Annotated in this window: 90 protein-coding genes, 1 tRNA gene, 1 rRNA gene and 3 pseudogenes; 47 read left to right on the top strand and 48 right to left on the bottom strand. The window is 67.3% G+C overall.

The window, feature by feature from the left end:
• The first annotated feature begins 170 nt into the window (after positions 1 to 170).
• Positions 171 to 752, top strand: coding sequence for a type IV pilin N-terminal domain-containing protein (locus FZP69_RS20950; RefSeq protein ID WP_321168831.1), 582 nt, complete (start codon positions 171 to 173; stop codon positions 750 to 752).
• 94 nt (positions 753 to 846) lie between these two features.
• Positions 847 to 2,139: a glycosyltransferase family 87 protein gene (locus FZP69_RS20955; protein ID WP_152043289.1), complete on the top strand. Its 1,293-nt coding sequence runs from the start codon at positions 847 to 849 to the stop codon at positions 2,137 to 2,139.
• Positions 2,140 to 2,234: 95 nt separating this feature from the next.
• Here FZP69_RS20955 and FZP69_RS20960 read toward each other — a convergent pair whose 3' ends face one another.
• Positions 2,235 to 2,864, bottom strand: a complete 630-nt coding sequence (locus FZP69_RS20960; protein WP_152043290.1) for a methyltransferase domain-containing protein — start codon at positions 2,862 to 2,864, stop codon at positions 2,235 to 2,237.
• A gap of 189 nt (positions 2,865 to 3,053) precedes the next feature.
• Here FZP69_RS20960 and ahaH point away from each other — a divergent pair, with 189 nt between their 5' ends.
• The 14 genes from ahaH to FZP69_RS21030 all read left to right on the top strand — a co-directional run bounded on the left by ahaH (position 3,054) and on the right by FZP69_RS21030 (position 16,929).
• Positions 3,054 to 3,386 carry an ATP synthase archaeal subunit H gene (gene ahaH, locus FZP69_RS20965; RefSeq protein ID WP_152043291.1) on the top strand — a complete coding sequence of 111 codons (333 nt, stop codon included), beginning with the start codon at positions 3,054 to 3,056 and terminating at the stop codon, positions 3,384 to 3,386.
• Positions 3,373 to 5,643, top strand: coding sequence for a V-type ATP synthase subunit I (locus tag FZP69_RS20970; RefSeq protein ID WP_152043292.1), 2,271 nt, complete (start codon positions 3,373 to 3,375; stop codon positions 5,641 to 5,643). Before ahaH ends, FZP69_RS20970 begins: the two co-directional genes overlap by 14 nt.
• Before the next feature lie 178 nt (positions 5,644 to 5,821).
• Positions 5,822 to 6,082, top strand: coding sequence for a F0F1 ATP synthase subunit C (locus FZP69_RS20975; protein ID WP_152043293.1), 261 nt, complete (start codon positions 5,822 to 5,824; stop codon positions 6,080 to 6,082).
• A gap of 21 nt (positions 6,083 to 6,103) precedes the next feature.
• Positions 6,104 to 6,688, top strand: a complete 585-nt coding sequence (locus FZP69_RS20980; protein ID WP_152043294.1) for a V-type ATP synthase subunit E — start codon at positions 6,104 to 6,106, stop codon at positions 6,686 to 6,688.
• Positions 6,685 to 7,731: a V-type ATP synthase subunit C gene (locus FZP69_RS20985; RefSeq protein ID WP_152043295.1), complete on the top strand. Its 1,047-nt coding sequence runs from the start codon at positions 6,685 to 6,687 to the stop codon at positions 7,729 to 7,731. The genes FZP69_RS20980 and FZP69_RS20985 overlap by 4 nt, the downstream gene beginning before the upstream one ends.
• Positions 7,728 to 8,048, top strand: a complete 321-nt coding sequence (locus tag FZP69_RS20990) for a V-type ATP synthase subunit F (RefSeq protein WP_152043296.1) — start codon at positions 7,728 to 7,730, stop codon at positions 8,046 to 8,048. Before FZP69_RS20985 ends, FZP69_RS20990 begins: the two co-directional genes overlap by 4 nt.
• A gap of 3 nt (positions 8,049 to 8,051) precedes the next feature.
• Complete coding sequence (locus FZP69_RS20995; RefSeq protein ID WP_152043297.1) at positions 8,052 to 9,809, top strand: ATP synthase subunit A; 1,758 nt, start codon at positions 8,052 to 8,054, stop codon at positions 9,807 to 9,809.
• Between the two features lies 1 nt (position 9,810).
• Complete coding sequence (locus FZP69_RS21000) at positions 9,811 to 11,223, top strand: ATP synthase subunit B (RefSeq protein WP_152043298.1); 1,413 nt, start codon at positions 9,811 to 9,813, stop codon at positions 11,221 to 11,223.
• A 94-nt stretch (positions 11,224 to 11,317) separates the two neighbouring features.
• The gene (locus tag FZP69_RS21005) at positions 11,318 to 11,800 is read left to right on the top strand and encodes a hypothetical protein (protein WP_152043299.1); all 483 of its coding nucleotides are present in this window, start codon (positions 11,318 to 11,320) and stop codon (positions 11,798 to 11,800) included.
• A gap of 138 nt (positions 11,801 to 11,938) precedes the next feature.
• Positions 11,939 to 13,927, top strand: coding sequence for a bacterio-opsin activator domain-containing protein (locus tag FZP69_RS21010; RefSeq protein ID WP_152043300.1), 1,989 nt, complete (start codon positions 11,939 to 11,941; stop codon positions 13,925 to 13,927).
• A 99-nt stretch (positions 13,928 to 14,026) separates the two neighbouring features.
• Positions 14,027 to 14,761, top strand: a complete 735-nt coding sequence (locus FZP69_RS21015) for a bacteriorhodopsin (protein WP_152043301.1) — start codon at positions 14,027 to 14,029, stop codon at positions 14,759 to 14,761.
• A 124-nt stretch (positions 14,762 to 14,885) separates the two neighbouring features.
• Positions 14,886 to 15,683 carry a lycopene cyclase domain-containing protein gene (locus FZP69_RS21020; RefSeq protein WP_152043302.1) on the top strand — a complete coding sequence of 266 codons (798 nt, stop codon included), beginning with the start codon at positions 14,886 to 14,888 and terminating at the stop codon, positions 15,681 to 15,683.
• Positions 15,684 to 15,711: 28 nt separating this feature from the next.
• Positions 15,712 to 16,413 (top strand): V-type ATP synthase subunit D, encoded by a 702-nt coding sequence (locus FZP69_RS21025; RefSeq protein ID WP_152043303.1) that lies wholly within the window; start codon positions 15,712 to 15,714, stop codon positions 16,411 to 16,413.
• Positions 16,414 to 16,521: 108 nt separating this feature from the next.
• Complete coding sequence (locus FZP69_RS21030) at positions 16,522 to 16,929, top strand: DUF6276 family protein (RefSeq protein ID WP_152043304.1); 408 nt, start codon at positions 16,522 to 16,524, stop codon at positions 16,927 to 16,929.
• A gap of 51 nt (positions 16,930 to 16,980) precedes the next feature.
• Here the strand turns inward: FZP69_RS21030 and FZP69_RS21035 are convergent, their stop codons facing one another.
• The 8 genes from FZP69_RS21035 to FZP69_RS21070 form a co-directional block, all read right to left on the bottom strand.
• Positions 16,981 to 17,316 carry a transcriptional regulator FilR1 domain-containing protein gene (locus FZP69_RS21035; RefSeq protein WP_152043305.1) on the bottom strand — a complete coding sequence of 112 codons (336 nt, stop codon included), beginning with the start codon at positions 17,314 to 17,316 and terminating at the stop codon, positions 16,981 to 16,983.
• Entirely contained in the window at positions 17,231 to 17,809 is a 579-nt protein-coding gene (locus tag FZP69_RS21040; protein WP_152043306.1) for a MarR family transcriptional regulator, read from the bottom strand. Before FZP69_RS21040 ends, FZP69_RS21035 begins: the two co-directional genes overlap by 86 nt.
• A 122-nt stretch (positions 17,810 to 17,931) precedes the next feature.
• Positions 17,932 to 18,780 carry a helix-turn-helix transcriptional regulator gene (locus tag FZP69_RS21045; RefSeq protein WP_152043307.1) on the bottom strand — a complete coding sequence of 283 codons (849 nt, stop codon included), beginning with the start codon at positions 18,778 to 18,780 and terminating at the stop codon, positions 17,932 to 17,934.
• A 137-nt stretch (positions 18,781 to 18,917) separates the two neighbouring features.
• Complete coding sequence (gene prf1 / locus FZP69_RS21050) at positions 18,918 to 20,168, bottom strand: peptide chain release factor aRF-1 (RefSeq protein ID WP_152043308.1); 1,251 nt, start codon at positions 20,166 to 20,168, stop codon at positions 18,918 to 18,920.
• A gap of 332 nt (positions 20,169 to 20,500) precedes the next feature.
• The gene (locus tag FZP69_RS21055) at positions 20,501 to 21,043 is read right to left on the bottom strand and encodes a cupin domain-containing protein (RefSeq protein ID WP_152043309.1); all 543 of its coding nucleotides are present in this window, start codon (positions 21,041 to 21,043) and stop codon (positions 20,501 to 20,503) included.
• A 333-nt stretch (positions 21,044 to 21,376) separates the two neighbouring features.
• On the bottom strand, positions 21,377 to 21,958 hold the full coding sequence (locus FZP69_RS21060; protein ID WP_204960089.1) for a hypothetical protein: 582 nt from the start codon (positions 21,956 to 21,958) through the stop codon (positions 21,377 to 21,379).
• 98 nt (positions 21,959 to 22,056) lie between these two features.
• Entirely contained in the window at positions 22,057 to 22,350 is a 294-nt protein-coding gene (locus FZP69_RS21065) for a translation initiation factor (RefSeq protein WP_152043311.1), read from the bottom strand.
• A 5-nt stretch (positions 22,351 to 22,355) separates the two neighbouring features.
• A complete protein-coding gene (locus FZP69_RS21070) occupies positions 22,356 to 22,709 on the bottom strand; it encodes a winged helix-turn-helix transcriptional regulator (RefSeq protein WP_152043312.1) in 354 nt (117 codons plus the stop codon).
• A gap of 414 nt (positions 22,710 to 23,123) precedes the next feature.
• Here FZP69_RS21070 and FZP69_RS21075 point away from each other — a divergent pair, with 414 nt between their 5' ends.
• The 4 genes from FZP69_RS21075 to FZP69_RS21090 are packed head-to-tail and all read left to right on the top strand — an operon-like array spanning position 23,124 to position 25,769.
• Positions 23,124 to 23,813: an SDR family NAD(P)-dependent oxidoreductase gene (locus FZP69_RS21075; RefSeq protein WP_152043313.1), complete on the top strand. Its 690-nt coding sequence runs from the start codon at positions 23,124 to 23,126 to the stop codon at positions 23,811 to 23,813.
• Positions 23,813 to 24,232: a DoxX family protein gene (locus FZP69_RS21080; protein WP_152043314.1), complete on the top strand. Its 420-nt coding sequence runs from the start codon at positions 23,813 to 23,815 to the stop codon at positions 24,230 to 24,232. Before FZP69_RS21075 ends, FZP69_RS21080 begins: the two co-directional genes overlap by 1 nt.
• A gap of 10 nt (positions 24,233 to 24,242) precedes the next feature.
• Positions 24,243 to 25,118, top strand: coding sequence for a VOC family protein (locus FZP69_RS21085; protein WP_152043315.1), 876 nt, complete (start codon positions 24,243 to 24,245; stop codon positions 25,116 to 25,118).
• A gap of 9 nt (positions 25,119 to 25,127) precedes the next feature.
• Positions 25,128 to 25,769: a trimeric intracellular cation channel family protein gene (locus FZP69_RS21090; RefSeq protein ID WP_152043316.1), complete on the top strand. Its 642-nt coding sequence runs from the start codon at positions 25,128 to 25,130 to the stop codon at positions 25,767 to 25,769.
• A gap of 252 nt (positions 25,770 to 26,021) precedes the next feature.
• On the opposite strand, the gene FZP69_RS21095 is transcribed toward FZP69_RS21090, so the two are convergent.
• A complete protein-coding gene (locus FZP69_RS21095; protein ID WP_152043466.1) occupies positions 26,022 to 26,771 on the bottom strand; it encodes a 2-phosphosulfolactate phosphatase in 750 nt (249 codons plus the stop codon).
• A 164-nt stretch (positions 26,772 to 26,935) separates the two neighbouring features.
• Positions 26,936 to 27,706: a hypothetical protein gene (locus tag FZP69_RS21100; RefSeq protein ID WP_152043317.1), complete on the bottom strand. Its 771-nt coding sequence runs from the start codon at positions 27,704 to 27,706 to the stop codon at positions 26,936 to 26,938.
• A 481-nt stretch (positions 27,707 to 28,187) separates the two neighbouring features.
• Here FZP69_RS21100 and FZP69_RS21105 point away from each other — a divergent pair, with 481 nt between their 5' ends.
• Both FZP69_RS21105 and FZP69_RS21110 read left to right on the top strand, forming a co-directional pair.
• On the top strand, positions 28,188 to 28,706 hold the full coding sequence (locus FZP69_RS21105) for a (2Fe-2S)-binding protein (protein ID WP_152043318.1): 519 nt from the start codon (positions 28,188 to 28,190) through the stop codon (positions 28,704 to 28,706).
• 45 nt (positions 28,707 to 28,751) lie between these two features.
• Entirely contained in the window at positions 28,752 to 29,639 is an 888-nt protein-coding gene (locus FZP69_RS21110; RefSeq protein WP_152043319.1) for an FAD binding domain-containing protein, read from the top strand.
• A gap of 67 nt (positions 29,640 to 29,706) precedes the next feature.
• Here FZP69_RS21110 and FZP69_RS21115 read toward each other — a convergent pair whose 3' ends face one another.
• Positions 29,707 to 31,011, bottom strand: coding sequence for an MFS transporter (locus FZP69_RS21115; protein ID WP_152043467.1), 1,305 nt, complete (start codon positions 31,009 to 31,011; stop codon positions 29,707 to 29,709).
• 333 nt (positions 31,012 to 31,344) lie between these two features.
• On the opposite strand from FZP69_RS21115, the gene FZP69_RS21120 reads away from it, so the two are divergent.
• Positions 31,345 to 31,671, top strand: coding sequence for a hypothetical protein (locus tag FZP69_RS21120; RefSeq protein ID WP_152043320.1), 327 nt, complete (start codon positions 31,345 to 31,347; stop codon positions 31,669 to 31,671).
• A gap of 75 nt (positions 31,672 to 31,746) precedes the next feature.
• Here FZP69_RS21120 and FZP69_RS22795 read toward each other — a convergent pair whose 3' ends face one another.
• On the bottom strand, positions 31,747 to 32,391 hold the full coding sequence (locus FZP69_RS22795) for a hypothetical protein (RefSeq protein ID WP_192918679.1): 645 nt from the start codon (positions 32,389 to 32,391) through the stop codon (positions 31,747 to 31,749).
• Between the two features lie 175 nt (positions 32,392 to 32,566).
• On the opposite strand from FZP69_RS22795, the gene FZP69_RS21130 reads away from it, so the two are divergent.
• The 4 genes from FZP69_RS21130 (at position 32,567) to FZP69_RS21145 (ending at position 33,956) form a co-directional block, all read left to right on the top strand.
• The gene (locus FZP69_RS21130; protein ID WP_152043321.1) at positions 32,567 to 32,788 is read left to right on the top strand and encodes a hypothetical protein; all 222 of its coding nucleotides are present in this window, start codon (positions 32,567 to 32,569) and stop codon (positions 32,786 to 32,788) included.
• A complete protein-coding gene (locus FZP69_RS21135) occupies positions 32,781 to 33,176 on the top strand; it encodes a hypothetical protein (protein ID WP_152043322.1) in 396 nt (131 codons plus the stop codon). The genes FZP69_RS21130 and FZP69_RS21135 overlap by 8 nt, the downstream gene beginning before the upstream one ends.
• Before the next feature lie 94 nt (positions 33,177 to 33,270).
• Positions 33,271 to 33,549 (top strand): hypothetical protein, encoded by a 279-nt coding sequence (locus FZP69_RS21140; RefSeq protein WP_152043323.1) that lies wholly within the window; start codon positions 33,271 to 33,273, stop codon positions 33,547 to 33,549.
• 212 nt (positions 33,550 to 33,761) lie between these two features.
• Entirely contained in the window at positions 33,762 to 33,956 is a 195-nt protein-coding gene (locus FZP69_RS21145; RefSeq protein ID WP_152043324.1) for a cold-shock protein, read from the top strand.
• Between the two features lie 208 nt (positions 33,957 to 34,164).
• Here the strand turns inward: FZP69_RS21145 and FZP69_RS22800 are convergent, their stop codons facing one another.
• The 3 genes from FZP69_RS22800 to FZP69_RS21155 all read right to left on the bottom strand — a co-directional run bounded on the left by FZP69_RS22800 (position 34,165) and on the right by FZP69_RS21155 (position 35,390).
• Positions 34,165 to 34,317: a DUF7563 family protein gene (locus FZP69_RS22800; protein WP_192918680.1), complete on the bottom strand. Its 153-nt coding sequence runs from the start codon at positions 34,315 to 34,317 to the stop codon at positions 34,165 to 34,167.
• A gap of 55 nt (positions 34,318 to 34,372) precedes the next feature.
• Entirely contained in the window at positions 34,373 to 34,696 is a 324-nt protein-coding gene (locus tag FZP69_RS21150) for a universal stress protein (RefSeq protein WP_152043325.1), read from the bottom strand.
• Between the two features lie 211 nt (positions 34,697 to 34,907).
• The gene (locus tag FZP69_RS21155) at positions 34,908 to 35,390 is read right to left on the bottom strand and encodes an Lrp/AsnC family transcriptional regulator (protein WP_152043326.1); all 483 of its coding nucleotides are present in this window, start codon (positions 35,388 to 35,390) and stop codon (positions 34,908 to 34,910) included.
• Positions 35,391 to 35,569: 179 nt separating this feature from the next.
• On the opposite strand from FZP69_RS21155, the gene FZP69_RS21160 reads away from it, so the two are divergent.
• Positions 35,570 to 36,829, top strand: coding sequence for a cation:proton antiporter (locus FZP69_RS21160; protein ID WP_152043327.1), 1,260 nt, complete (start codon positions 35,570 to 35,572; stop codon positions 36,827 to 36,829).
• 84 nt (positions 36,830 to 36,913) lie between these two features.
• On the opposite strand, the gene FZP69_RS21165 is transcribed toward FZP69_RS21160, so the two are convergent.
• Complete coding sequence (locus FZP69_RS21165) at positions 36,914 to 37,690, bottom strand: DUF7260 family protein (RefSeq protein WP_152043328.1); 777 nt, start codon at positions 37,688 to 37,690, stop codon at positions 36,914 to 36,916.
• Positions 37,687 to 37,989, bottom strand: coding sequence for a DUF7552 domain-containing protein (locus FZP69_RS21170; RefSeq protein ID WP_152043329.1), 303 nt, complete (start codon positions 37,987 to 37,989; stop codon positions 37,687 to 37,689). Before FZP69_RS21170 ends, FZP69_RS21165 begins: the two co-directional genes overlap by 4 nt.
• Before the next feature lie 1,417 nt (positions 37,990 to 39,406).
• Between FZP69_RS21170 and FZP69_RS21180 the strand changes: the two genes are divergently transcribed.
• Positions 39,407 to 41,893 carry a DUF5059 domain-containing protein gene (locus FZP69_RS21180; protein ID WP_152043330.1) on the top strand — a complete coding sequence of 829 codons (2,487 nt, stop codon included), beginning with the start codon at positions 39,407 to 39,409 and terminating at the stop codon, positions 41,891 to 41,893.
• Between the two features lie 6 nt (positions 41,894 to 41,899).
• Entirely contained in the window at positions 41,900 to 42,076 is a 177-nt protein-coding gene (locus FZP69_RS22805) for a hypothetical protein (RefSeq protein WP_192918681.1), read from the top strand.
• Between the two features lie 90 nt (positions 42,077 to 42,166).
• On the opposite strand, the gene FZP69_RS21185 is transcribed toward FZP69_RS22805, so the two are convergent.
• The 4 genes and pseudogenes from FZP69_RS21185 to FZP69_RS21200 all read right to left on the bottom strand — a co-directional run bounded on the left by FZP69_RS21185 (position 42,167) and on the right by FZP69_RS21200 (position 46,026).
• Entirely contained in the window at positions 42,167 to 42,622 is a 456-nt protein-coding gene (locus FZP69_RS21185; protein WP_152043331.1) for a low molecular weight phosphatase family protein, read from the bottom strand.
• A 54-nt stretch (positions 42,623 to 42,676) separates the two neighbouring features.
• Entirely contained in the window at positions 42,677 to 43,939 is a 1,263-nt protein-coding gene (locus FZP69_RS21190) for a hypothetical protein (RefSeq protein ID WP_152043332.1), read from the bottom strand.
• 295 nt (positions 43,940 to 44,234) lie between these two features.
• Positions 44,235 to 44,651: pseudogene (locus FZP69_RS21195) on the bottom strand (helix-turn-helix domain-containing protein); the annotation flags it as partial.
• 82 nt (positions 44,652 to 44,733) lie between these two features.
• Complete coding sequence (locus tag FZP69_RS21200) at positions 44,734 to 46,026, bottom strand: tRNA(Ile)(2)-agmatinylcytidine synthase (RefSeq protein ID WP_152043334.1); 1,293 nt, start codon at positions 46,024 to 46,026, stop codon at positions 44,734 to 44,736.
• A gap of 170 nt (positions 46,027 to 46,196) precedes the next feature.
• Between FZP69_RS21200 and FZP69_RS21205 the strand changes: the two genes are divergently transcribed.
• Together FZP69_RS21205 and FZP69_RS21210 are read left to right on the top strand one after the other, a co-directional pair.
• On the top strand, positions 46,197 to 47,177 hold the full coding sequence (locus FZP69_RS21205) for a transcriptional regulator (protein ID WP_152043335.1): 981 nt from the start codon (positions 46,197 to 46,199) through the stop codon (positions 47,175 to 47,177).
• Between the two features lie 124 nt (positions 47,178 to 47,301).
• The gene (locus FZP69_RS21210; protein WP_152043336.1) at positions 47,302 to 47,634 is read left to right on the top strand and encodes a TfoX/Sxy family protein; all 333 of its coding nucleotides are present in this window, start codon (positions 47,302 to 47,304) and stop codon (positions 47,632 to 47,634) included.
• Positions 47,635 to 47,876: 242 nt separating this feature from the next.
• Here FZP69_RS21210 and FZP69_RS21215 read toward each other — a convergent pair whose 3' ends face one another.
• The 3 genes from FZP69_RS21215 to FZP69_RS21225 form a co-directional block, all read right to left on the bottom strand.
• A complete protein-coding gene (locus FZP69_RS21215; protein ID WP_152043337.1) occupies positions 47,877 to 48,131 on the bottom strand; it encodes a glutaredoxin family protein in 255 nt (84 codons plus the stop codon).
• 173 nt (positions 48,132 to 48,304) lie between these two features.
• Complete coding sequence (locus tag FZP69_RS21220; RefSeq protein ID WP_152043338.1) at positions 48,305 to 49,681, bottom strand: aryl-sulfate sulfotransferase; 1,377 nt, start codon at positions 49,679 to 49,681, stop codon at positions 48,305 to 48,307.
• A gap of 92 nt (positions 49,682 to 49,773) precedes the next feature.
• Positions 49,774 to 51,180: an NCS2 family permease gene (locus FZP69_RS21225; protein WP_152043339.1), complete on the bottom strand. Its 1,407-nt coding sequence runs from the start codon at positions 51,178 to 51,180 to the stop codon at positions 49,774 to 49,776.
• 415 nt (positions 51,181 to 51,595) lie between these two features.
• Between FZP69_RS21225 and FZP69_RS21230 the strand changes: the two genes are divergently transcribed.
• The gene (locus FZP69_RS21230; protein WP_152043340.1) at positions 51,596 to 52,039 is read left to right on the top strand and encodes a hypothetical protein; all 444 of its coding nucleotides are present in this window, start codon (positions 51,596 to 51,598) and stop codon (positions 52,037 to 52,039) included.
• A gap of 847 nt (positions 52,040 to 52,886) precedes the next feature.
• Here the strand turns inward: FZP69_RS21230 and FZP69_RS21240 are convergent.
• Together FZP69_RS21240 and pyrE are read right to left on the bottom strand one after the other, a co-directional pair.
• Positions 52,887 to 53,600: a phosphoribosyltransferase family protein gene (locus FZP69_RS21240; RefSeq protein ID WP_152043342.1), complete on the bottom strand. Its 714-nt coding sequence runs from the start codon at positions 53,598 to 53,600 to the stop codon at positions 52,887 to 52,889.
• A gap of 95 nt (positions 53,601 to 53,695) precedes the next feature.
• Positions 53,696 to 54,241, bottom strand: coding sequence for an orotate phosphoribosyltransferase (gene pyrE / locus FZP69_RS21245; protein WP_152043343.1), 546 nt, complete (start codon positions 54,239 to 54,241; stop codon positions 53,696 to 53,698).
• 98 nt (positions 54,242 to 54,339) lie between these two features.
• Here pyrE and FZP69_RS21250 point away from each other — a divergent pair, with 98 nt between their 5' ends.
• Complete coding sequence (locus tag FZP69_RS21250) at positions 54,340 to 55,284, top strand: alpha/beta hydrolase (protein WP_152043344.1); 945 nt, start codon at positions 54,340 to 54,342, stop codon at positions 55,282 to 55,284.
• Between the two features lie 64 nt (positions 55,285 to 55,348).
• Here the strand turns inward: FZP69_RS21250 and FZP69_RS21255 are convergent, their stop codons facing one another.
• On the bottom strand, positions 55,349 to 55,891 hold the full coding sequence (locus FZP69_RS21255) for a CDP-2,3-bis-(O-geranylgeranyl)-sn-glycerol synthase (protein WP_152043345.1): 543 nt from the start codon (positions 55,889 to 55,891) through the stop codon (positions 55,349 to 55,351).
• Between the two features lie 110 nt (positions 55,892 to 56,001).
• On the opposite strand from FZP69_RS21255, the gene FZP69_RS21260 reads away from it, so the two are divergent.
• The 3 genes from FZP69_RS21260 (at position 56,002) to FZP69_RS22810 (ending at position 58,947) form a co-directional block, all read left to right on the top strand.
• Positions 56,002 to 57,105, top strand: coding sequence for a glycerol dehydrogenase (locus FZP69_RS21260; protein WP_152043346.1), 1,104 nt, complete (start codon positions 56,002 to 56,004; stop codon positions 57,103 to 57,105).
• A 96-nt stretch (positions 57,106 to 57,201) separates the two neighbouring features.
• Positions 57,202 to 57,858: a DUF502 domain-containing protein gene (locus tag FZP69_RS21265; RefSeq protein ID WP_152043347.1), complete on the top strand. Its 657-nt coding sequence runs from the start codon at positions 57,202 to 57,204 to the stop codon at positions 57,856 to 57,858.
• 57 nt (positions 57,859 to 57,915) lie between these two features.
• Entirely contained in the window at positions 57,916 to 58,947 is a 1,032-nt protein-coding gene (locus FZP69_RS22810; protein WP_192918682.1) for a hypothetical protein, read from the top strand.
• A gap of 2 nt (positions 58,948 to 58,949) precedes the next feature.
• On the opposite strand, the gene FZP69_RS21275 is transcribed toward FZP69_RS22810, so the two are convergent.
• Positions 58,950 to 59,882 carry a branched-chain amino acid transaminase gene (locus FZP69_RS21275; RefSeq protein WP_152043349.1) on the bottom strand — a complete coding sequence of 311 codons (933 nt, stop codon included), beginning with the start codon at positions 59,880 to 59,882 and terminating at the stop codon, positions 58,950 to 58,952.
• Positions 59,883 to 59,987: 105 nt separating this feature from the next.
• Here FZP69_RS21275 and FZP69_RS21280 point away from each other — a divergent pair, with 105 nt between their 5' ends.
• A complete protein-coding gene (locus FZP69_RS21280; RefSeq protein ID WP_152043350.1) occupies positions 59,988 to 60,869 on the top strand; it encodes an NAD-dependent epimerase/dehydratase family protein in 882 nt (293 codons plus the stop codon).
• Between the two features lie 29 nt (positions 60,870 to 60,898).
• Here FZP69_RS21280 and ribB read toward each other — a convergent pair whose 3' ends face one another.
• Both ribB and FZP69_RS21290 read right to left on the bottom strand, forming a co-directional pair.
• On the bottom strand, positions 60,899 to 61,615 hold the full coding sequence (ribB, locus tag FZP69_RS21285; protein WP_152043351.1) for a 3,4-dihydroxy-2-butanone-4-phosphate synthase: 717 nt from the start codon (positions 61,613 to 61,615) through the stop codon (positions 60,899 to 60,901).
• Positions 61,616 to 62,320, bottom strand: a complete 705-nt coding sequence (locus FZP69_RS21290; protein ID WP_152043352.1) for a DUF120 domain-containing protein — start codon at positions 62,318 to 62,320, stop codon at positions 61,616 to 61,618. It abuts the gene before it with no gap.
• 239 nt (positions 62,321 to 62,559) lie between these two features.
• Between FZP69_RS21290 and argS the strand changes: the two genes are divergently transcribed.
• Complete coding sequence (gene argS / locus FZP69_RS21295) at positions 62,560 to 64,305, top strand: arginine--tRNA ligase (protein ID WP_152043353.1); 1,746 nt, start codon at positions 62,560 to 62,562, stop codon at positions 64,303 to 64,305.
• A 109-nt stretch (positions 64,306 to 64,414) separates the two neighbouring features.
• Here the strand turns inward: argS and FZP69_RS22815 are convergent, their stop codons facing one another.
• From FZP69_RS22815 to FZP69_RS21310, 4 genes are all read right to left on the bottom strand, one after another.
• Entirely contained in the window at positions 64,415 to 64,555 is a 141-nt protein-coding gene (locus tag FZP69_RS22815; protein WP_192918683.1) for a hypothetical protein, read from the bottom strand.
• Positions 64,556 to 64,668: 113 nt separating this feature from the next.
• A complete protein-coding gene (minD, locus tag FZP69_RS21300) occupies positions 64,669 to 66,297 on the bottom strand; it encodes a cell division ATPase MinD (protein WP_152043354.1) in 1,629 nt (542 codons plus the stop codon).
• 52 nt (positions 66,298 to 66,349) lie between these two features.
• Complete coding sequence (locus FZP69_RS21305; RefSeq protein ID WP_152043355.1) at positions 66,350 to 67,168, bottom strand: DUF7537 family lipoprotein; 819 nt, start codon at positions 67,166 to 67,168, stop codon at positions 66,350 to 66,352.
• 70 nt (positions 67,169 to 67,238) lie between these two features.
• Entirely contained in the window at positions 67,239 to 67,775 is a 537-nt protein-coding gene (locus tag FZP69_RS21310) for a hypothetical protein (RefSeq protein ID WP_152043356.1), read from the bottom strand.
• A 240-nt stretch (positions 67,776 to 68,015) separates the two neighbouring features.
• Between FZP69_RS21310 and FZP69_RS21315 the strand changes: the two genes are divergently transcribed.
• Both FZP69_RS21315 and FZP69_RS21320 read left to right on the top strand, forming a co-directional pair.
• A complete protein-coding gene (locus tag FZP69_RS21315) occupies positions 68,016 to 68,780 on the top strand; it encodes a sugar phosphate isomerase/epimerase family protein (RefSeq protein WP_152043357.1) in 765 nt (254 codons plus the stop codon).
• A 114-nt stretch (positions 68,781 to 68,894) separates the two neighbouring features.
• Positions 68,895 to 69,548 carry a helix-turn-helix domain-containing protein gene (locus FZP69_RS21320; RefSeq protein WP_152043358.1) on the top strand — a complete coding sequence of 218 codons (654 nt, stop codon included), beginning with the start codon at positions 68,895 to 68,897 and terminating at the stop codon, positions 69,546 to 69,548.
• A 161-nt stretch (positions 69,549 to 69,709) separates the two neighbouring features.
• Here the strand turns inward: FZP69_RS21320 and FZP69_RS22820 are convergent, their stop codons facing one another.
• Positions 69,710 to 70,237: a hypothetical protein gene (locus tag FZP69_RS22820; RefSeq protein WP_192918684.1), complete on the bottom strand. Its 528-nt coding sequence runs from the start codon at positions 70,235 to 70,237 to the stop codon at positions 69,710 to 69,712.
• A gap of 186 nt (positions 70,238 to 70,423) precedes the next feature.
• Here FZP69_RS22820 and FZP69_RS21335 point away from each other — a divergent pair, with 186 nt between their 5' ends.
• Positions 70,424 to 71,419 carry a phosphotransferase family protein gene (locus FZP69_RS21335; RefSeq protein ID WP_152043360.1) on the top strand — a complete coding sequence of 332 codons (996 nt, stop codon included), beginning with the start codon at positions 70,424 to 70,426 and terminating at the stop codon, positions 71,417 to 71,419.
• A gap of 217 nt (positions 71,420 to 71,636) precedes the next feature.
• The gene (locus FZP69_RS21340) at positions 71,637 to 72,077 is read left to right on the top strand and encodes a hypothetical protein (RefSeq protein WP_240137740.1); all 441 of its coding nucleotides are present in this window, start codon (positions 71,637 to 71,639) and stop codon (positions 72,075 to 72,077) included.
• 168 nt (positions 72,078 to 72,245) lie between these two features.
• Here FZP69_RS21340 and FZP69_RS21345 read toward each other — a convergent pair whose 3' ends face one another.
• Positions 72,246 to 72,623 carry a DUF2237 family protein gene (locus FZP69_RS21345; RefSeq protein ID WP_152043361.1) on the bottom strand — a complete coding sequence of 126 codons (378 nt, stop codon included), beginning with the start codon at positions 72,621 to 72,623 and terminating at the stop codon, positions 72,246 to 72,248.
• A 170-nt stretch (positions 72,624 to 72,793) separates the two neighbouring features.
• On the opposite strand from FZP69_RS21345, the gene FZP69_RS23115 reads away from it, so the two are divergent.
• Positions 72,794 to 73,516, top strand: coding sequence for an RAD55 family ATPase (locus FZP69_RS23115; RefSeq protein WP_240137742.1), 723 nt, complete (start codon positions 72,794 to 72,796; stop codon positions 73,514 to 73,516).
• Positions 73,517 to 73,571: 55 nt separating this feature from the next.
• Here FZP69_RS23115 and FZP69_RS23465 read toward each other — a convergent pair.
• The 3 genes and pseudogenes from FZP69_RS23465 to FZP69_RS21360 all read right to left on the bottom strand — a co-directional run.
• Positions 73,572 to 73,664 (bottom strand): annotated as a pseudogene (locus FZP69_RS23465) (aldehyde ferredoxin oxidoreductase C-terminal domain-containing protein); the annotation flags it as partial.
• 14 nt (positions 73,665 to 73,678) lie between these two features.
• Positions 73,679 to 74,017 (bottom strand): annotated as a pseudogene (locus FZP69_RS23470) (aldehyde ferredoxin oxidoreductase C-terminal domain-containing protein); the annotation flags it as partial.
• Between the two features lie 27 nt (positions 74,018 to 74,044).
• A complete protein-coding gene (locus FZP69_RS21360) occupies positions 74,045 to 74,788 on the bottom strand; it encodes a sporulation protein (protein ID WP_152043362.1) in 744 nt (247 codons plus the stop codon).
• Positions 74,789 to 75,052: 264 nt separating this feature from the next.
• On the opposite strand from FZP69_RS21360, the gene FZP69_RS21365 reads away from it, so the two are divergent.
• Together FZP69_RS21365 and FZP69_RS21370 are read left to right on the top strand one after the other, a co-directional pair.
• Entirely contained in the window at positions 75,053 to 75,412 is a 360-nt protein-coding gene (locus FZP69_RS21365; protein ID WP_240137743.1) for a DUF7521 family protein, read from the top strand.
• 89 nt (positions 75,413 to 75,501) lie between these two features.
• Complete coding sequence (locus tag FZP69_RS21370; RefSeq protein WP_152043363.1) at positions 75,502 to 75,897, top strand: MoaD/ThiS family protein; 396 nt, start codon at positions 75,502 to 75,504, stop codon at positions 75,895 to 75,897.
• Between the two features lie 100 nt (positions 75,898 to 75,997).
• Here FZP69_RS21370 and FZP69_RS21375 read toward each other — a convergent pair whose 3' ends face one another.
• Positions 75,998 to 76,867: a hypothetical protein gene (locus tag FZP69_RS21375; protein ID WP_152043364.1), complete on the bottom strand. Its 870-nt coding sequence runs from the start codon at positions 76,865 to 76,867 to the stop codon at positions 75,998 to 76,000.
• Between the two features lie 127 nt (positions 76,868 to 76,994).
• Positions 76,995 to 77,318: an ASCH domain-containing protein gene (locus FZP69_RS21380; protein ID WP_152043365.1), complete on the bottom strand. Its 324-nt coding sequence runs from the start codon at positions 77,316 to 77,318 to the stop codon at positions 76,995 to 76,997.
• Positions 77,319 to 77,512: 194 nt separating this feature from the next.
• On the opposite strand from FZP69_RS21380, the gene FZP69_RS21385 reads away from it, so the two are divergent.
• Entirely contained in the window at positions 77,513 to 77,890 is a 378-nt protein-coding gene (locus tag FZP69_RS21385) for a winged helix-turn-helix transcriptional regulator (RefSeq protein WP_152043366.1), read from the top strand.
• A 160-nt stretch (positions 77,891 to 78,050) separates the two neighbouring features.
• Here the strand turns inward: FZP69_RS21385 and FZP69_RS21390 are convergent, their stop codons facing one another.
• The 6 genes from FZP69_RS21390 to rrf form a co-directional block, all read right to left on the bottom strand.
• Positions 78,051 to 78,455 carry a type IV pilin gene (locus tag FZP69_RS21390; RefSeq protein ID WP_152043367.1) on the bottom strand — a complete coding sequence of 135 codons (405 nt, stop codon included), beginning with the start codon at positions 78,453 to 78,455 and terminating at the stop codon, positions 78,051 to 78,053.
• A 123-nt stretch (positions 78,456 to 78,578) separates the two neighbouring features.
• Positions 78,579 to 78,851: a hypothetical protein gene (locus FZP69_RS21395; RefSeq protein WP_152043368.1), complete on the bottom strand. Its 273-nt coding sequence runs from the start codon at positions 78,849 to 78,851 to the stop codon at positions 78,579 to 78,581.
• A complete protein-coding gene (locus FZP69_RS21400; protein ID WP_152043369.1) occupies positions 78,848 to 79,627 on the bottom strand; it encodes a SagB/ThcOx family dehydrogenase in 780 nt (259 codons plus the stop codon). The genes FZP69_RS21395 and FZP69_RS21400 overlap by 4 nt, the downstream gene beginning before the upstream one ends.
• 438 nt (positions 79,628 to 80,065) lie before the next feature.
• Positions 80,066 to 80,455 (bottom strand): hypothetical protein, encoded by a 390-nt coding sequence (locus FZP69_RS21405; protein WP_152043370.1) that lies wholly within the window; start codon positions 80,453 to 80,455, stop codon positions 80,066 to 80,068.
• 66 nt (positions 80,456 to 80,521) lie between these two features.
• Positions 80,522 to 80,597, bottom strand: a tRNA-Cys gene (locus FZP69_RS21410).
• Between the two features lie 305 nt (positions 80,598 to 80,902).
• Positions 80,903 to 81,002: ribosomal RNA gene (gene rrf / locus FZP69_RS21415) — 5S ribosomal RNA — on the bottom strand; the annotation flags it as partial.

An 81,002-nucleotide genomic window follows, 5' to 3' on the forward strand; every position in this document is an offset into this window, starting at 1 on the left:
AACGCTTTCCATAAGCCGGAACAGGGGTTTCGGCCCGTCTCACTCCGCCGAACCCGTCTGTTCGACGAGAGACATTATCTCGTCGCGGAGAACGTTCTCGAGCCGGGTCGCCACGCAGACACACCGCCCGAGCGTTCAAATACGATACCGCAGCCACTCCGGAGCGACGGATGTCCCCACCCGCCTGCCGACGGACGACACACCGGACGGGAGCACAGCCGACGTCGGCCACGACCCCGACCACGACGCCGGAGACGAACGAGACACCCCGTAGCTCGGCCGACGCTCGCGACACGTCGTCCCGCGCGATCACGCCCGTCGCCGGGGTGTTACTCCTCGCGCTCACCGTCGGGCTCGCGGCCGCGACCGCCGGTGCCGTCCTCGCGCTCGGCGACGTCGACGACGGGCCGCCGCAGGCGTCGCTGTCGCTCGCCGTCGACGACCGGACGCTCGCGATCAGCCACCGCGGTGGGGACGAACTCGACGTCCGCGACCTCCGCGTCGTGGTGGCGGTCGACGGCGAACCGCTCGTCCACCAGCCGGCGGTCCCGTTCTTCTCCGCGGAGGGGTTCCGACCCGGACCGACCGGGCCGTTCAACAGCGCGACCGATCCGCGGTGGGCCGCGGGCGAGACCGCGACGCTCCGCGTCGCCGGAACGAACCGGCCGGCGCTCGCGACGGGAAACGTCGTCTCGGTTCGACTCTTCGTGGACGGGAGGCCGATCGCCCGGCTCCGCGCGACGGTCGACTGACCCCGTGAGCGCGGCCCCGACGTCGCGGCGTCCCGCGCGGTGCGGTCACACCGAAAACATATGCCGTTCGCACTGACAGTTCGGAACCGACACCGTGTCACTCGTCCGTCGACTCTGGAGCGTCCGTCGCTCCCGTCCGTGGTTCGTCCTCTGGTCGGGCGTCGTCCTCGGGGCGCTCCTCGCGTACCCGTTCGTCGACTGGCACCTCCGGGCCGCGGAGGTCGCGCCGGCGTTCGAGTTCTGGGACTTCGGCGCGTACGGCGGTGCCGTCGAGCGATGGCAGAACGGGGAGTCGCTCTACGTCCAGAACGACGACGGCACCTACCACGGGAGCTACCTCTACCCGCCGGTGTTCGTCCTGGTGTTCGCCCCGTTCGCCGAACTGTTCCCGAGGGTCGACGCGACGGTGTGGGGGGCCTGTTCCGTCGCGCTGCTGTGGATCGGACTCCAGGCCCTCGGGAGAGCGTTCGGAGGCGAACTCCACCCGCTCGAGCGAGGCCTCCTCCTCTGGGTGCTCGTCGGCTTCCAGCCCCTCCTCCTCTCGCTGAAACTCGGACAGGCGTCGGCGTTCGTGGGAGGACTGGTCGCCGTCGCCGCGGCGGCGCTCGTCGCCGGGGAACGCCGGTGCGACGACGGGCGGCGGAGCGGCCGGTTCGTCCGTCTCGCCCGGGCGGGCAGCGGGGCGGCGACGGCCGTCGCCGGCACGCTCAAGCTCGCGTACGCACCGATCGGTGCCCACCTGCTCGTGCGCCGTGACCGGCTCGTCGGGGCGGTCGCGACCGGCGTCGGTCTGCTCGCCGTCAGTGTCGCCGTCTTCGGCGTCGAGAGCCACCTGACGTACGTCGACGTGCTCCGCTGGGGCACCACCCTCGGTGGTGACGCCCGCCCGCCGACTCTGTGGCTCCCGCCGTACTACGAGCCGCTGTTCGTCCTCCCCGGCGACCCGTTCGTCGTCCAGGTCGGTGGCGCGCTCCTCGTCGCGGCGCTCGCGGTGTGCTCGGCGGCGGACCACGAGACGTTCGCGCTCGGCGTCGCCGCGGTGCCACTGCTCGCGCCGGAGGCGTACACCTACACGTTCGTCGTGGTCCTCCCGGCCGTCGTCGTCCTCGTCGCGACCGAACTCGGACGCGACGGGAACGGCTACCCGGCGGTGCCAGTCGTCGCGCTCGGGCTGTTCCACGTTCACGCCTACGGGCTCCGGTTCCTCGGCGACGCCGTGCCACCGCTCCTCTCGGAGGGCGCACCGGTGGTCGTCGGAGCGCTCCAGCCCGGGCTGTGGGGGTCACTCTTGCTGTCGGGACTCGCATCCCTCCGGGTCGCACAGGCGGCCTCGCTCCCCGTGCTGAGCGAACGACTCCGCTCGGTGTCGACGGGGTTCTTTGAGTGACGGATGCGACGTTCGATACGACGCCCGTGGCAGTCGATGCGGGCTCCCTGTGACCGGTGAAGTGGTCCGGTGCAGGCTCCCGGTGGTCGGTGGTGTCAGTCGTCCGCGCCGGGAGCGCGCGCGACGGTCACGATGGCGCGGGGCGAACCCGGACGGCGCTGGAGCACGCGGTGTTCGATGTCGACGAAGCCGGCGTCTTCGAACATCCGCTGGGCCTCCTCCTCGTCGTAGAACAGCATGATCGAGTCGGCGAGCTTCTCGAACACCGACGTCTTCGGGGAGTCGGGTCCCACGACGAGCACCTGGTTCCCCGGCTTCACGACGCGGCGGAACTCGACGAGCGCGTCGACGGGGTTCGGCCAGTACTCGATCGAACCCGAGGACCAGACGACGTCGAAGCTGTCGTCCCTGAAAGGGAGCCGCTCGGCGTCGCCGCGGTAGAACCGCACCCGGTCGCGTTTGCCGAACTTCTCGAACGCCTTCTGCATCTGGTGGATCGACTGGTCGAGCCCGTGGACGTCGTCGGTGTGTTCGAGCAGTCCTTCGGTGGCGAACCCCGTCCCGCAGCCGACGTCGAGCACCCGATCCCCGGCGCCGATGTCGATCATCGAGAGTGCCTCGTCGCGCATCTCCTCGTCCCAGATGAACGGGTTCACCTGGTCGTACACCTTCGAGAGGTACTTGTAGAACAGGCGCGCACGAGCCTTGTTTTCGAGGACACCCATCTCGACCGGGCTTGGGAGTCGTCGGGCATAACGGTGCGGATTTCCCCCGACAGCCACCGGTCGAACCCGTCGGTCGAACCCGTCGACCGGTCCGGGACCGGTCGTCGACTCGGACGGAGTCGGTCGCCCCTTCGAGAGTGTTCCGCAAACACCTTATACGCCGCTTACACACCTCACGGTGATAGGAGAATGCCGAGACCAGAGGTCCTCGACCGAATCAAGCAGGCCGAACAGGAGGCCGACGAGATCGTCGCCGAGGCGGAGGCGGAGCGCGACGAGATGATCTCGGAGGCTCGCGAGGAGGCCGAGCGGATCCGCGCGGAGGCCGAGGAGGAGGCCGCCGACCTGGAGGAGTCGCGGCTCGCCGAGGCCCGCACGGAGATCGAGGCCGAACGCGAACAACTCCTCGAGGAGGGTGCCGACGACCGGCAGCAGCTCCGCGAGGAGGCCGAATCGAACGTAGACGAGGCGGTCGAATACGCCATCGAACGGTTCGAGGAGGCGGTGCATGCTCAGACCTGAACGGATGAGCAAAGTGTCGGTGACGGGCTCGAAGAAGGTCATGGACGACGTCGTCGAGACGGTCCACGGCCTCAACCTGCTCCACGTCACCGAGTACGACGGTTCCTGGGACGGCTTCCAGCGGGGCGATCCCACCGCGGGTGCCGAGTCCGCGTCGGAGAAGCTCGTCACGATCCGGTCGATCGAGAGCATCCTCGACGTCGACGCCGAGGACGCCGGACCGACCCGCGTCGTCTCCGACGAGGCGCTCGAGGAGGACCTCGCGGAGGTCCGCGCCCGCGTCAACGAACTCGACGACCGACGGAACGAGGTCGAAGACGAGCTCCGCGACGTCGAAGAGCGGATCGAGAGCATGGAGCCGTTCGTCGACCTCGGGATCGACCTCGACCTCCTCTCGGGGTACGACTCGATCGAGATCGCCGTCGGCACGGGCAAGCGCGACCGAATCGAGGAGGCGCTCGCCTCGTCGTCGGGCATCCGGAACTACCGGGTGTTCACGAGTGACAGCGGCTCGACGCTCGGGATCTTCGCTCGACCGCACGAGGGAAGCACGCTCTCCGACGCACTCGTCGGAACAGAGTTCGCCGCCGTCGGGATTCCGGACGTCTCGGACATCCCCGACGACGTCCGCGGCACCGACGGTGCGGTGGCGCCGGAGACGTACGTCCAGGAACTCCAGAGCCGTCGCCGGAAGCTCCGGTCTCGACTGGAGACCGTCGAAGGCGAGCTGGAGGAGGTCAAGCTCGACGCGGCGGGCTTCCTCCTCGCCGCCGAAGAGAAGCTCTCGATCGAGGTGCAGAAGACCGAAGCGCCGCTGACGTTCGCGACGACGAAGAACGCCTTCGTCGCCGAGGGGTGGATCCCCACGGCGAGATACGGCGACTTCGTCGCCGACCTCACGGAGGCCGTCGGCGACCACGTCGAGATCCAGCGGCTCGAGGACGCGGAGTTCAACCGTCACGGCGGCGAGGAGGTCCGCGAGCAGTACACCGGCGGCGGCACGCCTGCGGCGACCGACGGCGGTGACGCGGCCCGAGCGGACGGCGGCGACGAGGAGACCGCACGGGCCGACGGCGGCAACGTCGTGATGCAGAACGACAGCCCGCCGGTCATCCAGGACAACCCGAACGTCGTCAAGCCGTTCGAGGTGCTCGTCCAGGCGGTCGGTCGACCGAAGTATACGGAGTTCGACCCGACGGTCCTCGTCTTCCTCACGTTCCCGGCCTTCTTCGGCTTCATGATCGGTGACCTCGGCTACGGGATCATCTACACCGCCATCGGCTACTTCCTCTACTCGAAGTTCGAGTCGCCGGCGTTCCGGTCGATGGGTGGGGTCACCATCGCAGCCGGCCTCTTCACGATGTTGTTCGGCATTCTCTACGGCGAGATATTCGGCCTGCACACCATCGCGTCCGTCTTCTGGGAGGGTGTCGTCGGCCTCTCACACGCCCCGATCGAAAAAGGCCTTTCGCCCGCCACCGCCGAGTGGGCGCTGGCGTGGCTCTTCGTGAGTGTGCTGATCGGCATCGTTCACCTCAACATGGGCTGGATCCTCGACTTCATCGAGACCCTCGAGTTCCACGGCTTCAAACACGCGCTCTACGAGTCCGGTTCGTGGCTGCTGATGGTGAACGGTCTCTGGATCTGGATCTTCAGCGACGTCGTCCGGGGGACCGCTCCCGAGTTCATCTACACGACGTTCTCGAGCGAGGGAGTCATCGCGCTGGGCTTCTCCGGCTTCCCAGTCGTCGTCGGATGGGCGGGGCTCGCGGTGTTCGTGGTCGGACTCGTCCTCCTCATAATCGGCGAGCCCGTCGAGGCAGTCGAGTTCCTGAACGTGCTCGTCAACGTGCTGTCGTACACCCGGATCGCCGCCGTGCTCCTGGCGAAGGCGGGGATGGCCTTCACGGTCAACCTCCTGTTCTTCGGGGTGTACGTCGATAGCGAGGGAGGGTGGCACTTCGGTGTCGACGGCATGCCGACTATTCCGGCTGGAACCGACTCCGTGATGTACCACGGCTACGAGGTCACCGAGGTCATGTTCGGCGGCCTCGTCCACGGTGGCCTGGCGTTCGTGCTCGTGGGCCTCCTCGTGCTCGTGATCGGTCACGCGCTCGTGCTGGCGCTCGGGGTCACGAGTGCCGGCCTGCAGGCGGTGCGTCTCGAGTACGTCGAGTTCTTCAACAAGTTCTTCGACGGCGGCGGCACGGCGTACGACCCGTTCGGCTACGAACGGCAGTACACCGCCGACGACTGACGCACTCACCTCTTCTGTTCGCCCACCGACGCGGGCTCCACCCGCGACCAGATGTAACTCCGTTTTCTCCCGAATCGGGCGCTGTCGATGCGTTTTGGGAAGCTTTATGATGACCGTACCTCCACACACGAACGTTCGGAGACGACAAAACGGACACCACTGAGACTACCACACAACCATGATTGACACTGCAACCCAGTTGGCGAACGTCGTACTGCAGGAAGGCGCATCCGCTCCCGCGATCCCCGCTCAGGCCGCTGCCGCTCTGGCGGTCGGACTGGCTGCGTTCGGTGCCGGCTACGCGGAGCGCGGTATCGGTGCGGCCGCGGTCGGCGCCGTCGCCGAGGACGAGAGCCTCTTCGTGCAGGGACTGATCTTCACAGTCCTGCCGGAGACACTCGTCATTCTCGCGCTCGTCGTCGTCTTCCTGGTCGGGTAAGCACCCCTCTTCCCTTTACCAATGAGTTTGGACACAGTTGTCGAGGACATTCGAGACGAAGCCCGCGCGCGCGCCGAAGAGATTCGTACGGAGGGCCAAGAACGCGCCGACGAGATCGTCTCCGGGGCCGAAGCCGACGCCGAGGACATCGTCGAAGAGCGCGAACGCACGGTCGAACGCAAGATCTCCCAAGAGCGCGAGCAGGCGCTGTCGGCCGCCAAGCTGGAGGCCAAACAGGAGCGCCTCGAGGCACGGCGTGACGCGCTGCAGACCGTGCGAGAGCAGGTCGAATCGGAGCTCGCGGGGCTGTCGGGAGACGAGCGGGAGGAGCTCACGCGAGCCCTGCTCGACGCCTCTGCCGCGGAGTTCGACGAGGGCAGCGACGTCGTCGTCCGCGGTCGGGCAGCCGACGAGGCGCTCATAGAGGAGATCCTCGCGGACTACGAGGGGTTCTCGCTCGGTGAGGAGTCCGTCGACTGCCTCGGCGGCGTCGTCGTCGAGAGCGAGGCGTCGCGCGTCCGGGTGGACAACACGTTCGATTCGCTCCTCGACACCGTCTGGGAGAACAACCTCAAGGACGTCAGCGGCATCCTCTTCGACCAATGAGCGCCGCCGGCAGCTCGAATCCGGAGTACGTCAACGCCCGCGTTCGAGCCCGTCGAAGCGCCCTGTTCGCCGACGAGGACTACCGCAAGCTGGTGCGGATGAGCACCGCCGAGATCGCGCGGTTCATGGAGGAGTCGGCGTACGAGGAGGAGGTCAACGCCCTGGGTGCCCGGCACTCCGGCGTCGACCTCATCGAGTACGCGCTGAACCGGAACCTCGCGAAGCAGTTCGACGACATCCTCGACTGGGCGAACGGTCGACTGTACGACCTGATCGCCCGCTACCTCCGGAAGTTCGACGCGTGGAACGTCAAGACGGTCATCCGGGGTATCTACTCGGGAGCCTCGCGTGAGGAGGTCGAGTCGGACCTCATCCGCGCCGGCGAGTTCGAGGACCGTCTTGTCAACCGACTGCTGGACACGACCAGCATCGAGGAGGTCATCGAGGTGCTCGACCGGACCATCTTCGGGCCCGCTCTCGAGGAGGCGTTCGAGGAGTACGAGTCCGCGGGCGTGTTGGTGCCGCTCGAGAACGCCGTCGACCGCGTCTTCTACGAGAACCTCCTCTCGGAGGTCCGGTGGGACGAGGCGACCCAGCAGTACCGCGACATCCTCCTGGCGGAGGTCGACTTCCGGAACGCGCGTAACGCCCTGCGGCTGGCCCGCAGTGGCGCGGACATCGACCCGGCAGAGTACTACATCGAGGGGGGGAAGCTGTTCACCCGCACGGAGCTGAGCGGGCTGGCGTCGAACCTCGACGAGCTCGTCCAGCGTATCCGCGACTCGACGTACGGTGACGAACTCTCCGACGCGCTCAACGACCTCGAAGAGACCGAGAGCCTCATCGCGTTCGAGCGGGCGCTGGAGACTGCACTCCTGGACTACTCGGCCAGCCTGGGGAACGTCTTCCCGCTCTCTGTGAGCCCGGTCATCTCGTACATCCTGGCGAAGGAGCGCGAGGTCGACAACATTCGGGCCATCGCCCGGGCACGCGAGGCCGGCCTCTCTCCCGAGCAGATCGAGGAGGAACTGGTGATACTATGAGTCAGGAGATCGCCGTGGTCGGCAGCCCCGACTTCACCACGGGCTTTCGCCTCGCGGGCGTTCGGAAGTTCCAGAACGTCCCCGACGAGGAGAAAGACGCACAGCTCGACGAGGCCGTCATGGAGACGCTCGACGACGACGAGGTCGGCATCATCGTGATGCACGACGACGACATGGACCACCTGTCCCGGCAGGCTCGACAGGCCGTCGAGGGGAGCATCGAACCGGTGCTCGTCACTCTCGGCGGCGGTGCCGGCGCGGGCGGCCTTCGCGAACAGATCAAGCGAGCCATCGGCATCGACCTAATGGACGAATAAGACATGAGTCAGGCAACACAGGACGTCCGCGAGGACGGCATTATCGAGAGCGTGAGTGGCCCGGTCGTGCAGGCCCGAGATCTCGACGCCCGGATGAACGACGTCGTCTACGTCGGCGAGGAAGGGCTGATGGGCGAAGTCATCGAGATCGAAGGCGACATCACGACCATTCAGGTGTACGAGGAGACCTCCGGGGTGAGTCCGGGCGAACCCGTCGAGAACACGGGTGAACCCCTCACCGTCGACCTGGGGCCGGGACTTCTGGACTCCATCTACGATGGTGTCCAGCGTCCCCTCGACGTGCTCGAGTCGAAGATGAACAGCGCGTTCCTCGACCGCGGGGTCGACGCCCCCGGAATCGACCTCGAGAAGGAGTGGGCCTTCGAGGCCACCGTCGAGGCGGGCGACGAGGTCTCGACCGGTGACGTCGTCGGCGTCGTCGAGGAGACGGTGAGCATCGACCACAAGGTCATGGTGCCCCCCGGCTCCGAGGGCGGCGTCGTCGAGGAAGCCAAGAGTGGCGACTTCAACGTCGAGGATCCCGTGGTCACACTCGAGAGCGGCGAGGAGATCACGATGCACCAGGAGTGGCCGGTCCGTCAGGCCCGTCCCAGTGTCACGAAACAGACCCCGACCGAGCCGCTCGTGTCGGGCCAGCGCATCCTCGACGGGCTGTTCCCCATCGCCAAAGGTGGGACGGCCGCGATTCCGGGGCCGTTCGGCTCCGGGAAGACGGTCACCCAGCACCAGCTCGCGAAGTGGGCCGACGCCGACATCGTCGTCTACGTCGGCTGTGGCGAGCGTGGCAACGAGATGACCGAGGTGATCGAGGACTTCCCGAACCTCGACGACCCCAAGACGGGCAATCCGCTGATGGCCCGCACGTCGCTCATCGCCAACACGTCGAACATGCCCGTGGCCGCCCGAGAATCGTGCGTCTACACCGGGATCACCATCGCGGAGTTCTACCGCGACATGGGGTACGACGTGGCGCTGATGGCCGACTCCACCTCGCGGTGGGCGGAGGCCATGCGGGAGATCTCGAGCCGACTGGAGGAGATGCCCGGCGAGGAGGGGTACCCCGCGTACCTCTCCGCGCGGCTCTCGCAGTTCTACGAGCGCGCCGGCTACTTCGAGAACGTCAACGGCACGGAGGGATCGATCTCCGTGATCGGCGCGGTCTCGCCGCCCGGCGGCGACTTCTCCGAGCCGGTCACGCAGAACACCCTGCGCATCGTCAAGTGCTTCTGGGCGCTCGACGCCGACCTCGCCGAACGTCGGCACTTCCCCTCGATCAACTGGAACGAGTCGTACTCCCTGTACCGCGAGCAGCTCGACCCCTGGTTCCGGGAGAACGTCACGGACGACTGGTCGGAGATCCGCCAGTGGGCGGTCGACACGCTCGACGAGGAGGCCGAACTCCAGGAGATCGTTCAGCTCGTCGGTAAGGACGCCCTGCCGGAGGACCAGCAGCTCACCCTCGAGGTGGCGCGGTACCTCCGCGAGGCGTACCTCCAGCAGAACGCGTTCCACCCGACGGACACCTACTGCGAGCCGGCGAAGACGTACGGCATCCTCACGGCGATCAAGACGTTCAACGACGAGGCGTTCGACGCGCTCGACGCGGGGGTGCCGGTGCCCGAGATCACCGCGATCGACGCCGCACCGCGGCTGAACCGTATCGGCGTCCAGGAGGACTGGGAGGAGTACATCGAGGAGCTCAAGGAGTCGATCGCGACCCAGCTCCGGGAGAAATACTGATATGAAGAAGTACCAGACCATCACAGAGATCAGCGGTCCGCTGGTGTTCGCCGAGGTCGACGAGCCGATCGGCTACGACGAGATCGTCGAGATCGAGACGCCTGCCGGCGAGACCAAGCGCGGCCAGGTGCTCGAATCCTCGGACGGGCTCGTCGCGATCCAGGTGTTCGAGGGAACGACCGGCATCGACCGGAACGCCTCGGTCACGTTCCTCGGCGAGACGCTGAAGATGCCCGTCACCGAGGACCTCCTCGGGCGAGTGCTCGACGGCTCCGGCCAGCCCATCGACGGCGGCCCGGAGATCGTCCCCGACGAACGCCGCAACATCGTCGGCGCGGCGATCAACCCCTACTCCCGAGAGTACCCCGAGGAGTTCATCCAGACGGGTGTGAGTGCCATCGACGGCATGAACACCCTGGTCCGCGGACAGAAGCTCCCGATCTTCTCCGGATCGGGGCTGCCGCACAACGACCTCGCGCTGCAGGTCGCCCGGCAGGCGACCGTCCCCGAGGAAGAGGAGGGCGGCGAGGGATCGGAGTTCGCCGTCATCTTCGGTGCCATGGGCATCACGGCCGAGGAGGCCAACGAGTTCATGGAGGACTTCGAGCGCACCGGCGCGCTCGAGCGCTCCGTCGTCTTCATGAACCTCGCGGACGACCCCGCCGTCGAACGGACGGTCACGCCGCGACTGGCGCTCACCACGGCGGAGTACCTCGCGTTCGACAAGGGCTACCACGTGCTCGTCATCCTCACGGACATGACGAACTACTGCGAGGCGCTGCGCGAGATCGGTGCCGCCCGCGAGGAGGTTCCCGGCCGCCGGGGCTACCCCGGCTACATGTACACCGACCTGGCGACGCTGTACGAGCGCGCCGGACGGATCCAGGGTCGTGACGGCTCCGTCACGCAGATTCCCATCCTCACGATGCCGGGCGACGACGACACCCACCCGATCCCGGACCTGACGGGGTACATCACCGAGGGACAGATCTACGTCGACCGGAACCTCAACTCGCAGGGCGTCCAGCCCCCGGTCAACGTGCTTCCCTCCCTCTCCAGGCTCATGGACGACGGCATCGGCGAGGGCCTCACCCGCGAGGACCACGCCGACGTCTCCGACCAGATGTACGCCGCGTACGCGGAGGGCGAGGACCTCCGCGACCTGGTGAACATCGTCGGCCGCGAGGCCCTCTCCGAGAGGGACAACAAGTACCTCGACTTCGCCGAGCGTTTCGAGGACGAGTTCGTCGACCAGGGCTTCACGACGGAGCGCTCCATCGACGAGACGCTCGACATCGGCTGGGACCTCCTCTCGACGCTCCCGAAGGAGGAGCTCAACCGGATCGACGAGGAGCTCATCGAGAAGTACTACCGCGAGAGCGAGACGGGCGAGCCGGTCGAGGCCGAGGCGTAACGTCGCGTCGACAGCTGCACGAGTTTTTTGACCGCACGTTGTTCCGCGTGTGTCACTGTACGCGCGACCGGAACGACCGAGAGACACCCTGACCATGCGCGATCCCCGATCCGTCCTCACGACGCTGGCATCGAGGCGACAGGGCTGTCCACCCCTGTGCTGGCTGTTGATCGGACTCCTGGGGTTTCTCGGTGTCAGAGGGGTCCTCGGTGGCGGGCAGTTCGTCCTCGTCCCGTCCGGGGAGCTGATCGGTCTCTCGACCGGACTCCTGGCTTCGACGCCGCTCGACGACTTCTTCCTGCCGGGTGTCGTCCTCCTGATCGGTCTCGGTGTCGTCCCGCTGGCCGCCGCGTACGGGCTCTACCGTGGGGAGGCGTGGGCGTGGCTCGTGGTGGTCGCCGTCGGTGTCGGTCTGCTCGTCTGGGTGTTCGTCGAGGGGATCGTCGTCGGGTTCGGTGAACGGCTGCAGGTGCTGAACGCCGTCCAGGCGCTCGTGATGCTCCTCTTGGCCGCGCACCCGACCGTTCGGGAGCACTGCACCCGCACGCGACTGTCCGACACGGATCGAACCGGGTGACTCCGGACGGTCGAACACGCCACCGGTCGTCGCATGGCAGAGGATCGACGAGCCGGAGGTCGCGCGCGAGCCACCGCGTTCGGCCCACGGGGGCGACGCTCTCGGAAACTATTCGCGTCTCCGTCGTGATGGGGGGGTATGGCAACCGAGGTTCCCCACGGGAGCCGCGTCCTCCTCGCGACCGACGCCGACGACGTCCGGTCGCGCGCGACCGCGCTCCTCGCGGACGTCTTCGGCACCGACGCCATCTCGACCGTCGACACGTTCGGGGCCGTCACCGCGCGAGTGGAGGCCGTCGACTGTCTGGTCGTGGCGGCCGATCTCCTCGACGACCCCGCCGACCTCTCCGAACACACGACGGTGACGCCCGTCGTGGTGCTGGTGACGCCCGAGGACGAGCACGGCGTCGAGCAGGCGTTCGAGGCGGGCGCGTTCGACGTCGTCCCCGTCGACGAGTCGAACCGCTTCATCCGCCTCGGCGAGCGGGTCGCGAGCGCGGTCGCCTGGCAACACAACCGATCGGACGCGGTCGACCGGATCACGGAGGAACTGAAAGAGCGGGCGATGGACGAGGCCCCGGTGGGGATCACCATCGCCGACTTCTCGCTGCCCGACCGCCCGCTCGTCTACATCAACCAGGCGTTCTGCGAGACGACGGGGTACGCCATCACGGAGGCGCTCGGTCGCAACTGCCGCTACCTGCAGGGGCCCGACACCGACCCCGAGTCGGTCGCCGAACTCCGTCGTGCCGTCGACGCCGGGGAGCCCGCGTCGGTCGAACTGCTCAACTACCGCCGCGACGGCACCGAGTTCTGGAACCGGGTCGACATCGCGCCGATCGAGGCGGTCGACGGCGGCGTCACACACTACGTCGGCTTCCAGACGGACATCACCGACCGCGTTCGCGCCGAGGAGGCGGCCGAGCGGTACGCCGCGGAGGCCGACCGCGAACGTGGGCGGCTCCAGCGGCTCCTCGACCACATCGAGGGCGTGCTCGAGGACGTCACCGAGATGCTCGTCCGTGCGGAGAGCCGCGCGGAACTCGAACGCGGGGTCTGTGAGCGCGTCGCCGACACGCCGTCGTACACGGCCGCGTGGGTCGGTGACTGCGACCTCTCACCCGAGACGATCGTCCCGAAGGTGTGGGAAGGTGAGGCGGCCGAGACGATCGACGGACTGGTCGTCGATCGCGACGACACGGTGGACCCCGTCGCAGCGGCGGCGTCGACCCGGACGCCACAGGCGACGACCGACACTGAAGGGCGGTTTCACGCCGACCGTACGCTCCCGTTCGAGGGAATCGTCGCGGTGCCGTTGCACCACCGCGAGACGCTGTACGGCGTGCTGGTCATCTACACGGACGCGGAGGCCATCGAGGAGAACGAACTGGTCGTCCTCGGGACGCTCGGTCGGGCGATCGGGGCAGCGATCGACGCGTTCGAGAGCCGTCGGACCCTCCTCACGGAGAGCCTCGTCGAACTCCAGTTCGTCGTCAGCGACCCAGCAGTGCCGCTCGTCCGGCTCGCTCGCGCGGCGGACTGTTCGCTCGCCCAGGAGGGCGTCGTCGTGCGCGACGACGGGACGATCCTGCTGTTCGTCTCGGCGACACCACCTGACGCCGAGCTCGCGGCGGCGTCGGCGCCGGGGATCGACGAGGTGAGACGGGTGGGCGACGACGAGGAGTCCGGACTGTTCGAGCTGACGCTGTCGCCCCAGTCGCTCCTCCCGCTGGTCGCCGAAGCGGGCGGGCGACTGACCGACCTCGCCGTCGACCCGCGGGACGGAACGCTCACGCTCACGGTCACGGTCCCCGACCGGTCGACCGGTCGGCAGCTCCTCGACGACCTCGCCGGCGCGTCCTCGAGCGTCCGCGTCGCGCGGATCAGAGAGCGCGACGAACCCCCGGCGACACACAGAGGGTTCGTCGCGGACGTCGAGGAGGAACTCACCGAAAAACAGCGGACCGCGCTCCAGCTCGCCCACATCGGCGGCTTCTTCGAGTGGCCCCACGGCATCTCGGGCGACGAACTCGCCGAGGCGATGGGCGTCTCCCGGTCGACGTTCCACCAGCATCTGCGTGCGGCGGAGCGAAAGCTCGTCTCGCGATTCCACCGGGACGATGGCTAGTGTCACTCTAGGACGACTAAACACATGGTATACTTTTAGGACATCCCAACCAGTTCGGTATCCTCGCTTTGTCGTCTCCCGCTAACCCTCGGTTGCATTATGGCAACACCAGGTAGCGAATCGATCTGGCTGTGGCTCGGCACAGCCGGCATGACGCTCGGCACACTGTACTTCGTCGCCCGCGGCTGGGGCGTCGAGGATCGGGAACAGCAACGCTTCTACATCATTACGATCTTCATCACCGCGATCGCCTCCGCGGCGTACTTCGCGATGGCGACGGGCTTCGGGCTCACGCAAGTGACGGTCAACGGACAGGTCCTGGACATCTACTGGGGCCGCTACGCCGACTGGCTGTTCACGACGCCGTTGCTCCTGCTCGACCTCGCACTGCTCGCGAAGGCTGACCGGAACACCATCTACACGCTCATCGGACTCGACGTGCTGATGATCGGCACGGGCGTCATCGGAGCGCTCGCCGCCTCCTCGGCTGCCATCCGCATCGTCTGGTGGGCGATCAGCACCGTGTTCCTGCTGTTCCTCCTGTACTTCCTCATCCGCACGCTCAGCGAGGCCGCGACGAGACAGACACCCGAGGTGCGCAAGCTCACCACGACGCTCCGGAACATGCTCATCGTGCTCTGGCTCGCGTACCCCGTGGTGTGGATCCTCGGCACCGAGGGTACCATCGGCATCATCCCCCTGTACTGGGAGACCGCGGCGTTCATGGTCCTCGACCTGACCGCGAAGGTCGGCTTCGGGTTCGTGCTCCTGCGGAGCCACTCGATCCTCGAGCAGGCGACGCAGAGCACCGGCGCGACGGCGACTGCCGACTGATCCCGGCTGACCCGGTCGGTCCGGGGAGGTCCGGTTCGGTTCGGTCGACCAGTATTTCAGACAGCAGCACTCGACACCCCCAATCCATGTTCCCATCCCATTTCGTACCCGATCGGAGTCAGCCGTGAGCCGGCTCACGTATCTCGGCTTCCACGCCGTGTTCCTCCTGCCGCCGATCCTGATCCTCGGCGCGGCCGTCTACTGGCGGCGGGCCCGGTTCGATCCCTCTGAGTGGCGGGCACGGTGGGCTGGGTTCGCGATCCTCGCAGTCATCGCCCTCGGCTACACGACACCGTGGGGTAATTACCTCATCGGCCGTGACGTCTGGTGGTACGGCGAGGGTGCCGTCGTCGCGACCGTCTGGCTCGCGCCGGTCGAGGAGTACCTGTTCATGATCCTCCAGCCGCTCGTGGTCGTGCTCTGGCTCGCGTTGCTCGCGTTCTCGTCCCGGAGACCGTCACACGCGGCGAACGTACCGGTCACGCGACGCCAGCGACTGGTCGGCGTCGTCGCAGGGGGTGTCGTCCTCGCCGTCGGCGCGGTCTGTCTCCTCACGACGCGGACGTACTACCTCGGCGCCATCCTGGCGTGGGCAGGCCCCGTCCTCGCGCTGCAGTGGGGGTTCGGCTGGCCGTACCTGTGGGCCACCCGGCGGACGCTCGCGCTCGGAGTCGGCGTGCCGACGCTGTACTTCTGGGCCGCCGACTGGGTCGCCATCGAACTCGGCGTCTGGGTCATCTCTGAGACGTACACGACGGGTGTGACACTCCTCGGCCTGCCGGTCGAGGAGGCGGCGTTCTTCCTCGTCACGAACGTCTTCGTGGTGCAGGGGCTCGTCCTGTTCCTGTGGGTTGTGGAGCGGTGGGGACTGATGACCGCCACTGGGCAGGCGACAGCCACGCGACCGACAGTAAAAGGTTAACATCCCGGACGAACAACGTCCGACAAGAATGGCCGAAGACGTCAAACCGACGCGCAAGAACCTGATGGCCATCGAGGACCGCATCGAGCTCTCCGAGCGCGGTCACGACACGCTCGAGCAGAAGCGTGACGGCCTCATCATGGAGTTCATGGACATCCTCGACCAGGCGCAGGACGTCCGTTCGGAGCTCTCCGAGGACTACCAGACCGCCCAGCACAAGATCAACATGGCCCGTGCCATGGAGGGCGACGTCGCGGTCCGCGGCGCAGCGGCCGCGCTCAAGGAACACCCCGAGATCACGACCCAGTCGAAGAACATCATGGGCGTCGTCGTCCCGCAGATCGAGTCCTCGCGGGTGAAGAAGACGCTCGACCAGCGCGGCTACGGTCTCCTCGGCTCCTCGGCGCGGATCGACGAGGCCGCCGACGCCTACGAGGAACTCCTCGAGACGATCATCCTCGCCGCCGAGGTGGAGACGGCGATGAAGAAGATGCTCGAGGAGATCGAGACCACCAAACGTCGTGTCAACGCCCTCGAGTTCAAACTCCTGCCCGACCTGTACGAGAACAAGGAGTACATCGAGCAGAAACTCGAAGAGCAGGAACGCGAGGAGATCTTCCGCCTGAAGAAGATCAAGGCGAAGAAAGAAGAAGAGGAGAAGAAAGAACGCGAGGCCGAAGCCGCCGATCTCGAGGAGAGCGACGTCGAACGCGTCTCGGCCGACGACTGAGCCCGCGACCCGACCCTCGCGTCGACCGCCGAACCACCGCGCTGACGTCGACTCCGCCGAACGGACCCACCGCAGCGGTTTTTGTCGCGCCGACGCCTCTCTCGACGTATGGCCTGTCCCGCCTGTGCCGGCGAGCGTGTCGTGTTCGTCGTACCGTCGTCACTCCGACCGTACGCACCCGACGAGTCGGCCGGAGCGACGCTCTGTACGAACTGCCTCCGCGTCGAAGCCGCCGAGACGCCCGGGCGTGTCGGCGACGACCGCACCGCGGCGGTCGACTGGGAGCCGCTGCCGACGGGCGAAGCGGGCATCGCGATGGCGCTCCTGCTCGGCCACCTCGACTCGCTCGCCCTCCGCCGGGCGGACGTGACCGAACTGATCGACCGCGTGGAGACCGCCGGGGGCGACGCGTTCGCCACCCTCGACCGCCTCGTGGCGATGGCGACGAACGGTGCGATCGATCCGGTCGTCGACCTCGACCGTCGGGCCGCACAGCTGCGATCGTTGCTCGACTGACTCCGGTGTACCCGGTGTGATCCGCTCGTCCGGTCGTCGCTCGGCCGTCGCTCAGCCGTCGCGCTCGTCGCTGCGGAGGAGGTCGTCGGTGAACTCCGTCGCCCCGTTCCGGCGGCGCTCGAACGCCGCTCGACCCCACGCCACGGCGGCGTCGCTGTCGTTGACGATCGCCCCGGCGAGTCGACCACGGTCGTCGTAGACGACCACGACGACCCGTGCCGTGTCGGCGGACTCGACGACGAACAGATCGTACGACAGATCGTCGGTCTCGTACGCGCGGTATCGGCCGGTCGCGGCCATCTCACGACGCCTCCCGAGATACCACTCGCGGAGGTGGTCCGCGAGGTCGGCCGTGTAGACGACCGACGCGTGGCCCTCGCGTTCCACGACCAGCCGGTAGCGTCGCGCGGACGCCTCGGAGTCGCTGATCGCGCTGGCACAGGCCCGACAGGCTGCGCGCCCGGCCGATCAGATCGGTCACCGCGTCCGCGGGACGACCCGTGGCGGAGGGTTCGCTCCGGTAGGCGGTCGCGCCGTCGAGCAGGTCGTGGTCGATGTCGGCGTCGGGAGGGAGTTCGAAGAGGAGATCGCCGAACGTCCTCACGGCCGTCGTCTCCGCACCGAAGCGACGGTACGCCGCGAACGCCAGCCGTCCGGCGAGCGTGAGTTCGATCCGTCCACCGGCACGACGGACGAGACCGCTCGCTTCGAGGCGGCGGACGGTGCGGTCGGCCGCCGACCGCGACACGCCGAGTTCGGCCGCGAGCGCTCGCTCCCCGGTGACGCACTCGCCGGATCGCTCGGCGAGGAGCGACAGGACGTCCGCCCGTCGGCCAGAGACCCGGCTGACATCCGGTGGGGTGTCGTCCTCCCGTGGCATAGAGTGAGCGACGCCGCTCCGCGAAATATACGTACGGATCGTCTGCCGACGGGCGAGCGACCAGTCGGACCGTCGACCACACTGGCGCGCCCTGCTGTCCTGACCGGCATCGATCCGGTATCTCACGGCTCGTCGGTCTCGGCCGCGGCCGAGTCGATCGGTTCCGTGCGGTCGCCGACGAGGAAGTCGTCGGTGAACTCCGTCGCCCGGTCGCGGTGGCGCTCGAACGTCGCCTCCGCCCAGGCGACGGCAGCGTCGGTATCGTTGACGATGGCCCCTTTCAGGCGTCCGGTCTCGCTGTAGACGACGGCGGCGACCTGCGTCCCGTCGTCGGTGTCGACGATGAAGAGTTCGTACGGCAGGTCGGCGATCTCGTACGCCCGGTACCGGCCGGTCGCGGCCATCTCGTGGTGGGATTCGTAGTACAGGTCGCGGATGTGGTCTGCGAGGCTCTCGGCGTAGACGACCGACGCGCTGCCACCGCGTTCCGTGACCATCCGGTGGAGCTCCGCGGAGGCGGCGGAGTCGTTGATGACGGTCGCACACGCCCGGAGCCGCGTCCCGGCGGCGATGAGCGCGGTCACCTCGTTCGCCGGGCGGCCCGTGGCGGGGGGTTCGCTCCGGTAGGCGGTCGCGCCGTCGAGCAGGTCGTGGTCGATCTCGACGTCGGAGGGGAGTTCGCGGAGGAGGTCACCGAACTCCGCCACGTCGGTCGTCCGTTCGCAGAAGCGACGGTAGGAGTCGAACGCCAGCCGTCCGGCGAGCGTCGCCTCGGTCTGTCCCCCCTCGCGGCGCACGAGACCGTTTGTTTCGAACCGGCGGATCGTGCGGTCGACGGTCGAGCGCGACACGTCGAGTTCGTCCGTCAGCTCGCTCTTGTCGTAGGAGCCCTCGACGAGTATGCCCAGTGCGTCGGCCCGTCGACTCAACAGCTGACGGATGTTCGTCGCGTCGTCGTGCCCCCAGGGCATAATTCGCCACACGGAATCGAGTTATATATAAGTAAGGTCGGGCACCTCCCACGCCGCGGGGCACGGGAGATGGTAGTGGAGACGAGGAAAAGCGGCGATCGGAGACGGTCGGCGACGGGGCGAGCCCACGAACGCGCTTACACGCCGGTCGAGTACCGCAGAATGCCCGCGATGCCGCCGAAGGCGTCGTACAGCTGTTCGCCCTTCTCGAAGTCGGTCGAGATGAACTTGGTCTCGGTGCCGCGCTGTTCGGCGAGTTCCATCAGATACTCGATGGCGTCGGTTCGCTCCACCACTTCGGCCTCCGTGCCGTCGTCGCAGGTGTGATCGGGCGTCGAGTGGCGGCGGTCGACGAGTTCGTACTCGTCGGTGTCGCCGCAGTCGTAGACGACGACGTCCGAGCGGAGGTCCTCGGAGAGGAGGAGTCGATCGACGGAGCCCATCACGAGGTTCTGGCGGGTCGGCTCGAAGCCGTACGTCGCCTCGTCGCCGCGGTGGAGCTTCTCGAAGAACTCCTCCATCTGTTTCTTGTCCTTGACGACCTCCTGGTCGGCGAGGACGTCCTGGCCGGCATCGACGAGGTCGTACAGGCCCGACTCGTCGGTGTAGGCGACGTCGAACTTCCCGAGGACGAGGTCCTGAATCTCGTGGTGGAGGTAGTCGCCGTCGAGGAACTCGTCTTTCGTGGGGGAGGGCCCGCCCACGAGCACGCCGTCGAGGTCGTGGCGCTTCGGGACGAACAGGTCGTTGGCCATCTCCGCGACCTCCTGGTAGAAGTTGTCGATCGCCTCGAGGCGGAGGCGGGCGAACCGCTGGGCGGACTGGCCACCTTTGCGCTGCTTGCCGGGGACGAGCGAGGAGGCGGATTTGACCGGCTCGACGCGCTTGCCCTTGAGCCAGCCGACGTTTGCCTCGCGGCGGTCGAGGACGATCAGGCCGAACAGCCCCTTGTCCATCAGCATCTCCTCTAACGGCTCGGTCAGAAACGCCGAGTCGCAGTGGTAGCGGAACGACTGGATCGGTTCGGGCGGGTTCTCCAGCGCCTTGGTGACCATGTCGGTCTGGCCGCCGCCGGAGTCGATCGCACCCGAGAAGAGCACCATCCCGTTGTCCGGCGGGTTCTTGTAGTAGCGCAGGCGGTCCTTGATGCTCGTCAGCGCGTCCTGGACCGCGGTGCGAGTCTGCTTGGACTTGATGTTGCTCGCTTCGGAGTGTTCCTGCGTGACGTGGGCGACGATGTCGGAGATCTGCTTGTCCGGGGGGACGTAGATCGAGACGAGCTGTGTCCCCGACCCCTCGTACTCTTTGAGGTCCTCGATGACCTTCCGGAACTCGTACTTCCGGCGGTCCGAAGAGGCCTCCGTGTCGCTCTGTGTGTCCGATGCCATTGTGTTCTTGCGGGTGAGTTGACGACGAGGACGGTTAAACTCCCGCGTTCGAAGGTGGATGGTGTCGGGACGGAGTAGATGGATGGTGCTGGGCTGGAGTGGCATGACCCGCGACGAGATCAGGGACGGCCCCGAGCCCAGACGTCTCGGAAGTCCCACCCATTGCCGCTGGGAGAGTCGACGCGGGGGGACTGATAGGGGGTAGTGTGTGTTCTCGTACGCCCAGATGTGATAGATTGATGACTATTTGAGAGCCGCCTGACCGATACAGAGGGTGTAGTCAGCAAAGGGACGCTGAATAGTAAAGTGGGTGATTTGTTGGATCGTCTGAACTATTCTTCCCCATGCCATTGGCCAGCGTTCGGTCCCTCGACGACGCCTTCCTCCACTGAGAGGAACTTGAGGAGTGTCACGTCGTCCGGATTCGAGAGTGGGTCAGCACCGGCAGAGAGGAAGTACTTATTTGAATCGGGGAGGTAGGCGATCTCGGGCGTAATTGTGGTAGACATACACAGGTATCGGAGAGGTTCGTCGGACGAATTTATCACCTGTCGGGCATTGTCCTCACCGGTCGGGAGAGATACGTACATTCCGGCTTCTATCAGCTGTTCACCGTCTGGTGTTCGCAAGGAGCCGTTGCCTGAAAGGACGAACATGGCCTCCTCGTTTCCATAGTGATAGTGGTATGGTTGTGGTCGCTTCCCACTCGGCACTTCATAGAGCGTACAACCGAGTTTCTCGCCACCAGCTGCCTGTCCAATCCCTTTCCGTCGGTGGACGAGACGGCCACCACTATCCCGCTCAGTCCAGTCGACTTCGTCTATATGGACGATTCCAATGTCGTTTTTCCGTTGATCCTCGTTTGTGGGACACATAGATGCCTCCAGTACCTCCCCAACCGGCCCCGTTCGCGCCGTTTCGTCGCATGGAGCACCAACCGTACAATTAGTCTATATCATGTTATATGTTACCATGATCGTTGACGCCCTCAGAACATCTCGCTAGGAGGTATTGACCGATACGCGCCCTCTATTCATCAGACAGCTACTGACAGATCGACAGTTGATTGCTGATTGCTTGATGCATACAGAGCATGAGTGCACCAGAAATCCAGTTCGGGGGTTATCTTGATATGTTGACTTGCTCCACGTGCGTCGCGTTCCGTCCTTAGTGCAGGTCGCACGGAGTCTGACGCCAATCTGAATCGCCTAGAATAACCGTTCTATGGCCTTTTCGAGAGAGATTTCCCGATACGATTGCGATATCCGGTCCTGTTGACCTGATTGAAACCGGAGACTGTCTTTTGGAGGCGGATTGATCATTGAATCAGCAGTCGATTCGAACCAGTCCGTGACTGGCTGGCGAGGGACTGAAATCTCGAATCCGTCATCGTCGAGGAGACCCGATGGATCGTATAGATACACATGTTCGATGGTTCGTTCCGCGCTGCGTCGGGTGATGTCTTCGATTTCCGGATGCTTCTGCGATCTATCCGGCACCAATAGAACGGATATGGCTCGATCGTTCACAGCCCGAAGAATGGTTTCAGCCTCAGCTGCTACTTCGACGTTCTTGTGGTCGGGATAGACATCGAACATGCGGTAATCCGCTGGGTCGGTTGTCGCCTGAAACGTGTAGAAATCGGGGTACTCGAAGAACTCGTCCTTGCACTCCCTGAGGGTGTCGTAGAACTCGATCACACATGAGAGGAGGAAGTTCGCGGCCCCCAATCCTTCGTCCGCAGAACCCATCACGACGCCGACCCGGTCATCTATCGTGATTTCGGACATCACCTCGTTCCGATTAACGGTTTGCCCCTCGGTCTGGTAACGAAAGTCGCCAGCACTGAGATCGTGAAGCGTGTGCATCCTTCAGTCCACTCCCCGCATTATCCCGTTATCTGGTAGCCGCGTTCGGTCAGCAGATCTCGAATGCGGACCTCGTGATCGCCCTGGATTTCAATATGCCCTTCCTTCACGGTCCCACCGGTCCCCAGCGCGGACTTCAGCTCGGAGGCGAGCGATTCCGGTTCAACTGAATCGTCGAAGCCCGCGATAACGACCATGTGCTTTCCATACCGGCGTTCCTCGGTTCGTATCGTCAACGCCTGGGTCGCCCGGTCTAGGTCCGCCGATGGGTCATCCGGGATATCGAGGCCGTCGAAGGGATCGTTCCCGGCCACGGTGGTTAGGCCCAGGCCCCGCCCCACTCGTCGAGGGCGTCGAACACCGGACAGAGCGCGTCGCCCTTCTCGGTGAGGGTGTAGTAGCTGGCAACTGGCGCTTCGAACTCCTTGCGGTTCTCCACGAGCCCGTCTTCTTGGAGGTCCTCAAGCACACGCGATAGGGTGTACGAACTTGCGCCCGTGGAGTGCTTGAGCTCGTTGAAGCGCTTCTCGCCCTCGCGGAGGTCGTCGAGGATGATGAGTTTCCACTCCGATCCCATCTCCTCGACGGCCCGCACGACGTTGCAGACCTCGGGGTTCTGGCGTTCCTTCTCCGTTTCCTCGTCGGCTTTTGGGGGTTGTGATTGGGTGTCCATTACCTGGTTACACATATGTTCGCGGAACTATATAACGGTTTGGTTACAAACTACGTAATGCAATGGAACTTGCAAACCAATCGGCCCAAGACAGTGAAAGCGCAGTCATCGAACACCACGAGTTCTACCTCCCGGCGATGCCTCCGCGTCGGGTGGTTAGCTACCTCCAGCGGTTCTTTGCGAGACTCAACCACATCTAGAACGGATCGCCCTCTCCGCTGAATCGGCCCCTCAATATGTTTCCCGACATCACCTCTGCCTGAGGACACCCCACCTGTTTCCTTCTGGCGAATGCTTAGATGAGAACCTCGTATAGCATGGGACAGCTCAAGCGGTGAGAGTTGGGTCTGGATTACCTGGTCACACTCCTATTAGCGGAATTATATATGGGTTGGCATACAAACCTGATATGCAATGAAACTTGCAAACCAAACGGTTCTGGTGACCGGGGCGGCCGGGAACCTTGGACCCTACGTAATCTCACGGTTGCTTGACGACGGTGCCGAAGTCATCGGCACCTACCTGAGCGACTCGGACTTGAATACCGACGAATACCCCGAAGCGGTAACCTACTACCAGGCCGATCTCACCGACCAGGTGGCCGTCGAATCCCTCGCCGAGACCGTCAACGCTGACCATGGCGGCGTGGACCACATCGTCGGGCTGGCTGGCGGGTTCTCGATGGGTGGCATCGATGACACCGACGCTGCGGCCTTCGAGGCCGCGTTGAGCCGTCACGCGACGACCGCCTTCCTCACCGTCCGGGCGTTCGCCGACCAACTCGATGACCGAAGCGGCATCGTACTGTTCAGCTCCGATCGGGCGATCGACGCGACTGCCGGAACCCTCGCCTACAACGTTGGCAAGGGAGCGGTCAGAACGCTAGCCGAGTCCCTCAACGAGGAGTTGGATGCCCGTGTCAATGCCGTCGCGCCGTTCCTCATCGACGTTCCTGGGAACCGAGAGGCAATGCCGGACGCGGACTTCTCCGAGTGGACGGCTGCGGAGGCCGTCGCCGACGAAGTGCTTCACCAGCTCACTAACGAAGGGGTGGCTGGACAGACCATCCGAATGACCGGCGGCCAGCCGGAGGTGGCCACCTAATGGCGATCGAAACGACCGTCGGCGGCATCGCGTTCCTTATCGGACGGGTGCTGTTCGGCGCGGTCCTCGGGTTCATGGGGTTCAACCACTTCACGCAACTCGACGGGATGAGCGGGTACGCCGAGGCCAAGGGTGTTCCCTTCCCGCGGCTCGGTGTCGTCGCCTCCGGAATGTTGCTCGTCTTCGGTGGCGTGGCCATCGTGCTGGGCGTTTACCCACTCCTCGGCGCGGCCGCCATCGCCCTGTTCCTGCTCGTCTCCACGCCGATGATGCACGACTTCTGGGCGTTCGACGACCCCGAGCAGCAGCAGGCCGAGATGTCGAACTTCCTGAAGAACTCGGCACTCTTCGGGGCAGCACTCCTGATCATCGCCATCGGCGGGACGGCCTGGCCGTACGCACTAAACATCGGCCTCTAAGGAGCCAAGAGTGACCACGCACGCCAACCCAGAGGAAGCTAATCCGCTCCCGAATGGGACCCGTATCGGCCGAACGGCGCTCCGCGTCGCTGACCTCGACGAATTGACCGAGTTCTATCGAGCAGTGGTGGGCCTGGAAGTGCTCCGCACTGGAGATACGGCGTCGGTTCTCGGTAGTGATGGGACCCCTCTCCTCGTTCTGGAGGGCGAGGAAGCCCTCCCAGCCCGACATCGATCGAGGGCAGGGCTCTACCACAACGCGTTCAGAGTTCCCTCACGTGAGGCACTGGGTGATGCGTTGGCTCGGGTCCGTGATCGCTGGCATCTAGGTGGTGCCTCCGACCACTGGGTCAGCGAGGCGCTCTACCTCACCGACCCCGAGGGCAATGGCATCGAGATCTACCGTGACTTCCCACGGGACGAGTGGCCCATCACCGAGGAGGGTCGCGTTCGGATCAGCACGGAGCCGCTCGACCTCACGCCAATCGAAGCTGCTGCTACCGGTGACAGCACGGTCCCGCCGGGAACGGATATCGGCCATGTCCATCTGGAAGTAAGCTCTCTGGAGGATTTCCGAGAGTTCTACGTGGAGACGCTCGGCTTCGAGCTGCAAACGTCGCTGCCCGCCGCCTCCTTCGTTTCGGCTGGCGGGTACCACCACCATATCGGGGCCAACACCTGGCACCATCGGACCACACCGAATGACGGGCGAGGACTGGCGTGGGTCGAGCTCGTGGTCCCGGATACGGCGACACTCGATGCGGTCCGTGATCGGCTTGCGACTCGTGAGATTCCAATCGCTGACCGGAACGAGGGGATCGAAGTCACCGGTCCGGACGGCATCACCATTCGACTGCAGGTAGAATCATCAAACAGGCTGCTGTAGAGCCCTCTAATGGTCGAGAACGTCCTCACGGCCCTCTTCGGCGATCCGTTTGCCGTGATGAACACCATCGGCTTGGTCGCGTTTGCGTTCGTGGGGTCATCGAAGGCAATACGTGAGGAGTTCGATGTCTTCGGCATCACCATCGTTGGGTTGGCGATGGCGTTCGCTGGAGGTGTGACACGCGATCTCCTCGTCACCCGCGTCCCACTAGCCCTTCAGTCACCGATCGAGATCATTCTGGGGCTCCTCGGCGTGGGGTTGGCCATCGCGCTGGGCGTCGTCTTCAATGCGCCAGAGACGCATCCGATCACGATCGTCGCGGATGCTATCGGTCTCGCATCCTTCACCACGGCCGGGGCGATTGTGGCAACGACGGCCGGTTTCCCCGTCTTCGGTATCGTCGCCATCGGCACTATCAACGCCGTTGGCGGTGGTGCGTTCGCGGATATTCTCCTCGACCGGTCACCGTTCATCCTCTTCGAGGATTTCTACGCCACCTGTGCGGTTTTGGGCGCGAGCGCGTACTGGTTCGTTGGAACCTTCGGAGCCGCCGGGAGCGTGGCTGCCGTGACGTGTTCGGCTGCGGCCGTGGTGACTCGATTAGCAGCAGTTTCCTACGATTGGACTCTTCCAACTGTGAATGACATGTAGCCACAAGAAAGGAATCACTCACCTATCTCCCCTTGCAAGATATGCGCTGTGTATCTCGCACACTGCATCTGCCAACTACTGGAGATGATTCGCGAAAAGCTATGGACTATTTCATGATCCCTATGAAAGGGGCAAGGTGAGGTGAGTTCGGGGCACCTCGTTACCTGATCGACACACGTCCGAGCGGGGGATCGAAACGACGCCACGACCCCGAACGTCCGCCCGATCGTCCTCCTCGACGACCCACGCGACTCAGTCGGACGGCAGGCGGGGCTCCGCACGGGCCACGTCGACCAGCGACTCGCCCGCCAGCCGCGGGAGCACGCGTCGGCTGTCGAACGCCAGCGCGTAGTCGTGGACGTCGCGGTGGCGGAGGGCGTTCTTGTCGGCGTAGTCGGGGCCTTTGGCGACCTTCACCTGCTGGCGGAACACCGCGCGCTCGGCGGCCGAGAGCGAGAAGCCGTCGAGTCGGCGGCTGATGAGCGTCGCCCCGACGTGGTCTTCGAGCGCGACGCTGCCCTGCGACCCAGCACTGACGAGGTACGTGGGGCGGTCGCTCCCGCGGAGGTGGTCGGCCAGCGCCCGGGCGTTCATCGTCGAGCCGACGTACACCGCGCTCTCGTCGTCGAGGCGGTCGCGGAGGAGCGCCACCGCCCGCCCGCCGTTCGTCGAGGTCATGCTCACCGGCCGCCCCGCGACGTCGAGGTCCTGGACGTAGCTGGGGGAGTTGAAGAAGTCGTAGCCGGGTTCGGGCTCGTAGGCGGGGGTCGCTCCGCCACCGATACGAGCCTCGGGAGTGGCGGTCTTGAACGCGGATTCGTCGCCCCGCTCGTCGGTGATGTGGACGTAGTCGGCGCCGTTGGCGAACAGTTCGATCACCGTGTTCGAGAAGTGGAGCACGTCGACGACGACGTAGTTCCCGGACGGGGGGTCGCGCGGGATCGCCTCGCACCGCTCGATGAGTCGGTCGTCGAGGCCGTTCGTGCGGGAGTCGCGGGTCACGGTCACGACCCGTTCTCTACTGCCACAGGTGAGAAGCGCGCTGACATCGAGTAACGTTCGTAGGGGCGGGGGGCTGGTAATCGTTTACTAGGAGGCCTCGACAGAGCTATATAGATTCTGGTGCGCCCCGCGGTCACGTGCCGGGACGCCGTCGCGCAGTTGGTTCAGCGGAGGCAGTCGAGGATCGACGCCGCGAGCGCGTCGGTGAGCCCGGTGTCCCGGAAGCTGGGACAGGGGTTGAGGTCGACCGCGTACCAGTCGTCGTCGACGCGAACGAGGTCGACGCCGACGGCGCGCATGCCCAGTCGACGCATGAGGTCGCCGATGCGGTCGACGTGGTCGTCGACGGGGTCGGCCTCGCCGACGACCCGCTTCTCGCCGAACAGCTTCGACGTCGCGCGGAGGACGCGCGCGTGGAGTCGCTCCCCGTCGTCGACGACGTAGTACTTGTAGTCGATCGGCTCCGCGGGGAGGTACTCCTCGTAGAGGTCGCCCTCGCCGTCGAGTTCCGGCGACATGTTCCAGTGGTAGAGGTTCTTGGCGACGTACCGCCCGGCGGGCTTCGAGCGGGACGCGTCGGGGACGGCGAAGCCGACGCCGGCGAGCAGACAGAGCTGCGAGAACCGCGAGACGCAGGCGGCGACGCCCGTCGCGCTGTTCCACGTCGGGACGCCCGCGCGCTCGGCCCGCAGGAGCGACTCGACCGACGCCGGCCGCGTCGACTTGCTCACGAACAGCGCGAGGTCGGTGAGGAGGGGCTGGCTCACCGGCCGCTCGGCATCGAAGAACGTCACGGCGTACCCCCGCTCGACGAGTCGCGCGGCGACGGTCGAGAACACGTCGTGGTCGGGGCGGCAGGTGATGCCGATCCGTTCGGTCGTCTCCCCCCGGTTGGGCTCGCGCGGTGGCTCCGGTCCCTCCGATGAGCGGCTCACTCGGGCGACTACTTCCCGGGCCCACTTCAACGCGTGCGTCCCCGGCAGTCGACGGTCGTCGACGCGGGACGCCGACGGACAGCACACCCCCACCCCCCCGCAGCAGCGCGCCGGAAGACGCCAGCGAGCGCCGCACACACGACCAGCGATCGTCGCGGACGCGGACGACGGCGTACCCCGACGTCGAGCGGAGGGTCTCGTTGGGTGCTCGCCGGTCCGAGGGTGTCGTCTGTCGGGACGGGAACCGTACGAGCGACGGACCTCGCCGGGGGGTGGTCGAGAATCTACCCCGCCGTTCCGGAGTCCGGACCGACCGGTGCCGGCCGAGGGTGGAGAGACGGCGGCGAGCGCGCTGGCAAGCTATTTCTCCCTGTCCCTCGTGGGACCGTTCACGAACGCTGTGTCAGGGACCACCACAGGGTGGTCGGCCCACGACACGGGTGTCCGTCGTCGCCGATCGGCGAGACACCACGGAGAGACGATGACGACACACGACATCACACTCACGGTGAACGAGACGGAACACGAACTGACGGTCGAGTCACGGACCCTCCTGATCCACGCGCTCAGGGACGACCTCGGCTACACGGGGCCGAACGTCGGCTGCGAGACCAGCATGTGCGGGGCCTGCACCGTCCACGTGGACGGCGACGCGGTGAAGTCCTGTACGCTCCTGGCGGTGGCGTGCGACGGGAGCGAGGTCCGGACCGTCGAGAGCCTCGCCGAGGGCGACGCCCTCCACCCGCTGCAGGAGGCGTTCTCGCAGGAACACGGCCTGCAGTGCGGCTACTGTACGCCGGGGATGCTGATGACCTCGCTCGACTTCCTCGCGCGCAACCCCGACCCCACTAGGGCGGAGATCCGTGAGGCGCTCGAGGGGAACCTCTGCCGGTGTACGGGCTACCAGAACATCGTCAACGCGGTCGAGAGCGCCGCCGAGACGATGCGGACGGCCACGGACGGCGGCGCGGTCGATCCGACCGACGCGGGGGGCGACTGAGATGCCGTCGACGGCAGTCGACGCGGTCGACGCGGGGGCCGACTGATGTTCCCCGCCGAGTTCGACTACTACCGCGCCGAGACGGTCGCCGAGGCGCTCGACCTTCTGGGCAAGCATCCCGAGGCCGAGATCATCGCCGGCGGCCACTCGCTCCTCCCGACGATGAAGCTCGGACTGGCGAACCCGCCCGCGCTCGTCGACATCTCCGGCATCGACGCCCTCCACGGGATCGCGATCGACGACGACGGCGTCCGGATCGGGGCGCTCACGCGCTACGCGACCATCGCGGACGACGCCGACCTCGGGCACGCCTGCCCTGCGGTGACGGCGGCGGCGGGCGCGATCGGTGACGTCCAGGTTCGTAACCGGGGAACCATCGGCGGCAACCTCGCCCACGCCGACCCCGCCTCGGACCTGCCCGCGGCCGCGCTGGCGAGCGACGCCACGCTCGTGCTCGAGGGGCCGGACGGCGAGCGGACCGTCCCGGCGGACGACTTCTTCCTCATGATCTTCACCACCGCGAAGGAGGAGGGCGAACTCCTCACCCGGATCGACCTCCCGAAGCTCGGCCCCGACGACGTCGGCGTCTACGTCAAGAAGGAGAGCCCCTCGTCGGGGTACGCCGTCGTCGGCGTCGCGGCCGTACTCGAACTCGAAGGCGACGTCGTCACTGCGGCCCGAGTCGCCGCCAACGGCGCGTTCGACCACGCGATGCGCCTGCCGGGCACCGAGGAGGCGCTCGTCGACGAATCGCTCGACGCCGGAGTGATCGAGACGGCCGCCGCCGCGGCGATGGACGGCATCGACGAGGCGGCGCTCATGGGCGACCACCACGTCTCGGCGGACTACCGGGCTCGACTGCTGCAGGCGTACACGGAGCGGGCACTCACCCGGGCAGCGGAACGCGCCGACGCGTCCGTGGCGGCCGACTAATGGTGCGAGCCGTGCCGGACCGCACTCTCGTCCCGGCCGTCGCCCGCCCGTGTCGACCCTCGAGCCGTCAGTCGTCGGCCACGGCCGTGGGCGCCGACCCTTCCGCGACGCCCGCCCGTCGGACCAGTCCCCAGAAGGCGAGCGAGGCGGCGACGATGAACCCCGCCGCCGTGTAGAACGCGACCGTGACCGAGACGGTGTCGATGATCACACCGATCAGGACGGGACCGGCCACCTGTCCGACCTTCCACGAGATCGACCGGAGCGAGAACGCCGAGGCGACGGCGTCGTGTGCCTCTCCCTCCTCGGTGAACAGCGCCATGCTCGCGGGAAGCCGGATGCTGTCGGCCACGCCGAGCACCATGTACGCGCCGAAGAGCGCGACGAACGCGCCGCCGAGGTGCTGTTGCTGGCCGAACGCGACGAACCGGATCGGGGTCAACTGCCCCTCGGCCACGTACGAGAGGGGGATGAGCGCGGTCCCGAGCCCGTAGCCGAGTGCGCCGACGACGACGAACAGCGGTTTCCGACCCAGGCGATCCGAGAGGTCGCCGACGTACCCCTGGGTGAGCGCCTTCGTGAGCTTCCCGCCCGCGAGAATCCAGCCGATGGCGAGCGCGGTGATGCCGAACTCGGTCCGGGCGAGGATCGGGAGGAAGAGGATGACGGCCATCTTCCCGACCGAGAAGGAGAGGCGGAAGACGACGAGCGCACGGAGCAAGGGGCGGGCGAGGAGCGTCCGGATCGTCGCGACGCTCTCGGCCAGCGTCTCGTCCGGACGCGCGGAGCCACCACCCGGGTCGTCGCGGAGGGACGTGAACACGAGCACGAACGCGACCAGCGTCACCCCCGAGAGAACGACGTACGTGGCGGTGAATCCCTGCGTGTACAGCAAGTAGCCGCCGACGACGTCCCCCGCGAGGCTGGAGAAGGCACCGACCTGGTTGTACGACCCGAGCCACCGGCCGTTCTCGTCGTCGGGCGCGATGGTGCCCACGACGGTCGACCCGGTGATCCAGAGCACGCTCGCGCCGATCCCCTGTGCGATCCGCACCAGGATCACGTGCGTCGGCGAGCCGACGAAGACGAAGGCGACGAACACCAAGACGTTGAGCACGAGGCCGCCGAGCAGCCACCGCTTGGCGTTTCCGGTGTCTACCTGTCGTCCGAGTGGGAGCACGATGAGCAGCTGGACGGCGGCGAAGGCGGTCCCGAACAGGCCCTCGACCACGCCGGTCGTCCCGAACTGGTCGGCGTACAGCGCGAGGGCGATGAGGACCGTCGAGTACGCCTGGCTCCGGGCGAACGCCGTCCCCGCGAGGGCGGCGAACTCGCGGTTTCGAAGGAGTCCGATCGATCCGAAGCGGGCCACTAGTGTCTCGCGTTCGCCCTCGACGGTCAAATCAGCCCGGATTCGTCGTCGTGCGTGGCGTATGCACTCGATGGACACGGGACACCGTCGGGCCGGCCGACGGCACGTCGTCCCCTCGTTCCCCCGGGGGTATCGGTACGAACGACCCCCTCTCTTCGAGTCGAAACCGTGCCACTGCACCGGGAAGTCGGCTCTGAGCGTCACTTTCACCGCGGTGGGGGTGTACTGTGCGGTCCGTGCGGCACGTCGCCGTCGTCCGCCGGCGCGACTGGAGCGGACGCGAGTGACGGGGGCCTCCCTAGGCTTACCACGCCGCACGCCGTACCCGAGCGTATGGTCCGCCGCTGGTCCCTCGCTGTGGCCGTCATCGCCACAGTCGTTTTGCTCTCCCCCGTGCTCGGCGTCGTCGACGTCGGTCCGGTCTGGATCGTCGTCGCCGCAGTCGTCGCGCTGGCGGTCGGCGGTGCGGTTCGCCGCGACGTCGGGGACGCCGACGGCGGGGGTGAGTCGATCTGGGAACTCGTCCCCGCGTGGCAGTACACGGGACGACACGTCGAATCCGGTGGCCTCGCCCGGGACGAACAGGAGGCGGCGCTCGCGGACGTCGAGGAACAGGCGCGGGCACGACGCGGGCGCGGGGACGGTCGAAACGGGGGGTGAGCGACACGCCGAACCCGAAAACGGCCGACGGGAACGCCGGACCGACCCCGGCTCGGAGGCACCCGCCGAGGACAGTCAGTGCTCGGACTCGATCGGCGTCTCGTCGACGGGCAGGTCCTCGGCGTCGCCCCGTTCGTCGGCGCGTCGTCCGTCGCGGTCAGTTTTTCCGTCGGCCTGCCCCGTGCCCGCGCCGGCGTCGGTTCGTCCGTCGACGCGGCTCGCGTCAGTGTCGGCTGTCTCGGTCGTCTCGGTCTCCGGCCCACGACCGTTCGTGGAGACGGTCGGTCCGGCGCCGACGCGACCGGGACTCGGCCCGCCCGCCGCAGCCGACTCCGGTCGTGACGCCCGCGACTGCCCGATGAGTTCGTCGAGCAAGAGCGCCTCGCGGTCGGTGACGTCGTACGTCTCGTCGACCACCGCGCGAGCCGCGTCGAGTTCGCCGTGGAGGAGGTGTCGCCGGACCCGGATGTACGTCTCGAGGAACCGCTCCTCGCCGTCGGAACCGTCGTCGAGCGCGTCGTCGAGTTCGGTGCCCAGATCCTCGAAGATCTCGCCGTAGCCGAGCACCGACGGCTCGTGGTCGGGGTCGAGGAGCGAGAGGAGGAACTCGGAGGCGAACCGATGGTACTCGGACTTCGACTCGAACGCCACCGAGTCGTCTACGAACGCCTCGATCCGAGCCACCAGCGCGTCCGGGTAGCGCACCGTCTCCTTCGCCATATCGGATCCCTTCGTGTGACCGCTACTTAGTATCCGAGGCCGCGTCAGACACCTGATGCGTGGTTGGTATCTCCTCGGACACGTCGTCACCGGGTCCGAGGGACCGCGACGAGCGAAGAGACTCCCGGGACGAGCCGAAACAAAGGTATATGTGCTGACAGTCCTTGCCACCGATATGGCCGATTCGACCACCCCGGAAGAACGGATCGACGAGACGACCACGTGGCCCGATCTGGCGATCAGCCTCTACGACCGGCTGACGGGGCGCGGCGCGGAGATCATCTACGAGTTCGAGGACATGGAGGTCGACGTGCCGAGCGGCACGGGGCCGGACGCCGAACACGCCCACTGGCGACTGGATGGCTCGGTCCGCGTCACCACTCGCGAGCGTGAGTGACGCAGCAGGGCAGTCGGAGCCGACGGCACCGCTGTCCGTCGCGACCGACCTCACGCTCACGGTGAACGGCGCAGAGGCGTCGGTGCAGTCGACCGGCGAGCGGCTCTTCGTGGAGTTCCCGTCGCTGTCCGCCGCGCTCCGGGCGCTTCGCGGACTCCCTGGAGGCGGTACGGACCGCCTCACCGCGCTGTTGACCACGACCGACCTCACGGTCGAAGTACGGATACGCGACCGGACCGTCGCCGTGCTCGGGGCGGGAGCCCACCCCGGCGTCGTCTCCCGTCGCCTCGGCATCGCTCCCGTCGAGGCGCGCGTCGGCGGTGTGCTCGGCGTCGTCGGGCGCGAACTCTCCGCCGGTCTCACTGCCCTCGACCGCGCGTTCAGATGAGGAGGCCGTGGGTCGTCCCGTGAGGACGGCTCTCTGACGAAACCTCCCATGCCTGGAGCACAAACACAAGTATGCTCCGGCACCAAGCGGGCGTATGGACGGACAGGTACACGAGCTGGATCCGCCGGGACGGACGTGGCTGGACGTCGTCGAACAGGTCCTCGACGAGGAGATCGACAGAGAGGAAGTGGTCCGTCTCACCGCCGAAGACCTCACGGTCGACGTCCCGCTCACCTACGGCGACGATCCCGAGCGCGCGACGTGGCGGTTCAACGGGAACGTCACCGTCACCGTCGACGGGATGCGGGGCCCGCTGGCCGACTGGCTCAAACTCTGGCTCGGCGGACCGTCGAACGCCGACGGGGACCGCTGAACTCGCCTCACCGCGCCCGGAACGAGAACTGACGATACGACAGAATTCCATCCCGTTCGCACCGGATCAGGCGCTTCGAACGGCTGCTCCGTGTGTTCCACGTCACGCTCGCGCGCGACGCACCCGGAGTGGCCAATTGTCAACTTCGTCCCGGGATCGGCTGGAACTATTTCGGAAGGGTTATGAGTTTCGTGCCACTATGTTCAGAAGCAATGGCGACAGGTAAGGTTGATTTCTTCAACGATACGGGCGGTTACGGTTTCATCTCTACGGACGATTCGGACGACGACGTCTTCTTCCACATGGAAGACGTCGGCGGCCCCGACCTCGAGGAGGGACAGGAAGTCGAGTTCGAGATTCAGGACTCGCCCAAGGGTCCCCGCGCAGCGAACCTGACGCGGCTGTAACGCGAGTCGGTCCGTCGCCGTACGGCGACACCACGATCCGTACAACGTCCCGGTTTTTTGAGACGACTACGACCCGCCAGCGACCGCTCTTCGTCGGTTCACAGCGGTACGGGGGAAGAAAACCGTGACGCTGGCAGTCCGATGATGATGCTGTGGTGTTCGACGAGACGAGCGGAAGCCGACTCGTCGCCCGGAGACGCCGGACGGATCAGGCCATCGACGCCTTGCGTTCGGCGCTCACCTGTTGGATACCGGCGTTGGCCGTGCAGTTCGGGCAAGCGTAGACGCGCCCGTTCTCGTCGCCGAACACGCGAACGAAGTCGGTCGACACGAACGTGTCGCAGTAGGTGCAGTGACTCATGGTCGATCGTAGCAGGTGTTCTGCTCTAATTACGCGTACACGTGCGACGGATATATCAACAGTACCCAACTAGTTGGGCACATTTCTCCGTCGGGAACGGAGCCCGGAAGACCCTCCCGGAACCGGCTCGAATGCGAGTGACTGCGACGTGGTAGCCACGGCTTCGAGACCGATCGGCGTCGGACTGCGAGTCCCGCGAGAGCCGCTGCCCGTAGACGGGGATGTCCATCGACGTCACGACGCGCGAGCGGAGGAGCGTCGAGAGCCACCCCCGACCCGTAAGCCCCACGACCACGAGATCGACATCGTTCGTCTCGGCGTACTCGACGATGGTCTCGTGGACGGGGGCGTCGACGAGCGACGACGGGGCGCGGCGCACCCGCGTGGTCGTCTTCGCCGACCTCCGGACTGACGGCGTCTACCGTCCGAGATCGAGCGGATCCGTGCGACGACCGTCTTCACCGATGCGGTGGTCGCGGCGAGGAGGACCTCGTCACGGCTCGGGAACGGCGTCCTCGTTCACCCCGACCGGGACGACCGTTATCGTCCCGGCGAGACCATCACGGCCGACGACGCGGCAGCAGCAGGAACTAGTCGGATTCGCCGTCGATCGCCGCCGTGAACTGGTGAAACGCCACGGCCTCGTCGCCCCGGACGAGCTCCTCCTCGCCGATGGTCAGCCCGAGTTCGGCCAGCTCCTGCGCGATCGCGGTCAGTTCGTCCGTGTCCTCGGCGACGGCAGTGACGAGCAGGTTCTCCTCGCCGGTGGCGACCTCCTGGACCCGGACGACGCCCGGAACGGCGATCGCGCGGTCGGCCATCTCCTCTCGATCGGGGATCGTGGCGGTACAGAACAGCAACACCTGCAGCGGATAGCCGGCCCGCTCGTAGTCGACCGTCGCGTTGTAGCCGGTGATGATCCCCTCGGATTCGAGCCGCTGGATGCGCTTGCGAACCGTCGACGCCGAGACGTCCATCGACGCCGCGATGTCACCCGACGAGGCGTGCCGCGCGTCGCGCTGGAGCGCGCCGAGGATCGCCCGATCGAGGTCGTCGAGCCCTTCGAGTGTCATGCCCCTCCGTGCACGACCCGCGCGGAAGAACGTTACCGTTCGAGTGACCTCCGAGCCACGACACACCGGGAGACCGGGGCGTCGAGAGCGGCTCGAACGCCGGAACTCGCCGAACCGGGACCAGCCCCGGCGACGGCCGATAGTATAAGTGCCACGGACGGGATCGACGAACGACATCGATGGCGTCGGCACCTGACGCGTCGCTCCTCCTCGTCGAACAGCTGTTCGTCGTCCTCGTGCTCGCGCACCTGTTCGGATTCGTGACCGAGCGACTCGGGCTGACGGCCGTCGTCGGCGAACTCGCCACGGGGTTCGTGCTGGGGCCGTCGGTGCTCGGCCTCGCGTTCCCCTCGCTCTACGCGGACCTGTTCCCCGGAACCTCGGGACCGCTCCTCGACGGAGTCGCTTCGGTGGGTCTCGTCTTGCTTCTCGTTGTGGCCGGGCTCGAGATCGATCTCGGGCTCGTCCGACGGCACGCCACCACCACCGCTGCGGTCGGCGTCTTCGGGATGGTGGTCCCGTTCGGACTCGGGTTCCTCTTCGGCTGGGCGCTCCCGGCGGCCCTCCGTGGCCCGTCGACCGACCGTCTCGTCTTCGGTCTCTTCGTGGCGACCGCGCTGAGCATCTCGGCCATCCCGGTCGTCACCCGCATCCTCCTCGACCTGCGGCTGCTCGGGACGGAACTCGGCCAGATGCTCGTCGCCGCGGCGGTCCTGACCGACGTGCTCGGCTGGCTCGTCCTCGGAGTCGTCGTCCAGGCCGCACGGGAGGGGTCGATCGCGCCGGCGTCGGCGCTCCGGAGCGTCGTGGTGCTGGCGGCGTTCGTCGCGGGCGCGCTCGTCGTGGGGCGCCTCGTCGTCCCCGGAGCCGTCTCGCGGCTCCCGGCGCTCGGCACGACGAACCGGCAGGTCGGCGTGGTCGTCGCTGCCGGCCTCGGCACGAGCGCGCTCGCCCTGGCGGTCGGCCTCGAGGCCTTCCTCGGCGCGTTCCTGCTCGGGGTGGTGCTGTCGCGGGCAGGGGGACTCCCCACGGCCGTCGAGGAACGGTTCGAGTCGGTGACGGTCAGCGTGTTCGCCCCCCTCTTCTTCGGCGTTGCGGGGCTCCGCGCGGACCTCACCGCGCTCGCGGACCCGACCGTGATCGTCGTCGGCGCGGTCGCGGTGGGCGTCGCGCTCGTCGGGAAGTTCGCCGGCGTCTTCGCCGGAGCGGTCCTCGTCGGGCGAAGCCGCGGAGAGGCGCTCGTGCTCGGCGCCGGGCTGAACGCTCGCGGTGCCATCGAGATCATCCTCGCGACCATCGGGTTCGAACTCGGCATCCTGTCGACGGAGCTGTACACGGTGATCCTCGGGGTGGCCGTCGTCACGTCGGCGATGGCGCCGCCGCTGCTGAAGTGGTCGTTCGACCGGCTAGGAACGGCGTCGACGGGTCACGACGCCTGACAGGAGTCCGCACCGCCGTCGAGTCCTTCGCACGGACAGTGACGGGGCGGGGCCACCGACGCGCCCGCGCTCTTCCACGCGGGCTCACACCCGCCCGACGAGGTGGGCCCGCACGGTCCGTTGCGCCGACGTACACGTCGATGCGAGCGAGGCACACGCGTCGAGGACCGGGAACGTCGAGGAAAAATCGGTGTAGAGGTACTCCGCCAGCGTCCGGTGACACAGCGCGACCGTGAGGTCGGCTGCAGTCGACCGGTCGAGATGTCGCTGTCGTCGCGCTGCGACGTCGTCGAGCGTCTCCCGGTGAGTGTCGAGCCGGCGGTGCCACGCCGCGAGCGTGTCGAAGTCACGCGTCGACAGCCGGACGTCGCGGTGGTCGTCGAGCCATCCACGGACCTCGTCGAGGCTGTCACGCGCGCCGGTCAGCGACTCACGTTCACGCTCAAGCACGCGGACGGTGAGGGCCATCTCTCGCTGCCGTCGTGACGACTCGTCGAGGACGGCCCGCTTCAGTCGCGACGGCAGCCCGTTCGACGGCGTGGTCGCGAGCGCGACGGCGACGTCCCGACTCAGCTCGGTCGCGATGGCCTCGTGCACGGTCTCCGGCTCCTCCGTCGCGTCGCCGCTCAGTGGGTGGAGGTGCTCCTCGAACGCCCGGCGGACCTGGCGGCGGCCTGCCGACTGGTCCGTCCCCGTGACGGTCGCGCCGGCGGTCGTCCGGCGGACGTCGACCGTCTCGACGACGTCGACCGCGCGGACCGCGGACGCGAACCGGTCGAGCGCCTGGTGTTTCTCCCGCGTCCGCGAGAACTCCTCGTCGACCCGGCGGCGAGCCCGGACCTCGGGAGGGTCGTTCGTCATCGCGTCCCCCGCACGCCGACGCCGTGATCGTCCGACGACGGACGGTCGCTCGCCGCCCGGCTCGGATCACAGACGACCAGGTCGTAGACGGCTGTCTCGGGGTCGTACCGTCGCAGCCACGCCCGGTAGTGACCGGCGAGGCGGGCCGCGACGGCGGCGGCGTGTCGCGACGGGAACCGACGACCGGCGACCGGACTCGGCCGAGCCCCCGTCCGCGCACACCCGACGACGTAGTCGCCGTCCATCGACGCGACTGCCTCGATCCCCTCCCGGAGCTGCCCGAGCGTCCGACTGGTCATCGGATCGCACACCTCGGGTGGCGAACCCGTCCGGTGGGATCGGGACGGAGGCGGTGTGATCGGATCCCCCCGATTCGGTGCGTGGTACGACATCGCGCCACCATGGGTTTAGGCCAACCTAAAAGAGTATAGTTCCTTCGGATTTTAGGTGGGCCTAAATCGTCGACACCGGCCGACGACGGCGTCTCGGAGTCGGCAACGAGCCCGGATCCCCCCGTGAGGCTCCACTCGACGTGCCCGACGAACGCGATCGACTGGAGTGCGCAGTGCACCCTCTCGCGGAAATAGCACGGGTCTGTGAATCGGGAGGAACAGGGCCGTGTCGTGGCCGAACGCCACGCTGGACGGAAAGACGAACGCCGTGACCTCCTCCACGAGTTGTCGAACGACTACGCCCGCGAATACGGCTTCGTGGCGGTGGATGATTCGGACGCAGAGGGCTTGGACGGACGACCGCGCAGTTCTCGGAACCGATGCGGGTACCGCGTGGGAGACGTTCTTGCGGACGCTCGAATACAGGTGCGAACGTGGAGGGACGGACTTCGTCGCCATGAATCCGCGTGTGGCGACGAGAGAGTCCACGTCGTGTGACGTTTCGACGGACGGGCCGCTGTGGGTGCACGAACACTCGCGTCCCGTGTGGTGTCGGGTGGATAGAGACGCGAACGCGGTCGCCAGACGTAGTCTGGCGGGCAGCCAGAAATCGGAGATCTCTGACAACGGCGTGGAACACTCTTTCTCGCGGTATCGGGAAGCGGCTACGAGCAGGACGCTCCGAATCGACGCCCGTGGGACTGCGCTCCCCGTGGATTCCTCGGTATCTACAAGGCGCGTCGTGGAGACGGGAACCCGCCCTCGAGCGCGAGTCGTCAGGCGGGCGGTATGGGGTAGGTCACTCACAGGGTTCGACCGTGTGATCCGTCGAGATCCATCCGTCCCGGTTGCCGTCCTCCAGGAACACTGTCGTCCCGGGGCTGCGTTCACACGTCTTGATCCGCGGCGTTCCTGATCCATCGTCCGTCCGGTCGCCGTGGGACCGAGTCGGGGGAGCCATTGTCGCGTTTTAGGTAGACCTAAAATAAAAGCGGTTCGGTTCCCCTCTCGATCCCCCCTTTCCGATAGCGGTTCGGTTCCCCCTCTGTGACGTCCGGCCCGTCTCGCTCCGGGCCCCCCCTCCGATGGGTCACGCGCACGGGTGCTGCGCGCTCCCGTGGGACTGACGCTCGCAGAGAGCGCCACCCGGTACGTCCACCGACCGATACTTATAGTTTAGGCTCGCCAAAAATATTGGACCGGCGGACCCGCTCGTCCCGACCGTCGGATGACGCGCCCGCGGCCCTGATCGACGACGTCACTAGATCTTTAGGTCGACCTAAACTTCGAAAGCCTTACCACGTTTTAGGTGGGCCTAAAATCTATGCGACGGACCAGACGAAATCTACTCAGAACGACCGGCGCGGCGCTCGTGGTGGGCAGTCTCGCCGGCTGTAACACGTCGGATACGGAATCGGAGTCGACGGAGACGGACGTCGGGACGGAGGGGGGAGGCGGCTCCTCGGGAGGCGCCACGGGTGAAGAGACGGAGGAGCCGACCGGGACGACCGCCGCGCCGGCGGCGAGCGCCGAGACCGCCGTCGCCGCGGAGTGGAACGCGATGCGGGCCCGGCTGTTCGACGCCGTCGCGCTCGGGACCGCGGGCGAGTTCGCCGACGGGGCGAGCGTCGCAGCGGACGTCTTCGCGCGGTTCGAGGAATCGTCGGGAGAGTGGGGCGCCCACGAGCAGCTGGAGGCGACGAACGAACAGGTGTACGAGTCGTTCGAGTCGAACCTCGGGGAGCTCCGTGAGGCGCTCGGGTCCGAGTCACTCGACGACGCCCGCGACGCCGCGAGTGACGCCGATCAACAGCTACAGTCGGCGATTCGGGGTCGGACGGATCCGACGACGGCGGCGGCGTTCGACCTGCAGCTGCTGGGGATGCGGGTCGAGAACGCGGCTGTGGTGGCGCCCGTCGACGCCGAGGCTGCGGCGACCGTCGCCGAGCGCGCGCTCGAAGCGTTCGAGGCCAGCGAGGTGCACGACCTCGTCGAGGAAGCCGACGCGGAGTCGTACGGGGCGTTCGAGAACGCGGCCGAGGCGGTCGTCGAGGCCGCTGGCTCGGACGACGTCGAGACCGTCCGAGAGGAGGCCGACGCGGCGCTGTCGGCTTCGGTTACGGGATCGTACGCCGTCGTCGGGACACCCGCCGTGGCCGGCACGGGTCACCTCGCGACGTACCAGGCCGAGGCGTTCGACGCCGCGGCACTGTCGGGTCTGGGTGGACCCTCGACCGACTTCGCCCACGCCGCCGCGCTCACGCTCTACCGGGCACGGGTCGACGACGCCGGGGTGCTCTACGCCGCCGGCCAGCCCGAACGAGCGAAGTCTGCCGTCCAGTCCGTCTTCCAGCATTTCGAGGGTGCCCGGGCGCACGAAGCGCTCGAAGCGGCCAGCGAGGAGGCGTACACCGGCTTCGAGGACGACGGGCTCACCGCGCTCGTCGAGGCGATCGACGCCGGCGACGACCCGGGCGTGGAGTCGGCGATTTCTGCCGTCCACGAGAGCCTCGTGACCGGCGTGACCGCGCTCGGCTCCGGCCCGGAGCCTGCCGTGCTCGAGGCCGGCTACTTCCGTGCGCGACTCGGCGACGCCCGCGAACTGCTCGAAGCGGGCGACACGGCCGGCGCGAGAGCGGTTGCACAGGACCTGTTCCAGACGTTCGAGGCCAACGAGGCCGACTTCCACGAGACCCTCGAAGAGACCTCCGCGGAGCTGTACGAGACGTTCGAGGAGGAACACCTCGTCGGCGCCATCGACGCGCTCGAAGCCGGCGACGAGCAGGCCGCGGAGGCGCACCTCGCCGGCGCGATGGACGCGCTCCTGCAGTTCGAGACCGAAGCGGGGAGCGTGGCGCACGTCTCGGGTGCCGAGGCGGGCTACATGGCCGCCCGCGGCTTCGACGCGAGCGGCCTGGCCGCTCTCGGTCGCACCGAGCGCGCGGCGACCGTCGTTCAGGAAGCGTTCGCCGGCTTCGAGGCCGGCGCAGGCGGCTTCCACGAGGCGCTCGAGGGGGCCGACGAGGAGCTGTACGAGACGTTCGAGTCGAAACTGGGTGCGATTCGGAGCGCCGCGTCCAGCGGGGGAGACGTCACCGCCGCCGCACAGGCGTTCAACGCGGACGCCGTCGCGGCGATGTACGCCATCGTCGGCGCTGCCGGCGGCTCGTTCGGTGACCAGTCACGAGCGCTCGCCCAGGACGTCTTCGCCGACTTCGAGGAGGCACGCGTCCACGAACTCCTCGAGGAGGCCGACGGGGGCGCGTACGAGACGTTCGAGGCACGGTTGGGAGCGTTCATCGAGTCGCTGTCGACCGAGGCGCTCTCGGCGTTCGCCGCGGCGACGCTCCGCGCACAGTTCGCCGTCGCCGGCGCACTCGACGAGGCACCCGTCGAGGCGGGGACGGGTGACAGCGGCGAGTCGGGCGGCGACTCGGACCTGCAGGGCGGCCCGAACGTCGTCGAGGACGTGCCCGAGGACGCCGACCACGTCGTGAAGATGCAGGCCGTCGCCTTCGAGCCGAAGGAGCTGACGGTGAAGGTGGGCGACACGGTCGCCTTCGAACACGCCGCCGGTGAGGCACACAACGTGGTCGCCTACGAGGACGAGATCCCCGAGGACGCGACGTACTGGGCGTCCGGCGGCTTCGACTCACAGGAGGCCGCCGAGGCCGGCTGGGACGAGGGAGAGGGGGCCGTCCAGTCGGGCCAGTCGTACGTCCACACGTTCGAGACCGCCGGCTCGCACGGCTACTACTGCGTGCCCCACGAGGCCGCCGGGATGGTCGGGACGGTCGTGGTCGAGGGGTGAACCGGGATGCGCGCCCGCGAGTGGCTCATCGCGTTTCGGTACGGCTGTCCGGCGGAGTACGGCGTGCCCACTCTGCCGAGCTGGGAACAGTGTCGCGACGAGGACGGACGGCTCGCGCTCCGCGAGCGTGACGCCGACGAACCGTTCATCTCGGCGGCGAACCCGGTGACGGTCCGGCGGTAGCGGGACCGAGCGTGGGACGCGAGAGCGGCGCGAGCGGGGGACGGGGTGAAACGGCGCGAGCGGGACGGAACGCGCGAGACGGATCGGCGACTACGCCGATTCGGCCGCCGTCTCCTCGTGTGCCGGTTCGCCGAAGAACTCGTCGAACAGCGCGACGACGCGACCCTCGATGTCGTCACGGATCGCGCGCACGGCGTCGAGGTCCTGCCCGTCGGGATCGTCGAGGGCCCAGTCGCGCACGTCGACGTCCGCGGCGTCGAGATCGAGCGTCGAACAGCCCATCGTCGCGACGACGTCGCACGCCTCGAGCTCCGCCGTCGAGACCTCGCGTGGGGTCCGCTCCGAGAGGTCGACGTCGAGCTCGCGCATGATCTCGACCACCTCGTCGTGGACGTGGTCCGCGGGGTGCGTCCCGCCCGTCACGATCTCGACACGACCGTCGAGACCGCGGCGGTCGCGCTCGCGTTCGGCGAAGGCGGTCGACATCTGGCTCCGGCCGGCGTTCTGGACGCAGACGAACGCGAATCGTACTGGCTCGTGGCTCATGTGACCGGGTCGGACGTCCGCGCTGTTAATCGCTCCTATGAGGGCTATTGACGGCTATGGATCACACGGGCGGACGACGTCCAGCGCCTCGCGGAGTCGCCACACGTCTCCGGTGGGATCGAGCCGGTGGGGTTCGGCACCACGTTCGGTGAGGATGCCGCCGTGGAACAGCATCGCCTTCAGCTGGAAGACGGTCGGTGCGTGGTAGACGCTCCCGTCCTCGAGCGCGTGGGCGCGCAACTCGCCGTCCTGATCGAACACGCGCGACCGGACCGCCTCGGTGCCCCGGAAGAACAGTTCAACCGTGAACGTCGGGTGGTGGACGTGGAGCCACTCGACGAGGTCGACGAGCGACGGGGTCTCGATCCCGTCTTCGTGCATCGTCTGGAGCTCGCGCACGAGGAGCCGCGTCGCCGGATACGCCCAGAGGACGCGTCTGGTGAGCAGTCCCCACTCGGGCGCGAGGTCGCAGAACCGTTTTCGGGAGCCCTGCCACGCCTCGAACGCACCCAGCGCGTCCTCGATCGAGTCGGAGCGCCGGAGCGCGAATCGGACGACCTCCTCGCCGAGCGGCGTGAGCGTCTTCCGGGGAGCGCCGTCGATCAGCCCGAGGAACGCCGCCCCGCGCCGGGCGTCGTCGGTGGCCCGCACGACGTGTGTCGCGAGCACGGCGTCGGTCTCGTCGGGGTGGTAGTGTGCGAGCGGGTACGCGAGGTAGTTCTTCGGGTGGTTCAGGCCGAACGACGCGTCGGCGACGCCCTGGGCCGTGGCCTGGAACCGGATGGCCGTCGCGTCGTCCGACGTCCGGTTCCCGACGACGCGGGGCACCTCGAGCGCCGCCACCGCCCCGTCGTCGTCGACACCGAGCACGCCGACGTTGAGTTCGCGTGCCAGCGTCCGTACCGACGGTGTGACCGCCGGCGTCGGCGCGGCGACGTAGGCGGCGTTAGCCTCGTGGAGGCGGTCGTACGCCTGGACGATCCCGCGCTCGACGTCGACGGTCCCCGCTCCCGTGTACCCTTTCGCCTCGACGGCGATCAGCGGTGGCTGGTCGCCGAAGCGGTCGACCGCGAGGAGCGCCGATTCGAGGCGTCGGACCCCGACGAGATCCGGGTAGCCGGAGCCGATCCTGACGTGGTTGAACGGGGCGAGCTGTTCCCGGAGCGCGCGCGAGAGCGGCTCGCCGGGGAGCCACTCCTCAACCGCGAACTGCGTGTCGGTGACGGCGTACGTCTCCGGCTCGTCGGTGTCGGGGAAGAGGCGGCGCTTGGCGTGGGCGAGCACGGTCGGCTCCGAGAGTGACGCCGTGCTGGACATGCCTCTCCGTCCCGCGCCGGCGTAATGAACGTTCGGCGCTCGACGGCCGGTACCTGACGCGGCTCGCGCCGTCGCCCCGTTTCCGGGGCTGTATCCGTCCGCGTCCAGGCCCGTATCCGTCCGCGTCCAGGCCCGTATCCGTCTGCGTCCAGGGCTGTATCCGTCCGCGTCCAGGCCCGCGCCAATCACGAGCGAGGAGCGGTTCACAAGTGCCTTCCCGGACGTGGTCGGATTCGGTGGCCCGTCGACGCCACCGGGCGGCCCCTGGACGAGCCCGCCCGGTGCCCTGCTACCGCAGCCCGGCCTCGCCCATGAACCGCCGGCAGCTGGGGCGCGAGTAATCGACACCGAACCGCTCCGCGACGAACTGCTGGACGAGTGCCGGCGTCCACGCCGCTTCGTCGTACCCCGCGTCCGACGGTGGCTGGCGCAGCGACCGCTGCAGCACCTCCTGTTGGCGGTCGGAGAGGCGTCGTGGCCGCCCCGGCCGGTGAGCGTCCTCGGCGGCCGTCGCGAGCGAGTCGGCGTCGAGTCGGGTCAGCCAGTTGTAGATGGTCCGTCGCTGGACGCCGTGCCACTCGGCGAGTTCGGTCTGCGTGATCCCGTTCTTGTACGCGATCGCCGCGAGCAGCCGCTGCGTCGGCTTCTTGCCCTCGACCTCGTCGAGCGCGGCCTGCAGTTCCTCGATCGTGATCTCGTCGAGGTGGTCCATCGGTCGTATCTCGGTCGTACCGAGTAAAAAATTCTACCGACATCGCGTCCGAGCCGCTCGGTTCGCGTCTCGGGCGCGCCGCTCACCGTTCGGGATGGATCGGCGCGTCGAACCCCCCACGGACGAGCGGTTTGGCGACGTGGCGGCGGGCGCAGGGCGGCACCTCGTACCAGCCGGATTCGAGGTCGCGGTCGAGTTCTCGAACCGTCCGCTCGCCGGTCGTGCCACAGTCGCGACAGCGGTAGCCCTGTCCGCGGCCAGCGCTCTCCATCGACCGCCCGCAGTCGGGACACGTCGGCGTCGCGGGCTCCGTGCGAGTGAGCGATCGGACGGCGAACTTCTCGAGTTTGATCGTCCCGCGCGACACCTCGCCGCAGACCGTGACCCGGTCGCCCGCTCTGAGTGAGCGAACCCGGTCGCGGAACCGTTTCGTGGGCTCGAAGGCGACGCAGTCCACGGGGGCGGCGTCAGACTGTCCACCGCTGTCGTCGTCGACCGCGAGACCGACGAAGACGTGGCCGCCGCGGCGGGTCTCCGGCGGGTCGGTGACGACGCCGGAGACACGGTACGCGCGGCCGTCGCGGAGTGTGGGATCGTCCGCCGCGTCGCGGAGGTGGGCGTCGGTGCCCTGGTTCGTCAGGAACGTCGCGGCGCGGTCGACCGACTCGCTCTCGATGCGGGCGGCGACCGCCCGACAGGCGTCGGGGTCGTCGCCGCGAATCCCGTGGAGGATCGGTCCGGGGGCGTTCGGAACACAGACCGGCTCGCCCTCGACCCGGTCGACCGTGTCCCAGACCGTGGGGTAGCCCACGTCGGCGGCCGCGAAGACGGAGTCGACGTCGACCGCACGCGGGGTCCCACAGCGCTCGAACGCCCGGTAGGAGATGTGTTCGTGGGTCCAGTCGTCGAACGCGGCCCAGGCGCCGACGGCGGCGAGCGCGCCGATGCGCCCCCACCCGCCCTCCCACCCCCGCTGGCGGTAGCCGTGTTCGTCGACGTGCGCGAGGGCGTCGTCGAGCGAGAGGTGATCGCGGAGCGCGTCGCGGGCGAATCGCACGACCGGGGCGGGAACACCGGCGGGGTCGCCGGGTGCGACCACGACGCCCGGGCTGGTCCGATCGTCTTCGAGTTCGCTCCACCGGTCGACCGCCCGGCAGGCGTGTTCGAACGCGTCGGCGGGCGGGCACGACGTGTGGAGCGCCAGCGCCGCGTTCCCCCGCGTCTTCCGGGCGACCGCGGGGTTGAGACGGACGAGCAGGCGTCGATCGACGCGTTCGTCCGCGTCTTCGAGCGTCTCGGCCAGCCGCGTCGCGAGGTACGTCGTACACATGCCGCGCTCGCGCGAGTCGGTGTCGTCGAGCGCGATGACGGTCATCGGGAGTCGTTCAGGACCGAGCGACTAACGCGTTTCGCCCGCGGTGGAGCGGGTCGGACTGGGCAGACGCTAGTATATAATCGTACCGGACCCGGTGGGGGCAAACCGACGGACGCGACTCGGTGCGGGGGGAGAAACACATATATCCGAGGAGTCGCCTAGTTATCCCCATGTCGCGGTCTGCGCTGGTCAGTAATATCACCGCGATGTTACACGACGCCGGGTTCGTCGTGAGCGACCGCTGTGTGATCCGACCGAAGAGCTTCGATCTGGCGGCCCGCCGTGAGGACGACCTCGTGCTCCTGAAGATTCTCGGGAACATCGACGCCTTCGACGGCGCGACCGGGGCGGAGATGCGGCGTCTCGGGACGTATCTCGACGCGACGCCGATGGTCATCGGACTGCGGACGCGCGACGAGGACCTCAAACCGGGCGTCGTCTACTTCAGACACGGCGTGCCGGTGTTGAACCCGGACACGGCGATGGATCTGTTCGTCGAGAACGTCCCCCCACTCATCTACGCGGCACCCGGTGGGCTGTACGTCAGCATCGACGGCGACCTGCTGGCCGACGAGCGGAAAGAACGCGGGTGGAGTCTGGGACAGCTCGCGAGCGAGCTCGGCGTCTCCCGGCGCACCGTCTCGAAGTACGAGGACGGCATGAACGCATCCATCGACGTCGCCATCCAGCTCGAAGAGCTGTTCGACCAACCGTTCTCGAACCCCGTCGAGGTGATGGACGGGGCCGACGAGGTGCACGAGGCCCAGCCGACGCCCGACGACCCCGAGGCCGACCCCAGCGACGAACACGTCGTCGCCGTCCTCACGCGGGCGGGGTACGACGTCCACCCGACGATGCGCGCCCCGTTCAAGGCCGTCTCCGAGGACAGCGACAACGACCGCCGCGGCCGGATGCACGTGCTCACCGGCCACTCGCCGTTCACACGGAACGCCGAGAAACGCGCCCGCATCATGTCGTCGCTCGGTGAGGTGACGCGAACCCGCTCGATCTACTTCACCGAGGAGCAGACGAAGCGCGACGCCGTCGAGCGGACCGCCATCGTCTCGTGCGAGGAACTGGCGGGGATCGACGACCCCGAGGCGGTCCGCGAACTCATCCGCGAACGGACGACCGAACCGGCCGAGTCCTGAGCCACACGCTCCCGACCGCCGATCCGCGCCGCCCGGCCGGTCCGAAGCGCCGCGAAACCGTCACGCCCACTCGGTGAGTGGATGGTACGCAGCCTTATGCCCGCTCGCGACGTCTGGACCGCTCATGTACTCCGAAGAACGAGAACGCCGGCGGGCGCTCCGTGACGCCGTCGACGACCTCGTCGGTGCGTGGCCGGGCGTCTCCCGCAAGACCATGTTCGGGTGTCCCTCCTACGTCGCCGACGGCGTCCTATTCGCCGTCGTCTCAGAACAGGGCCTCTCGCTCACGCGGCTCTCGACCGACGAGCGAGCGCGCCTCGAACGGTCGCTGTCGGTCGAGCCGTTCGAGGCCGGGGGCCGCCTCGTCCAGCGGTGGGCCACCGTCCGCGTCTCGCCCGACGACCTCGACCCCGTCGCCGACGCGCTCAGACGGAGCTACGAGGCCGCAGTCGTCTGAGCGGCGGTGGGGAGACGTAGTCGTTTCCACGAACGTGGTGGCTGAAAGAATTAAGCGGGAGTGGTCCCTACCGGACGGTAGGGAGGGGGAGAACTGTCACACGCTCCACCCACACTGGGACCCTCCCTGTCGCATACTCGTGAGTCGACACTGACCAGCAGGAGGCTCCAGTGCGGTCAGAGACGATCACGCCAGAACCCGACGCCCGAGGCGTCGACGGACGTCAGTCGCCGCCGGCAGCGTTAGTTCGCGCCGCCGTACGTCTTCTCGAGGTAGGCGACGATGTCGTCGGATTCGGGCATCCCGTCGATGCCGTGTTCCTCGTCGACGATGACCGGAACGCCGGTCTGTCCGCTGATCTCCTCGACCTCGGTCCGCTGGCCGTGCGAGCGTGGGACCTCGCGCGACTCGTACTCGAGACCGAGTTCGGAGAGTTTGTTCTTCACCTTCGCGCAGTAGGGACAGCCCGGCAGTTCGTAGAGGATGAGCTGTGACATCGCCTCCTCGTACGGTCTTCGGCGATAAGAGGGCGGCGGTGATGTGCCGGAGGGTGCCACAACCGTCGTGCGTGAGATGCGCACGCACGGGATCGGCGCGACGACGATCGGTGACGGATCGATCCGTGTGGGCGACGGGCCGCGTGTCGACGCCGTCGAACGGCGGCGCGGGGCTACCGTCGCACCGCGTCGGCGGCGGCCCGCAGGTGGCCGACGAGCCGGCGGCGGGCGACGACGAGTTCCCCGACCCCCCAGCCGGAGAGGACGACGCTCGCGACGAGAACGCGCGCGACACCCCAGTCGGACAGCCAGATCGGTCGGATCCACGGGACGACGTGCGCCCAGCGGGTCGCCACGGTGTCGGCCGTTCCCTCGAGAGGCGTCCCGGCGAACGTCCGCCGCAGGGCAGCCGGCACGTCGGCCCGCACCCCCGGATCGAGACCGACGCCGCCGTGGACCTCGTAGCTGCCGGCGACGCCGAGGTCGCGCATGGTCGGCCCCGCGGAGCCGTCGCCGTGGGCGACGCGTTCGGCCTCGTACGGACCCCAGGTGACGACGTACTCCCAGACCACGTCGCCGCGGGGCGTGACCTCGATCACGCGGTGATTGAGCGAGTCGGTGACGAGCGTGTTCCCGTTCGGGAGGCGGTCGGCGTCGCGCGGCCAGTCCAGTCCGGTGAGCGTCCACGTCCGGACCCACTCGCCGTCCTCGCGGGCGTACTCGACGACGCGGTCGTTCTCGCTGTCGGCGACGAGGATCGTCGGCACTCCCCCGTTCGAGACGAGGTAGTCGGGGTTGTGTTGTTCGTGGAGGATCTCGTGGTGGTCGTCCGCGCCCAGCCGCATCTCGATCTCGCCCGTCTCCCGGTCGACGACGAGCACCTGGTCGAAGTTCCGCGGCGAGACCAGCAGTCTGTCTCCGGGGAGGGGGTCGACGTCGTTGACGTGGGACCAGTCCTCGCGGTGGCCGCCGTCCGTCCGGGGCGGGAAGTGGTGGCGGAACTCCCACTCCCACGTCGTCTCGTTCGTCGTCAGGTTGTAGACGAAGATCCGGTCGTGGTTCGTCTTCGTCTCGGGGTTCCACTCGCGCATCGCGGCGACGACGAGTTCCTCGTCGGTCAGCCGATCCACGTCGTGGGTGTCGTGGATCGGGAGCCGCCGCTCCCACACCCGCTTCTGACTCCGAGGATCGAGTTCGTACACGGTCGTCCCGCCGAGCCCCGGCGAGACGACGAGCAGGTTGCCGTTGGGAAGCGGGTCGACGTCGTAGAACCAGTCCGAACCGTCGGTGGTGTCGTCGTACACCCACGCCGTCCGTGCCCGCGAATCGGCGGCCACCAGTCGGGCGGGTTTCTTCGCGTTCGTCTCCCCGTCGATCACCCAGCCCTGGACGCCCACGACCGTCTCGTCCTCGGCGGTACGCGTTACGGTTCCGGGGCCGATCTCGGTGCTATCGGCGCCGGTCACGGCGGCAGTAACGACCGGTGCGAGGAGCAGACAGACGACGAGGACGACGACACTGCGCGCGACCCAGCGCCGACGAGGCTGCATCACGGGGAGGATACCACGGGTGTGTAGTAGCTGTTACGTTGCTCGGTCGCGGCGGGGGACGGGGCGACGACGCCTAGCGCCCCCGAGTACCGTCAGACCTGTGCGGCGAGCACGCCGCTCGTCCGCACCACGAAGTAGACGACGAAGGCGGCGGCGAGCACCCAGTGACCGGCGCGGACGTCGTCGAACTCGCCGGCGGCGACTTTCACGATCGGGTAGGAGATGATGCCCGCGGCGATGCCGTAGGCGATGGAGAACGTAAACGGCATCACGAGGATGGTCATGCCGGCGGGGACGGTGTAGGTGATGTCGTCCCAGGCGATGTCGACGACGTTGCGGAGCATCACGACGCCGATGACGACGAGCGCGATGTGCGACGCGTACAGCGGAATCGCGGCCGCGAGCGGGACGATCGCGAGGGAGGCGACGAAGAGCAGACCGACGGTGACCGCCGTGAGACCGGTACGGCCGCCCTCCTCGACGCCCGAGGCGGATTCGATGTACGTCGTCACGGTCGAGGTGCCGAGCATGCCGCCGACCGTGGTGCCGACGGCGTCGGCCATCAGCGGTCTGTCGATGTCGGGGAGGTTCCCCTCGTCGTCGAGGAAGCCGGCGACCTGCGAGACGCCCGTGAGGGTCCCGGCGGTGTCGAAGAAGTCGACGAAGAAGAAGGTGAAGACGATGAGCGCGAAGGAGAACGCCTCGACGTTTCCTAACCCGGAGACGAACGCGCCCGCGAGTGGGGTGATATCGTACTGGGCGGTGGCCGGGCCGGCGACGAGACCGGCGTCGGGGGCGACCAGCCCCGCCTGCGTGACGACCCACCCCAAGAGCGTGGTGAGGAGGATGCCGATGATGATCGATCCGCGGACGCCGCGGGCGTAGAGCGCGAAGGTGAGGAACAGCCCGACGACGGAGAGGATCGCGATGGGGTCCGCGGCGACCGAACCGAGCGTGACGTACGTCGCCGGGTCCGCGACGACGATGTTCATCTCCTCGAGGCCGATGAGTGCGAGGAACAGCCCGATCCCCGTCCCGACCGCGAACTTCACCGGCTGGGGGAACACCTTGATGATGTACTCGCGGGCGCCGACGGCGGTGAGACCGATGAAGATGATCCCCTCGACGACGACGGCGGCGAGGGCGGTCTGCCACGGGATGCCGAGCGCGCCGACGACGGTGAACGCGAAGAAGGCGTTCAGGCCGAGGCCGGGCGCCTGCCCGAACGGGCGGTTCGCGTACAGCCCCATGATGAGGGTGGCGACCGCCGCCGCAATGATCGTGACGACGGCGAGCATCGAGCGGACCGTCGCGGGGTCGAACCCCTGGATGATGATCCCCGGTTTCGCGTCCGGGATACCCGCGAGGATCGCGGGGTTGACCACCACGATGTAGCTCATCGTCAGGAACGTCGTCAGCCCGGCGAGCAGCTCCGTCCGGACGGTCGTGTCGTGCTGGTCGATGTCGAAGTAGTCGGTGAGTGTCCCTTCGAGCCCCATGTTACACGAGCGACTATAGCCCGAACGAGACACTTAATCGTTGTTATCCGACGCACGAAGAATATCCACGTACGTGTATATTCGTGGCTCTCCAGAACGAAGAGAACGGGACGAGAGGCACGGATGTGGATATCGAGTAGGGACGACGGTGGCGGTGTCCCGTCGGTCGGCCACGGCCACGCGAGATCGATCGGTGGTTCGTCAATCGTAGGATTGCGGGTTCACGCTCTCGTAACCCACCTCGGTCGTATTGGACAGTTCTCTTGGCGCGCGAGATGTACAGCCCAAGTCGGTCAGGGAGCTACTCACAAACGAGGAGCTGTCAGTCCGCATTGTGATACGGGCGTCCTCCGCGATATCCCAAACAGACACGAGTGACACAAGAGATTTCATTATCCTCTCGTTAGCGGAGGTAGTGAATACACGTCGTGACATCCTCTCCGGGCTCGTTGGTGCCTGTGCTGGAGTCATCAGTTGGACTCTCGGCTCGGAAGTCACCGACGAGCTTCGGACGTCGGAAGTTCGACACACCGTTCTCCAGAACGAGACGGAACGTCGGCAGTCCCTCAGTGTGTTGTTCGAGAGCGAAGGGGACTCGGTCTTTTGGGAAACGTACGAACTCGATCCGGGCGAAGTCGTCGAGGTAGACGGCTTCGACCGAGTCGGCGACTATCGAGTCTACGTACAGTGGGGGGACTTGACTCGCTCACGACGACTCGAGGCAGGGACGAGAGCGGTCGCGATCGTTCTCGCGTTTCCGTTCGGAGATGAGGAGATTCTCATCCGGGACGTCCCGTTCTCGTCACTATCTCCCTCGCAGCAGTCTGTCGAATACACCCAAAACACTTCGGCAGAGTAGGGACGCTGGATGCTGTTTGATCTGGCGTACAATCGGATTACCTGCCTGCGCCCTTCGTAGCTGATTCAGTTACCATCGCTTGAAACCTGATTTAGTTACCATCGCTTGAAACGAGGGTCGATTGCGTGCAACATACATCCCCTGTATCGGTCACACCGGTACTGACAGAGACTGAGTAGCTGGCAAAGGTGCTGCTGTATACGGGGTGTGAGTCGGTCAGACGTGAACTAACACAGCAGGGAGAAACGTAGGGAAAATACAAATCCAACTGCCGTGAACTCGGTGTATGTGCTCGAATTGGTCTCGACGTGCCCTCCTCGGCGGTTGTACCTCACTCGGACTCGCAGGACTTGCTGGGTGTAACGGTAGCTTTGGGAGCAGCCGAGGTGCAACTGATGTGTTCGTCCACAATGAAGGGGACGTGCCACGGACGATTGATCTGATTGTCACACAGCGCGACAGCGAGTCTTCCCGCATCGATACACGTCTCGAACTAAGACCGAATGAACAGGAGAAAATCAACAACAGAGTCATAATGGGGAGTGATTACGACGTAGAAGTTTCTTTCACCGACACGAATAGAGAATCGCCGTACTCAGAGACGCAAGAGTGGAATGACGCCGGGCAACCCCTGCATATCATACTGAACGATCAGATCGTATTTGCAGTCCAGATAGGATAACTTAGCAACAACCAACTCCTGCTCATTCACTGCATAGACCGGTAGATCTGTTTGCTGCGTACACTCTCTGTATCTCGCACACCAGTTCTGTCAGATGGTGATGTTATCGGCCCAGTGATGAAGTAACCAACTCGCAAGCGGAGGTTTGACACTGTTCGATGTGAGTCAGTCGAACGAGGCGAGCGCAGCCACGGGCGCGTCGGTGAACGTCCGCGCCCGGGAGACGCCCTCGTCCCCGACGGCGATGAGCGCGAAGACGCCGGTCAGTTCGGTGTCGGCCTGTGCGGCGATATCGAGCAGGAGTTCCTGTGTCTCCCCCGACCGGATCAGATCGTCGACGACCAGCACCGACTGGCCCGGCGAGAGCGCCGACGCGGGGAGGTAGTAGGTGAGTTCGATGCCCGACGCAAGCCGCTGTCGCGACTCGATGAACTCCTCGACGGCCGTCTCCTTCGACTTCTTCGCGTACGCGAGGCGGGCGTCGAAGTACGACGCCATCGCCGCACCCAGCGAAATGCCGTCGGTGGCCGCCGTCAGGACGACGTCGGGGCGTTCGAAGCCGAACGCGTTGGCGGCGACCGGAGCGACCAGATCGAGGAACGACTGGTCGAAGACGACGCCGGAGTTGTCGACGTACCCCTCATCGTCGAACGTCACCCGCGCCTCGAGCTCCGCCGCGAGCGCCTCGCGTCCCACGCCCTCGACGACCTCGCGGGCGCGCTCGATCCCCGGGAGCACGTGGCCGTTGACGTACCGGTTGAGGTCGCCCGCCGGCAGTCCCGTCAGCGCGGCGAGCTCGTCGTACGTTCGCGTCTCCTTGAGCATCCGAAGGACCGCGACCGCCTGCAACTGGAGGGCCGCCTTCTCCGCTCTGTTCATACCGTTCAATACACGCCTGCACAAGTATGAATACGTCGGTGTATTCGTCGACACGAGTTGCCCACATCTGTGGATTCCTCGACGGGCCGTACCCCTCAGGGGTGTGACTCGTCGTCGTGGTCGTCGTCCGCGAGCAGCTCCGACGCCGTCACCAGCGCCTCGAGTTCGACGTCGTTGTCGGCGAGCAGTTCCCGTGCACCCTCCTGTCGGTCGACGACGACCACGACGCGGTCGACGACGGCACCCGCCTCGCGGAGCGCCTCGACGGCGTCGAGCGCGCTCGTGCCCGTGGTCGCGATGTCCTCGAGGACGACGACCCGCTCGCCCGTGTCGAACCGGCCCTCGATGCGGTTGGCGGTGCCGTACTCCTTCGTCTTCTTGCGGACGATCACGTACGGGCTGTCCGTCTCGACGCTCGTCACGGCCACGAGGGGGACGGCACCGAGCGCGACGCCCGCGAGTTTCGTCTCGCCGACGCGCTCGGCGAACGCCCGGGCGATCAGTCGCAGACAGTGCGGGTCGGTCTCGAAGAGGTACTTGTCGACGTAGTAGTCCGAGGTGCCGCCGTGCGAGAGCTCGAACTCGCCGAACCGGACCGCGTCGGCGTCCCTGAGCGCCGTGATGAGCTCTTGATTCGTCATTGGCGTGTGTGGGTCGTCGCGGGGGCATAAACGGGACGATCCGCGCCGACTGACGCACAGGTTCATCACGCATCGTGGAGAACGCACCATGATCACTCATGGCATCCGAACCACACCCGGACGTACAGGAGTTGCTCGACCAGCTCGCCGAGATGGGCGTGCCCGACGTCGCCGACCTGTCCGTTGACGGGGCACGACAGCTCATCGAGGAGCTGTTCGTGCTCGACGATGCGCAACTCGACGAGGTCGGGGGCGTGCAGGAGCTCGAGATCCCAGGACCGGTCGGAGGGATCCCGATTCGTGTGTACCGGCCCGACGGCGACGGTCCACACCCGGTCGTCGTCTTCTTCCACGGGGGCGGGTGGGTCGTGGGGAACCTCGACACGCACGACCAGGGCTGTCGGGCACTCTGCGACGCCGGTGACTGCGTGGTCGTCTCGGTCGACTACCGCCTGGCACCGGAGCACCCCTTCCCCGTCCCGGTCGAGGACTGTTACGCCGCCACCGAGTGGGTGACCGCGAACAGTCACGTCGTCGACGCCGACCTCGACCGGCTGGTCGTCGCGGGCGACAGCGCCGGCGGGAACCTCGCGGCTGCCGTGTCGCTCCTCGCACGCGAACGCGACGGACCGGAGATCGCCCACCAGTACCTGGTGTACCCCGTGACGAACCACGCGTTCGACACCGTGTCGTACGCGGAGAACGCCGAGGGGTACTTCCTCACGCGGGCGAGCATGGAGTGGTACTGGGACCACTACCTGCCGACGGACGTCGACGGGCTGAACCCGGTCGCCTCACCGCTCCGGGCGCGGGACCTGTCGGATCTGCCGCCCGCGTCGGTCGTCACGTGTGGCTTCGATCCGCTCCGCGACGAGGGGATCGAGTACGCCGAGCGGCTGGCGGACGCCGGCGTCGCAGTCGACCACCACCACCACGAGGCGATGATCCACGGCTTCTTCACCATGCTCGGGGAACCCGACCTCCCGCAGGCCCGTGCGGCGATCGCCACGGCCGGCGAGACGATCCGAGGGCTCTGCGTGTAGACGGTGGGGCGAACGCCCTCCGGCACGACCACACGACGTCCGCGCGTGGTGCCGGACTGTCGCGCTACCACGGTTCGTCCTTCAGCCCGAGCAGGTAGGCGATGGCGTTCGTCGCGACGTGGAGGAGCGGTGTGGCGACGACCACCACGACGAGTGCGGGGGGCGGGAACGTCGCGGCGAACCACGCGGGCGAACCGAGCGCGGTGAGCCCGAGCGCGCCGACGACGAAGTCGAGCTGGTCGACGCCGGGAAACGCCGCGCCGCGCTCCCGGCCCGTCCGTCGCTTCAGGAAGGAGGCGACGATGTCGCCGAGCATCGCCCCGAACGCGAGCGTGACACCTACTCGGAGGGGAAACGTCGGGAGCGCGAAGCCGACGAGGCCCCCGATCGTGGGAGCGAGGAGGTTCAACAGGAGCGCGACGGCGGCCCCGGCGAGGGTGCCGGCGAGAGTTCCTCGCCACGTCTTGCCGTCGCCGAGGACGCGCTCGCCGCCCCACGTCCGCCCGCCGTCGATCGGGGGACCGCCACCGAACACCACGGCCGCGTTGTTCGGGACGTACGCCGGGAGCATCGCCCAGAGCGCACCGACGACGAGTGAACCGACCATACTGCCCCTGCGAAACCGACCCGATAAAACGCGGCGGTTTTCTTCCGACCGGAACGTGTCGTGTCAAACGAATAAATTATTAACGACCGGTCGGCGTCGGTCCAGCCGAGATGTCTCGCATCTTCAAATCACCGGCGCGGTACGTACAGGGAAGGGACGTCACGGGCGACATCGGGACACACGTGGAGCCACTGGGCGGGACGGCGCTCGTCCTCGGCGACGAGTTCGTCCTCGGGCTCGTCGAGGACACGGTGGTGACGAGCCTCACGGGCGCGGGCGTCGACGCCAGTTCTGTGACGTTCGGCGGCGAGTGTTCGACGACCGAGATCGACCGGATCGCGGGCGTCGCCGAGGAGCGCGGTGCCGACGTCGTGATCGGCGCTGGCGGGGGGAAGGCGCTGGACGCGGCCAAGGCCGTCGGCGAACAGCTGGAGGTCGCGATGGTGTCGATGCCGACCATCGCGTCGACGGACGCGCCGACGAGCGCACTCTCGGTCATCTACACGGAGGACGGCGAGTTCGAGGAGTACTGGTTCCACGACAACCACCCGGACCTCGTGTTGGTCGACACCGCGATCGTCGCCGCGGCACCCACCCGGCTGTTCAGAGGCGGCGTCGCCGACGCGCTCGCCACGTGGTTCGAGGCCGACGCGAACGCACAGTCCGGCGGCGACAACTTCGTCGGCGGGAAACCGACACGGACGGGCACGAACCTCGCGAAGCTCTGTTACGAGACGCTGCGCGCCCACGCGGTGTCGGCGGTCGAGGCGGTCGACCGCGACGCCGTCTCCGAGAGCGTCGAGGCCGTCACGGAGGCGAACACGCTCCTGTCGGGGCTCGGCTTCGAGAGCGGCGGGCTGGCGGCCGCCCACGCGATCCACAACGGCCTCACCCAGCTGGAGGCGACCCACGAGGCGATCCACGGCGAGAAGGTGAACATCGGGACGGTCTCGCAGCTCGTGCTGGAAGGTCGCGACGACGCGTTCGTCGAGGAGATCATCGAGTTCTCGCTCGACGTCGGTCTGCCGGTGACGCTTTCGGAGATCGGGCTCGACGATCCGACGCGCGACCAGCTCGACGTCGTGGCCGAGGCCGCGTGCGCCGAGGGAGAGACCATCCACAACGAGCCGTTCGCCGTCGAGCCGGCGATGGTGCGTGACGCGATCCTCACGGCGGACCGTCTCGGCGAACGCGCCCGCGCCGACCGCTCGTAGATCGGGGATTCGACGGGTCAGACGCCCGCCAACCGGTCGGGCGCGGGGTGGTCCGAAGAGGAAGGCCTCATAAGGCCAGCGACCAATCAGTCACTGATGTCCTCGTGGAGACGTGATTTCGCCTCCGGGCTCGTCGTCCTCGTGCCGATACTCGTTATTCTGTTCGTGATCAACTGGCTCTACTCGCAGATCGCGTCGCTCCCGGTCATCCGCAACCTCACACCGCCGTTCGGCGTCCTCGTCGCCATCGTCGTCTTCACGATGCTCGTGCTCTCGGTCGGCTACCTCATGCGCACGACGGCCGGCCAGCTGTTCGAGGCCGCCCTCGACAACGTGATGAACCGCGTCCCCCTCGTGCGGGTGCTCTACAACGCCTCCAAACTCGCCGTCGAAACCGCCCTGACTGGAACCGAAGACCTCCAGAAACCCGTCCGTCTCGAGGTGTGGCCCGGCGTCCGCATGACCGCGTTCAAGACCGGAAAACGCACGAAAGACGGCCGCGAGGTGCTGTTCATGCCGACCGCGCCGAACATCACCACCGGCTTCGTGATGGAGGTCGAGTCCGAAGACATCACCGAGACCGACGAACGCGTCGAGGAGGCGCTCACGCGCATTCTGTCGGCCGGGTTCGCCGAGGAGGACCACGGCGTCGAGATCGACGTCTTCGAAGAACCCGAGTCGGACGGCGAGTCGTCGGGATCGGTCGACATCACGACCGAGTCGTCGGGGACAGGGTCGGGGTCGCAGTCCTGAGCAGGGCGCGAGACGGACGGACAGAAGACATTTGTCGCGGTGGGACGGTGATATCACATGCGTCAGCCCTCCAGACGCGCGTTTCTCGCAGTTACCGGCCTGGCCGTCACGTCGACAGGCTGTCTCGGCCGCGAGGCCGACCAGTCCGAGTCGACGACGGGGACGGGCCGGCAGCCATCGGCCGCGACAGGGTCGTCGACAGCCGTCGACCTCGGTACGGAACAGTCCGTCGGCGGCGTTCCGGTCACCGTCTCGACCCTCACCGTCCAGGACTCGGCACTGACACTCGACGACGACACGATGACGCTCCACACCGCCGACGACGAGCGGTACGTCGTCGTCTCCGTGTCGGGAAGCGAGGCGGGACCCGCGCCGGGCGCGTTCTCGCTCGATGTCGACGGCGAGACGTATCCGGGCCGGGTCGACCTGTTCGGCAGGGACGCTCAACTCGACGAGCGTGGTCCAGTGTACGACCCGTCGTATGGAACCGAGCAGGGGTGGGTCGGGTTCGCCGTCCCGCCCGGACTCGACGCCGGCGAGGCACGAATCGTACTCAGTCACGGTGACGAGACGGCGTCGTGGCGACTCGAAGCAGCCCAGCTCGACGCGCTCCGCCAGCCGAGGGCCGAGTTCGAGCTCCGGTCGGTCGAGATCCCGGAGACGCTGCTCCTCTACGACCCGGTGTCGGTTCGTGTCGTCGCCGAGAACGTCTCTGACGTTGCCGGGGTGTTCAAGGGAGTACTCAACGTCGCGGGTCTGAACTTCGCCTACGCCCCGTACCCGTTCGCCCTCGACGCAGCGCCCGGCGAAACGGTCGTCTGGGAGCAGACGTTTCGAGACGGCCCGTCGAGGGACGTCGAATCGGTCGGCTTCTTCCTCGAGACGGTCGCTGGAGGGACCGAAGTACGGGCGACGGTGAGAGGCCGAAACGAACCCACACACGGACCCGCGACCACGACCACGACAGAAACCACGACCACGACCACGACAGAAACCACGACCACGACCACGACAGAAACCACGACCACGACCACGACAGAAACCACGACCGCGGCAGACGCAGCGACGCCACCAACGACCGACTCCTGACCCTATTCGACGTACGTGAACCACTTCTCGTGGTCGTCGGTGCGGCGCTCCACGAGGTCGAAGAAGGCCTGCTGAACCTCCTCGGTCACCGGGCCACGGGAACCGTTCCCGATGACGACGTTGTCCACCTTGCGGATGGGGGTGACCTCCGCGGCCGTCCCGGTGAAGAACAGTTCGTCGGCGGTGTTGAGTTCGCCGCGGGAGATGGTGGCGTCGTCGTGGACGGTGTAACCGAGTTCGCGGGCGAGCGTGATCGCGGTCTGGCGGGTGATCCCGTCGAGGATGCTCTGGGAGAGCCCCGGGGTGTAGATCTCGCCGTCGCGGACGAGGAAGATGTTCTCGCCCGGCCCCTCGGCGACCTGTCCCTCCTTGTTGAGGACGATCGCCTCGACGTAGCCGTTCCGTCGCGCCTCCTCGCCCGCCAGCAGGGAGTTGACGTACAGCCCCGTGGTCTTGGCGTTCGTGGGGATCTGACTCGACGCGTGCTTGCGCCACGACGAGACCATCACGTCGACGCCCTGTTCGATCGCCTCCTCGCCCAGGTACGCCCCCCACGGCCAGGCGGCGATGGCGACGTCGACCGGGCAGTTCCGGGGACTCACGCCCAGTGAGTCGTAGCCGTAGAAGGCGATCGGGCGGATGTAACACGACTCCAGCCCCTGCCGTCGGATGAGTTCCAGCGTCGCCTCGGTCAGCTCCTCCCTGGAGAACGGGATCTCCATGTCGTACGGCTTGCCCGACTGGTAGAAACGTTCGAGGTGTTCGTCCCAGCGGAAGATCGCGGGACCCTTCTCGGTGTCGTAACACCGGACGCCCTCGAAGACGCCAGTGCCGTAGTGGAGACCGTGCGTCAGGACGTGGATCTGCGCGTCGTCCCAGTCGACGAACTCGCCGTCCTGCCAGATCGTGTCGACGTCCATCTCGTCGAAGCTCATACTCGCTCGTAGCCGGCCACTGTTATAAAATGGGTCGGGAGTGCCCTGAGCACAACCCACACGGCTGGAGCGGTTTTTTGCCCCTGCTCGGCCACACGTCGATCGATGCCCACGTCCATCGACACCGTGCTCGTGACCGGGGCGACGGGTCGGATCGGGCCGACCGTCGTCGACCGGCTCTCGCAGACGTACCGCGTCGTCGGTAACTCGCGGTCCGGCGGCGACGTCGGCGACGCACACCTCAGAGGCGACATGACCCGCCCCGGCGACGCCTACGGCGTCCTCGCGCGGAGCGACGCCGACGCGGTGGTCCACCTCGGGATGCTGTCGAACCCCGACGGGACACCGGGCCACGTCACGTTCGAGAGCACCGTCGGGAGCAGCTACCTCGTTCTCGAGGCGAGCGAGGCGCTCGGCGTCGAGTCGGTGGTACTGGCGTCGAGCATGAGCGCGCTGGGGTCGGGGTTCGATCCCGACCCCGTCCGGCTGTCGTACCTGCCGGTCGACGAGGACCACCCGCTCACGCCGCGCGACCCATACGGCCTCGCCAAGCAGGTGATGGAGGTGACCGCCGACGGGGTGGGACGACGGGCGGACGCACCCACGATCACCTCGCTGCGCGTACCGTGGATGCCCCGACCAGAAGACGTCCAGCGAGCGTTCGTCGAGGCCGACCGGTCGCTGGAGGCGCTCCACCAGCACGAGTCGTACCACTCGATCCGCAACACGCTGTTCGCGTATCTCCACGCCGCCGACGCCGCCGACCTCGTCGCCCGCGCCGTCGAGGCCGACCACGCCGGCCACGAGGCCGTCTGGGCCGCCGCCGCGGACACGACCGTCGACCTCCCGACCACGGACCTCCTGGCCGCGGAGTACCCCGACGTCGACACCACGCGCGAGTTCGAGGGGTACGAGAGCCTCGTATCGGTGGAGAAGGCAGACGAACTGCTCGGGTGGGAACCGAAACGGAGCTGGCGATCGGCGTAGAGAAACGACGAGTCCGAGACGACGACGAGTTACAGGCCCGAGACGAGGTCACGTCCCTCGACGAAGACGTACCCGTTCGCTCGAGCGTACGCGCGCGCGTCGACGACGGAGCGCGCGTCGCCCGTTTCGTCGTCGAGCATCTCGCAGACGACCGCCGCGGGCGGGAGACCGGCCGCCCGTGCGAGCGCGACGCCCAGTTCGGTGTGGCCCCGTCGTTCGTCGAGCAGCCCCCCCGCCGCGCGCAGCACGTGGACGTGGCCGGGCGAGCGGAACTCGCGGGAGAAGTCGTCGACGTCGTACGCCTCGCCGGCGTCGATCCGGGCGGCGACGTCGGCGAGTTTCCCGATCGTCAGTGCACGGTCGGCGTCGGTGATCCCGGTGAACGTCTCGCGGTGGTTGATCGGGAGCGAAAAGGACGACCGCGAGTCGTACGCGAGGTCGTGGTCGGCCGCGGTCGGATGGTCGAGGACGGCGTCGAGGAACGGGAGGTCGAGGGCGGCCGCCACCCTGTCGCCGAGCGCGACACAGACGAGCCCGCCGGCGTCGTTGCGCAGGTGTGCGACCGCGCCGGCGGTGATCGATCCCGCGGGGTAGACGATGTCCGTCTCACCCTCGCGGTCGTCGGCGTCGTGGACGAGCACCGGCTCGCCGTCGCGGAACGCCCGGATGGCACGGGCGACGGGATCGGTCGGTTCGCTCCCCGCGCCCGCGTCGGACTCGAGGTCGGTGTCGGAGGTCGACGGCATCTAGATCGCCTCGATTCGCACGGTGATCTGATCCCCGTCGGCCAGCCCGAGGGCGTCGCGGAGCCGGTCGGGAGCGATGATCTCCAGCTGCGTCTCGTCGTGGTGGGTGCGGTCGGGGACGATGATGTGGGCGTCCTCGTACGTTTCGCCCTCGAAGCCGACGGTGGCCGCGTAGCAGGTCGCCGACCCGAACGTCCGTTCGTCGTCCTCCCAGCCGTCGATCGGGACGGCGTCGAGCGAGCCGATGGCGGTGCGGGCGCGGACGCTGTCCGGCGTGAGATCGACGTTGAGGGTGCCGGGATACGGTTCGTAGCCGAGCCGTTCGCGGAACTGCGTCATGTACCCCGACAGGGAGATGTAGTGTTTGCCCTCGCCCATCCCGCCGGTCACAGCGCCCTCCAGCGTGACGGCGTCCGGTCCTCGGAAGATCTGGCGATACTCGGCGTACTCCGCGTGGAGCGCCGCCTCTCCGTCGGCAGTCACCGACACCCACTGGCCGTCGCTCACGACGTCGCGGTCGAGGTAGCCCGCCTCGTCGAGCCGCTGGAGCCGCCGTGAGGCGGTCTGACTCGACGTCTCGAGCTCGGCGGCCAGCCCCGAACAGGAGATCTTGACCGGCCCGGTCAGGCCGCCGTCGAGTGCGACCCGCTTCAGCGCGGCGAGTTCGTCGTAGCCGACGGCCGTCGTCGGTACCGATTCTGGCATACGTTCGTGTTGGGAAGCCGCCGGGATAAGCATGCCGAATCTGGGATGCGTCCCAGAATCGTTACGGTCGGGGGACGGGCGAGCGGCGGGTGAACGAGCAACGAGCGCCGAGCGGTCGTCGGGGATCGGTGTAGGAACGACCACGGGCTAAACGTGTCGGTTGGTGCAGTCGAGACGCAGGCAGCCCTCGACCGTCGCAACTCGGTACCCTAATACCGGACGCGGCGGAAGGCACGCGCATGTTCAGAGAGTTCCGGACGGAGGTCGAGGCGGCCCTCTCCGCCGCGCTCGCGTCGCTCGACCTGCCGACCGACGACCTCGGCGTAGAGGAACCCCCCGAAGACGTCTCGGCGACACTGGCGTCGAGCGTCGCGTTCCGACTCGCGAGCGAGGTCGGGGCACCGCCGCCGAAGATCGCCGCCGACGTCGCCGACGCCGTTTCGACCGCGGAGTACGAGTACGTCGGGGCGGTCGACACGCAGGGACCCTACGTGAACTTCCACGTCTCCGAGCAGTACGACGCCGCGACGCTCGACGCCGCCCAGGACGAGGAGTACGGCCGACTCGAGCCGAAGGAGACGAGCGTCGTGGTCGAACACACCTCGGCCAACCCCACCGGTCCGGTCCACGTCGGCCGCGCCCGCAACCCGATTTTGGGGGACGCTATCGCCCGCTGTCTCGACTACGCCGGCTACGACGTCGAGCGCCACTACTACGTGAACGACGCCGGCCGCCAGGTCGCCGTCTTCACGTGGGCGTACGAGACGTTCGACGAGAGTGACCTCCCGGAACCCGAGCGCAACCGACCCGACTACGACCTCGTCCGCTACTACCGGAAGGGGAACCAGTGGCTCGACGAGGCCGCCGCCGCGGACGTGGCGACGGCCGAGGCGGAGATCGAGTCGATCATGCAGGGGCTAGAGGCGGGCGACGAGGAGACGTTCGAGCGCGTCGGCCACGTCGTCGATCAGGTGCTGGCGGGGATGCGCCAGTCGCTCGAACGACTGCCCGCCGAGTTCGACGCCTTCGTCAAGGAGACGGAGTTCATCCGCGACGACTCCGCCGACGACGTCGTCGGTCGGCTCAAAGAGAGCGATCACGCCGTCTACGAGGACGACGCCTGGCAGCTCGACCTCTCCGAGTACGGGATCGAAAAGCACCTCGTCTTCCTGCGGTCGGACGGGACGACGCTCTACACGACGCGCGATCTCGCCCACCACGAGTGGAAGTTCGAGCACTTCGACCGCGCCGTCACCGTGCTGGGAGAGGACCACAAGCTGCAGGCACAGCAGTTGAAAGCGGCGCTCGACGTGCTCGGCAACGACACCTCGCGGCTCGAATCGACGTTCTACTCGTGGGTGAACTTGCCTGAGGGCGGGATGTCCACCCGCGAGGGCACCGGCGTCGACCTCGACGACCTCCTCGACGAGGCCATCGCGCGGGCACGGGACGAGGTCGAATCACGCCTCGACGACCGCGTCCGCGACGACGACCTCACCGACGAAGACGTCGACCGCATCGCCCACCAGGTGGGGATCGGTGCCGTCCGCTACGACATCGTCTCGAAACAGCCCACGAAGTCGATCACCTTCGAGTGGGAGCGCGCGCTCGACTTCGAGGCGCAGTCCGCGCCGTACGTCCAGTACGTCCACGCGCGCTGCTGTGGAATCTTAAACGACGCGGACGTCGAGAGGGAGGCCGACGCGTCGGTGCTGACCGAACCCGAAGAACGCGCCCTCCTGCGTGTCGTCGCCCGCTTCCCCGCGCGGGTCGAAGTCGCCGCCGAGGAGCTCGAGCCGCACGCGATCGCCACGTACGCCCGGGAGATCAGCGAGACGTTCAACACGTTCTACCGGGAGTGTCCGGTGCTCTCCGCGGAGGACGAGTCGGTGAGAGCGGCCCGGGTCGCGCTCGTCCGTGCGGCACGGCACACGGTCGCGAACGCCCTCGACACCCTCGGCGTCGAGGCACCCACGTCGATGTGAGACGGGCACGGTCGGCGAGTCGACCCACCACCGCGCGGCGATCGATAGCCGACGCTCGATACTCCGAAAGCGGCTTGATCGGGGGCGGCGACGGTGGTCGTCGTCCGCGTCAGACCACGACCGGCGCGGGGGCGAGGAGGCCGGCGATGAGCGAACCGCCGACGCCGACGACCGTGGCCGCACCGAGGCCGAGCGCGAGCAGCAAGAACAGCACGAGCCACCAGAACGGGACCGCGTCTGAATCAGCCATACGAATCGTCGGGAGAGCGGACTAAAAGAACTTCTCGTTCTCCGGCCGGTGGAAGACCGAACCCTCTCCAGTAGCACATCGCCTCCGTCACGGAGGGAGGAATCGAGGAGCGGTCAGCCGAAGAACCGACCGAACAGCCCCTTCTTCGGCTCGTCGGTGTCCTCCTCGTCCGCCCCGGTCGCCTCCGCGTTCGCGTCCTCCCCGTCCTCGTCTGCGTCGCCGCCGTCGTCGGTCTCGTCCGCGTCCGCGGCCACCGCCTCGTCCGTCGGCGGGGACGACGCGTCGTCGCCGTGGTCGGCCTCAGCGTCGGGGATGTCGGGTCCGTCGCCCGGCTGGATGACCACACCCGTCTCCTCGGCGGACGGGGCCGCGTCGAACGTCACTCCCTCGTCGTCGGCGTCAGCGTCGGGTTCCGCCTCGGAGACCGTCTCGGCGACGGTGGAGGGGTCGGTGGTGTCGGCGTGGTCGGCGTCGTCTCCGTCACCATCGACGTCGGTGTCCGCCGAGCCCGCCGACGCGTCCGGTTCGCTGGCCGACTCGACGTCCGCGAGCGTCGACGCGATCCCGCCGCCCGACCCGGATTCGACCGAGTCGACCGACGTGTCGTCGGTCGTCCCCTCTCCTTCGTCCCTTTCCTCCCCTTCGTCCCTCTCGTCTCCTTCGTCAGCTCCGATCTCTTCTCCTTCGTCAGCTCCGATCTCTTCTCCTTCGTCAGCTCCGATCTCTTCTCCTTCGTCTACTACGTCTTCGTCGTCCGCGACAGCCCCGATCTCCTCGTCGAGTTCGAAGACCGCTTCGAGATCGTCCTCGCCCTCGTCGAGCACGGACGAGACGTCGAGTTCGTCGAGGTCGGTCACGGGATCGGTTTCGTCGGTCGGGTCCTCCGGGTCGACGGCGGTCTCCGCGTCCGCCTCGGCCTCGCTGCTGGCGTCCGACGGGCGTTCGTCGGCGGAGGCCTGCGACCCGTCGTCGGAGGCCGGAGTCGTGTCCGCGTCCGCGTCGAGTCCGGCCGCGGCGGCCGCCTCGTCGAACGACTCGCCCATCGCATCGGCAGCGAGCGCCCCGGCGAGCGCCCGGTACGCCGCCGCGGCGGGCGAGTCGCCGTCGTGTGCCGTGATCGGTTCGCCGTCCGTCGTTGCGTCCTCGACCGACGCGTCCTCCGGGACGACCTCGACGAGGTCGATCTCGAGGTCAGCGACGAGCGCGTCGACGTCGACGCGGTCCGTGTCGACGCGCGTGAGCACGAGCCCGAGGACGGGCGTGTCGACGTGTGCGGCCAGCTGGCGAGTCTTCTCCGTGTCGCCGATGGCGTCGGGCAGCGGCGTCGACACCAGCAGGACGGCGTCGGCGAGGCCGAGCGGGAGCACCGTGTCGTGGCTCAGGCCCGCACCCGTGTCCACGAGGACGACGTCGTAGTCGTCGAGCGCGTCGACGACGGTCCGGAGCGTCCGGGGGTTCGCTTTCACGTAGTGGTCGAGGTCGGTCGAACCGGGGACGACGCCGACCCCGAGCGGCCCCTCGTACACCGCCTCGAGCGGGTCGGCGTCGCCGGCGAGCACGTCGTGGATCGTCGGGCCGTCGGGCGACAGGCCGAGCATCCGGCCGAGGTTCGGCATCCCCAGGTCGGCGTCGACGACCGCGACCCGGTAGCCCGCGGCGGCGAGGGCGACCCCGAGGTTCGCCGTGGTGGTCGTCTTGCCGACCCCGCCCTTCGCGCTCGCGACCGCGTAAACCCGTCCCATGCTGTCCGAAACGAGCCGTGGTGAGTATATAAAAGTTCACCGCGGTTCGTGCTTACGTCGTCGATTCGCGAGCCTCGGAGAGCCACGTCGGCGCTCGTACGTCGGTCGTTCCGACCGCGGTGAACTCAGCATGTCCGGAGAGGGTGTACGCCCTCCCGTCTTCCTGCTGGTACTCGATCGTGAACGAATACGAGCGGAGGAGCCCACGATTCGTCACGGTAGCCGTCAGCTCGAACCCGACGATCTCTTGGGTCCCGGAACTGAACGCACCGTCGGAGAGCGTATCGACACCGGTTGCCGTGTAGACGTGGCCAGTTTCACCTTCCCGGTGGTCGAGTGTGACGTTCCCGAACTCCTGGAGTACAAACGGTTCGAGCAACGCGTCGGGTGCCAGGTCCCGCTCCGGGGTAGCGTACTCCGTCTCTCCCGTCTGCAGTTCCCGTCGTTCGTACTTTTCCTTTCCGTTGCGGTACGCGACGTAGCGCTCCGTAGCGGTCCCGCTGCCGACGACGCTCTCGACGACTACCTGATCCCCATCGAGGTCGTGGGTGACCGTCGTCGTCCGGTTCGCTGGCAGCGCGTCGAAGTCGTCACTCGCGAACGTGTACCTTTCCTCGAAAGTGAACGAGCCGGCTGCGTCCAATCGCCCTGCGTGGGCATCGAGAAGCACGTCCTGATCGACAGGAGGAGTGAAGGCTTCGGCAGGGAGATCACCACCGCCGTCACCACCCACGGTCCCGTCAGGCCCCACGATCGGTCCGCTATCGGTTTCACCGCCACTCCCCATCAGGTGGTCCAGTGGCTGGCTCACGATGCCGGACGCCGCGACACCACCAGCCGCGACGACCAGCCCAGCGACAACCGCTGCCACGAGCACACGTCGCCCGACTCCGTCGCCACCGACTCCGACCGTCCGCGTCGAACTCGTCGGGACCGGTCGACTACCGCGGCGAGGCTCCACCTCGCCCTTCGAGAAAAAAGGTGATCGTCCCGCCGACGAGGGAGTTCGGGACCACCATGAGAACGACCAGCGTGACGAGTTTTCCGAGTTCGATCGGACCGCCGCCGCTGCTACTGCTCGCGGTCGCACCACCATCCCCACCGCTGCCGACGACGGCTGACAGACCGACCAGCAGAAGGACGGAGACGATGATTCCGAACACGGCGAACCCAATGCCGTTCGCAATCCCGCTGTTCACGGACCGAGAGCGAATATCACCGACACCGTCTTCGGCGGTCGCGTACCCAATGAACGCCGCGATGAGCGGGCCGCTCAACACGGCGAATGCGACCACGACCATCGAGAGGATACCGTTCATGATGGCCCCGCTCATTCCCTCTCCCCCGCCGAACTGTGTGAGGAGGACGATACCCAACAGCCCTAGACCACCTCCGATCACGGCGTAGTATCGAACACTGCGAAGGATCAGTGACGTGTCCAGCACGATACCGCCGCTCGATCGGTTTTCTGTTGCCATGCAGGTACGTTACGGATTTCATATATAATTCTGCGGGCATGAATCTCGGTGGTGATAGTCGAATGGGGACAAGCGGGTTCGTCGATCCTGTCCGTCGAGCGCGCGCTGTGCTGTCCACGCGGGGCCGCACCGACGGACACCGATTCTGTTCATTTAGGAATGCGAGAAGCGATACAGTTATTGAGAACACGACGTGGATCGGACGAACGCCTATACCCGCCCGTCCCCTCCAGCGAACCGATGAGATTCGGCGCGGCGCTCGACCTGCGATTCGACCAGTCGTTCGAGGAGTTCGTCGCTTTCCTGCGAGAACAGGGACTCTCACACGTCGAGATCAGGCAGGGCTACCTCGACACCAACCCGGACGCGCCCACCCCGGAACGCGTGCGGCGCGTCGCCGACGGCGCGGATCTGACCGTGACGGTCCACGCGCCGTTCCGCGACTGTCACCTGGGGAACCTCAACGAACGACTGCGGGTAGCGACGGTGGCGAGCGTCCGCGACGCGCTCGACTTCGCCGCCGCCGCGGACGCGGTCGGCGTCGTGGTTCACGGCGGATCGGTCAGGCCACGCTACCCCGGACGTGTTCAGCGTCGCGCCCGCGACCAGGCCGTGCGGTCGCTCCGGGCCTGTGCGGACCACGCCGCTACGGTCGAGGTTCCCCTCTGCGTCGAGAACCAGCGAGACACGGGCTCGAAACGACGGAACACGGCCACACCGGAACGACTCGCGGCGCTCCTCGACGACGTCGGTGCGGGATCGGAACTCCGGGTGACGCTCGACGTCGGCCACGCGAAGGTCGCGGGAGTGCCGGTCGAAGCGTTCGTCGACGCCGTCGGCGACCGCATCCACGTCGTCCACCTGCACGACAACGACGGCACCGACGACGATCACGACCCGCTGCCCGCGTTCCGATCCGTGGCGACGGAGATCGACGCGCCGTACAACGTCCTCGAGATGAAGTCGCTGGCCGATATCGAGCGATGTGTCGCCGGGACGGGCTGAGCGCCAGCAGTCGCGAGAGCCAGCTTCGAAGTTCGAACTAAGCGGTTCACCGACCGGTGTGTCCGAACATGTTCGTCCAAGGGATTCAGTGTGCGGGCGTGCGTACTCCACGGTATGGCCCTCGCGAAACTGGTCGTCGACCTGCCGTCGGGCACGTGGATCGGTGAAGTGTCGACCGCCCACCCCGACGCCGTCTTTCGGGTCCTGGCCGCGATGCCGGCCGACGACACGGGCGTTGGCCTGCTCGAGATCACCGCGCGAGAGATGCGTTCGGTCCTCACCGCCGTCGAGGAGCACGAGGGGATCGACGCGGTCGAACTGCTGCAGGCGAGCGACACGGAGGCACTCGTCCAGTTCGAGACGTCACAGCCGCTGTTGCTCATGGCCGTCCGCAACTCGATGGTGCCACTGGAGCTCCCCCTCAAAATCGTCGCCGGGCAGGCCGACCTGGAGCTGACCGCGGCGCAGTCGCGGCTCTCCGAACTCACGACACAGCTGGCGGAGTTCGGGATGTCGTACGAGGTCGAGTACCTGCGGCAGTCGCCGACGTCGACGGAGCTCCTGACGGGGCGACAGCGCACACTCCTCGGCGAGGCGGTCAAACGCGGCTACTACGACACCCCCCGGGGATGTACGCTCACCGAGCTGGCCGACGCCCTCGGACTCGCGAAGTCGACGGTGAGCGAGCGGCTCCACCGGATCGAGGAGAAGGTGATGAAGGAGTTCGCCGCCGGACTCGACGGCGTCGGGCTCGACGCCGCACCGTGATCGGCGACGCGGACGGCCGGAGAGCGGACCGTCTGCGACCCACGCTCGACCGGGTCTGCGGGGTGGACACAGAGGGGCAGGTCGGGCCGAGTTGGGGCCGTCTCGTTCGGGCTAGGCACTGCAGCTCCGGTCGGTTTACTTCGGACCGAGTCCGGGGTCGGTCAGTTCAGCTCCGCCTCGGCCGCTCGCTCACGACTGGCACGAGGCGGCCGACGCCGCCGACGGGAGACGACGCGCGCGAGAACCCACGCGAGGAGCCAGCGGATGCGACGACGCCGCCCACCGGCGGAGCCAGCGAGCGACTCGCCGGCGAGGAGCCGTTCGACGCGGTGTTCGAACGTCCCCTCGTCGATCTCGCCGGCGACGTACCGCGCCTGGAGTGCCGCGAGGGGGTCGGGTCGTCGATCCGCGGCGGTGACGCGTCGATCGAGTCGGCGCGCGCCGACGCCGACGACGGCCGCGAGCGCCACGGGGACGAGACCGCCGGCCACGAGCAGCGCGAGCCCGAGCACGTTCGCGTCACCGTTCAGGAGGAGCGAGAGGCCGGCGACGACCACACCGACGCCGACCACGGCGACTCCGACGCCGACCAGCCCGACGACGGCGACGGCGACGGCGGCGTAGAGGACGGTCCTGAACGCCGCGAGCGTGCGGGGGTGTCTCACTTCGGGAGTTGTCTCGGAAACCATGTGACGCGTACGTGTGGGCGCGACATAGCTGTACCCAGTAGCAGTCTTGGGGGCATCCCTCTGTACCAGGTGGCCGACCCTATACCTGGTTACGGATCTTGTACATAGAGGCAGATCCCGTACGTAGTGGCTGACCATGCGCCCGGGGGCCGATAGCGGTTTGTCACTTCGTCCCGTCTCACGGTCGTGAACGTGCCCGACGTGGTCGCCGCCGTCGTCGACCGCGAGTTCTCCGGACGGACGATCCGCGGGGTCGAGCGGCTCGCCGGTGGCTGCAAGGCCACGTACCACGTCCGGTTCGACGATCGAAGCGTCGTCGTCGCCGTCCCGCTAGAGGCGTGGTACGAACGGGGGTTCGCGCTCGAACCCGCACTGATGCGGCTCGTCCGCCGGGAGACGACGCTCCCGGTCCCGCGGGTGCTCGCGAGCGACGTCTCCGGCGACTGGGACGAGATGTACCACGTGACGGCGGCCATCGACGCCGAGAACCTCGGCGGGCGGTTCGCCGGGCTCGGGAGGGAGACGCAGGTGAGACTGCTCGAGGCGGCGGGTCGTGCGCTGGGGGAACTCCATCGGGAAGTCGGGTTCGACGCGAGCGGTCCACTCCGTGTCGCCGACGCGGACAGGGGGGTGACGGTGGAGCCGCGGCCCTCGTGGCCGGCGTTCCTCGCCGAACTCGTCGCGGGCTGGCTAGACGAACTCGCCACCAGCCGGTTCGCTGACCTTCGGCCGACGTTCTCGGCGGCGTTGACGCCGGAGTCGTTCCTCGCCGACGGGGTGGGCACGGAGCCGGTCTGTCTCCACTTCGACTACGGCCCCCGGAACCTCCTCGCGCGCGGGGACGACCTCGTCGGCGTCGTCGACTGGGGATTCGCCGTTGCCGGGCACGCCGAGTACGACCTCTTCGAGTTCGAGAAGAACGTCCTGCTCGGGGAACTGTCGACGGCGGCGGCGCGAGAGGAGCTCCGACCACACGTCCACGCCGGCTACCGCGACGTCCACGAGCTCGACGACGGGTGGGAGCGCCGCCGCGCGTTCTACCGCGTCGCGTTCAAACTCGCCAGCATGCGGTCGTTCGACCGCTGGAGCGCGGGGGGGAGCGAACGCGCCCGCGACGAACTGGCGGGGCGGCTCAGATCGGAGCTCCGCACGGACCTCGACCGGCTCCGGGCGTACGGGTGAGATCGAACACGAGGCGATGGGCACGTCGACGCGGAGCCGGGCCACCGTCGGTGAAGCGAACTTCCGGTATGGCGCGCGTGACTGCGCGAGCAGGTGAATACGCCGGACCGTTGACCGCGACTGCGGGGGTCACCCCACGTATAAACGCTCGGGGTGCTGTGCGAGCAGCCGGCCTCACCACAGTACCAGCATATGAGTTCCCTCCGTCTCGGTGAGTATGGTACAGGCGACTGCTCAGCAAGAGGAGATCGCGGCACAGATGAAGAAGATAAAGGTGATGCTGATGGTCGGCGCGCTGTTCGCCGCCGTCGGCTACCTGCTCGTCGGCAGCGCGCTGTTCTTCGAGCTCACACAGTTCCACCCGCTGCTCGACGAGTTCTTCGCCACCCAGACGAACCACAGCCTCGCGGGCGGCGGTCCCGAACGGACGAGCGCCGCGCTCAACGCCCAGCTCGCGACGATCCACCAATGGCCCTCAACCCTGCTCTGGCTCAAACTCGGCGGCATCGCCCACATCCTGACGGGGATCTTCGTCGTGCTCGCGGCGATCGTCCGCGCGCTGTCGATGATGCCCATCCGCCTCGGCTCGCTCATGCAGGAGACCATGGGCGCGACCCAGGGTTCGTCGCACGAAGGCGCGGCTCCCGCTGACGACTGAACCGAACCACGAATCGAAACTCAGTCCTGAGAACCGACACCGGGGGTTCAAGTCATCCGCCGACGAAGAGGGTGCATGGACAGACAGCAACTGATTGCCCTGGTCCTCGTCGGTCTGATGGTCCTCTCGTCGGTCGGCGCGGTCGCGTCGCTCTTCTGAGCCCGTCGATCAGTCGATCGCGTCGTCGGCCTCGTACGCGCGGAGCGTCTCCAGCGGGACGTCGTCGAGCACCGCCGCGCTGGTCGCCTCGAGCACGAGCGGAGGTGCGCAGTCGGCCTCGTACGCCTCGAGCCACCGGCCGACGCAGACGCACCAGCGGTCGCCGGGGTGGAGACCGGGGAAGTCGAACTCGGGACGGGGCGTGACGAGGTCGTTGCCCCGTTCACGGCTGAACTCGAGGAACTCCTGCGTGACGACGGCACACAGCTCGTGTCGTCCGCGGTCTGCCTCGACGTGTCGACAGTGGCCGTCGCGCAGGTATCCCGTCTCGGGCGCGACGCTACACGGCCGGAGCGGCGTTCCGAGGACGTTCTCGTCGGCAGACATACGTCAACGACGTCGGCGAGAGACAAAAACCCGGTGGCGAGACGCGGTCACCGCCGTCGAGCGGGTGGCTCGGCCCCACACCGTCGTCGCGACGGTTTTCGTTTTTCACTCTCGATACTGAATAAGACGGCCACAGAGTTATATAAGATACTGACAATCTTGAAATTAGGATGAACACGGAGGAACCCACACGGGCCACGGTCGACGCACGCGACGACGACCGCCTCTCGACGTTCGCGCCGGGGTCGAACGTGCTCGTTCGGGGGACCTCGCTGGCCGGCAAGCGGACGCTCGGGATGGCACTGCTGGCCGCACTCCCGACCGACGAGCGGCCGATCGTGCTGTCGGCGGCGGCGGACGTGGCGACGCTCCAGCGACGACTGGCCGCCACCGGGGACGCGACGATGAGTGACCGCTGGTACGTGGTCGACGCGGTGCGCTCGCAGGTTGACGGGGGGACCATCGCGTGCACCGACGGGGGCGACCGACGGACGTGGTACGTCACGTCGCCGAGCGACCTGACCGGCCTCGGGATGTCGACGAGTCGGGCGGTGTCGGCGATCGTCGAGGGTGGCGACCGCCCCCGCCTGCTCGTCGACAGCCTGTCGACGCTGCTGCAGTACAGTTCGCTCGAGCGGGTCTACCGGTTCCTGCACGTTCTCAACGGGCGGATGGCCGCCGTCGGCGGCGTCACGCTACAGGTGCTTCACTCGGACGCCCACGACGCGCAGACGGTCGGGACGCTCGCACACCTGTTCGACACGGTGCTGGACGTCCGCACCGAAGACGGCGTGCCGGTCGTCGTCCGCACGGGGACGGGTGGCGAGAGCGCCGTCCCGATGACCGACCTGCTCGCGGGACTCGCGACCGGGGAGCCGACACCGGCCGTCTGAACCGACGGCGGTTATCCGACCCCGGCGGGTCCACCGAAGTCGGCAGGTCGAGCCGATCGAGCCTCTCCGGCGTGGCGACGCCATCATCGTCCCACCCGCGCACGTCGTAGTAGTCGTCGAGCATCCGGTCCAGTTCGTCGGGGGCCAGTACATCCCTGCGGAGGGACCGTCGGGAACCGGCTCGTGCGTCATCCGATACGGGAGGCTATCGGTCTCGCGGCGCGCGACCCCGCGCTGGACGTTGATCGGGCGTTCGAGGGTGTACACCCGCTCGCCGATCGTCTCGACGTCGTCGGTCGAGAGATCCCACCCGGTCGCGTGGTTGATCGCGTCGCGGGAGCGGTCGTTGACGCGCTTGCCCCACCTACCCTCGCTCACGAACCGACACGGGGTGAGCGAGTCGCCGAGCGCCGTGAAGTGCTGAGAGCGTTCGACGAACGCCGGACCCTTCGAGCCGTGGAGGTACTGCTCGGCGTCGCCACCGAATTCGCGGGCGAGCACGAACGACCGTTCCAGCGACCGACCCGCTCAGGCGTGCCGTTCGATGGCGTCCTCGAGCCGTCGGCGGACGGTCGCGGCGTCCGCGTCGGAGACCGTCAGTGAGGTCTTCCGTTCGTCCGTGTCGGCGAGTTCGCTCAGGAGACCGCCGCGGCGGTCGACCTCGACGAAGACCGTGAGCTCCTCGGCCGACGGATGGCAGACGAGTTCGACCTCGTCGAGACGACCGACGAACGATCCGCCGGAGGGATCGAACTCGAACTCGAACTCCTGGACGAACGGTCGACCGGTGGCGTACCGGCCGTACGGGTCGGCCTCACACTCCGCGGAGCGGAACGAGAAGCCGAGTGCCTCCATGGCGTCGAACACTGCCTGCATCCGCGGCGTCGGTCGCACCTCGAGAGGGTCCCTGTCTTCGGGGTCGACGGCCATCGGGATGTCGAGTTCCGTCTCGACCCAGACGTCCACGCGCCCGAGCGTCACCGGCGTCGCGTACGGGATCTCGATCGTCGTCGACCGGACGTCGCGCTGTCCGGGCTCGACGGTGAACCCGTCCGAGAGGCGGAGGCGGTCGACCGTCGCCTCCTCGTACCCGTCTTCGGTGGCGTACCGCGTCTCGAGTTCGAGTTCGATCGATTCGACGGTCTGTTCGGCGGAGCCGCCCTCGGTGTGGATCTCCGCGTCGACCGACGTGCCCGGTTCGACGGTCGTGGAGGCCAGGACCGTGTCGACCGTCGCGTTCCCGACTCCGATGCTCGCGAGGACCTTCTTCATACGTCGAACGGGGGCGGCGCGACCGGCATATGTCTTTTCGTGACCACGACCCCGGAGCGCCGACGGCCACACTGCGTGGCTTCCGCCCGGTCGCGAGTCCGGAGCCGTCGAACGATGCCGCGTCGCGGTCGGGACGGTCGACCGGTGGACGTAGTGGACGGGATCGGTGTGCGAGATCCGGCGGTCCGCGACGTTCTCAGATCGCTGAAACGAGCATCGGCGTACAAAAGTGAGAGCGACGAACCATCGAAGAGAGGTGGTCGAATGCACGAAACGACGATCCTCTTCGTCGCGAGCAAGACGGTGACGCTCGTACTGGGAGCACTCATCACGTTCCTCGCGTATCGGGCGTTCCGCCGCCAGGGCGAGCGGGCGCTCCGGGCCCTGATGGTCGGCTTCGGGCTCGTAACCCTCGGCTCCGCGGCCGGCGGCGCGCTCTATCACGTCGCGGACGTCGGCTTCGCTCTCGGGGCGAGCATCGAGAGCCTGGTGACGGCAGTGGGGTTCGCAGTCCTGCTGTACTCGCTGGTCGTCAGCGTCGACGACACCGGAATCCGCGACTCCCAGTCCCGGTCTCGGACCACGCCGTCGAACCCGGACCGGGGTGGACGAGACGTCGGCTGAATCGGATCGAAGTCATCCCGCGTCAGCACGGACGCGGGCCGAACGTGTTCGGGGTCGGACTGAGCACGGTCGAGACCGTCTCTCCGCGTATGAGCACGACACGTACGGAGACGAACGCAGAGACGCGACAGACGACAGTGACCGTCAGGTGTACCGGACACGTTCGGACGGCGATCGGGAAACACGAACTCCCGTTCACGTTCGAGGGCGACACGCTCCGGGAGTTCCTCGACGCCTTCTTCGACGAGTACGACGTCGCCGACCTGCTCATCGCCGAGACGGACGCGGAGGCGACACACCGTGGCTGGGCCCGGGTCGACGAGGTGCCCGGCACCTGGCAGAAGAATCCCGAGGGCGAGAACACGCGGTGTTACGCTCGCGTCTGCGTCAACGGCCGATTCAACGAGAACCTCGACGGGCTGGACACCGAGCTCGACGACGACGACCGGATCGCACTCATCTACCCGTTCATGTTCTGCTGTTGAACTGCCGACCGGGGACCGAGAGTTGGCTCTCCGCGTCGTGAACGGGCGAAGAAGGCAGGACGGACGCACAGCGACGCGAGGAGCGGCGCGGCGGTCGGTGTCAGTACCGCGAGGGGAGGTACGCCAGTCCGACGAGGAAGATCACCGAGAGCCACGAGAGGATGGTGACGCCCCAGAGCCCGTTCTTCTGCTCGGTGAACGAGTCGATCTCGCCGTTCTGCGCGCGGAAGCTCTCGAAGTCCTGCGTGAGCACGACCGTCGTGTTGGTCCGGAAGTGCGTGAGGTACGTCTGCCCGCTCAAGGTGACGTTCGCGTGGTTCCCGGCCTGGACGGTGTTCCGTCGGGGAGCGTTCCACGACAGCGTCACCGCGTCGCTCGCGACGTCGATCCGGGTCTCGTTGCCGTCGAGCTGGAGGGTGTCGCTCTCGGAGAACTGCTGTCGCTCGGGCGTTCGGAAGTACTCGCTCGCAGGCACCAGCGTCGAGGAGCCGTTCTCCGTGACGATGACGAACTCCTGGCCGTCGCGGGTGACGGTCTCGTTGTCGGCGGCCGTGTCGTTGGCGAGGATGCCGGCGCGGTCGATGGACTCGCGCAGCGTGAACGACGACGGGTCCGAGGCGTTGGGGATCACGACGTCCCACTCGTCGTCCGCGTACGTGACGGTCGAGCCGTTGTCCCACGTCTGAGTGTACAGCGCCGACTCGTTCGTCCAGGCGAACTGGGCGGTGTGGGTGATGGTCGTCCCGCCGCCACCACCGTGCCCGCCGCCGCTGCTCGTTTCGACCTCCGTGGCGACCTCGGCAGCGGTGTACTGCTGGCCGTCCACGGTGAACGTATCACCCTGTGAGAGAGCGTGGTCGGGGTTCTCGAACGCGATCGTCGGCTCCTCTGCGGTCGCGATGAGCGAGTACGACGCCGCCCCCACGACCAGGAAGAACACGACGTAGATTGCCGCGGCGCGTCGTTGCATAGTCGGAGCAAAGACCACGCGGTGTATAACGGTTACTGATTCCTCACTCGGCCACGCACGGTCTGGTCGTTCTCCGCACGCAGGGGCACCGGACTACCCGCACGCAGGAGCATCGAAACCCTACGGCTCACTCGGTCCCGTCGCGGCGTTCGAAGCGGTGACGGACGACCGGCGACTCGTCGTCCCACTCGAAGGAGTCGTGGACGGCCTCGAGTCGACGACGGTACGCCGCGAGATCGTCGGAACCCTCCGCACGGGCGTCGGCGTCGGTCAGGTCGCCCAGCGTGCGTTCGTCGACGGCCGTCACGACGAACTGGACGCCGTCGATCTCGAACGTGTCGCCCTCGTCGGCGTAGCGGTCGCCACGGTGCAGCTGGGTGAGGTCGCCGTCGAGTGCCATCCGTTCGACCCGTTCGTTCGGCAGGAGGACGCTGGCGTCGATGTGTGCCATGCGGGAGAGGAGGACAGCACGGACAAAAAACCAGCGCGCGAGAGGAACACCTGCCCGAACGGGATCGGAGAGGCTCCCCAGCCGGGAACTCGAGCGTCGACCCCGAGACACCGACCTGACAGCGGCCGGTCAGTAACACGGCGATAGCTGATACCAGAACGAACCACTATACGTGCGGACCCCCTACGAGGAACATGGCAAACGGACGGACGTCGGATCCCGACGAACGGTACAGCGAGGAAGCGTGCGTCGTCATCGACTCGCTCGAGCAGATCGGCTCTCAGTGGCGCCTCATCGTGCTCCACGACCTCCAGGAGGGCGAGAAACGGTTCAACGAACTCAAGCGATCGACCGGATCGAGCGCACGCACGCTCTCGCGCGTCCTCGACGATCTCCAGGAGATGGGGTTCGTCGACCGCCGTCTCGAGGAGGACGCCCCGGTCGCGACGTACTACTCGCTGACGGAGAAAGGCTGCTCGCTCTCGCCGGTGTTCGACGCGATCGAGCAGTGGGCCGACGAGTGGCTCGCCGACGAGAGCGCTGCGGAGGCGGTCGACTCGCTGACGTCCTGAGCGCACGAGAGTCAGGGAGGGGGTTCCCGACCCGGTAGCCGACTGAAAGAGAAACGACGGCCACCGACGAATGGTTACTAGATAGGTATCATAACAGTTACGGTCAGCGTCGGATCCGAAAGTCGTGACGACAGGAACCGAACGAATGAACGGAAACCGGTCAGGTGTTCCGCCAGCCCCGCAGTTTGATCCGTTCACCCACATCGTTCGTCCAGTAGAGTTCGACCACCGTCCCCCGGTCGGCACGGACGACCCCCGTGTCGCCGTCGGTGACCACCCCGTCCCACGAGACTCGCCGGCGGACGCCGTCGACGGTCACGACGAGATCGGCCGCCGGGACGGCCTCGCCCCCACGGTGGGTGAGTTCGACGTGTGACGCGTTCGCCCGTTCGAGCGACCAGTTCGCGTCCGGGGCGTCCGCGACGCTGGTCGAGGGACCGCCGAGTCCCGCGAGGACGACGCCCACGATGCCGACGACGATGAAGAGCGCGAGGGCGACACCGAGGAGGTTCAGGAGGCGGTCTCCACTGGCGTCGTCGCCGTCGCTCGTTCCCTCGGTCGTCATGGGCCGTCCCGCCGTCGTCCGTGGCAGGAGCGTGAGCGAACACGACGTTCCCGGACGTACATATCCGCACTCGACGGCACGTCCACAAAAATCGAAGGGGTCAGGCGGTCTCGCTTCAGCGGATCATGCAGGCGGACAGACGTACGTGAGTGCCAAGTACAGCGTCATGAAGACGCCACCGACGACGTGGACGACTCGAACGACGGTCCGTCGGTTCTCGCGGATCGTGTACCCGTATCGCGCGACGAGGAGTGCCACCCCGGTCAGGAGCGTGACGAGGGCCAACACGAGCGTCACGAGCGCGAGTCCGTAGTGGTTGAACGACAGTTCGACCAGGGGGACGTCCGGTGCGCACGCCACGGGCAGGCGCACGAGGACCCACACGAACCCAGTCATCGGGTATCACGTCGGGTACCGACGGGGAAGACGTACAGCGGTCGGTGGTCGTCGGGGAGATCGAGGACGGATCGCACCGCGTCGTCGCGGAAGGCTCCGACCGCGACGGTCGCGAGGCCACGGGTCTCGGCCTGGAGGTAGAGGTTTTCGCCGACGTGGCCGGCCTCCATCGGGACGTACCGCGACTCGCCGCGCTGTCCGTACCGCTCGATCGTTCGTGCGTCGACGGCGGTGACGACGATGGCAGCCGGGGCCGCGCCGACGAACTGCTGGTCGAGAGCCGCCCGCTGGAGGGCCGCGCGGAACTCGCCCTCACGGCGCCGCACCAGCCGGTGGGCGCTCCGTTCGTGGCGATAGACGCCCGGCTGGAGGTCCTCGACGCCCGGATCGCCAGCGACCACGGACAGTTCCAGTGGGTACGTCGCGCCCGCGCTCGGCGCAGTCCGGAGGTCCGAACGGGCGGGACGCTCTGCCGTGAGACCCTGGGCGGCCCAGAGCAACTGTCCGAGGTCGGCCAGCGACAGCGGGTCGCCGGCGTACTGCCGCCGGGACCGACGGGTCGCGAGCGCCGATTCGACGGATACCGTCCCGTCCGTCGTCGGGTCCGGCAGGTCGACGGTAGGAGTGGGACCCGCCACCCTCGTGCCGTCTGCCGCGTCGCCGTCGTCGACACTCACCGCCCCGAACGCCTTGCCGAGCAGGAGCGAGCCGGCAGCAGTCGCGCCGGCGGTCAACCGACCGACGGTCCGCCGGGAGAGTGCTCTGTCGTCGCTCATACGGGTGTGTTGTCGCTCCGCCGAATTCAGTACTTCTCTGGAACGTGGCCCACGAGCACAGGGCGCCGACTACACGTCGGCCGTCCCGTACGGCAGGAGCGCGACGGACGACCCGGCCACGGGGACAGCGGCAGTGGGAGAACGGTGTCGACGTGAACGAGAGCCCGCTGTTCAACCCCGGTGGACAGGGCAGACTGGCCGCCCGGAGATCGGGATCACGGACGGCTCACCGCTGAAGCTCCGGGTCGCCGATCGGCGGACGCTCCGTCTCGAGCCGAGTTCCCGGACACCGTGCCCGAGCCGGTCGTCGACCTCGACAGTACTGGCTGTTCACGGACGACGCCGACACGAGACGGGAGACGTGTATGAGTCAACATCCGACGGAGAGGAGGCGTCGTGTTGAGTGACGCTGACGGGACTCGCGCCGCGCCAGAAGCCTCAAACGTTCGGTGTGAGCGACCGTTCAGGCGTAGAACAGTATCTCTCTCCAGCAGTCAGTTGGTAGAGACGGGTGTTCAGCACCCCGCGCCACTCGTGACGTGCGTCGCCGACGTTCTCGACGAGGTCCGCGAAGGTGTCCCAGTGCATCCCTTTCGGTTGATCGGGGGTGAGAGGATGATTGCTCGGATGCAGACGACGCCCCTCGGTGTCAGCCTTCGCGAACGCCCGATCGTACCGAAGCAGTGCCGTGTACCTATCGTTGCCCGACTCGCGCGAGGAGCGATATCCGGGCCGGGCGGACACCGTCACCGCCGAGTCGTTGGGGTGCAGCCGGGCGTGCTCACGGACGTCGTCGACACGGAACGGGAGCGCGTCGTCGCGGGTCACACCGGATCCCCCGTGTTTCAGGCAGAGCCGAGGCTAACAGCTCTCGGATTCTCGTGATGTGGTACAAGCCAAGGGCCGGATTTGAACCGGCGATGATCCGCTCTGCAGGCGGACGCGTTAGGCCGGACTCTGCCACCTTGGCGCAGTACGGACTACTTCCGAGGACCGCTTAAGCCTCACGCTTCGATAGCGTTCGACGACGACGGTGCCCCGTCCGCCGTCGACACCGCCCGCGTGCCACGTCCAGCCACCCCTCGTGCCGAGAGATCCACACCTCACGCGCGATGTGGTGATCCCTCTCTCCGACCTCTGTGTCACTGCGGACCGGAACTCCCACGAGTCCGATCCTGTGTCCGAGCCCGAACCTGTACGACGAGTGTTACGTGTGCGTACGGGACCGAGCCACGGCTACGAGTACGGGTATGAATATGAGTATGAAGTATGAGTGCGAGGCGGCGAATCAGTGTTCCCAGGGGCTCGCGCACCCCAGTACTCGCTGATACGCTGGCGAGCTTAACTTCCGTGTTCGGGATGGGTACGGGTGTTA

The sequence above is a fragment of the Salinigranum salinum genome, assembly GCF_009176545.1.
Lineage (GTDB): Archaea > Halobacteriota > Halobacteria > Halobacteriales > Haloferacaceae > Salinigranum > Salinigranum salinum.

What these genes read in the sequence shown, in the direction of transcription:
- FZP69_RS20950 (WP_321168831.1), top strand. Translation starts at nt 171, where the DNA reads ATGTCCCCACCCGCCTGCCGACGGACGACACACCGGACGGGAGCACAG.
- FZP69_RS20960 (WP_152043290.1), bottom strand. Translation starts at nt 2,864, where the DNA reads ATGGGTGTCCTCGAAAACAAGGCTCGTGCGCGCCTGTTCTACAAGTAC.
- ahaH (WP_152043291.1), top strand. Translation starts at nt 3,054, where the DNA reads ATGCCGAGACCAGAGGTCCTCGACCGAATCAAGCAGGCCGAACAGGAG.
- FZP69_RS20970 (WP_152043292.1), top strand. Translation starts at nt 3,373, where the DNA reads ATGCTCAGACCTGAACGGATGAGCAAAGTGTCGGTGACGGGCTCGAAG.
- FZP69_RS20975 (WP_152043293.1), top strand. Translation starts at nt 5,822, where the DNA reads ATGATTGACACTGCAACCCAGTTGGCGAACGTCGTACTGCAGGAAGGC.
- FZP69_RS20980 (WP_152043294.1), top strand. Translation starts at nt 6,104, where the DNA reads ATGAGTTTGGACACAGTTGTCGAGGACATTCGAGACGAAGCCCGCGCG.
- FZP69_RS20985 (WP_152043295.1), top strand. Translation starts at nt 6,685, where the DNA reads ATGAGCGCCGCCGGCAGCTCGAATCCGGAGTACGTCAACGCCCGCGTT.
- FZP69_RS20990 (WP_152043296.1), top strand. Translation starts at nt 7,728, where the DNA reads ATGAGTCAGGAGATCGCCGTGGTCGGCAGCCCCGACTTCACCACGGGC.
- FZP69_RS20995 (WP_152043297.1), top strand. Translation starts at nt 8,052, where the DNA reads ATGAGTCAGGCAACACAGGACGTCCGCGAGGACGGCATTATCGAGAGC.
- FZP69_RS21000 (WP_152043298.1), top strand. Translation starts at nt 9,811, where the DNA reads ATGAAGAAGTACCAGACCATCACAGAGATCAGCGGTCCGCTGGTGTTC.
- FZP69_RS21005 (WP_152043299.1), top strand. Translation starts at nt 11,318, where the DNA reads ATGCGCGATCCCCGATCCGTCCTCACGACGCTGGCATCGAGGCGACAG.
- FZP69_RS21010 (WP_152043300.1), top strand. Translation starts at nt 11,939, where the DNA reads ATGGCAACCGAGGTTCCCCACGGGAGCCGCGTCCTCCTCGCGACCGAC.
- FZP69_RS21015 (WP_152043301.1), top strand. Translation starts at nt 14,027, where the DNA reads ATGGCAACACCAGGTAGCGAATCGATCTGGCTGTGGCTCGGCACAGCC.
- FZP69_RS21025 (WP_152043303.1), top strand. Translation starts at nt 15,712, where the DNA reads ATGGCCGAAGACGTCAAACCGACGCGCAAGAACCTGATGGCCATCGAG.
- FZP69_RS21030 (WP_152043304.1), top strand. Translation starts at nt 16,522, where the DNA reads ATGGCCTGTCCCGCCTGTGCCGGCGAGCGTGTCGTGTTCGTCGTACCG.
- FZP69_RS21040 (WP_152043306.1), bottom strand. Translation starts at nt 17,809, where the DNA reads ATGCCACGGGAGGACGACACCCCACCGGATGTCAGCCGGGTCTCTGGC.
- FZP69_RS21045 (WP_152043307.1), bottom strand. Translation starts at nt 18,780, where the DNA reads ATGCCCTGGGGGCACGACGACGCGACGAACATCCGTCAGCTGTTGAGT.
- prf1 (WP_152043308.1), bottom strand. Translation starts at nt 20,168, where the DNA reads ATGGCATCGGACACACAGAGCGACACGGAGGCCTCTTCGGACCGCCGG.
- FZP69_RS21055 (WP_152043309.1), bottom strand. Translation starts at nt 21,043, where the DNA reads ATGTGTCCCACAAACGAGGATCAACGGAAAAACGACATTGGAATCGTC.
- FZP69_RS21060 (WP_204960089.1), bottom strand. Translation starts at nt 21,958, where the DNA reads ATGTCCGAAATCACGATAGATGACCGGGTCGGCGTCGTGATGGGTTCT.
- FZP69_RS21070 (WP_152043312.1), bottom strand. Translation starts at nt 22,709, where the DNA reads ATGGACACCCAATCACAACCCCCAAAAGCCGACGAGGAAACGGAGAAG.
- FZP69_RS21075 (WP_152043313.1), top strand. Translation starts at nt 23,124, where the DNA reads ATGAAACTTGCAAACCAAACGGTTCTGGTGACCGGGGCGGCCGGGAAC.
- FZP69_RS21080 (WP_152043314.1), top strand. Translation starts at nt 23,813, where the DNA reads ATGGCGATCGAAACGACCGTCGGCGGCATCGCGTTCCTTATCGGACGG.
- FZP69_RS21090 (WP_152043316.1), top strand. Translation starts at nt 25,128, where the DNA reads ATGGTCGAGAACGTCCTCACGGCCCTCTTCGGCGATCCGTTTGCCGTG.
- FZP69_RS21105 (WP_152043318.1), top strand. Translation starts at nt 28,188, where the DNA reads ATGACGACACACGACATCACACTCACGGTGAACGAGACGGAACACGAA.
- FZP69_RS21110 (WP_152043319.1), top strand. Translation starts at nt 28,752, where the DNA reads ATGTTCCCCGCCGAGTTCGACTACTACCGCGCCGAGACGGTCGCCGAG.
- FZP69_RS21120 (WP_152043320.1), top strand. Translation starts at nt 31,345, where the DNA reads ATGGTCCGCCGCTGGTCCCTCGCTGTGGCCGTCATCGCCACAGTCGTT.
- FZP69_RS22795 (WP_192918679.1), bottom strand. Translation starts at nt 32,391, where the DNA reads ATGGCGAAGGAGACGGTGCGCTACCCGGACGCGCTGGTGGCTCGGATC.
- FZP69_RS21130 (WP_152043321.1), top strand. Translation starts at nt 32,567, where the DNA reads ATGGCCGATTCGACCACCCCGGAAGAACGGATCGACGAGACGACCACG.
- FZP69_RS21140 (WP_152043323.1), top strand. Translation starts at nt 33,271, where the DNA reads ATGGACGGACAGGTACACGAGCTGGATCCGCCGGGACGGACGTGGCTG.
- FZP69_RS21145 (WP_152043324.1), top strand. Translation starts at nt 33,762, where the DNA reads ATGGCGACAGGTAAGGTTGATTTCTTCAACGATACGGGCGGTTACGGT.
- FZP69_RS22800 (WP_192918680.1), bottom strand. Translation starts at nt 34,317, where the DNA reads ATGAGTCACTGCACCTACTGCGACACGTTCGTGTCGACCGACTTCGTT.
- FZP69_RS21155 (WP_152043326.1), bottom strand. Translation starts at nt 35,390, where the DNA reads ATGACACTCGAAGGGCTCGACGACCTCGATCGGGCGATCCTCGGCGCG.
- FZP69_RS21160 (WP_152043327.1), top strand. Translation starts at nt 35,570, where the DNA reads ATGGCGTCGGCACCTGACGCGTCGCTCCTCCTCGTCGAACAGCTGTTC.
- FZP69_RS21165 (WP_152043328.1), bottom strand. Translation starts at nt 37,690, where the DNA reads ATGACGAACGACCCTCCCGAGGTCCGGGCTCGCCGCCGGGTCGACGAG.
- FZP69_RS21170 (WP_152043329.1), bottom strand. Translation starts at nt 37,989, where the DNA reads ATGACCAGTCGGACGCTCGGGCAGCTCCGGGAGGGGATCGAGGCAGTC.
- FZP69_RS21180 (WP_152043330.1), top strand. Translation starts at nt 39,407, where the DNA reads ATGCGACGGACCAGACGAAATCTACTCAGAACGACCGGCGCGGCGCTC.
- FZP69_RS22805 (WP_192918681.1), top strand. Translation starts at nt 41,900, where the DNA reads ATGCGCGCCCGCGAGTGGCTCATCGCGTTTCGGTACGGCTGTCCGGCG.
- FZP69_RS21185 (WP_152043331.1), bottom strand. Translation starts at nt 42,622, where the DNA reads ATGAGCCACGAGCCAGTACGATTCGCGTTCGTCTGCGTCCAGAACGCC.
- FZP69_RS21190 (WP_152043332.1), bottom strand. Translation starts at nt 43,939, where the DNA reads ATGTCCAGCACGGCGTCACTCTCGGAGCCGACCGTGCTCGCCCACGCC.
- FZP69_RS21200 (WP_152043334.1), bottom strand. Translation starts at nt 46,026, where the DNA reads ATGACCGTCATCGCGCTCGACGACACCGACTCGCGCGAGCGCGGCATG.
- FZP69_RS21205 (WP_152043335.1), top strand. Translation starts at nt 46,197, where the DNA reads ATGTCGCGGTCTGCGCTGGTCAGTAATATCACCGCGATGTTACACGAC.
- FZP69_RS21210 (WP_152043336.1), top strand. Translation starts at nt 47,302, where the DNA reads ATGTACTCCGAAGAACGAGAACGCCGGCGGGCGCTCCGTGACGCCGTC.
- FZP69_RS21215 (WP_152043337.1), bottom strand. Translation starts at nt 48,131, where the DNA reads ATGTCACAGCTCATCCTCTACGAACTGCCGGGCTGTCCCTACTGCGCG.
- FZP69_RS21220 (WP_152043338.1), bottom strand. Translation starts at nt 49,681, where the DNA reads ATGCAGCCTCGTCGGCGCTGGGTCGCGCGCAGTGTCGTCGTCCTCGTC.
- FZP69_RS21225 (WP_152043339.1), bottom strand. Translation starts at nt 51,180, where the DNA reads ATGGGGCTCGAAGGGACACTCACCGACTACTTCGACATCGACCAGCAC.
- FZP69_RS21240 (WP_152043342.1), bottom strand. Translation starts at nt 53,600, where the DNA reads ATGAACAGAGCGGAGAAGGCGGCCCTCCAGTTGCAGGCGGTCGCGGTC.
- pyrE (WP_152043343.1), bottom strand. Translation starts at nt 54,241, where the DNA reads ATGACGAATCAAGAGCTCATCACGGCGCTCAGGGACGCCGACGCGGTC.
- FZP69_RS21250 (WP_152043344.1), top strand. Translation starts at nt 54,340, where the DNA reads ATGGCATCCGAACCACACCCGGACGTACAGGAGTTGCTCGACCAGCTC.
- FZP69_RS21255 (WP_152043345.1), bottom strand. Translation starts at nt 55,891, where the DNA reads ATGGTCGGTTCACTCGTCGTCGGTGCGCTCTGGGCGATGCTCCCGGCG.
- FZP69_RS21260 (WP_152043346.1), top strand. Translation starts at nt 56,002, where the DNA reads ATGTCTCGCATCTTCAAATCACCGGCGCGGTACGTACAGGGAAGGGAC.
- FZP69_RS21265 (WP_152043347.1), top strand. Translation starts at nt 57,202, where the DNA reads ATGTCCTCGTGGAGACGTGATTTCGCCTCCGGGCTCGTCGTCCTCGTG.
- FZP69_RS22810 (WP_192918682.1), top strand. Translation starts at nt 57,916, where the DNA reads ATGCGTCAGCCCTCCAGACGCGCGTTTCTCGCAGTTACCGGCCTGGCC.
- FZP69_RS21275 (WP_152043349.1), bottom strand. Translation starts at nt 59,882, where the DNA reads ATGAGCTTCGACGAGATGGACGTCGACACGATCTGGCAGGACGGCGAG.
- FZP69_RS21280 (WP_152043350.1), top strand. Translation starts at nt 59,988, where the DNA reads ATGCCCACGTCCATCGACACCGTGCTCGTGACCGGGGCGACGGGTCGG.
- ribB (WP_152043351.1), bottom strand. Translation starts at nt 61,615, where the DNA reads ATGCCGTCGACCTCCGACACCGACCTCGAGTCCGACGCGGGCGCGGGG.
- FZP69_RS21290 (WP_152043352.1), bottom strand. Translation starts at nt 62,320, where the DNA reads ATGCCAGAATCGGTACCGACGACGGCCGTCGGCTACGACGAACTCGCC.
- argS (WP_152043353.1), top strand. Translation starts at nt 62,560, where the DNA reads ATGTTCAGAGAGTTCCGGACGGAGGTCGAGGCGGCCCTCTCCGCCGCG.
- FZP69_RS22815 (WP_192918683.1), bottom strand. Translation starts at nt 64,555, where the DNA reads ATGGCTGATTCAGACGCGGTCCCGTTCTGGTGGCTCGTGCTGTTCTTG.
- minD (WP_152043354.1), bottom strand. Translation starts at nt 66,297, where the DNA reads ATGGGACGGGTTTACGCGGTCGCGAGCGCGAAGGGCGGGGTCGGCAAG.
- FZP69_RS21310 (WP_152043356.1), bottom strand. Translation starts at nt 67,775, where the DNA reads ATGGCAACAGAAAACCGATCGAGCGGCGGTATCGTGCTGGACACGTCA.
- FZP69_RS21315 (WP_152043357.1), top strand. Translation starts at nt 68,016, where the DNA reads ATGAGATTCGGCGCGGCGCTCGACCTGCGATTCGACCAGTCGTTCGAG.
- FZP69_RS21320 (WP_152043358.1), top strand. Translation starts at nt 68,895, where the DNA reads ATGGCCCTCGCGAAACTGGTCGTCGACCTGCCGTCGGGCACGTGGATC.
- FZP69_RS22820 (WP_192918684.1), bottom strand. Translation starts at nt 70,237, where the DNA reads ATGGTTTCCGAGACAACTCCCGAAGTGAGACACCCCCGCACGCTCGCG.
- FZP69_RS21340 (WP_240137740.1), top strand. Translation starts at nt 71,637, where the DNA reads ATGGTACAGGCGACTGCTCAGCAAGAGGAGATCGCGGCACAGATGAAG.
- FZP69_RS21345 (WP_152043361.1), bottom strand. Translation starts at nt 72,623, where the DNA reads ATGTCTGCCGACGAGAACGTCCTCGGAACGCCGCTCCGGCCGTGTAGC.
- FZP69_RS23115 (WP_240137742.1), top strand. Translation starts at nt 72,794, where the DNA reads ATGAACACGGAGGAACCCACACGGGCCACGGTCGACGCACGCGACGAC.
- FZP69_RS21360 (WP_152043362.1), bottom strand. Translation starts at nt 74,788, where the DNA reads ATGAAGAAGGTCCTCGCGAGCATCGGAGTCGGGAACGCGACGGTCGAC.
- FZP69_RS21365 (WP_240137743.1), top strand. Translation starts at nt 75,053, where the DNA reads ATGCACGAAACGACGATCCTCTTCGTCGCGAGCAAGACGGTGACGCTC.
- FZP69_RS21370 (WP_152043363.1), top strand. Translation starts at nt 75,502, where the DNA reads ATGAGCACGACACGTACGGAGACGAACGCAGAGACGCGACAGACGACA.
- FZP69_RS21375 (WP_152043364.1), bottom strand. Translation starts at nt 76,867, where the DNA reads ATGCAACGACGCGCCGCGGCAATCTACGTCGTGTTCTTCCTGGTCGTG.
- FZP69_RS21380 (WP_152043365.1), bottom strand. Translation starts at nt 77,318, where the DNA reads ATGGCACACATCGACGCCAGCGTCCTCCTGCCGAACGAACGGGTCGAA.
- FZP69_RS21385 (WP_152043366.1), top strand. Translation starts at nt 77,513, where the DNA reads ATGGCAAACGGACGGACGTCGGATCCCGACGAACGGTACAGCGAGGAA.
- FZP69_RS21390 (WP_152043367.1), bottom strand. Translation starts at nt 78,455, where the DNA reads ATGACGACCGAGGGAACGAGCGACGGCGACGACGCCAGTGGAGACCGC.
- FZP69_RS21395 (WP_152043368.1), bottom strand. Translation starts at nt 78,851, where the DNA reads ATGACTGGGTTCGTGTGGGTCCTCGTGCGCCTGCCCGTGGCGTGCGCA.
- FZP69_RS21400 (WP_152043369.1), bottom strand. Translation starts at nt 79,627, where the DNA reads ATGAGCGACGACAGAGCACTCTCCCGGCGGACCGTCGGTCGGTTGACC.